The organism is Gluconobacter oxydans (assembly GCF_006539685.1).
Taxonomy (GTDB): Bacteria; Pseudomonadota; Alphaproteobacteria; order Acetobacterales; family Acetobacteraceae; genus Gluconobacter; species Gluconobacter oxydans.
Genome location: NZ_BJNM01000003.1, coordinates 56666 through 172008 on the forward strand (window position 1 = coordinate 56666; position 115343 = coordinate 172008).

Sequence of the window (115343 nt, forward strand, 5' to 3'; positions counted from 1 at the left end):
GGCGGCAGCGCAATGCACAGCCCGGTCGGCACCAGAACGCGCTCACCCGGAGCGATCGTCATGGGGGCGTCCACTGCGGCCAGGAAATCGAATCCTGCGGCACCGGCAGTGGCATAGGCGGGAAGGGGAAGGCCTTCGGAATGAGGCAGGCGCGTGATGCGCACATCAATCAGGTCTGTCGTCATGGCCTCTGTCTTATCCCGGATTGCGATGCCTATGAAGACGGATCGGCAAAGAAGGCTGCAATCCTCTGCGCGATCTGTTCGGCGACGTCCGTCTTGTCCATTTCCGGCCAACTCTGAACGCCATTGTCGTCGATCAGGCTGACGGTATTGCGCATGGCGCCGAACACGCCCTGACGCACATCATTGGCCACAAGCCAGTCACACCCCTTGCGCAGACGCTTGGCCTTGGCGTTGTCCAGAACGTCATCCGTCTCGGCGGCAAAACCCACAACAAGACGAGGACGTTGGGCGGCACGGCAGAGCGTCGCCAGAATATCCGGGTTTTCCACCAGTTCGAGTCTGGGTGGCCCGTCACCGGTCTTTTTGATCTTGCCCGGCGCCAGTTCCTTTGCGCGCCAGTCGCTGACGGCGGCGGTGCAGACGGCAACATCGACTGGCAGGGCAGTTTCACAGGCCGCCAGCATCTCGCGGGCGGTCTGAACGGAGATGCGATGGACGCCCTCAGGCACGGGGATCGAGACCGGCCCGCTGACCAGCGTGACGTTTGCGCCCCGTGCCGCCAGAGCCGCCGCAATGGCGTAGCCCTGTCGGCCGGAAGAATGGTTGGACAGGAACCGCACGGGATCGAGCGGCTCGACGGTTGGGCCAGCCGTTACGAGAATGCGGCGTCCAGCCAAAGAGCGGTCCGGCGTCAGGATATGCAGGATGGCATCGCAGATCCTCGGCGGTTCGCTGAGACGGCCCGCGCCGACTTCTCCGCAGGCCATGCTTCCCACATCTGGTCCGACGATGGAAACACCGCGTGCTTCGAGAGCTTTCAGATTGGCCTGCGTCGCGGGATGTTCCCACATCCGCACATTCATGGCCGGGGCCAGAAGGATGGGGGATGTGGTCGCGAGCAGAAGCGTGGTCGCCAGATCATCGGCAAGACCATGAGCCATGCGCGCCATGATGTTGGCGGTGGCGGGACAGACGACCACGAGATCCGCGCTTCGGGCGAGGGCGATATGGCCGATCTCGCTTTCCTGCGTCGGCTCGAACAGCGCGTCATGCACGCGCTCGCCTGCCAGTGTCTCAAGGCTGAGCGGGGTGACGAAGGCTTTGGCGGCCTCAGTCATGACGGGCGTGACGGCAATGCCTTCAGCCCGTAGGAGCCGCACCAGCTCAAGCGCCCGGAACGCAGCAATGCCGCCCGAGACGATCAGCAGGACGCGGCGCATGGCCTTACAGACGCCAGCCGGAATGGATGGCGGCGATGCCACCAGAGAGATTGCGGTACTGGACCTGCTCGAGCCCGGCATCGCGCATCATCTGCGCCAGCGTTTCCTGATCGGGGAACATGCGGATGCTCTCGGCGAGATACTGGTAGCTCTCGGAATCCTTGGCGATGATCTGGCCCATTTTGGGCAGAACCTGGAAGGACCACATGTCATAAATCGGCGCGAGGGCCGCCACTTCGACCTGCGAGAACTCCAGGCAGAAGAAGCGCCCGCCCGGCTTGAGGACACGACGCGCCTCACGCAGCACTGCGTCCTTGTCCGTGCAGTTGCGCAGGCCAAAGGCGATCGTCACGCGATCGACGGAGCAGTCAGGCAGGGGGATGGCTTCCGCGTCCACGACGCAGACCTCGATCTTGCCGATCAGTCCGGCCTTGATGGCGCGGTCCCGCCCCACGGAAAGCATGGCGGCATTGATGTCGGACAGGATGGCCGGGCCACCACCGGCACGGAGCCAGCCGAAGGTGATGTCACCCGTACCACCAGCCAGATCCAGCAGCTTCATGTTCGGGCGCGGATTGAGCATGCCCACGAAAATGCGCTTCCAGACGCGGTGGATACCCAGCGACATCACGTCATTCATGATGTCGTATTTCCCGGCGACGCTCTCGAACACCTCCCGGACCATCGTCTTCTTCTGGCCGCGCGGAACACTCCGGTAGCCGAAATCGGTGGTGTCCTCGGCATGTGCGGAGGACTGGAAGGGCGAGGCGTTGTGTTCTGCGCTATCGGTCATGGGGCAATCGATATATCGTTGAGGCCAGCCATGCCAGAGCTTCCAGAAGTCGAAACCGTCATGCGCGGGTTTCGTGATGCCTTCGAAGGGCACCGAATCAGCCATGTCACCGTCAACCGTCCCGACCTTCGATGGCCGTTTCCCGCTGATCTGCGGGAAAAGCTGGAAGGCCATCACGTTCTCTCGTTCCGCAGGCGCGCGAAGTATATTCTCATGCGTCTGGAAGGCGGGTGGAGCATGCTGCTGCACCTGGGCATGTCGGGCCGACTCACGATTGGCCGGGCGGGAACAAACGCGACTCCACCGGCACACGAGCATCTGGTTCTGGAAACGGACAGCGGTGCGAGAGCAGGGCTGGTCGATCCCCGGCGCTTTGGCATGGTCGATCTGGTTCGGACGTCTGAAGAGGACAGTCACCGCCTTCTGGCCCATCTGGGAATGGAGCCTCTCTCAGACGCCATGACCGGCCCAGCACTGGCGGAACTGTTCCGGGGCAGGCGCTCGCCCATCAAATCTGCGCTGCTGGACCAGAAGCTGATCGCAGGACTTGGCAATATCTATGTGTGCGAGGCGCTGTTCCGCTGCGGCATTCATCCCGAGCGGCAGGCCTGTACCCTGACGGGAGAAGAGACCGCCGCTCTTGCAGAGGCCATTCCGCAGATCCTGGAGCAGGCCATCGCGTCCGGAGGATCGTCCCTGCGCGACTATGTGCAGGCTGACGGCACGAAAGGCGCGTTTCAGGACCTGCACCTCGTTTATGGTCGCGAAGGGGTTCCATGCCCGAACTGTGGAGCAGAACATCCGATCCAGCGCATCACACAGGCAGGGCGGTCAACGTTCTTCTGTCCGACCTGCCAGAAATAGGCAGCGTGACAGGAAGATGCCCCCATCCTGTGTAAAATGTGCAAAACGCTTGACGTGACCCGTCCGGACAGAGTAGACGGCGCCAACCATTTACGCGACCAAAACGCAAACTGAACCGAAAGATCCATGGCAAACACAGCTTCTGCCCGCAAGCGTATCCGTCAGAACGAACGTCGCCGTGAGCGCAACGTTGCCCGCATGTCCCGCATGCGTACGTTCATCAAGAAGGTTGAACTCGCCATCCAGGCCGGTGACAAGTCCGCTGCTGCCGAGGCCTTCAAGGTTGCACAGCCGGAAATGCAGCGCGCAGCAGGCAAGGGCGTGATTGCCAAGAACACGATCAGCCGCAAGCTGTCCCGTCTGTCCGCCCGCGTGAAGGCTCTGGCAACCGCCTGAGCTTCACCTTCGGGTCGGAACTGAAGAACGCGCTCCCCTCCAGGAGCGCGTTCTTTTTTGACTGCAGCTCCTGACATCTTTTTCCCAAGCATCTGACCCCGGGTTGCCGATGGGGAACACCCTCATGACATCCCGCTGAACCCTTCGTGTTCCAGCTTGCTTCGGGCTGAGCGGACGCCTATTCTGGGGGTTCGACAAAAAGGTATCGGATGCTCTGGCTTCTCCGGGAATTCGCCAGCTTTTCTGCTGCAGATTTCTGTCGAGAGCACAATCGCCCTGCGCGCAGGGAACCACAACTGATACCCGCCCCGTGCGGGAATGGATATGAAAGGGGGTACAATGGTGGAAAACGCTCAGTATCTGGACGCCAGCGCCTCCGCCCCCGGTTCGACGACACCGCTGGAAACCGCATGGATCCGCGTTCGTGAGAAACTGAAGAGTGAGGTTGGCGAGGTCGAATACCGGACATGGCTCCGGCAGATCGTTCTGGGACCACTCGAAGAAGATGAACTGACCCTCTATTTGCCCACGCGCTTCCTGCGTGACTGGGTCCGCAGCCAGTATGAGGAGCGCCTTCAGACGCTCTGGCGTACCGAGCGCGAGGACATCAAGGGGGTCGAGCTTCAGGTCAAGCGTGGTCTGCCTGAAGTCTCCATGGGCGACGCAGAGGACGGGGAAGACGGCTCAGGCGAGGGGCATGAACTCGCGACGCAGGCTGCTGCCCCTGAAAGCCGCAGCGATCTGGCGGTGCCGCTTGATCCGCGCTTTACGTTTGATACCTTTATCGTCGGCAAGCCCAATGAGTTTGCCTATGCCTGCGCCCGCCGTGTGGCGGAAAAACCGTCGAGCCCGGGCTTCAATCCGCTGTTCCTGTATGGCGGAGTCGGCCTAGGCAAAACCCATCTGATGCACGCCATCGGAACGGAGCTGACCCGGACCGGCAAAGTCTCCGTGGCTTACATGTCCGCGGAAAAGTTCATGTACCGCTTCATCGCGGCGATCCGTTCGCAGTCCACGATGGAGTTCAAGGAACAGCTCCGTTCCGTTGACGTGCTGATGATCGATGATCTCCAGTTCCTGATCGGCAAGGACAACACACAGGAAGAATTCTTCCATACGTTCAATGCCCTCGTCGATGCCGGTCGCCAGATCATCGTCAGTGCCGACAAAAGTCCGTCCGACCTGTCAGGCCTTGAAGACCGTCTGCGAACCCGTCTGGGCTGCGGCATGGTCGCCGACATCCACGCCACGACTTTCGAGCTGCGCATTTCCATTCTGGAAGCCAAAGCCAAGGCGTCGGGGACGCATGTTCCGTCCAAGGTTCTGGAATATCTTGCCCACAAGATCACGACCAATGTCCGTGAGCTTGAAGGAGCATTGAATCGCCTGATCGCCCATGCTGATCTGGTTGGACGTCCCGTGACGCTCGATACGACGCAGGATGTTCTCAAGGACATGCTGAAGGCCCATGACCGCCGCGTGACCATCGAGGAAATCCAGCGCAAGGTTTCCGAGCACTGGAATATCCGCCTGACAGACATGTCCTCGGCCCGCCGTGCCCGTGCCGTAGCACGCCCGCGTCAGGTGGCCATGTATCTGGCCAAGCAGCTGACGAGCCGGTCTCTTCCGGAAATCGGACGCAAATTTGGCAACCGCGATCACACGACCGTCATGCACGCCGTCAACCGCGTGACCGAGCTGATGGATCAGGACACATCCTTCGCCGAGGACGTGGAACTGCTGCGCCGGATGCTGGAAGGCTGACCCGCCCGGACCTCCGATCCCTCTCTTTCCCGAGGGGCGGGGGTCTGCTAGGTTCTCTCAATTAATTCAAGATCTTCGCCGAGGCTCGGAATGAAATTCAAGGTTGACCGTACCCTGCTGCAACGGGCTCTGGCGCATATTCACGGCGTTGCAGAAAAGCGGAATACCATTCCCATCCTGGCCAACGTTCTGATGAGCTATCAGGATGATGTTCTGCGCCTGACGGCGACGGATATGGAAATTGCCGTCGTGGAAGACGTTCCGGCGAGCGGTGAGCGCTCCGGCTCTACGACCGTTCCGGCTGCTGTGCTCTTCGAGATCGTCCGCAAGCTGCCCGATGGCGTTGCTCTGGAGTTCGATCATCAGGACAGCGAGGCTCCGCTCGCCCTGCGTGCCGGTCGTTATGCGACCAGCCTGAACGTCCTTCCGGTTGATGATTTCCCGGCGATGGTTGCTGGCGATCTGCCGCATCGTTTTTCGATCCCGGCAGCAACGCTTCGTGGTCTGATCGACCGTACCAAGTTCGCCATTTCCAACGAAGAAACCCGCTATTACCTGAACGGTATCTACCTGCACGTTGCAGAAAACGGGTCCATTCCGATGCTGCGGGCCGTGGCCACAGATGGTCACCGTCTCGCCCGCGTCGAGACGGAACTTCCGGAAGGTGCACGTGGCATGCCGGGCGTCATCATCCCACGCAAGACCATCAATGAACTGCGCAAGCTGCTCGATGAAGGGGCGGCCGATCTGGAAGTGTCGCTGTCCGACACCCGCATCCAGTTCCAGGCCGGGCCGGTTCTGCTGACCTCCAAGCTGATCGACGGCACTTTCCCGGAATACGAGCGTGTCATTCCCAAGGGCAATGATCGCATCCTGCGGGTTGGAAAGCGCGATTTCGCAGCTGCTGTTGGTCGTGTTGCGGCCATTAGCCAGGAGCGTTCACGGCCGGTCAAGCTGTCTGTTACGCAGAACATGCTGAACCTGTCCGCCACCAGCCCCGATCAGGGCGTGGCGCATGAGGAACTGGACGAAAACGCCGTTTCCTACGACGCAGCACCGATCGAAATCGGCTTTCAGGCCCGTTACCTGACGGACATCACCGATCAGATCGACGTGGAAGTGGAGTTCGCATTTTCCGACAGCTCTGCTCCCACCATCGTCCGTGACACGGCATCGCCTTCGGCTCTGTATGTCCTGATGCCCATGCGGGTCTGAACACGAGCCACGATTGAAACTGACCCGGCTCGCGCTGACGGATTTCCGGAACTACACCCATACCGTCTGGACCCCGGAAGCCTCTATTCTGGTTCTGACGGGGGAGAACGGGTCCGGGAAGACCAATCTGCTCGAAGCCGTTTCCCTGCTGGCCCCCGGTCGGGGCCTGCGGGGGGCAGCACTTCCCGCCTTGTGCCGTCAGGGCGCAGAACGATGGGGGGTTGCGGCCACGCTCCAGTCTGGCCTGGACGAATTCCGGATCGGCACGGGGAGCGACCTGAGCGAAAAACAGCGCCGGACATTTCGCCTCGATGGGGAAAACATCCGCTCCCAGGCTCTGATCGGCCAGAGGTTTTCCTGTGTCTGGCTGACGCCCCAGATGGACCGGCTTTTTCAGGAAGGCTCCAGCGGCCGGCGGCGGTTTCTGGACAGGCTGGTCATGGCGCTGTCTCCCGATCACGGACGCCAGATCGCAGCGCATGACCGCTCGGTCGTCAGTCGAAACAGGGTTCTGTCTGAACGTCAGAACGAGGTGGAATGGCTTACTTCCATAGAAGATTCCATCGCCCGTCATGCGGTCGCTGCGTCTGCCGCGCGGTTGGCGCTCATCGAGAGCATGAACGCCCATCCTTTTGAAAATGATGGATTTTCTGCCAGTACGCTGCATCTGGACTGCGCCATCTCAAGCCGCCTGACAACCCAGCCGGCTCTCGAAGTTGAAGACTGGATCAGGAACAGCCTGCGACAGGCCCGCACAGAAGACCGACAGCGCTCCACAACATCCGTCGGCGCCCATCGGGCCGATTTCACGCTTTCAGACACCGCCACGGGACGTCCTGCCGAGCTTTCGAGCAGCGGCCAGCAGAAGGTCATGCTGACCGGCACGATCCTGTCCCATGCGCGGCTGATGACACAGGAACGGGGATACGCCCCGGCCATCCTGCTTGATGAACCCCTGCTTCATCTGGACGAGATGCGACGACATGCGCTCCTCAACAGCCTTGAGGGGCTGCGGGCGCCTGTCCTGATTACGGGCACGGATGCCGAGGCGTTCGCGCCGATCGCAGGCCGCGCCCAGTTTTTTTCCGTCAGGAACGGCACCATATCCCCGTCCTGATACGCCGCCGCCGCTGGCCTAAATGAACGGCAGGGGCTATACTGATCCATCAGTTATTCAGAGTACCACGGAGACCGTCACGCGCATGTCAGAGACCCAGAACCAGCCCGAGATTCCTGGCGCAGACGGTGAAGATTACGGCGCTTCCTCCATCTCGGTCCTGAAGGGGCTGGACGCCGTCCGCAAGCGTCCGGGCATGTATATCGGCGATACCGATGACGGCTCGGGCCTGCATCACATGGTCTTCGAAATCATCGACAATGCGGTGGACGAAGCCCAGGCCGGCCATGCAACCTACTGCATCCTGACCCTGAACGGGGACGGTTCCGTTTCGGTACGGGACGACGGCCGTGGCATTCCGACCGATCTGCACCCCGAAGAAGGTATCAGCGCCGCCGAAGTCGTGCTGACCAAGCTTCATGCCGGCGGCAAGTTCAACCAGAACTCCTACAAGGTTTCCGGTGGTCTGCACGGTGTGGGTGCGGCCGTGGTGAATGCGCTGTCCGAATGGATGGAAGTGCGGATCTGGCGCAACGGACTGGAGCACAAGATCCGCTTCCAGCATGGCGAACGCGACGAAGCCCTGCATGTCATCGGGCCGTCCTCCGAAGACCGGGGCACACTGGTTACGTTCAAGCCCAGCAAGCAGACCTTCACGAAGGTCGATTTCGATATTTCCATTCTTGAACGCCGCGTCCGCGAGCTCGCATTCCTGAATTCGGGCATGCTGATCATCCTGCGTGACGAGCGTCATGCCGAGCCGAAGGAACTGCGCTTCCACTATGATGGTGGTCTGAGCGCATTCGCGGAATGGCTTGATTCTTCAAAAACTTCCATCGTCACGCCGCCCATTACGGGCGAGATCGACAATCCCGAAAGCGGCATCCGCGTCGAGTTCGCGCTGACCTGGAACGACAGCTATCACGAGACGATGCTGTGCTTCACCAACAACATCCCGCAGCGCGATGGCGGCACGCATCTGGCCGGTTTCCGTCAGGCCCTGACGCGCGTTGTTGGCAAGTATGCCGAAGGTGTGGCCAAGCGTGAGGCGGGATCTCTGACCGGTGAGGACATGCGCGAAGGCATGACCGCTGTCCTGTCCGTGAAGGTCCCTGACCCCAAGTTCTCCTCGCAGACCAAGGACAAGCTCGTCTCGTCCGAAGTTCAGCCTGTCGTCCACGCTGCCGCTTCCGATGCGATCTCCCACTGGTTCGAGACGCATCCCAAGGAAGCGAAGGCCATCGTGGCCAAGATAATCGACGCTGCCAGCGCGCGTGAAGCTGCGCGTCGTGCGCGTGAGCTGACGCGGCGCAAGGGTGTGCTGGATGTATCCTCGCTTCCAGGCAAGCTCGCGGACTGTCAGGAGCGCGATGCGTCCAAGGCTGAAATCTTCATCGTTGAGGGTGATTCCGCAGGTGGCACGGCCAAGCAGGGACGGGACCGTCGCTTCCAGGCCATCCTGCCGCTGCGTGGCAAGATCCTGAACGTCGAGCGTGCCCGGTTCGACCGGATGCTGGGTTCGGCGGAAATCGGAACGCTGATTACGGCGCTTGGCACCGGCATCGGACGCGGCGAAGTCGATCAGGGCGGTTTCTCGGCCGAAAAACTGCGCTACCACAAGATCGTCATCATGACCGATGCTGACGTCGACGGTTCGCATATCCGCACGCTGCTGCTGACGTTCTTCTTCCGTCAGATGCCGGAGCTGATCGAGCAGGGCTATCTCTACATCGCCCAGCCGCCGCTCTATCGCGCCAAGCGCGGTCAGGAAGAGCGCTATCTCAAGGACGATGCCGCTCTTGAGCAGTATCTGCTGGACAAGGCACTGGCGAATGCCTCCCTGCGCTTTGCGGATGGCCGGGAACTGACAGGAGAGCCTCTGGCCGAGGAAGTCGCGTTCCTTTCGGCTGCCGCCCGTCGCCTTCAGAGCATTGCTTCGAAGGTTCCTGTCTGGGTCATGGAGCAGGCCGCCATCTCGGGCGTTCTTGACAGCGATATCGCTGTTGCGACATCGCGGATGGCCGAGTTCCAGCAGCGTCTGGACGAGGCTTCGCTGCCCAACGAGCGCGGCTGGAAGGTCTCCATTTCGGAAACCGGTCTGGAATGTGCCCGTTCCGTCCGTGGCGTAGGCGAAGTCTACCGGATCGAGCCTTCGCTCCTGCGCTCGGCGGAAGCACGCTGGCTGGTGTCGGAATGGGAGCGTCTGGCCCGCGATTTCGCAAAGCCAGTCACACTCACGCTCGACCCCACGGCTTATGAACTGTTCGGTCCCGCAGCCGTCATGGAGCGCATCCTGCTTCAGGGCCGTCGCGGCCTGACCATCAATCGCTTCAAGGGGCTGGGCGAAATGAACGACGAGCAGCTGTGGCACACCACGCTCGATCCTTCGACCCGCACTCTGCTGCAGGTCCGGGTCGGGGATGTGGAAGATGCCGGACAGGTGTTCTCTACGCTGATGGGCGACGTCGTGGAGCCCCGCAGGGACTTCATTGTCGGTAATGCCCTGAAAGTCGCCAATCTTGACGTTTGAGGCTCTTGTCGCATGGGCGGCACTTGCCCTGATGGCCGGACTGGGCTGTAGCCCGGCCCGGGCCGAAGGGCAGGTCAATGCGGCCTATGCCGTTTATCTCAAGGGCTTTCACGTCCTGAACGCGCAGGCATCCTATCAGCTCCAGCCTTGGGGCTATGGGGGCAGTACACAGATCAAGCCCGCGGGCCTGATCAGCTGGTTCTTGACCATGGACGTGACATCCCGCGTTGAGGGAAAGTTCACACCCGATGGCAACGTGCAGCCGGTTCTGTTTGACAGTGGTGGCATTTCCCGCGGCAAACATCGCCATGTCCGGCTGGAATTCTCGAACGACACTCCGAAAGTAACGGATCTTCAGCCTCCGGAGACCGACCGCGAACCGATCCCCGACAGCTCCCTGCCGCATACGGTCGATACCCTGAGCGGCATGGCACATCTGCTGCATGCCCTTGCCACGACCGGGAAATGCGACGGAACGCAGATCGTTTTTGACGGGATCCGGCTGAGTGAAATGGTGGTCCATGGTCCGACCATGGCAGACATCCCGCAGGGGCAGGATGAGGCCTATGCCGGACAGGCGCTGCGCTGTGACTTCATAGGGCGCCAGCTTGCAGGCTTTGTGAAGGACTCTCCGAACAGGGCAAAACTGGCCTCTCCCCAGCCTGGATCCGTCTGGTTCAGGAAGATTGATGGTCTGGGACTTGTCCCGGTCCGGATCGAGTTTAACCACCCCAAACTCGGGCGTGTCATGGTCGTCATGCAACACGCCGTAGCTCCCTGAACGGAGCACTCGAACGTCTTGCAATAATCGGCAATTCGAAGTGATGACACAGTCTGCGGGCTCCGTTTGACGCGGACCCGCGGTTTGGATACCCCGGGCGGGACATGACCGACAGCACCCATCGCACCACTGCCATCATCCTTGCTGCGGGCCTCGGCACGCGCATGAAATCCCGTCTGCCAAAGGCGCTGCACCGTCTGGGCAACCAGCCGATGATCAACCATCTCATCACAACTGCCCGGCAGGTCTTTGATGATGTGGTCGTCGTCACCGGTCCGGACATGCCGGAGCTTGAAAAGGCCGTCCGTCCTTTCAAAACCGTCACACAGGTCGAGCGACTTGGCACAGCACATGCCGCCAACACGGCTCGGGACCTGTTCGGCACTGGCGATGTGGCCATTCTGTATGCCGATAATCCGCTGATTACGGCAGAGACGATGCGACGCCTGCTGGCAGCACGCAGGGAAGGTGCCAGTCTGGCGCTTCTCGGAATGCGACCTGCGGAACCGGGGCGTTATGGCCGGATTGTCGAAGACCACGGCAGGGTCGTGAAGATCGTCGAATTCAAGGATGCCACGGAAGACGAACGCCGCATCACGCTGTGCAATGCGGGCGTCATGTGTGCCGGAGCCGACGATTTCCGCACCTGGCTTGCAGATGTCGGCAACGACAATGCCCAGGGTGAGTATTATCTGACAGACGTGGTTGAAATGGCCGCAAAAGCCGGACCGGTCGTTTGCGTGGAAGCACCGGAAGCCGAACTGGCAGGCGTCAATTCCCGCTCGGAACTGGCTCGTGCAGAAGCGACGCTTCAGACCCGGCTGCGAAATGCAGCCATGGATGCGGGTGTTACGCTTGTTGCTCCTGAAACCGTGTTCTTCAGCACCGACACCGTCATCGAAGCGGATGTGACGATCGAGCCGAACGTTTTCTTTGGCCCCGGCGTGAAGGTCCGTTCAGGTGCCCTCATTCGCGCCTTTTCCCATCTGGAAGGCTGCGAGGTCGGGGAAAATGCGATGATCGGTCCCTATGCCCGGCTGCGCCCCGGCACGCTTTGTGCCGCGCAGACGCATGTTGGAAATTTCGTCGAACTCAAGAATGTAGAGTTGGGTGAGGGCGCGAAGGCCAATCACCTGACCTATCTGGGCGATGCCTCGATCGGGAGTGGCACGAATGTCGGAGCAGGGACCATCACCTGCAACTACGATGGCGTGTTCAAACACCGGACCACGATCGGCGAGCGCGTGTTCGTTGGTTCGGATTCCATCCTCGTGGCTCCTGTGACAGTCGGGGACGATGCCGTTATTGCGGCCGGCAGCGTCATCACCAGTGATGTCCCTCCCGGCGATCTGGCTCTGGGCCGGGCCCGGCAGACGCTGAAAAGCGGGCAGGGCCTTCAGATCAAACAGTCTCTCAAAGCTCGGAAGGAACAGGGCTGATGTGCGGTATCTGCGGTATTGTTGGACACCAGCCTGCCAGCCCGATTGCGTTTGAGGCGCTCCGCCGTCTTGAATATCGCGGATATGATTCCGCTGGCATCGCCACGCTGACGGCATCCGGGGACATTGAGCGCCGTCGTGCGGCTGGCAAGCTCGACAATCTGGAGCATGTCCTGAAAGAGCACCCGCTGCCTGGCACGACCGGGATCGGGCATACGCGTTGGGCCACGCATGGCGCGCCCACGGAAAATAATGCTCATCCTCATGAGGCCGGTCGTGTGGCGATCGTCCATAACGGCATCATCGAGAACTTTGCCGAGCTCAAGAAAGAGCTTGAGGCGAAGGGACGCGTGTTCCGGACGGAAACGGATTCAGAGACGGTCGCCCATCTGGTCGATGATTATCTGGGGCAGGGGCTGGAGCCTCGGGAAGCAGCCTTTGCTGCGATCAAGCGGCTGGAAGGCGCCTATGCCATTGCCATGATCTTCAAGGATCATGAAGGCCTGCTGATTGGCGCGCGTCATGGTGCTCCACTGGCGGTGGGCTATGGCAATGGTGAGATGTTCCTTGGATCGGACAGCATTGCGCTGGCTCCGATGGCCCGGAAGATGACCTATCTGGAAGATGGCGACTGGTGTGAACTGACACCTGATCATGTCACGATTTTTGATATGACCGGCGCGGAAGTCAGCCGTCCGGTTCAGGATCTGACGTTCATGGCCGGACAGGTCGGCAAGGACGGCTACCGGCATTACATGGAGAAGGAACTCCATGAACACCCCGTCGCCATCGGACAGACGCTGAAGCGGATTACGGATCCGGCTTCAAAGCGTATTGCCCTTCCGGAAATGCCGTTTGACCCGGCACAGGTTCCCCGTATTACCATCACGGCCTGCGGCTCGGCCTATTATGCCGGCATGGTCGGGCGGTACTGGCTGGAATCCCTCGCGCGCATTCCGGTGGAGATCGATGTTGCGTCGGAAATGCGCTACCGCGAGCCGCCGCAGCCGGACAAGGGCGTGGCGCTGCTGATTTCCCAGTCCGGCGAGACTGCTGATACGCTCGGGGTTCTGCGGAGCCTCAAGAAGGCCGGACAGAGCATTGTTTCCGTACTGAATGTCGAGCACTCGACCATGGGACGCGAAAGCGATCTCGTCCTAGGTATGGATGCTGGGCCGGAAATCTCCGTAGCCTCAACCAAGGCTTTCACGGCGCAGCTTTCTGTTCTGGCGGCTCTGGCAATCGATTTCGCGCGCGCCCGCGGCACGATGGATCAGGCCCGTGAAGAACGTCTGACGGCCAGCCTGCTGGATCTGCCGTCCCGCGCTGCAGAAGTCTTTACCCGTACCAAGGATATCCAGGCGATGGCGGCCGTTGTCGCTCAGGCCCGCGATGTCCTGTATCTGGGGCGCGGCATCTGCACGCCGATCGCCTTTGAAGGTGCATTAAAATTAAAAGAAATCAGCTACATCCACGCAGAAGCTTATGCCGCGGGTGAACTGAAGCATGGCCCCATCAGCCTGATCGACCAGACCGTTCCGGTCGTTGCCATCGCACCGTCCACGATCCTGTTCGACAAAACGCTCTCCAATCTGCAGGAAGCGAAAGCGCGTGGCGGACGCATTCTTGCCTTCACCGATGCAGAAGGTGCGAAACGTCTTGAGGGCGTGGCGGAACAGGTTGTTATCATGCCGGATGTGGACGCTTTCGTGGCCCCGATCCTGTATGCCATTCCCGTTCAGATGCTGGCTTATGAAGTGGCTCTTCTCAAGGGGACCGACGTGGATCAGCCCCGGAACCTTGCCAAATCAGTCACGGTTGAATGAAGGATTTTCCTATCGGGGGAAATTTTTTGCAGACATTATAGTAACATCACACATGGCAGCCTGAAGGAGACGCAATATCCGGAATATCGGCCGGAAATTCAGGACTCTCTCCCAGCGCCTCTGAAATCACCATACGCGAAGCTTTTATCAGGCGACTGGATGAACAGGGATTTGAAGGTGATATCAACCTTCAGGTCTCGTCGCGGCTGGTTTCTTCCACCGATAACAGCATCTATCAGCGCCTTCCGGCCGCCGTTATTCATCCACGCACGCACGAAGATCTCAACCGGGCCGTCCGCGCTGCCGCAGATGGTGAACTGACCCTTGCGATCCGTGGTGGCGGGACAGGCACCAACGGGCAATCGCTGACGGATGGTATCGTCCTTGATGTCTCCCGCCATCTGGACCGGATCCTGGATTTCGATGCCGAGGTGGGGACGGTCACGGTGGAACCGGGCGTTATTCTGGCTCGGCTTAATGCCTTCCTGAAGCCTCACGGATTTTTCTTCCCCCCTACGGTCTCGACCGCCACGAGAGCCACGATCGGCGGGATGATTGCTACCGACGCGTCCGGCAAGGGGTCGCGCATCTATGGTCGGACTTCCGACTACATAGAAACGATGGACGTCGTGCTCTCGGACGGAACCGACCTGCAGATCGGCCGACTGACAGCACCCCAGCTGGAAGAGGCGATGAGCGGGAAAGGGCTTGCCGCCCAAGCCTATCGCGAAGTCCATCGGGTCGTCACGGAACAGGCCGACGAGATCCGGCGTGTCTTCCCGGACATGAACCGTGGCCTGACGGGATACAATCTTCAGAACGTCCTGCTTGAGGACGGAAGCTTCCATATCGCACGGCTCTTGGCGGGATCGGAAGGCACGCTTGCCCTGACCAAGAAGGTTGTTCTGCGGGTCAGACGTCTGCCGAAATACCGGCAGCTTATCGTCGTTCGCTATGCCAGCTTCAACGATACCCTGCGTGATGTTCAGACGCTTCTGCCAGCCAACCCGTCTGCGGTAGAAGTGCTGGACGACCGCGTCCTCGCCAAGGCCCAGCAGGACGTGACATGGCACGCGCTGGAACGCGTCCTTGGCACCAGATCTGCGCTCCCGGTCAAGGGTATGAGCTTCATCGAGTTTGTCGGGGATGATCTGGATGTCCTGCAGGAACAGATGGCCCATGCGGTCACCCTGCTTGCGAACTCTCCGCACAAACCCATTGATCATAAAGCAGTTTCTGATCCGGACATTATCGCGAACCTCTGGACACTGCGGGAAAAATCGGTTGGTCTTCTCGGGCGTCCGGACGGTCACAAACAAGGCGTTCCGTTCGTCGAGGATACTGCCGTTCCTCCGGAAGTTCTCCCTGAATATGTCAGCGAGTTCCGTGATATTCTGGACGAGTACGGACTGTCCTATGGCATGTTTGGACATGCCGATGTCGGCTGCCTGCATGTCCGCCCGTTTCTGGACATGCTCACACCGCAGGACCGGGCTCTGATCCGTCCCATTTCAGATGCTGTGGCCGCTCTGACGAAACGGCACGGTGGTCTGCTCTGGGGCGAGCATGGGCGGGGATTTCGGGGCGAGTTCTCGCCGCTGTTTTTCGGTGAAACGCTGTTCGCAGAACTCTGCCGGATCAAGGATGTCTTTGATCCCAAAGATATTTTCAACCGCGGCAAGCTGGCGCCCGGTGGGGCGGGCTATCCCGTGGACCGGATCGACAGCATCCCGTTCAAGGGCAGCTTCGACGAGGATATTGCTCCTGCACTCCGCGAACCCTATGCGCTTTCCATAAGCTGTAACGGCAATGGCGCCTGTTTCAACCGTGAGCCGGACATGGCCATGTGCCCGTCCTACAAGGCCACGAAAGACCGGTCGCAGTCCCCGAAAGGCCGGGCTCTGCTGCTCCGGAGCTGGGCCAGGCTGCGCTCCCTGCCGGACAACGCGCCTGACCGGGAGATGCTCCCGGTTCTGACGGAAGAGCTCAAGGCATCCCTGGACACCTGCCTGTCCTGCAAGGCCTGCGCGACGCAGTGTCCGATCCGCGTGGATATTCCGTCCATGCGTTCGAAGTTCCTGGCGACCTACTTCCGCGACAACCGCAGGCCGGTTCGCGACTATCTGGTGTACTGGCTGGAGCCACTGCTGGCGGTCGGGAGACAGGCTCCGGCGCTGGCCAATCTCCTGATGCACAATCCGCTCTCACAGGCTGTTCTGTCCCGGATCGGGCTGGTGGATCTTCCGCATCTGAAGCCTGCACGGCTGGGAGCCGACAGTCGGGTCAGTCGCTCCTGGCTGCGTCGTAACCGTCATAACCCGCGGGCTGTAATCCTGATCCAGGATTCCTTTACCGCCAGCTTTGACGGGGGCCTCATCGAGAAGGTCCATACGCTTTTGACGTCTCTTGGGCTGGACGTGAAGGTCACACCCGTCTGGGACAACGGCAAGGCCCGGCACGTTCTGGGGTTCCGCAGGGGCTTTGGCGTTACGGCCCGTCAGACATTGCGGAAGCTGCACGGTCTGACGGCTTTTGGTATTCCGGTCGTTTCGCTGGATGCCGCTACTGGACTCATGTTCACGCAGGAATACAGGGAAGTCGCAGGGGACACACCCATCCCGGCCGTTCTTCCGCTGGAAACCTACCTGCGTGGACAGATAGAGCAGGGGGCGTTCGCGGAGGTACAGACTGCGGGTAAGGCGGAATCCTTGACGGTGATCTCGCACTGCACGGAACAGGCGGCCCGTCCGGAAAGCGCTGGGGACTGGGCCTTCATTCTCCGGCATTTCGGATTACCGGTTCAGGCAGGCAAGGCCGGGTGCTGTGGCATGGCCGGCCTGTTCGGACATCAGAAAGAACAGGCGAGCCTCTCCCGCCAAATCTTTGATCAGAACTGGGCGGGGAAAGTGAAGCAGCCGGTGCTGGCGACCGGATTTTCCTGCCGCTGCCAGACCGAGCGTATGGCCGGTCATCGCCTGCCCCATCCGGCGGAAGCATTGATCTCCGCGTTGCAGGAACGGTCCTGAAAACAGGACGTTGATAAGGATGAAGCGCCTCTGGACGCACCCCGTCCAAGCTGTAACACTGTTACCTGTCCGATGATGCGCGGCTTTTCGTGCAGGCCCTGTGGAGTACGAATGTGATGTCTTCCCTTCCATCAAGGATTTACGCTGTCGTCGACCATCCGCGCTGGGTGGAACGGCTTGGTGGAGCGGGTCTGCGTTTCATCGAACTCTATCTGCGTGACCTGCCGGAAGAAGAGATCAGGGCGCAGGCCCTGCTGGCACAGGAACTGGCCGCACGTTTCAATGTTTCTCTGGCACTGAACCGCTACTGGCAGACGGCCATCGAACTGGGCTATGAATGGCTGCATCTTGGCCCTGAAGATCTGGAAACGGCGGATCTCAACGCGATCCGGACCGCTGGCATCAGATTTGGCATCTCGACCCATACGCACGAAGAGCTGCAGACGGCACTGGCCTGCAAGCCGGATTATGTGTCCTTCGGCCCGGTCTGGTCCACGCAGCTCCGGGGCGTGCCGCTGACGGGGCGGGGCTTGGAGAAACTGGCAGAATGGCGCGGGCTGTGCGGCAATGTTCCGCTGGTTGCCATTGGTGGCATCACCGTGCCCCGGCTGGCGGAATGCTTGGAGGCAGGCGCCGATACGGTTGCCGTCATGAGCGACTTCATCGGCCATCAGGACCCGGAAGGGCAGGTCCGACGCTGGCTCGACGCCGTCTCCCGGGAGACAGCACCAACTTGAAACACACCAAGTCGTCTGAAGACGACCACATGAAGGAGCCGAGACAACGATGATGGTGACAGGACTGGCAGCCGTACTTCTAGCGCTTGCGTTCCTGCTCACGCTTGTCAGCATCATCCAGCCCCTCGCGAAACGTCTCGAGATTTCCGAAGCTGTCCTGCTGGCATTGACCGGGATCGGGCTGGGCCTTGTCGCGTCCCTTATCGTGCGCTCGTCTGCGACCGATCTGCTGGACGGGGCGGCCGAGGCGCTGATCTATTTCCCGGTCAACAGTGAAGCCTTCCTGCTGATCTTCCTGCCCATCCTGGTGTTTCAGGGGGCCATGGCCATCGACGTGCGCCGCCTGGCCCATGAAACGGCAACGGTATTGCTCCTGGCGGTTGTCGCCGTCATCGTTTCGACCGCCACCATTGGCTTCGCGCTTTATCCGTTTGCCCAGCAGAGCCTCGTCGTCTGCCTGCTTCTGGGGTCGATCGTCGCGACGACCGATCCGTCCGCCGTGGCCGGGATTTTCCGTGAAATCGGTGCGGCTTCGCGTCTGACGCGCCTTGTCGAAGGCGAGGCCCTGCTGAACGACGCTGCGGCCATTTCGATCTTCTCGATCCTTCTGGCAGCCGTCACCTCGCATCACCAGATCCATCTGGCCGACGCGCTGATGGACTTCCTGACAGCCTTCATCGGGGCGATCGTGGTTGGTGTCTGTCTGGCGCGCCTCACATTGCTGCTGATTGCGGGACTGGGGGGATCGGCGGCTTCGGAAGTCACGCTGACGCTGGCGCTGCCTTATGCCGTTTACATCCTGTGCGATGAGATGCTCGGCTTTTCCGGCGTGGTCGCAACGGCTGCTGCGGGGCTGACCGTCTCTGCTTACGGACCGTCGACCTTCCGGCCGCAGGTCTGGCGTTTCCTGAACGAGATGTGGGAGCAGCTCGTTTTCTGGGCCGGCTCTCTCGTATTCCTTCTGGCCGCCATGCTGGTGCCCCGGCTGCTGATCGGCATGACGAAATGGGATTTCGTACTGATCCTGATCGCCAGCGTCGCGGGCCTGATTGCACGTTCGGCCGTGATTTTCGGAATGCTGCCGCTTCTTGCCATCACGAAGCTCTCGCCGCCCGTTCCCAACCCCTTCAAGGCCACCATGGCCTGGGGTGGCATCCGTGGCGCCATCACTCTGGCGCTGGCACTGGCCGTGACCGAGAACCAGAGCGTCTCGAGCCCCGTTGCGCATTTCGTCGGCATCATCGCCACCGGCTTCGTTCTCATCACGCTTCTGGTCAACGGAACCACGCTTCGCGCGCTTGTCCTGTTCTTCAAGCTGGACCAGCTTTCGCCCATCGATCAGGCCATCCGCCAGCAGATTGTGGGCATCGGCCTCGGTGAGGTTGCGGAACGCACACGGGAGCTTTCCGAAGAACTCGGTTTCAGCGAGCAGACCCGTGCCGGCGTCATCAGCCGTCTTGAACGGCGCGCGGAAAAGGAGAGGGCGGCCAACAATTTTGAATCCGCCCTGAGCGACCGCAACCGCGTCGATATCGCCCTGATCACCATCGCCAATCAGGAGCGCTCCCTGCTGCTGGACCTGTTCCGCATTCAGGGACTGTCCCGACGCGTGATGGAGACATTGCTGCGCACGACTGAGTCCATGGCCGATGGCGCACGTCTCGAAGGGCGGTATGGTTATGTCCGGGCCCTCAAGCGCCGCCTTCAGCCCTCATTGCGCTTCCGGATCGCGCAGGAACTCCACAGCCGCCTTCATATCGACGAGCCACTGACGAACTGCATGATGGAGCGCTTCGAGATGCTCATCATCGCGCATCTCGTCTCGCTGTCGCTTCAGCGCTTCATCCGCCAGCGCATGGAGCCGACGCTTGGCCCGCGTATCACGGAAATCGTGTCTGAAGTGCTCGGCCGCCAGCGCAAGCTTCTGGACGATGCGCTGGAAACGCTGCGCCTGCATTACTCCGGCTATTCCGAGGCTCTGGAAAGCCGCATCCTGCGCCAGATTGCCCTGCGTCTGGAGGATGAGGAATATGATGCGCTCGAAGCGGATAACCTGATTTCCGAGGAGCTGCACCGCGAACTGCATCGGGAAATCGAACGCCAGCGCGCTCGGCTGGATGCGCCCCTGCGGTTCAATCTCAAGAGTGGCATCGAGCAGCGTCTCCGGGCCTTTCCGGCCTTCAACGGCGTTCCCGACAGCGTGCTTCAGAAGCTATCGCGCAAGGTCTCCATGCATTTCGTCTCGCCTGGCGAAATCCTGTTCAAGCGCGGGCAGCGCGTGCGCGTCGTCTATGCGCAGGTGGCAGGACTGGCGGAAGTCAATCTGGCGGAACGGGACCTGCTGTTCGGAAGCGGAGATCTGATCGGCGCAGCCTCCGTCATCCGCAACGAGACCATGCCCGGGACCGTCCGCTCCCTGCAGTTCAGCCATCTGCTCGCCATTCCGCGTCCGGTGTTCGAGAAGCTGCTGAAGGAATATCCCATCGTTCAGCGCCTCATTATCCAGCGTAGCCAGAAAAGGGCGGACGGGCTGCTGACGCCCGTCACGGTTCGCACGCTGGATGGTGATGTTGTCTCAACCGCATCGGCCCCGGAAATGCGCCGTCTGGTTGCGCCGCCGTCTTAAGGCACGGGTGGCGCGGTCTCTTTGCCGGGGACCAGAAGGTCACGGAAGCGCACGGCACAGAAACCAAGGATTGCCGCTGCCACAAGCGCGGCTCCTGAATGCAGCAGCCAGAACGAGACGTCGGAAATCCGTCCCAGCAGCGTCGCCAGCTTTCCGATCAGCAGGTTGGACAGGAACAGGTGAAGCGAGAAGCAGGCAACGAGAATGGTGTTCAGGCTCACGGGGGCTGCGCGTGAGAAAAGTGCCATTCCGATCGCATAACTCATCGAAAAACCGATGTCATTGATGATGTGAAAGGCCAGTCCCCAGAACAGACTGACCTCATGGGGGCCCGGACTGATCCATGATCCCAAAGCCAGCATCAGCGGCCCAAAAGCCGCAATGAATGTCCCCAGCGCGACCTTGGAGATCTCCGACAGATCGGGCCTGCGACGCGCATAGGCCTTCCAGAACCACAGAACCAGCACGGCGCACAGGGTGCTGATAAATCCGTCCAGGGAAATAAGATCGCTCACCGGCATCTCGTATCCCAGAAGATGAAGCTGGAAATGCTCGCGCCCCCAGAGCAGATAGCCGTCGAAGATTTCCGAGTTTGGGACAGCGCCCACCGCCAGAACAGGCACAAGCGCCAGAAGCAGCAGGGTCGTCTTCTTTTCCTGCGACGTCAGGGCAGGGCGTGCGTGCTTTGTGGTTGCGGCCGGGGCCTCAGACCGACGCACCGCAACAGCAGGAGCGGGGAGCCAGCGCCGCCCCACGAGATAGACCACAAGCCCGATCAGCATGCCCAGGCCCGCTGCCAGAAAGCCCCAGTGCCATTCGATCTGCGCCAGGCTCGCGCACAGGATCGGGGACACGATGACGGCGATCTGAAGCCCCATCATGTAGATCTGATAGGCATCCGAACGCCGCCGGTCACCCAGTTCATACAATGCGCCGACCTGCGCGCGCAGACCGCCCGCCATGCCAAGCCCGGCCAGCAGAAAACCGAGAGCCAGTACAAAGCTCCAGTCAAATGACATCAGGAAATGGCCCGCTGTCATCAGGATGGCGCCCAAGAGGATGGTCCGTGTCTGGCCGAGAACGCGGTCTGCCAGAAAACCGCCGAGGAGAGGGGTGGCATAAATCAGCGCCAGAAACAGACCTGTAATGGCTGCGCCCATGGCGCGCGGTCCCACAGGCGCATAAAGAGCCGAAACAAACGCCTCAAGCGGCCCGAGACCCACAACGGCTCCTGAATGAGCCGGCTGCAGCAGATGGTCCGTCAGATACAGGGCCAGAATGGCCTGCATCCCGTAGAGCGAGAACCCGACCCAGCCTTCGGTCAGCGTCAGCACCCACAGTCCGATAGGATGCCCCCAGAGTTCCAGCTGTTTTCCGGCGGAAGACGGTTCGACAACAGGGGAAGCAGGAAGGATCTCGGTCATGCGGCCTCATTCGCGCAGGGGCGGGATAACCTGCGTAAAGGGAGAAAGCCCGTGAGGTAAAGGGGGAGAGAGGGCAGTGGCAAAATGCCATAGAGTGCATTTGTGGCGTTTTGCCATAGTGCCATAACAAGGCGAACCAGCATCCGATCTATGGCAAAATGGCCCAGTTCCTAAAATTGGCATTTTGCCATAGATGCCAGGTTTGCCGTTACGGGAAAGCCTTGCATCCATCAGAAAGCAGCTGCTGGAAGCCGGAAAATCCTGGGTAAAATGGTAATGGCATTCTGCCATAAGTGAAAAATGGCTGAAAACTGCCGATATTATTGCTTCCAGAGCAATCTGACGGAGAGAAATCCGGACGCAGGTCAGGGCCGGGTTCGCGCTCACATAAATGTCGTATAAGATATATTATGCCAACTAATAGATCCGGAAATCCGGAATTTCTGACGTTTTTGTGAGAACACATCCTATTGTTGCGAAGAATGTCTCCATTCGCGCTAGGAAAAGTATTGTAGTCCATTCTACCGGTGCACGCCCGCATTGCGAGCACCGGTGTATCCGCGGGAGCGGCTGTTATATGCCATCTATGTCCCTGTGCCGCCTGAGTCTCCTGGGAAGCACATTCTGCATTGCTGCACTCTCCGTCCTTCCGAATGTCGCATGGGCAGATGATTATACGGAGCTGCTCGACATTCTCCGAGCCAAGGGCAGCCTGACCCGCTCGGAATACAATGTTCTGCTGGCCCATCACCAGCATCACTCGCATCCTTCCCTGCAGCGCGACGATGACAGCACCCCTGCCGCTCCGTCACGTCATCGCAACCGCTACATGCGCTATAGACCCCAGAATGAAGGCAACAGCCTGGAGGCTCCCCCGGATGTCACGACCATTGCGGCCGTTTCCGCAGCGCGCCGTGCTGCCATGGAAGCGTCCGCCAGTGCGCAGGATGCCCGCAATTCGCTTCTGGAAGCGCGCCGCACGTACAATCCGGACAGCATCGTGCGCGTGAAGCCCTATGTCGCGGGCAAAGGCGTTACGATCCAGGCCGGCCAGATCGACATCAACATCTCGGGCTTCGTCAACGCTTACTACACCTATAACAGTCCCGCCGGTGGTCGCGCTGTTGCGGGTGGCGTCTCGACCGGCAGCAGCGGCTTTGATTCCTCGTCCGTTCGTAACGGCCTGCTGCCGGGCGGTCTGATCCTCAAGCTGAACACGGTTCAGGACGGGATCAAGCTCGGTGCTGTCTTCGGCATGTATCCCGGCATCAACAACAACAATCCCAGTACCTTCAACGCCAATTCGGGCGGCAGCCCGGTGGGCCTTGGAACGGCTGGCCTCGATTTCCGTCAGGTTTACATGACCGCGGGAACGGACCAGTTCGGTACGGTCAAGCTAGGGCGAGACATTGCTCTGTTTGCGTCTGACGCCATCCTGAACGATGCCACACTCCTCAGCGTCGGCAGTACCGGCAGTAACGCCAATCCCGCCAACACGTCACTCGGCCGTATCGGCGTGGGCTATGTCTATACGGACTGGCTGCCGCAGATCACCTATATCTCTCCGAAATGGAAGGGTTTTCAGGCTTCCGTCGGCGTCATGACACCGCTGGATGAATACAACTTCGCCGGTGGCGGCCTGTCTGCGACCACGACCCAGCACAGCTCGCCCATGCTTCAGGGCAAAGTCACCTATGATGGCAATATTCTCGGCTTCACGACCCGCTTCTGGAGCAGCTTCCTCGTCCAGCATCAGCAGAACCTGACCAGCTCAACACTGGGCAGCAGCAGCCGGAAAGGCACGACGGTCGAGGCCGGCGACGTTGGTGTGAAGGTCACGCGCGGACCGTTTGAAGGCGTGGCCTATTACTATTATGGCAGTGGTCTCGGCACGACCGGTATCTTCTTCGATGGCGTATCTGCCGATGGGCGCAAGCGTGATTCCGAAGGCTACTACGTCCAGGCGGCCTACAAGATCCTGCCCAAGCTCAAGCTTGTTGGAAGCTACGGTGTCAGCAATCTCTATCAGGCGCCTGGTGAGGACAATCCGGACATGGTCCGGCGCAACCAGTCTGAAGTCGGAGCGATCTATTACAACCTGACGGACTGGTTCACGATCGTCGGCGAATATGCCCATACGGAATCAGATTCCCACAGCAGCGCCCACGAAAGCGACCACACAATGTCCGCAGGTGCCATGATGACCTTCTGATCCTGAAAGACCGGGCACCTCCCTGCCCGGTCTTTCAGTTCACGAGGATATCTCGCTCCTGCCCTGTGCGTCCTTCATGGGCAGCCCGCAACAGGCCAGCACCCCATATTAATCCTGAAGGTCGAGCACCATTCCGTCATAGGCTGGCTCGACGCCAGCAGGCAGTGTCTGGCGCAGGGTCTGATAATCCATCTCTGGCCCCATATGGGTCAGGATGACGTGCCCCACACCGAGGCGCTCACGCCACTCGAGCACGCGTTCAAGCCAGGCATGAGCTGGATGCGGCTCATACTGGAAGCAGTCCACGATCCAGGTTTGCACGCCTTCAAGCAGCGACAGGGACTCCTCCGAAAGCGTCTCGACATCCGTGCTGTAGGCAAAGTTTCCGCAACGCACGCCGAGGGACGTGATCCGACCGTGTCGCTGCTCGAAAATCCGAGCGGTCAGACCGGGGAACGTGACTGTCTCTCCGGGCTGCACGACATGCTCGTCAAAAACCGGCCGGTAGAACTCCGGCCCTTTCCAGGGCGCGAACGCATAAGCGTAACGCAGGCGTAGTTCTTCCAGAACATCCGGCGCGGCCAGCAGCGGCAGAGGCGTTTCGATCACGCGGTTGATGGCCCGCAATTCATCGAGACCACCGATATGATCGCTATGCGGATGCGTATAGAGAACCGCATGCACATGGCTCAGGCCACAGTTCAGCATCTGATTGCGAAAATCCGGCCCGGAATCCACCAGAAGCCGGAAACCGCCCTCACCTTCGATCACGACTGAAGAACGTGTGCGCCGGTTACGCGGCTCAGTTGGGTCGCAGGCGCCCCAGATCCCCGTCCGTGGTCCCTCCTCGCCCCCGATCATGGGAACGCCGGCAGAGCCGCCACATCCAAGGATTGTCACTTTCACGCAGCAATCCTCGTGAACAGACGACGGGCGTTTTCAGACGTGATCCGCGCGATCTCGTCCAGCGACACGCCCCGCTCTTCGGCCAGTCGGGCAGCCGTATGAGCGACATAACCCGGCGTGTTGGGTTTGCCGCGCTTCGGGACGGGAGCCAGAAACGGACTGTCCGTCTCGACCAGAATGCGGTCTTCCGGAACCATCCGCGCCACTTCGCGGATTTCCTCGCATTTCGGGAAGGTCAGCAGGCCCGAGAAGCTGATATATCCCCCGAGTTCCAGCGCCGCTTCCGCCAGTTTCGGGCCAGACGCAAAGCAGTGGATCAGGAACGGAAAAGCACCCTTGGCGTGTTCGTCACGCAGGATGGCGATCATGTCGTCATCGGCGTTCCGGGTATGGATGACGACCGGCAGTCCCGTCTGACGTGCGGCCGCGATATGGGTGCGGAACGCAGCGTGCTGGGCTGGCTTAGCCTCGTCCCCACTGTGGAAATAGTCCAGCCCCGTTTCCCCAATCGCCACAACGGAAGGAGCTTCAGTCTTGGCAACAAGCTCCTCGACCGACGGCAGACGCTCCTCGTCCGCATAATCCGGATGAATGCCGATCGCGCACCAGATCCGCAGATCCGGCGTGTCATGCTGCGTCAGAGCAATCTGCGTATCCGCCTGTGAAAAGCGCGTGCCGATCGTGAGCATGCCGGACAAACCGGACTCCCGCGCCAGCTCGAAAGCGGGTGCGAGATCGTCGAGCTTGTCCAGATGACAGTGGGTGTCGATCAGTCCCGTCATGCCTCTTCCTCAACAAAACGCGGGAACAGACCTTCCGGCTTGGGAAGCGTGCGACCCGCCGGCAGCGGCGTTTCGAGGGCCGCAAATGTCCGCTCGTCATCCTGCACACCGAGTTGTGTCAGCATCCGGTCCATCGTGTTCGGCATGTAGGGCTGAAGCATGGTTGCGATCCCGCGGATCATGTCCACGAGAACCCGCAGGACGTCCGCCATACGCTCCGGATCGGTCTTTTTCAGGGCCCAGGGCGCCTGACGGTCGATATAGGAATTGGCGGCGCGAATGACCTTCCAGACTTCTTCCAGCGCATCCGTGATCGCCTTGCGTTCGATCTGTTCGGACATGATCGTCGGCAGCAGCGTCACCATCGCCAGCATGGCCTGATCGTCTTCGGTCAGGGTGCCGCGCTCGGGCAGAACACCGCCAAGATTGCGGGCCACCTGGCTCAGCGTGCGCTGGCACAGATTACCGAGATCGTTTGCCAGTTCGACATTCGTGCGAGTGATCATGGAGCGGCGGCTGAAATTAGAATCGCCGCCGAACGGTACTTCGCGCATCAGGAAGAAGCGCAGCGCATCCAGTCCGAACTCGTCAGCAAGCGCTTTCGGATCAAGGACGTTACCGAGAGACTTGCTCATCTTCTCGCCCTCGACCGTCCACCAGCCATGCGCGAAGACGCTCTTCGGCAGGTCAATACCCGCTGCCATCAGGAAAGCCGGCCAGTACACGCAATGGAAGCGCGCGATTTCCTTGCCCACGATATGGACATCCGCCGGCCAGAACTTCGCCCGCGGGTCATTGAGGTCGGGATAACCTACCGCCGTCAGATAGTTCGCCAGCGCATCGAACCAGACATACATGACATGGTCCGGATCGTTCGGAACCGGCACGCCCCATTTGAAGCTCGTGCGGCTGACGGACAGGTCGCGCAGGCCCTGACGGACGAAGCTCTCGATTTCACGACGGGGGCCGACGGGACCGATGAAGTCGGGATTGTCTTCATAGAGTTTCAGAAGCCGGTCCTGAAAATCGGACAGACGGAAGAAATAGGACGGCTCTTTGACGCGCTCGACCGGCGCACCGGACGGCGCCACGAACGTTCCATCAGGCTTCTTGACCAGTTCGTCCTCGCCGATGAACGCCTCGTCGCGCGTGGAGTACCAGCCTTCATAGGCGCCCAGATAGATATGCCCGTTCGCCGCGACCTTTTCCCACAGCGCCTTGGCCGCGCCCTTGTGGCGCTCTTCGGTCGTGCGGATGAACTCGTCGGTCGAGATCGCCATGTCCTTCTGCATCTGGCGGAAGGAGGCCGAAACCTCGTCAGCATAGGCCTGCGGGTCCATGCCCTTGGCGACGGCCGTCTGCTCGACCTTCTGGCCATGCTCGTCGGTGCCGCTGACGAACAGAACCTCCTCGCCGTTCAGGCGATGGAAGCGGGCCAGAACGTCGGCCGCGATGGAGGTATAGGCATGCCCGATATGCGGAGCGCCGTTCACATAGAAGATCGGGGTCGTGATGGTGAAGCGCCGCGTCATGTCCACTCGTTTCATAACGCCCGGACCATCTCAGCTGCCGGAAGCGAGTTCCGCTGCCTGACGGATGGCCTGGGCCTTGTCCAGATTGAAGCCTTCGGTCTGACGCCTCAGCGTGTCCAGTTCGGAACACTGCCGCGCCGCCAGATCGGCCTTTGCAAGATCCCCGCGCCGCGCTGCCGAGCGCGCACGGTCTGCCAGTCCCTCGCCTAGCAAATCGCAGAGCAATGCGAAACCTTCAGCCTCTCTCGCAATACGCTCGCTCAGGGCCATGGTTTCCGATCCACGCACCTGTCCGGCAAGGATTTCCGCCACAAATGACGCAATCGCCCCGTCCCGGTCCTGCGACAGAAAGAGTGCCCGGCCCGGCGATCCATGCGCCCGCGCCAGCACATCCGCAGAAATGCCCGGCAGTGCGGCGCGCATATCGGCGTCAGACAACGCGGACAATGTGAGCATCCGGCAGCGGCTGCGGATCGTGGGCAAGAGCGCGCCCGGAGAGGACGTGGTCAGCAGCAGGACGCAGCGCGGGGGTGGCTCTTCGAGGATCTTGAGCAGCGCATTGGCCGCGAACCGGTTCAGATATTCCGCCCCGTCCACGATCACCACACGCCAGCCGCCTTCGGTCGCCGTATGGTGAAGGAAGGTCTGGACCGGACGAACATCCGCAGCGGTAATTTCACCGCGCAGACGGCCTTTTTTCTCGTCCACGGCCCGCGAGATTTCCAGCAGATCGCCGTGTGTTCCGGCTGCAATGCGACGTGCCTGGGACGAGTCTGGATTTTCCGCGTTCAGCAGGAGGCGCGCCAGACGGAAGGCCAGCGTTGCCTTGCCGATCCCCGCCGGACCGCAGATCAGCCAGGCATGATGCAGCATGCCACTGGCCAGCGCCTGCCGGAACGTCGCTTCCGCCTCGGCATGGCCATACAGGTTCAGAGTGTGACGCGGATCGCTCACACGCCCTGAACCGTCAGGCTTTCATGCACGGCCTGCAGGAGCGCCGCACTGACGGCCTCCGGCGTCTGACCGGCATCGACCCGCTTCACCCGCACTGGATCAGCCGATGCGATCGCATCGAACCCGGCCAGAACGCGTTCATGAAATGCTTCCGCCTGAGCCTCGTAACGGTCCGTCTGGCCGCCCCGCGCCTTCAGACGCGCGAGTGCCTGCGGCCGGGGAAGTTCGAGCATCAGCGTCAGATCCGGCTCGAAGTCCACGAGTTTGCGGGCACCGTTCAGGAACGCCAGAACCTCCGGCGCACCCTGCCCGATGCCATAGCCCTGATAGGCCAGCGTCGAATCATGGAAGCGGTCACAGACCACGATCTCGCCCCGCTCAAGCGCTGGCAGAATGGCATTGTCGAGATGGTCCGACCGGGCAGCCATGTGCATCAGGATTTCCGCCCGCCAGGAGAGATCAACCTTGCCGAACAGCAGCAGGTTGCGGATTTCTTCCGCGCCCGGCGTCCCACCGGGCTCCCGCGTCAGCAGAACCTTATGCCCTTCCGCGCGCAGGGCCTCGGCCAGAAGGCGGGCCTGGGTGGATTTCCCGGCGCCCTCGCCTCCTTCAAGCGTAATGAACAGTCCTTTTCCAGCCATGCCCTTACTGCGCGGGACCATGGCCCAGACGCGTCATGGCGCGGGCGACCAGTCCGAGCTTCGCCACCGATTCGCCAGCTTCCAGCGGCACACGGATGTCAGCCATGTTCGGCGCGGAAATCACCAGTGCACCGCAGACCTGACCCTTCGTCACTGGCGCAATGACCGGAGAGGCATAATCGACCCCGATATGGGAGCGCTGCTGCCAGCCCACCGGGAGCGTCATGACGATATCGGCACCTGCCACCAGCGAGACCTGACGGTGTTCGCCCATCCAGACCGGCGCAGAATCCACAACCTGCCCGCGACGGAACAGCGTGGCGTTTTCGAAATTGGCGAATGCCCAGGACATCAGGCGCTCACCCTCATGGGCGCGCTCATTGCTCGACGACGAGCCGTTGATGACGACGATGACACGGTTACCGTTGCGCTGGGAGCTTGCACACAGACCAAAACCGCCCGCATCCGTATGGCCGGTCTTCAGACCGTCAGCGAGGCCCTTATCGACCAGCACGTTCCGGTTGCCCTGACGGATGTGGTTGTAGGTGAACTCGAGCTCGCCGAAATAATGGTAATACTGCGGGAAATCGCGGATCAGATGGGACGCGACCGTCGCGACATCGCGCGCCGTCATGTAATGGCCGTCTGCCGGCAGACCCGTCACGTTGACGAAATGCGAGTTCATCATGCCGAGCTTCGGCGCTTCTTCGTTCATCATCGCGACGAAGCGCTCTTCCGAACCCGCAATGCCTTCAGCCAGAACGATGCAGGCATCATTGCCGGACTGGATCAGCATGCCCTGGATCAGATCGGATACCAGAACGCTCTGGCCCAGCGGCACGAACATCTTGGAACCCTGCGTGCGCCAGGCTTTCTCGCTGACCGGCAGGCTCTGCTCCAGACGGATGCGACCGGTAGCCAGCATGCCGAACACGATATAGGCCGTCATCATCTTCGTCAGGGAAGACGGTGCCATGCGCTCGTCGGACGCCTTGTCGAGCAGGACTGCGCCCGTGTCGTAATCGACGACATAGGCCCAGCGCGCCACCGTATCGAACGGTCCGATCGGCGTGTTCGCCGGCGTGCCGACAGGTGCGTCTGCCGCAGAAGCCGCAGCGGCTTTCGCAGCATGGCCTGCATGACGGTGCGGGCGCGCAAACGCCTTCAGGGGCCCCGCAAAAGAAGCACAGGCCGCAATGCCTGCCACCCCACCGAAAAGAGAGCGTCTAGTCCGCACGTTCGTCCCCAGTTCCACGGCCTTCACACAAGCGGCCGTCATTCCACAATGATCCGCGCGCCCTCTACCCCGCACAGGCGGGTGCGGTCCAGTGCCGCGTCCGCCTGTGCGATATCGGCATAGGGCCCGCCAACAGCACGCCACTCCAGTCCCGCGCCTTCAGAGGCATGCAGAACCGTACCGCCACAGCGCATGGCGACACTCGCCGCCGTCGCGTGACCGGAAAATATTCCCATCAGGACATACAGCCCCGATGGCCCCGGACTGCCCTGCATCCAGGTCGCGGGCAGCGGCCCCACGGCGACGGAGGACGCCGCCGCGGACGAGTCGTTCCCGTACACCCGTGAAGACCCGTCACTCAGGGATGTCTCGCGGACTTCCCCGACAGGAGCCGCGGAAATGTTCTGGGCCGGCGGCTTGCCCAGCCCTTCCGCCAGAGACCGGCTGGCCGCTTCGTCTTCCGTGACCTCAACGGGCGTATCCGCCGTCATGCCCAGCAGATCCGCGACTTTCGGAGAAAGCGCGATGATGCGCCCCGGATCAGCCGGGCCACGATCGGTCAGCCGGATGCGGACGATCCGCCCGTTCAGCAGATCGCGGACACTGACGATCGCCGGAAGCTGGAGCGTCTGATGCGCGCCGGTCATGCCGTTCGCGGACCAGGCCTCGCCATCCGCCATCAGTCCGCCAGCCGGTGCGTGCTGCCGCGTTGCCAGACCTGTCACGTGATAGTCGAACTGCTCGTTGGGGTAGAACCAGCCGTGCGTTCCGCGCCAGGCACTTCCCAGTTCGTAATGCGGGTGCGGGGCAGGCGTCGGTTCTTCACGGTGACAGGCCGCAAGCAGCGGCAGAAGGGCCAGAGCGGCCCCGTAATTACGCAGAGACAATGCCCGTCCCCAGAAGCCCGACGCCGAGAGCATAATAGTCCGAAGGGTTATAGCGGCGGATCACGTTGAAGTTGTGATAGACCATGAAAGCCTGCGTTCCCGGACCATCGGGCTGCACGACAGCACCCTGCACGTTCGACTGCGAGAACGCCGTCCCATCCACGCGACGCACGCCCAGCGCCATCCATTCGCCCAGCGTCCGCTGCCGGGTGCGGCCGATCTCGGCCTTGTCGAGCACCTTGGTCAGCGTGACTTCCTGCCCCCAGGGCTCGTTGACCTGCCAGCCGCATTTACCGAGATAATTGGCGATGGAGGCGAATACATCCGCTTCAGACGTCCAGATATTGCGCTTGCCGTCCCCGTCTCCGTCCGCTGCGTAACGCAGATAGGCGCTGGGCATGAACTGCGCCTGCCCCATGGCGCCCGCATAGCTGCCGATCATGGCGGCCGGTGCGATATCACCGTCATTGAGGATCTGAAGGGCCTTCATGAGCTCGTTGCGGAAGAAGGCAGAACGTCGCCCGTCAAAGGCCAGCGTCGCCAGCGCATCGATGACGGAATACGTGCCGTCATGCGCCCCAAATCCCGACTCGAGGCCCCAGATCCCCATGACGGCACGGTCGTCGCATCCGAAGCGTGCGCTGACGGGAGACATCACAGACTGCTGAGCGGCGTAGACGCTCCGTCCTTTCGCAAACCGCGACTCCGGCAGAACGCGATCGCGATACTGCGCCCAGGTCAGGGTGAACTCCGGCTGGTGACGGTCCAGTTTGAGCACGGAGGCGTTGGGCTGCGTCGTCAGACTGAGGGCCTGCGAGACGATCGAAGATGAAAGCCCCTGCGCCAGCGCCTGGGCCCGGACACTCTCGAGAAAAGCGCCATAACTCTGCACACGGGCCTGGGCATTGGCGGATGAAATCCCGACTGCCGCCGAACCGGCAACGGAAGTCAGGGCGGCAAGCAGATGGCGTCTTTGAAGCACGGTCAGGACCAGTCCCTTACGGGTAGAAATGATAGGACATACGCTAGCAATCCGCAGCACGGACCGCCAGTCTCGGCGGGAGTGTCGCAGGTCATTCGCACCGAAATATGGCACGGCAAGATTGTCGTTGGCGCGCTGGCGTGCGAAACCGGCGCCTCAATGTTCATGGAACCTCCCCACTCGTGATCGCCATCGGCCCCGCCATGGCCTCGCAGCCAGCCTGGCTGAAGGCAGCCACCATCATTGTCGGCACCTTCATTCTCGAAGACGCGGCCACGGTGCTTTCCGCCATCGCCGCCCGCGCCGGAGAAGTCAGCATTCCGCTGGCGCTCGGGGCCCTGTATTTCGGGGTAGCAGTCGGGGATATGGGCCTGTATGGCCTCGGTGCTGCCGGAGCCCGCTGGCCTTACCTCAAGCGGTTCCTGACCGTTCCCAAACGCGAACGTACACAGGACTGGTTCAGCACGAACGTCATCCGCGTCGTGGCCATTTCCCGCTTCGTGCCCGGCGCCAGGCTGCCGCTCTATACGGCCTGCGGTTTCTTCCGCGCGCCGTTCCTTCCCTTTGCCATGACCGCAGTTCTGGCTACGCTGGTCTGGACGACGTGTCTTTTCCTGCTTGCCATGAGAGTCGGGGGCTGGCTGCTCGCCCATCAGGGGGGCTGGCGCTGGGCCGGGCTGGCAGGGTTCGTCCTGTGTATCGTTGTCGTCGGGCGCCTGATCGCCCGTCTCCAGACCGTGAGCCAGTAACAGCAATGTCCAAGTCAGAAGCCGACCAGAACCCCCTCTCCCTTTTCGAATTCTGGCCTGGATCCATCTTCTACACCCCCATCGTCCTGTACTGGATCGCCATGGGGATCAAATACCGCGACCTCAGCATCTCGACCGCCGCCAATCCGCGTATCGAAACGGGCGGCCTGTGCGGCGAGAGCAAGTCCTCCATCCTCGACATGGGCGGCTCCACGGCCCAGTCCTATATCGCGCCTTATGTCGTCTTCCGCAGCGGCAAGGGTTCCGTTCGCCGCGCACTCGACGCCATGGAGCGCAAAGGCCTGTCCTTCCCCGTCGTCATCAAGCCCGATATCGGCTGCAATGGCACGGGTGTGAAGCTCGTCCATAACCACGAACAGCTCGAAGCCGTCCTGCCGCAGTTCCCTGATGACGTGGACATGCTGGCACAGGACCTCATCACCTATCCTGTCGAGGCTGGGCTGTTCTATATCCGCCATCCCGACGAGCCACGTGGCCGCATCACCTCGATCACCTACAAGGAAGCGCCGGTCCTGACAGGCGATGGCGTGTCCACAATCGAGGAACTGATCCTGCGCGATCCCCGCATGAGCCTGGTGCCGCAGATCTATCTGCCCCGTCTGGCCGGACGGGAGAAGAACGTCCTCGCCAAGGGTGAGGAAATGCCGCTCGTCTTCGCGGGCAACCACTGCAAGGGTTCCGTCTTCCGCGATGGTCGAGCCGATACGACGGACGCGCTGACCGCACGCCTCGACGCCATCATGAAGGACATCCCGGATTTCCATTTCGGGCGCGTGGACGTGAAAGCCGCTTCCATTGAGGATCTGCGCCGGGGCGAGAACTTCCGGATCATCGAGATCAACGGTGTCGGCTCCGAAGCGACCCATATCTGGGACCGTGGCACGACGCTGTGGGAAGCCTATCGCGCCCAGTTCTCACATTACCGTCAGACGTTCCTGATTGGTGCTGCAAACAGGGCACGTGGCTGGAAGACGTCGGGCGCGTTCTCGATGCTGCATTCCTGGCGCAAGCAGCGCCGACTGCTGGCGTCCTATCCGCTGAACGACTGAACCCGGCGCGGCAGGCTGGCTTTACTGGCCCAGCTTGCCGCCGCCAAAGATGTAATTGCTGACCTGCTGCTCGAGCGAAAGCTGATCCCGCGTGTCGGTGATCTTGCCTTCGCCGGACAGTGTCGTGTGGGAATGACCTGGCTGGATCTGCAGGGCGTTGTCCGCCGTCATGGTCGGCGCACCGATGCCCACGGCCGTATCAACGGGAAGATGCAGGCGCTGGTCCACCGTAAAGGCCACATCGGCCATCTGCGTGCGCGGATCGAGTGTGATGGAGACGACGCGTCCCACCGGCACACCTGCGAGATCGACATTCGCGCCCGTATGGAGGCCATTCGCGGAATTGAAGGCTGCGTGCAGGATCTCGCCCTGAAAATCAGGCCCTTTACGCAGGGCATTGCCGTAGACGAGGAATGTTCCGGCAATCGCCAGAACGAGACCACTGGCCAGGATGGCGCCCCCACGGCCGCTCAATGTTGACTGCATGCCAGCCTCGCCTTCCGGAAAATCTTGAACAGAACGGGAGTTAGTCCTCCCTTGACCGCCCGGTCAAGATGGAGACCAGGGTTACCAGAGAGGTGACCTCCAAGGTTGCGTCCTCTGCCACCATCAGGCAAGTGATCTGCTTTTCCGCCTTTGTGACGAAGGCTTCCACCCGAAACAGGCTCCATGACGCTTCTCCAGGCCCTCATCCTCGCCATCGTTCAGGGAATTACCGAACCCTTCCCGGTCAGCAGCCTCGGTCATGCCGTACTACTGCCCGCGCTCCTGCACTGGGATCTGGACGAACACGCGCCCATGTTCCTGCCGTTCCTGACCATGCTGCATGTCGGCACGCTGGTCGCGCTGGCCGGTGTGTTCTGGCGGGACTGGATGGCCATTCTAGGCGGCATGTTCGGTCGCTACGGCAGTTACCGGCAGATGGAAGCGATTCGGATCTTCGGACTGCTGGTCATCGCCACCATTCCGGCCGTTCTGGTCGGATGGCTTCTGGAGCATCGCCTGCGCGCCGTATTCGGCACGCCCCTCGCCGTTGCGGGGTTCCTGATCCTCAATGGCTTCCTGCTGATGGTCACCGAATGGCTCCGGCGCCAGAAGGGCCACCGCGACCACAAGCCCATTGCAACGCTTGCACCGAAGGATGCCGTGATCATCGGCATCTGGCAGTGCCTGGCCCTGCTGCCAGGTCTGTCGCGTTCGGGTGCAACCATGAATGGTGGCCTTCTGCGCGGGCTGGACCATGAAACGGCCGCGCGGTTTTCGCTCCTGATGGCGCAGCCCATCGTGCTTGCGGCCACGGTCCGTGAAGCCTGGCAGATGCGTCACATGACAATCTCACACGACATCATGGTGCAGTGTGTTGCCGGTGCCGTCGTTGCCGGGCTGACCGCGCTGATCTGCTCGCTCGTGATGCTGCGCTTCTTTCGCAACCATGATGGCTGGGCCCTGACACCGTTTGGTGTCTACTGCGTTCTGGCCGGCCTTTTCGCCGGTGCCGTCATTCTTCTCTGACCTTTCCAGCCGCCGTTTTTCGCGGCACATTGCGGATCATGCCAGCTTCGATACAATCTCCTCCCGATCTCCCCGGACCAGGCCGCCGAAAGACCCTTGAACAGGTCCTTTTCGAGAACGACACGAACGGCCTCAAGCGCAGCCTGACGGCGACGCAGCTGATCATCCTCGGGGTCGGGTCCACGATCGGCGCTGGTATCTACGTCATGACGGGTACGGCTGCTGCCGAATATGCCGGCCCCTCGGTCCTGATTTCCTTCGTCATCGCGGCCCTTGCCTGCCTGTTCACGGCCTTTTCGTACGGCGAACTTTCCTCGACCCTTCCCGTATCGGGCTCGGCCTATTCCTACGCCTATATCTCGATGGGCGAGAAAGCGGCCTGGATGGTCGGCTGGCTCCTGCTTCTGGAATACGGCATCTCATGCTCTGCCGTCGCGGCGGGCCTGTCGGGTTATGCAAGCTCCCTGCTGGGCGTCACCGGCTTTCACATGCCATCCGCGCTGACCCACGCAACGCTCCAGCCCGTACCCGGCACGGCCGGAGCACAGATCAGCGCCGACTGGCGGTTCGATCTGATTGGCTTTACCGCGACGCTTCTGGTGACGGCCCTGCTGGTCCGGGGCGTCGAGGAATCCGCCCGCATCAACACCATGATCGTGGCGCTTAAAGTCGGGGTACTGTTCGTGTTCGTGGCACTGGGCATCGGGGCCGTCAATCCGGCGAACTGGCATCCGTTCATTCCCGCCAGTGAAGGCGGGTTCCATTACGGGGTGCGTGGCATTTTCCGTGCCGCCTCGGTCATTTTCTTCGCTTATGTCGGGTTCGAGGCCGTCTCCACAGCCTCAGCCGAAGCGCGCAACCCTACACGCGATGTCCCGATCGGTATTATCGGCAGCCTGCTGATCTGCACCATCGTCTACATGATCGTCGCCACTGTCCTGCTCGGTATCGTGCCTTATCGTGAACTGGATGTGCCCGATCCGCTCGCCATTGCCGTGAAGATCATGCACACGCCCTGGCTGTCCCTGCTAGTCAATGTCGGCGCAACGATCGGCCTGTGCTCGGTTCTGATGGGCCTGATGTATGCCCAGTCCCGTGTTCTGCTCACCATCAGCCGTGATGGTCTGATCCCGCAGATCTTCAGCGTCATCCATCCGAAATTCCGCACGCCGTGGATCGGGACCATCGTTCTCGGCTTCGTGGTCGCACTCATCACCGCAACTCTGCCGATCGACATCATCAGCGATCTCGTTTCCATCGGGACGGCTGCGGCGTTCGGGATTGTCTGCTTCACGGTCATCTGGCAGCGCAACACGCGACCTGACATCGTGCGTCCCTTCAGCGTCCCGCTGGGCGGTATCCGCATCCGTGGGATCTGGATCGGCACGACCCCCGCGCTGGGCATCCTGTTCTGCCTGGTCATGACCATTCCGCTGGTCTCGGACATGGTTCACGCCGTTACCAGCGGCAATCCGGTCCCGCTGATCCTTCTGGTGACCTATCTGGCGCTGGGCATTGCAACTTACGCCTTCTACGGACGGCGCCATTCAAAAATGCGCCCCGAGCCTCCCTTAGTCTGACGACATCGACGAACTGCCGGGCCCCATACCCGGGCCCATATAGCTTCCCGGCGGCGGCCGGCTGATCGGGGGCGCCATCCGTTCCCAGGGCTCCTGCATACCGGCTGCGGGGGGCATCATGGAGAAACGCGAACGGGGCAGCGCCTCGGGGCATTCATCGCGGATGCGGGCGATGATCTTCTCGCGAATATCGCACCGCAGATCCCAGCTCTGAAGCGCCGTACGCGCACTGGCGATGATGCGGATGGACATGACATGCGCGTCGCAATCCGCCACCTGCACGTCGAACACGCGCCCGTCCCAGAGCGGACATCCCCGCACGATCTCGTTCAGCATCTCGCGGATCTTGTCCATCGGCGCCTGATAATCGACCCACAGGAACACAACACCGATGATGGCCGCGGAATTATGCGTCCAGTTCTCGAACTGGTTTTCCAGAAAATACGAGATCGGCACGATATGCCGTCGCCAGTCCCAGACCCGCAGCACCACATAGGTCGCGTTGATTTCCTCAACCCAGCACCAGTCGCCATTGATAATGATCAGGTCTTCCATCCGGATCGGCTGTGTCAGCGCGATCTGCACACCCGCGATCAGGTTCGTCAGCAGCCCGCGCGCTGACAGACCCACGATCAGGGACGCCGCCCCCGCAGACGCGAACAGGGACAGCCCGTACTGCTTGACGGAGGGAAACAGCATGAGCGCCGAGGCCACGGTCACGATGCCCACCAGGATTTCCGTCAACCGCCGCAGGACGCGGATCTGCGTCTGGTGCGAGCGGATCATGATGTCGTCGGTCTCTTCACGCGCCGCCAGGCGGTTAAGATAGACCTCCGTCATGATCCGGAAAACCATGATCGCCGAGAACCCGAAAGTCAGGATCAGCAGGAACAGAAAGAAGAGCTGAAGATCGTCTTCCTGCGCCGCCGTAAATCCCGTTGCAGCCGGCAACGCGGACAGCATGGCCAGGAGCGCCACCATCAGCCGCGTGGGCCTGCGCAGGGAGGAGACGATGCGCCGGATCAGCGCAGCCTTGCGCGATCCCGGGATCCGCAGAAGCTGCGTCGTCACCAGATTGCCGCAATAGAACGCCAGCACCCCCACAACCACCAGCATCAGCACCGAAACGACGGAAGCAGGCAGCCAGGTGAAATAGGACCGTATGGCAAACAGGGTGCTGACGAAATGTTGCGTCACCAGACGAAGGACTCCTTACATCAAAAGGAATTGCGGGCCTGAAAGAGGCCAAATGGATTGGAAAACCGTGATACCTCAAATGCCACGGGCACCCCGGACAATGCGACCCGTAAAAACATCTTATTTTCCCGGGACTAACGTGTTGACACCCTGAAAGATCCCCCTTAAAACCCCGCGACAACGCCGGTTAACCCCGGCCGGATGGCGGTGTAGCTCAGTGGTAGAGCAGGGGAATCATAATCCCTTGGTCGGCGGTTCAAATCCGTCCACCGCTACCATCCCTTTTCCCGAAACAGAAAATTCATTGCGGCGATGCCCTGCTGTGCAGGACTGTTTCCTGTATTCTGCCCGGCATGATCAAGAAACCCCTCGCCGTCGTGACGATGGTCTATAACGAGCCGGAGCATCTTCAGCTCTGGCGCCGTCATTATGGCGCGCAGGCCGGAGAAGCTGCCTGCTACGTGATCGATCACGGATCGGATGATGGCTCGACAGAGCATCTGGGGCAGGTCAACGTCGTGCGGATCCCACGCTCCCCACAGGACGATGAACGCCGCACCCGCGCCATCGGAAAATTCTGCGACAGCCTGCTCGAATGGTATGACAGCGTCATCTATACGGATGTGGACGAAATCCTGCTCGCGGACCCGGCTTTTGTCCCTTCCCTGACGGAATTCGCGCTCCTGAACCGCTCCCCGGTCGTCACCGCCACAGGCTTTGATGTCATCCATATTCCGGACGAGGAAGCGTCGTTCGACTACAGCCGCCCCTTCTCACTTCAGCGCCGCCATCTCCGCTTTTCCAGCGCGATGTGCAAACCGGTCCTGACCCGCATTCCCATTACTTGGGCCCCCGGCTTTCACTGCTGCGAGGAGGCCGTTCCCAGCCTTGCGGCCCCGCTTTTCCTCTTCCATCTCCGCTACGCGGATCTGGGATCGGGACTGGAACGGCTGGACCGCACGCGCAGGCAGCCCTGGATTTCCGAAGATGTCGGACGTCACCAGCGTCTGGAAAACACGGACTGGGAGAACATGCTGCGCAGCATGGCCGGACTGCCCCGGACGGACTGCACGCTCGACAACCGTGACGAGCGTCTGAGCCAATGGCGCCAGCAGGTCGAGGACAGCACACAGACACGGGTACATGACCGCTACCGCCTTGATCTCCATCTGAGCGGCACGGAACTGTGGCGCGTTCCCGAGCGGTTCGTAGGGCGGGTCTGAGACACAAAAAAGCCGGCCCTTTGCGGGACCGGCTTTTTTTATCTGTCTGAACCGAGACTTCAGTCTGCCTCGACCTCAGCCGTGCGATGATCCTGGTCATCTTCCGAGGAACGCTCGGCGTTGTGCTCGGCATCCTGTTCCTGCGAGGGCTGCTCCTCTTCGGAACGCTCGCCACGCGGCTCCCGGCGGTCTTCATAAGCGCGCTGGCGCTGCTGCTGACGCTCGGTGCGCTCCTGCTGGCTCTTCTCGGCAGCCTGGTTCATGGCATTGAGAATACGGAAATAATGCTCCGCGTGCTGGAAATAGGCTTCTGCAAGAATGCGGTCGCCAGTTCCGGTCGCGTCGCGGCCCAGCTGGAGATACTTCTCGAACAGCTGCTGCGCCGTACCACGGACCCGCAGATCGGGTCCGTTACTGTCAAACACATGGTTGCGGTTCAGAGGTGTCTGGGCATTGCTGCTGCGTGATGGCCCACTACCCGCACGATGATGCCGGCCTCTTATGCGCTTCATATTCATCGACCCGTGATGCACTTTCATGATGACGTGGACCGTTCTGCAACTGCAGAAAGTCCGACCGCCGCTGTCGAAAAAGACGTCTGTCTGTTCCGCTATGGCTGAACCCAGCTCAGCCAGTCTTCCATCGTCAGTGCATGATGACATGAACGATGGGCAAAGATGCGCCTGACAGTGCTGGCAAAAACACCCTCAATTCGCATGCATTGGCTTTAGCAATACCAAGTTCCGTCAGTCAAGCCAACGGTTTTTCGTCACGATCCGCCCTCACCCGTCCGATTGCAGCACGAGGGCTCGTTCGATGCCGCCCAGATCGGCCTTATGCGCCACGTCCCGCAGCCCGCTCGCCGTCCCCAGCGCAGAGACCGCATCGATCTGCCCGATCCCCATCTCCAGAATCGCGTATCCCCCACGCACCAGAAGTCCGGGCAACGCAGCGCACAGGATGCGATAGGCGTCCAGTCCGTCCGCGCCACCATCCAGAGCCCGCGCTGGCTCATACTGCAGAACTTCGGGCATCAGCCCCGCCAGATCCCCGCTCTCAATATACGGCGGGTTGGACAGAACAACATCGAACCGTCCCGTCAGCGCATCCGCCCAGCTTCCGGCCAGAAAGGCACTGCGTTTCTCCAGTCCGGTACGAACGGAATTACGCTTAGCCAATGCAGCCGCCTGCGGAGACAGATCCACGCCGACGCCCCTCGCCTGCGGATATTCGGACAGGGCCGCCAGCAGCAGGCAGCCTGTTCCAGTTCCAAGGTCAAGAATGGAGAGCGGCGCGCTGCGATCCGGACAGGCATCCAGGAGGGCTTCGATCAGGGCTTCACTGTCAGCCCGGGGGATCAGCGTGTCACGTCCCGTCTCCAGATCCAGCGTCCAGAAGCCAGTTTCGCCGGTGATGAATGCCAGAGGTTCCCGTTCCAGCCGCCGCTTCAGAGCCTCTGCGAATCGCAGCTCCTGCGCGGGCTCTACACCGTCCAGAGACAGCAGACCGCCCAGATCCCGCCCTGTCGCCCAGCACAGCAGGAGCCGGGCTTCACGGCGCGCATCGTCGATCCCGGCCTGCTCCAGCGCCTGTGAGGCCTCGCGCAAAAGATCATCTTTGGCCATCATCATTCAAGCGAACCTGTTATAGTTGGTGTCATGAAGTCCAAACGCGCCTTCCTCTATTCCGCCCTGCTGCTTGGCTGCACGCTCAATCCCGTTCACGCCCAGTCGGAACTGTCCACGGAACTGCCCCCGTCCTTTACCGTGACGGACGAGCGCGCGCCCGAAGAAATTTCGGAAGTCTCACGCCTCTATCTGGACGGCAATCTGGTTGCGACCTTCAGGCTGGGCCTGTCCAAGGCGCATGAGACGCAGACGATCCCGCTTCCGGTCGGCCGCTTCGATGTCGATTATGCCCTGTGTGGCGAAATCACCATCGTCCATAACGGCCATCAGGAAACCCATCAGGTCAGCAGCGAAGGCCAGCTCCACCACCCCGAAGGGCACTCGCTCGACGCCGTGGGGACCAACAACTTCACCGATTTCTTTCTGGTCGATTACGACGATGCCGCAGTTGCCACGCACCGGCATGGCCGCGCTGCCGTCTGCGCAACACCGAATACCTGAGGCTCAGAACCCTTCGGCGGCGAGCAGTTCCGTCTGCTCTTCACGGGTCAGGGCATCGATGATCTCATCGAACTCACCGCCCATGATCCGGTCGATTTTGTAAAGCGTCAGGTTGATCCGATGGTCTGTCACACGCCCCTGCGGGAAATTGTAAGTCCGGATGCGCTCGGAGCGATCGCCCGTCCCAACCTGTGATTTCCGGTCCGCGGCCCGGGTGGCATGAAGCTGTGCGCGTTCCCGCTCATAGAGCCGGGCACGCAGGATCTTCATGGCCTTGGCCTTGTTCTTGTGTTGGCTCTTTTCTTCCTGCATCGCCACGACAATGCCGCTGGGCATGTGCGTGACACGGACTGCACTCTCGGTCTTGTTGACGTGCTGACCACCCGCCCCCGAAGCGCGATAGACGTCAATCCGCAGATCATCGTCATTGACCGTCACATCGACTTCTTCGGCCTCGGGCAGCACGGCCACGGTCACGGTCGAGGTGTGGATCCGTCCTTGACTTTCCGTGGCCGGAACACGCTGCACCCGGTGCACACCGGATTCGTATTTCAGCCGCGCAAAAACAGACCGGCCGGAAATGGTCGCCATGCCTTCCTTGAGGCCGGCCACCTCGTTCTCGGCATATTCCATGACTTCAAAACGCCAGCCATTCTGTTCGGAAAAGCGGCGGTAAGCATCAAACAGTTCCGCGGCAAACAGGCCTGCCTCATCGCCACCCGCTGCCGGACGGATTTCAAGAATGGCGCTGCGTTCATCCGCCGCATCTTTCGGCAGAAGCGCAAGACGCAGGGCGTGCTGAAGATCGGGCAATGTCGCCTCGATCTCCGCAAGCTCCATCTGGGCCAGCTCACGCATTTCCGGATCATCAAGCAGGGCCTGAGCCCCGGCTTTCTGTTCCTCGGCACTTTTCCAGGCCTGAATGGAGGCGACCACAGGCTCCAGTTCGGCATATTCCTGCGACAGACGGGTGAAGTCCTCACCCGTCAGCTCGCCGGAAGACATCAGGGCCTGGACTTCCTCCGAACGCGCGACAATCCGCTCAAGCCTGTCGTCAAAGGCCATCTGTTCAGGCGCGTCCTGCGCTCAGAATCCGCGCCAGATCCGCAACCGGCACTTCCTGCTGCTCGCGGCTGGAGAGGTCACGAAGCTGCACGATATTCTTGGCGATTTCCTCATCACCCAGAACGATCGCATGGGATGCGCCGGACTTCACCACCCGCTCCATGCGCTTCTTCATGTTGCCACGGGTCTCGATTTCGGCCCGCAGACCAGCAGAGCGCAGAACACGTGCAATAGACGCGGCTTTGAGGACAGCCTCGTCTCCCATCGGCACCAGCGCAATACCGGCCGGAAGTTCGGGGACGGAATCCAGCAGCATCGCCAGACGCTCGATCCCGCCAGCCCAGCCGATCGCCGGAATGGCCGGACCACCCATCTGCTCCACGAGCCCTTCATACCGGCCACCGGCCAGCACCGTGCCCTGAGCGCCCAGCTTCGAGGTTACGAACTCGAACGCTGTGTGGCTGTAGTAATCGAGGCCACGGACGATGCGGGGGTTCTCAACGAAGTCCACGCCAAACGCCTGAAGACTAGAGCGCAATCCGTCCCAGAACTGCCGGGAGTCGTCGTTCAGATAATCCGCAAATGCCGGAGCAGCGTCGAGCAGCTTACGGTCCTGTTCAGACTTGCTATCCAGAATTCGCAGCGGATTGGCTTCAAGACGAACGCGGCTTTCTTCCGACAGCGCATCCGCATGATCGCGGAAATACGCCACCAGAGCCTCCCGCCATGCCTGACGGCTGGCGAGATCGCCAAGCGTATTGAGTTCCAGCGTGACATGATCGCCCAGACCCAGCTCGCGCAGAATGTCCTGCGCCATGGCAATCGTCTCGGCATCCCGAAGCGGGCTTTCCGCCCCGATCAGTTCCGCGCCGATCTGGTGAAACTGCCGGTAACGCCCCTTTTGCGGACGCTCATAACGGAACATGGACCCGTGATAGAACACCTTCTGCGGCAGGGACTGCGTCAGGCCATTCGTGACCAGCGCCCGGCAGATCGCCGCCGTGCCTTCGGGACGCAGGGTGATGCTCTCACCGCCGCGATCCTCGAACGTGTACATCTCCTTGGACACGACGTCGGACGTTTCGCCGAGCGTGCGCGAAAAGACGCGCGTGTCCTCGAAGATCGGTGTGCTCCATTCCTCGAAACCATAGGTCCGCAGCACCCTGCGGGCCGTCTCCACGACATGGTGGTGACGGCGCATGGTCTCGCCAATGAGGTCATGGGTGCCGCGTGGGGGCTGAAGTCCTGACATCAGCTGGCTGCCGGGTCCATCTGCTTGGCCGTGGACGCCTCGACCTTGCCGGCCTCGATGTCCGAAACCTTCTTTTCCACCAGTTCGACGATATGCTCGATCATGTCGCCAGCTGGCATCGTGTGATCCTGACGGCCTGCGGCATAGACCATGTGACGGCCATTGCCACCGCCGGTCACGCCGATATCCGTCATCAGCGCTTCACCCGGGCCATTTACCACACAGCCGATGATGGACAGTGTCAGCGGCGTCTTGATGTGCTGCAGACGGTCTTCCAGCGTCTGCACCGTCTCGACGACGTTGAAGCCCTGACGCGCACAGGACGGGCAGGAAATGATTTTCACGCCACGATGACGCAGGCCAAGGGACTTCAGGATATCCCAGCCGACCAGCACTTCCTCTTCCGGAGCAGCGGAAAGCGAAACACGCATCGTATCGCCTACGCCAGCCCAGAGCAGGTTGCCCAGACCGATGGAAGACTTCACGGTACCCGCACGCTTGGAGCCTGCCTCGGTGATGCCGATATGCAGCGGGTGATCACAGCAATCCGCAAGCTGCTGATAGGCTGCGACCGCCATGAACACGTCCGAGGCCTTTACGCTGATCTTGAACTCATGGAAGTCGTGATCCTCGAGGATCTTCGCGTGCTCGAGAGCGCTCTCAACGAGGGCTTCCGGGTTTGGCTCACCGTATTTTTCGAGCAGGTGCTTCTCGAGCGAACCGGCATTCACGCCGATGCGGATGGAGCAGCCATAATCCCTGGCGGCATTGACGACTTCACGCACGCGCTCGGCACTGCCAATGTTACCGGGATTGATACGCAGGCAGGCCGCACCGGCCTTGGCGGCTTCGATAGCGCGCTTGTAGTGGAAATGGATGTCCGCGACGATTGGAACATTCACCTCACGCACGATTTCCTCGAGAGCGGCCGTGCTGGCTTCGTCAGGGCACGACACGCGCACAATATCCACGCCCGCCAGTTCGGCGCGGCGGATCTGCTCGATCGTGGCCTGCGCGTCGGAGGTCAGGGTGTTGGTCATGGTCTGCACAGAGATCGGGGCATCACCACCGACCGCAACCTTGCCGACATGGATCTGGCGCGACTTGCGACGCTCGATGTGCTGATAGGGACGGTAGCTGCTCATGATTTACCTCTTCGTGCCCGGAAAGGACCGGGAGCTCTGACCCAGTGGGCTGTATTCAGGGGCACTGAGCCCCCCTGACGGATATAAGGGTTTAATGCGATGGCGACGATTGTTCCAGCGGCTGATGTTCAAGCTGCCGGGCATTGAGGTCATCGGCCGAGACTTCAGGTGCTGCCGGTGCCTTCCGGGGAACGGAAACAGGCGGCGCTCTGGGCGGGACAGGCGCAGGCGCGACGGTCGACGGCGCAGCGGTTGCTCCCGGTACGGGAACCGGCGCATTGGGCTGCACCGGAAGCGCGATCCCCGACCCGAACGCTCCGGAACGGATGGCATCGGCCGTCACCTCGACATTCCGGCGGACCTGCCCTTCTTTCCCCAGCGGCGCACTGGTTGCCCCGGCCGTGGTCAGGACGATACCACCGGCATTGCCGAACGACATCCGGAACGGAGCGCCTGCGGGATCGCCCTGCCAGCTTTCACCCGGCTGCATCACACGCGACATGAGAACATGCCCGTCCCGGTCCCTGACCTGCGTCCAGACGGGAGCCAGCGCCCGGAGCACAACGGCTCCTTCGGGTACAGCTGGCGGCAGATCCGTAGCGGGCTGGCCGATCGCCCCAGCCTGCTGCGAAGGCGCGGCCTCACCTGCCGGGAGCGGTTCTGAATCGTCATCCGAAGCCAGCGGAGCCACAGAGGGTGCAACCGTCGAGGGCGTGGATTGTGCAACTGAAGGCGCTGCAGAAACATCCGGCGCCGGAGCATTCTGCGTCGGTGCGACTGCTGGTGCTGGTGTTGCGGGAACAGAGGACGCCGTCACGGGAGCATGTGGCTCCGGCGTCGGAGCGCGTCCGGGCATCACTGAGGCGACCTGCGGAGAGGTCATGGCAGGGGTTGCAGCCCCTGGCATCAGTTCCGCCACAGCCGGAACCTGCCTCTGGGCCGGGTTGTCATGTTCCGTAAAGCGGTACCAGCCCACATAGGCCGCGACCACGACCACGAGCCCTGCCCCGACGAGCACGCCGACCGGCAGCCCGCGGTCACTTTCAGGCTGCGGGAAAACCAGCTCCGGCTTGCGGGTTACGGCGCCACGCGTGTCACGGCGGAACCGCTCGACCAGCGCATCCGCATCCAGCTGCATGGCATGGGCATAGGTGCGGAGAAATCCCACCGCATAAGCCACGCCAGGCAGCTTCGACAGATCGTCCGCCTCGAGCGCTGCCAGCAGTTTCGGGCGGATTCGCAGCCATTCCGCGACATCTTCAAGCCGCCAGCCGAGTTCCTCGCGACGCGCACGCAGCACCGTTCCGACACTTGGCTGGTCGGAAGGTTGCGAAAACGGGCGGTTCGAGGACGGTGGGGACATGACCGGACAATCCGTTAGCTTGGCGCGTGGATGCGGGTTTCGCGCTGCCTGATGGCATCCACGGCCTGCTCAACCAGCGTCGCGATGATTTCGGCGACCGGACGGACTTCCTTGACCATGCCCACGGACTGACCAGCCATGACCGAACCCGTCTCCACGTCACCGTCGATGACGGCACGACGCAGGGCACCGGCCCAGTAATGCTCGATCGAGAGCTGGGCTTCTTCCTTAGTCAGCTCGCCACTCTGGAACTTCCGGAGTGCCTCGCCCTGCAGGCGCGCGAAGTTCCGGCCCCCTTCATTCGAAAGACCACGCACCGGGATGACCGGGAACAGCTCATCGAGCTGCACGGTCGTCACCGCATCGCGGGCATTGGCGCGCAGGAAGGCCTTCTTGAAGTTCTCATGCGCGATGCTCTCTTCGGAGGCTGCAAACAGCGTTCCGAGCTGCGCACCGGCCGCGCCCTGTTCCAGATAGGACAGGATCGCGTCACCACGGCCCAGCCCACCAGCAACGAACACGGGAACATCACGGATATGCGGCAGGATTTCCTGCGCCAGAACCGTCAGCGAAACCGGACCGACATGGCCGCCGGCTTCCGAGCCTTCGATCACGAGAGCCTCAATGCCCATGCGCACCAGACGCTTGCCAAGAGCCAGAGCCGGAGCGAAACCGATCGCCCTCGCCCCGCCATCGCGCACCTTGCGGATCGTGGCGCTGTTCGGCACGCCGCCCGCGAGCACGATATGCGAGATATTGTGTGCCAGACACACATCCACGAGCCGGTCCAGCTGGGGATGCATGGTGATGAGGTTCACGCCGAACGGGCGCTTCGTCATCGCCTGCGTGGCAACGATTTCCTCTTCCAGACGCTCGGGCGACATCGCACCACAGGCGATGACACCGAATCCGCCGGCATTGGAAATCGCGGAAACCAGATGCCGCTCGCTGACCCAGGACATGGCGCCCCCGAGGATCGCGACTTCGCTCCCGAGGAAGTCACAGCCCGGCTTCCACAGCCGGTCCAGCGTCGCGCGGGCGTTCAGGGTTTCGCTCACGCGTCGGCTCCCTCTTTGGCATCAAGGCCATAAGCCGTGTGCAGAGCGCGCATGGCCAGTTCGGTATATTCGGAATCGATCAGGACGGAGATCTTGATCTCGCTCGTGGAGATGACCTGCACATTGATGCCGCGATCGGCCAGCGTGCGGAACATCCGCGCGGCCAGACCGGCATTCGAGCGCATGCCGATACCCACGACACTGATCTTCACCACGTTGTGCGACGTGATCAGCTCTCCATACTGGACGTATTCGCGGGCCTTCTCCAGCACGGCGCGGGCAGCGGCCTCGTCGGCCTTGCTGACCGTGAAGGTCATGTTCGTCATGTTGTCCACGCCGACGCTCTGGACGATCATGTCAACATTGATGTTCGCGGCTGCCAGCGGATCGAAAATCGCGGCGGCAATGCCCGGACGGTCCGGAATGTTCCGCACGGAGATTTTCGCTTCGTCATGCGAGTTGGCAATCCCCGCAACCAGTTCCTTCTCCATGATCTCGTCCTCATCAACCACAATCGAACCGCTGTCGTCATCCGTCTCGGCGAATGATGACAGCACCCGCACACGGACACCCTCGCGCATGGCGAGACCGACACTGCGGGTCTGAAGTACCTTGGCGCCTACCGAAGCCAGTTCAAGCATCTCCTCATAGGTGATGCGATCCAGCTTCTTGGCGCGTTTCACGATGCGCGGATCGGTCGTGTAGATCCCGTCCACATCGGTATAAATATCACACTGATCGGCGTTGATGGCAGCCGCGACGGCCACGGCGGACGTGTCCGATCCGCCACGTCCCAGCGTCGCGATGCGGCCATCGGGGCCGACGCCCTGGAAGCCGGCCACAACCGGCACGACATCATCATCCAGGCAGGCCAGAAGCGCCGTGCCGTCCACGCTCTCGATGGCGGCTTTGCCATGTGCGTCGTCCGTCACGAGCGGGATCTGCCAGCCCTGGAACGACCGCGCCTTCACGCCAAGCGCCTGAAGCGCGATGGACACAAGGCCGCTCGTCACCTGCTCGCCGGCGGCTACAACGGCATCGTATTCCTTCGGATCCGCCAGCGGGTCCAACTCGGCGCAGTATCCGACCATCCGGTTCGTGACACCGGCCATGGCGGAGACCACGACGGCCACACGGCGGCCGCGGTCATGTTCCGCTTTCACGCGTTTTGCAACGTTCCGGATGCGCTCGATATTCCCGACGGACGTGCCGCCGAATTTCATGACAACCGTCTTCCGTTTCCCGCTTTCGCCCTTGATGGCGGCATGGGGATCGGCACGACCGGAAACCTGGTCGTGGACGGGCGTATCGGGCATGGACATCGCGGATAAGGCTCCAGTACGTGTCTGGCGTTGCGCGCTCGGGTCTGGCATCGGGTACGGCAAAGACATGCAAACCACCCGGCACCTGGACAGACTCTGCCGGTCCACATACTCGTCTCACTCCGCCACGTCCAGATGACGTGCGGCAGACAGGCACACAGAAGGAGAATTCTGATGCTCACAGAAACATCCTCGGGACAGGATTCCAGACGCTCGTCCGTATCGGAATCCGAGATCGCCCATTTCAGCGCCTTGGCCGAGGACTGGTGGAATCCGCGCGGCCCCATGGCCCCGCTGCATGCCATGAACCCGCTCCGCACCGAATGGGTGAGCCGTCATGTCGCCCCCCTGCGCAAGGCGTCTTCGGGGCCTCTGAGCCTGCTCGATATCGGCTGCGGTGCTGGTCTGGCCAGCGAGGCCTATGCCAAACTCGGCTTCAACACACTCGGAATCGATGCCAGTGCGGCTGGCATCCGCGCGGCTGAAGCGCATCTGGCCGCCCATCCCCTGCCACCAGAGGCAGCCTCCCTGTCCTATCGCAATGGCAGCGCGGAAGATCTCGTTGCGGAAGGTGCGCGCTTTGATGTCGTCAACGCCCTGGAAGTCATCGAGCACGTCAATGACCCGCAGGACTTCCTGATCATGCTGGCCACGCTGACGAAACCGGGAGGCATGGTCGCGGTGTCCACCCTGAACCGGACACCGCGCTCCTTTGCCGTCGCCAAGCTTGGCGCGGAATATCTGCTGCGGATGTTGCCGGTGGGCACGCATGACTGGAAAAAGTTCATCAAGCCAGACGAACTCGCCGCCATGGCCCGCCGTGCTGGCCTGCGCATGCTGGACATCGCCGGGATGAGCTACGTCCCGTTCCAGTGGCGCGAAAGCCGTGATACCGGCATTAATTACATCGCGATCTTCCGCAAGGACTGAACAAAAAAGAGCGGTTGCAGCATATCATTTTGCTACAACCGCTCTTTTCGGATTAGTGCTCGATCAGACCTGTGTGTTCATGAACGCAAAGGTCGTCGGGCTGCCAACGGGGGTGAAATTGTTCGTAAACGCAATTTCGCCCGTCTTCTTGTCCACCTTGAAAGAGGTCACGGCATCCGAGCGCTGGTTGGCGCAGAACAGGAATGCTCCAGACGGATCAAACATCAGAGCGCGACCGTAATCCGCATGCATCCAGACCTCGTCCTGAAGGGTCAGCGTTCCGTCCGCGCCGATGGCGAACACGGCTAGCGAATCACCCAGACGGTTGGAGACATAGACGAACTTGCCACTGGCCGAGATCAAGATTTCCGCCGCAAGCGTCGAACCACGGAAATGCGACGTCACCGTGCTGACGGTCTGAATGTCGCTGATCGCGCCCGTTGCCGGGTCGAAATTGGAAACGACAACCTTCGAATCCTGCTCGCACAGATTGTACAGGATGCGGCCGGAATGGTTGAACTGGAAGTGGCGGGGCGCCGAGCCCGGTTCCATGTCGTAATAAGGCGTCTTGGCCGGGATCAGCTTGCCGGTATCGATGTTCAGCGTCCACATGTAGACGCGGTCCAGGCCCGCATCATCCGCCAGCACGAACTTGCCGCTCGGGTCCGAATGGATCATGTGCGGATGTGAACCCGAGTGATCGGACACGGCGAAATTGCCCTGCGGATTATCCGAAGCCCGCTCCGGCTGGCGCGGTCCCGTATTGTGCACGACGTCCGATGCCTCACCCAGCGATCCGTCCGAGCGGATCGGCAGGACGGCAACGCAGCCACCCACATAGTTGGCGACCAGTACGTAGCGACCCGAATGGTGGATGCTCAGATGGGCCGGAACGGCACCTTTCGAGCTGACAACGTTCAGCTTGCGCAGCGAACCTGTCTTGGGATCGATCGCAAATGCCGTGACGGAGCCGTCCCCATCCTTGTTGAAATCGTCAATCTCGCTCAGCGCGTACAGGAAGCGCTGGTCCTTCGAAATCGCAAGGAAAGACGGGCTGGCGATATCCGTGAAGGTCGTGATCGGCGTCAGAACGCCCGTATCGCGATCCATATCGAAAACGGAAATCCCCTGTCCGTTCCCGGTTCCACCTCCCGGCGGCCCATGTTTCGTATATCCGCCGACGAAACAGATCGTCTTTGCAACCGGCTTCGGCGGTGGCGGAGGTGTCGGAACTGCCTTTTCAGGGTCAGCGGCCCCGGCGACGCCGGTGCCGGCCGCAGCAACGCCGGCAACCAGTCCGACCGCAAAATTACGGCGGGAAACAGGGTGGGACATGATGGATCTGCATTCCTTTCAGTATGGCAGGGATAACGCCCGCTACCAGGAAAAGACGCATTCCCGACCCCGATACCGGTTTCCCGGCCACTGGTTCAGTGGACGTCCTTCGGCAGTTTGCATTGCGGCCCCACGGGTGGACCAGCATAGCGGGTCCAGGTCTGGGTTTCCCCCAGAAGGGGCATTCCCAGAACGAATCCGCGCAGTTTCAGGACATTGGGCTCAGACACCCATATCCGCGCCTGATAGACCCGTCCGGTCCGCGGATCAAGAATATGACCCTGCCACTTGCGGTCCTCAATTGGGACAAAGTCTGTCAGCATACGGATTCCACACTGCGACCGCCCCCACACATCCTTGGGAACAGCCCCGTCATAAGCCATGCCAATCAGCTGTCCGCAGAGCATGTGACCGCAGGGCTCAATGGAAAACAGACCGTCATGCTCCTCGGACAGCCACAGCCCCTCTTCGGGAATATCCGAAGGAGCCGCACCTGCTGAAGCGGATGTCTGCGCCTGTGCCGGGACACAGGAAAGTGATGACACAGCCAGCAGGACAGCCGCGAAAAAGCCTGCTCCCCGCATTCAGACCTTGCCCAGCAGGGCATCGAGACGCCCCGCACGATCAAGCGCCATCAGGTCATCACACCCCCCCAGCCCCTTACCGTCCACAAATGTCTGCGGCACGGTCCGGCGGCCGGATCGACGGATGGACTCCTCGCGCTCGGCCGATCCGTGAGGCGCATTGATTTCCTGAAACTCTATCCCCTTGGAGCGCAGCAGGCTGACGGCATGCACGCAGTAAGGACATCCAGGCTGGGTATAAATCTCGACTTTCGACATAGGATCCTCATTCCTGGACAAAGCGCGGGTTCTGTTCATCCACTCTCCCGGTCCGCGCTGCAACCAAAATATCCACACTCGCCGCACCGGCCTTCATCAGAGCCATCGTGCAGGCCGATGCCGTGGACCCTGTCGTCAGCACGTCATCCACAAGCAGGACGGCCTGTCCTTCTATCCGCGCTCCACGTCCTTTCCTCACCCGAACAGCATGTTCCATCTCTCGCTCACGCTCCCCCGCAGACAGGCGGGCCAGTGCGCGCGTGGAGCGGACACGCTGAAGAGCGTCCACCACACAGGGCAGACCCGCAAGCCGTGAAACGCCCTGTGCCATCAGGGCAGCCTGATTGTAACGCCGTTTCCACAGACGGGTGCGATACAGCGGAACGGGCACGACAAGCGTGACGTTCTGCAGCATGTCCTCAGCGGCCGATGCCATCTGGCGGCCCATAACAGCTGCATTTTCAGTATGATCAGAATATTTCAGTGGCAGGATCAGACGCCGCGACCATGTATCGTAAACGAAAGCCGCCCGCGCCGAACGCCAGACCGGCGGGTGGGCCTGACAGGCCGCACAGCAGTTCTGAGGACCGCCCAAGCCCTCGTTTTCCAATGGAACGCCACAACGGTGACAACTGGGAGAAACAATACGGTGAGCGGCCTGGAAACACGTGCCGCAGAACGCGCCTTCCGTCATGACTTCCGTCCCGCAGGCCGCACAGGTCGGAGGCAGAAGCGTATCCAGAACAACGCGCGCGCTGCGGGTCAGAAGCCGTTTCACCCTGTGCGCGGTACCAGTTTGAGCGTGATTCGGGATGCGTCGATCAGGACCTTCCCCTGATGCTGGAAATTGACGGTCACCCGCTCTTCCACAGCCGACTGGACCTGGCCCCAGCCCCAGTCGGGATGATCGGGATGCTGGACAATCTGTCCAGGCTCAAGAAAGGACTGAAAGGGCCCGGTCACTGACAGACCTGCCAGAAGACCGGAACCCCTTCCATGTCAGTGCCCTGCATTCTCGCCGGAGAAATCAGGTGCCTCGAGACCGGAGGCCTCAAGCTGGGCAGCCAGCGCTGCCTTCAGACGGTCAAGCCCGGCGTCGTCACGCGCTTCCGCCCGGGCCACCAGAACGGCTTGGGTGTTAGAAGCCCGAAGCAGCCACCAGCCATCGGGCGTATTGACGCGAACACCGTCAATTTCGGACACATCCGCGCCCTCTCGCCGCAGACGTTCGGCCACTTCCGTGATGACCTCGAACTTGCGTTTGTCATCGCAGTTGAAACGAAGCTCAGGCGTCGTAACCGTCACCGGCAGGCTGTCGCGGAAATCCGAAAGCGGTCCCGGCAGACGCGAGACAATCCCAAGAACCCGCACGGCAGCGTAAAGCGCATCATCAAAACCGTACCACTTGTCGGCAAAGAAGATATGCCCGGACATCTCGCCCGCCAGCGGAGAGCCGGTTTCAGCCATCTTGGTCTTGATGAGCGAATGACCCGTCTTCCACATCAGCGGCTGTCCACCAGCCTTTGCGATCTCGTCGAAGAGGATCTGGCTGGCTTTTACATCCGCGATGATCGTAGCCCCCGGATGACGGCTCAAAACGTCCTGCGCCAGCAGAACCAGCATCTGGTCACCCCAGAAGATCTGGCCGCGATTGTCGACAATACCGATCCGGTCCGCATCACCATCAAAGGCAATCCCCAGATCGGCCTGCTTTTCGTCCACAACGCGGATCAGGTCCTGAAGATTTTTCTCGACCGTCGGATCGGGATGATGGTTCGGGAAATGCCCGTCGATCTCTCCGAACAAAACCGTATGCTCGCCCGGAAGACGCTCGACCAGACGGCTGAGCACGACACCCGCTGCGGAATTGCCATTGTCCCAGACCACCCGAAGCGGCCGGATACCATCATAGTCCTGTACAAGCCGGTCAATATAACGGTCGGAAATATCGATTTTAGTCGCAGTTCCGTTCGTCGCGGGAAGAACGTCGCCGGATGCGGACAGACGGCCCAGTTTTCGGATCTGGTCACCGTAAAACGGTTTGCCGCCCATCATCATCTTGAAGCCGTTGTAATCGGGTGGATTATGGCTCCCCGTGACCATGACGGCACCATCGGCGCTATCCGCCACGGAGGCGAAATAGAGCATGGGCGTCGGCCCACATCCGATCCGCGTCACTTCCGCTCCGGATTCGACGGCGCCCCGGACCAGCGCCTCTTCCAGCGTCGGCGAAGACAGACGGCCGTCATATCCGACCACAATCCGCTTTCCACCGGCGCGGATCACCATGCTCGCGAATGTGCGACCAATGGCGAACGCGTCGGCCGGATGCAGCGTCTTTCCGACGATCCCGCGGATATCATATTCCCGCAGGCTCGTCGGATCGAAATCATGCCGGAATGGCATCAGGGGGCGTCCACATACTGCTTGTACTTCTTGAGGAACGCCTTCACGGACCCGCCAAGATCCTCACGGTCGATCGAGAAGGCGATCTGGGCTTCGAGGAAGCCGGCCTTGTCACCGCAGTCATAGCGCGTGCCTTCATAGCGCAGACCGTGGAACGGCACTTCACCGATCGTCTTGGCCATCGCATCCGTCAGCTGGACTTCATTGCCCGCGCCACGCTCCAGCTTCGCCAAATACTTCATGACGTCCGGCGTCAGCACATAGCGACCGATGATGGACAGGTTCGAGGGGGCATCTTCCGGAGCCGGCTTCTCGACCAGTCCCTTGACCTCGACCAGCTTACCGTCGTCGCTGCCGACGTCCAGAATGCCGTAGCGGTTCGTATGCTCAGACGGAACTTCCGTGACTGCCACGACATTGCCGCCGGTCTGGTTGTAGGCCTCGACCAGCTGACCGATGCAGCTGCGTCCCTTGACGATATCGTCCGGGAGCAGAATGGCGAACGGATCGTCCCCGATGAACGAACGCGCACACCAGATCGCATGACCCAGGCCCAGCGGCTCCTGCTGCCGCACGGCCACAAGGGAGCCCGCTTCCACACTGCTGGGTGCAAGCGCTTCAAGTGCGCTCTTCTTGCCGCGCTCCTTGAGCGTTGCTTCAAGTTCATAAGCAATGTCGAAATAATCGATCAGGCTGTCTTTGCCACGACCGGTCACCAGACAGAATTCTTCAATCCCGGCTTCGCGGGCTTCATCGATCGCGTACTGGATCAGCGGCTTATCGACGACAGGAAGCATTTCCTTCGGCATGGCCTTGGTCGCAGGCAGGAACCGCGTACCGAGACCGGCAACAGGAAGAACAGCTTTTTTCAGTGGCTTGATCACGAAACCTCACACATCAGCCGAAAATGACGCCCGACCGCCGAACAGGAAGTCCAGGCGCTCTCAAGGACGCAACGAGGAATAACCCTGTCTCAGTAGTCTGGCAACAAGATGGCACAGACTAAAGAACAGCAAGGAAACGCTTCGTTCCCCTGTGGGGTTTATTTTCGTGATGTCTGATTTTTACTGGGATGTCTGATTTTTACTGGGATACACCGACATCTGAATGTCAGTGGTGCGGCCGAGAAGACTCGAACTTCCACGGGGTTGCCCCCACAAGCACCTCAAGCTTGCGCGTCTACCATTCCGCCACGGCCGCCCCGTGACAAACGACCCTGCTTCGTGCATGACCGTCCGGTGTGGAAGGGGCTATAGCTGATGCCGAAAACGAGGGCAATGACCCGAAATGAGATTTGTGAAGAAATTTTGTGGAAATCTTCCCCGGGACTGACTCCCTACCCCGAGGCCCTGACCTTCATGGAGGAGCGTGCGCGGGCCATTCATCAGGGGACAGCAGAACCGCTGGTCTGGCTTGTCGAGCATCCTCCCGTCTTTACGGCAGGCACCTCCGCCAAAGATGCGGACCTCTACAATCCTCACGGCTACCCGACCTATTCCGCCGGACGCGGCGGCCAGTGGACCTATCACGGACCGGGGCAAAGGCTCGGTTATGTCATGATGGATCTGACGAAGCCGAACGGCACCGTCCCGTCCCGCGACCTGCGCGCTTTTGTCGCGGGACTGGAAGGCTGGATGACCGACACCCTCGCCCGGCTCGGCGTCACGGCCTTTACCCGAGAGGGCCGGATCGGCGTCTGGACGATCGATCCCCTCACGGGCCTGGAAGCCAAGATCGGGGCGCTGGGCATCCGCGTCAGCCGGTGGGTCAGCTGGCATGGCGTTTCGATCAATGTCAGTCCCGATCTGACAGATTTCGATGGAATCGTGCCCTGCGGCATCCGCGAGTTCGGTGTCACCAGTCTCCAGCGATTCGACAGCAGCCTGACGATGGCGGATCTCGATGACGCCCTCGCCGCCGCATGGCCCGGACGGTTCGGCTCTATTCCGCAGGCGGCGTGAAGACGGACGGGGCGATGGCCACGCCCTGCTGCACAGCGGAAAGCTCCACCACGAAATGATGCTGTCGGGCATCCACGCCCTGCAACCCGATCAAACCGAGCTGACCGTTCACCTCCGAAAACTGGATCGTCAGCAGCCCCTGGGACGGATTATCCGCCTGCGCGACCGAAATCTGCAGCGACCCGTCCCCATGCCGCACATCCGTAACCTGCACGTCACCATCGAACCGGATCGGATATTTCAGCAGCAGGCCGAGCGGATTGTGACGCAGCGACAGATGCGTGACAGCGCCCGTTGCCGGATCATCGAGCACAAGGTGCCCGTCACCCGCGACGAGTTCCATCGGATGCGGCGCCACATAATCCAGCCTCAGATGCCCCGGAATATAGGAAAAACGCCCCGCGCTCTCCCCGGCATCCGGCCCATGTTGCAGGAAGGCGGCCTGCAGTCCCTGAACACCGTTCAGATAGGCCTCGATACGATGCACGTCGTCCTGCTCGGCCGCAGGCAGGTGGCCATAGCCACCCGTCGCACAGCCTGACAGCAGAAGGAGGGCCAGCAGAGCACGTTTCATGGGGTTTTCTCTCCATGCAGAACCAGCGACAGCGCATGCAGCCCGGAGCTGAATTCCGCAGCCAGCAGACCATTGACCAGCCGATGGCGCGCCACCCGGTTCAGTCCGTCAAACCGCGCACTTGTGATGGCGACATTGAAATGCGTCTCCCCACCGCCCCCAAGAGCTTTCGCCCCGGCATGATGCGCATGACGGGCGCTGTCATCCTGGATCTCGAGTGTCGTGGGCGAAAGTTCCCGTCGAAGGATCGCCTCGATCCTTTCCCGTCGGATGGAGTGCGGCGCGGAAGAGCGTGAAGCTGTTTCAGACATGATGAAAATCGTCCAGCTGGAGGAATGGCCGCTTGCATCGTGCGGCTGTGATTGCCCATATCAGACACCATGCAGCGCAAATCCACCAGACACCGGGCCTTCGATCCCGATCCTGACGCGCCGGAACAGGTCTGCGACCATCCGGGCTGCAACGAACCTGCGGGCTACCGTGCGCCGCGCGGGCGCGATGCCCTGCGCTCGTATTTCTGGTTCTGCCTTGAGCATGTCCGCGAATACAATTCCCGCTGGGATTTCTATCGCGGTATGACGCCGGGCCAGATCGAAGCGCATCTGCGGGCTGACGTCTCATGGCAGCGCCCGTCCTGGAAGCTCGGCACCGGCACGGCCAACAAGGCCGAGTTCAACGAGGATGACATCCTCGACCCGCTCGACATTCTTGGCGCGACCCGCCACAGCCGGGCCGAACGGGCGAAAGATGCGGCCCGGCAGCGCGCGTCTGCCCAGACCGCCGGAATCCCCGAGCCCCTGCGCCAGCCCCTTGCGACCCTGGACCTGACATGGCCTGTCTCTTTCGATGACGTGAAAACCCGCTATCGCGCCCTCGCCCGCCAGCATCATCCCGATGCCAATATCGGCGATGCGAAATCCGAAGAGCGTTTCAAAGCCATCGGCTCGGCCTATGCCGTGCTGAAAGTCCATTTTACGCGACAGGATGATTTCGTTTCCTGAATTTTTAGACTGGAACACAGGACGCCGAGGCTCCATCTTCTCCAGAACGTCCTGATCCAAGAGCCAGAGAAAGCCCAAGAGTCCCATGAGTGATTTCGCGACGATTGACACCCCGGAAGCCGTGACCACCGCTGAAAATGCCGCGGTCCCGACCAGCGTTCTCGGCGCTCCCGATCTCATGGTCTCCTCGGCAGAAGTCTTCGGCATCCGCACGGACATGCAGGTTCCGGCCTATTCCGTACGCACGGAACATGTCCCCGACATCGACCCGTCCTACAAGTTCGACGAGGACACCACCCGGGCCATTCTCGCGGGATTTGCCTTCAACCGGCGCGTCATGGTCCAGGGCTTCCACGGCACCGGCAAGTCCTCCCATATCGAGCAGATCGCCGCACGCCTGAACTGGCCCTGCGTCCGGATTAACCTCGACAGCCATGTCTCGCGGATCGATCTGATCGGCAAAGATGCGATCGTGCTCAAAGACGGCAAGCAGATCACGGAATTCCGCGAAGGCCTGCTGCCCTGGTGCCTCCAGCATCCCTGCGCCCTGATCTTCGACGAATACGATGCCGGCCGCCCGGACGTGATGTTCGTTATCCAGCGCGTGCTGGAAGCCGAAGGGCATCTGACCCTTCTGGACCAGAACCGCGTCATCCGTCCGAACCCCGCTTTCCGTCTGTTCGCGACCGCCAACACGGTGGGTCTGGGTGATACGACCGGCCTGTATCACGGCACCCAGCAGATCAATCAGGGCCAGATGGACCGCTGGAACATCGTCGCCACCCTGAACTACCTGCCGCTGGAACAGGAAGTCGGCATCGTCACGTCCAAGCTGAAGATCCCCGCAGAAGACAAGGACGCCACGACGCTGGTCGAGCGGATGGTCGCCCTGGCGAACCTCACGCGCTCCGGCTTCATGGCCGGCGACATCTCGACCGTCATGTCCCCGCGCGCCGTCATCGCCTGGGCGGAGAACAACCGCATCTTCAACGACGTGGCGTTCTCCTTCCGCCTCACCTTCCTCAACAAATGCGATGAGGCCGAGCGCGGAATCGTGGCGGAATACTACCAGCGCTGCTTCAACGCCTCACCGCTGGCCTGATCCCTTGTCTGCTCCCAAGACTTCCCTCACCGACGAAGAACGGCAGGAACGCTTCCGTCAGGCCACCATCGCCACTCTGCGCGCCATGGGCGGAGCGCCGGAGCAGGGCGTGGATTTTCAGGGGGCCGTCAACGGAAGCCGCCAGAACGCCGCCGCTGCCGGCAATGTGGAACTGCCCTATCTGTCGCGCCACATGCACGACTGGGAAATCCGCAAGATCCGGGGGGCAGCGGATTCCGCTGCCCTGCGGATGCGGTACCATGCCCAGAAAGACGCAGGCGCACCGGCTGAGCCCGTAGCCCGTCAGGCGTTCGATGCGCTGGAACAGGCCCGTTGCGAGGTCTACGGCTCGCGCCACATGGCAGGCGTACGCGCCAATCTGGAACAGCGTGTCGCCCAGCATTGCGCCGAACTTGGCTGCAACCGGATGAAAACGCGCGAGGACATGCCGGCTCCCGTCGCGCTGGATCTCCTTGCCCGAGAAGCCATGAGCGGCCATCCCATGCCTGTTCAGGCCGGAGCGGCTCTGGATGAATGGCGCGCGTCCCTGACGCCCGCGGCAAAAGCCGCACTCGCCGACATGGCCCGCACCCAGAGCGACCAGACGGCCTTCGCTCGCGCCACAACCCGCTTCCTCGGCGCCTGCAAGCTCACAACCGTCCCCGATGAGGACGAAGAGCAGATGGCCCCGTCTGATCTGCCGTCCGACGAAGGGGAAACGACGGACAGCGACGCACCTGAGGCAGAAGGTCAGGACCAGCAGGCCCCTGCCGCCACCGAAGAGGAAGAAGACGGCTACCAGCCCGAGAGCGGAGAGACTGGCCTTTCCGGCGAAAGCGAAGCCACGGAATCCGCCGAGATGTCGGAAGACGGCACCGAAGAAGCTGCCGGACCTTCAGACCAGCAGGCCGACACCGGCCCTTCCGAAGCTCCCAATACCTATAAAGCGTACACCACCGATTTCGACGAGGAAGTGAACGCCTCCGATCTGTGTGACGCCGACGAACTGGACCGTCTGCGTCAGAAACTCGACCAGCAGATGTCCCAGCTCCATGGCCTGGTCTCACGCCTTGCACACCGGCTGCAACGCCGCCTCATGGCGCAGCAGCAGCGCCGCTGGGAGTTCGAGCAGGAAGAAGGCATTCTCGACGCCGGGCGCCTGTCCCGCGTCGTGACCAATCCGACCCTTCCGCTCTCGTGCAAGCATGAATGCGAGACGGAGTTCCGCGACACGGTCGTCACTCTCCTGATCGATAATTCAGGCTCCATGCGTGGCCGCCCGATCGGCACGGCCGCCATCTGCGGCGACATTCTGGCCCGCACGCTCGAACGCTGCGGCGTGAAGGTCGAAGTTCTTGGGTTCACGACCCGCCAGTGGAAAGGTGGCCAGAGCCGTGGGCGCTGGCTTAAGAACGGACGCACGCCCCAGCCGGGGCGCCTGAACGATTTGCGCCACATCATCTACAAGGATGCCGACACGCCCCTGCGGCGCGCCCGGCGCAATCTGGGCCTGATGCTGCGCGACGGTCTGCTCAAGGAAAACATCGACGGCGAAGCCCTGCTCTGGGCCTGGAAACGGCTGCGCCGCCGCCCGGAACACCGCCATATCCTGATGGTGATTTCCGATGGCGCGCCGGTCGATGACAGCACGTTTTCCGCCAATCCGCACAACTATCTGGAAGACCATCTGCGAAAGGTGATCGCCTGGATCGAGGCGGATCGCGGGACGGAACTTCTGGCCATCGGCATCGGCCATGACGTCACGCGCTATTATCGCAACAGCGTCACCATCAGCTCCGCCGAAGACCTCGGCGGAACCATGATGGCCCAGCTCAGCGCCCTGTTCGCGCCTGCAGGCGCTCGTCGCGCAGCGCAATAACGGCGTCCAGCATCCGGTCGGTATGGACGGTCGTGGTCCGGTGATTGACGATCGCCGCCCGCACCGCCAGCCGACCGTTGATCTTCGTCGTGGACGGCGCGGCGATCCCGCTTTCATGCAGATCCTGCACCAGTTCCGAGACTTCGGCATCTTCAAGACCGTCGATCCCGAAGCAGACGATATTCAACGTCACCGGCGCCAGCAGAACCAGCCCGTCCGTCCGCTCCACGCGCCGCGCCAGATCGGCAGCCACGTCACAGCATGTTTCGACCATTTCTCCCATGCGCCCGGCCCCGTAATGGCCCAGCGTCATCCAGACCTTGAGCGCCCGGAAGCCGCGTGACAGATCCGGCCCGAAGTCACAGAACCAGGGCGCCCCGGCCGCAAGCCCGCGCTCTTCACGCACGAGATAATCCAGGGACTGCGCAAAAGCCGCCGCATGTTTACGGCTGTCGCGCACCAGAACGCAGCCCGCGTCATAGGGAACCTGCGCCCATTTATGGAAATCAAAAGCCAGACTGTCTGCTTTCCCTATCCCGGCAAGCTGCGGCTGAAAGCGCGATGAAAGACAGGCCAACGCCCCGAATGCCGCATCCACATGGAACCAGAGGCCAGCCTCACGAACGACCGCCTCGATCGCCACCAGATCGTCAATCGCCCCGCAGTCAACGGTTCCGGCCGTGCCCGCAACCATGAACGGCACGAAACCGGCCTTCCGGTCCTCGGCGATCATGTCCCGCAAGGCGCTGACATCCATACGATGATCCGCCAGAACGGGGACACGCCGCAGCACTTCGCTTCCCAGCCCTGCCAGATCAAACGCCCGCGGCAGACATCCATGAGCAGTCGTCGCGGCATAACCCACGAGCCTGCGGCCAGCGATGCCTTCCTTCCGGATGGACAGGTCCTGCGCCCGGCTTGCCGTGATCACGCTGATGAAATTGGCCATGGACGAGCCCGTTACCAGACAGCCCGAACCGTCCTGCGGCATGCCGACCATCTGCAGGGCCCAGCGAATAACCTCACGCTCGACCTCGATCGGCGCGTGATCGCGTCCACCACAATTCGCATTCAGGCCACCAGCCAGCATTTCCGCCAGCATCCCGACCGGTGTACCCGCGCCATGCACCCATCCCATGAAACCGGGATGTGTATTCCCCACACCATAAGGCACGACCAGATCAAGATAACGCCCGTACAGATCGTCGAGGGAATGTCCCTTTTCCGGCAATCCTTCCTTCAGAGCCTGCCGGGCAGAAGATGGCATGGGTCTCCAGACGGGCCCCTCTCCCACATGCTCCATGCGGTCAAAAACCTCGTCCAGCATCCGGTGCCCGATGTCACGAATGTCGCGCCAGTCGGTAGGGTCCAGTCCGGCCATGATTATCCCTTCACCTGAAATCCGTCAGGTGTCTGCGATACAGGGCCGCCCGGTCGATGTCACGTCAGGAAAAACGCTCAGAACAGCGCAGAATAGAGTGACGAACTGCTGTCGCTACTCGAGTTCCCGGTAAAGAGGGAAAGAATGCTCGTGCTAGACCCGCTCCCGCCATAGAGGGTCAGCATGCTTGCAGGCGTCGTGCTCGTAACGGGGTGGATCTGCAGCAAGGCAAGATATTGCTGCGCGAACTGCTGGATTCCCTGTTTCGTACTGAGTTTGGACATATCCAGCTTCGATCCAAGCAGACGGACCTGCTGATCATAATCCAGGGCACCGAACTGTGTCGTGTCAAAACCGGAGACAACCTCAGCCACTTTCAGGAGCTTCGGATCCGCCATCACATTGGCAAGAGTCATATCCGTCGTGGCCGTCCGGGTGAAATACAGCGCATCCCCCAGGCCCGGCGTTTCTGTCTGCAGGCTGTCTTCGTAACTGTTGGTCAGGTAGCTCTGCGTGATGCTCTGCACGGTGTCGGAAGACGCCAGGGGGGAAGTCGACCAGTCGGAAAAGGCATTCGCAAACGCCTTCCAAGCCGAATTTCCGCTGGTCTGGGCCAGGGATTTGGACGAGGTCGGATCCTGCGTCATGAGATCCTTGAGGACCGCCGTCTGACCAATGACAGAAGACATTCCATAGGCCCCGAGCACTACCGTGAGGGCCTTGTAGTTTTTCAGAAGCTGCTCCGGTGTCTTGATCGAAGCCGCATCCTTCTGGAAGGCCGTGACGGCCTGCTGGGCGGAGACGCTTGTTTTTTCCCACTTGTTCGCCGAAGAGTCTTCATCCTTGATGATGGAGACATACTGCGGAATGGCGGGCATGGCGGAAATGGAGGAAGACACGCGCGTTTCTCCGAAAAAGGAGTAGGTCCGTCACTCTATCTCCCCATTCCCTAATACAGTCTTAACGTCTCCTGTCCTTCTCCACAGTCCGGAACCCCCTCATGTCCATTCGCCTGCCCCTGCTCGCCGCCACTGCCGCGCTTCTGATGCCGGTTATGGCCAGCGCCTCCACCCTTTCCGGTCTGCCGGAATCCTGCTTCACCTACGAACTTTCCGGCACGAAGGCCGCCACGCATGGCCTGACGGCAAAAACCCTGCATGCGACCCTGACCGGCACCGACATCACGCTCGACATCCGCGGCGTGAACCTGTCCGATCCGTCCGGGCACGTTGAAAGCGCCACCCTGGAGCGCTTCAACGCCGTGGCAGCCTATGCCGCACTCAGCGCCTTCCGTGGCGGGATCAGCGCGGCCTGCAAGGACCAGAGCCTGACGATCAACAGCAGCGATATCCGCAGCGGAACCCCGCAGGCCGCCTGGACAGACGTCACGCTGGCTCGCCCCGGCCACAACATGACCATCCGCAAGGCTTCAATCCAGGCTGTCCAGACCACGCCGGACCTGCGACTGAAGGTCGAAGGCACGGGCATCCATGACACCAAACAGCCCCTCATGCCCACGCAGCTTTCGGCAGACCTCACGATCCAGGGTCTCGATACCGCACGCCAGCAGATCACGATCAACGCCCTGCACGCCGTCTCCGGCAGCAGCGCCATCGACGGCAAGGGCAGCATCGAACCCGGCGCAACAGCCTCCACCTCAGCCGCGGACCTGCATGTCAGCGTCACGAATGTCGACACCCTGATCGGCGAAATCCGCGACACGGCCTCGAAGAAGGTCGTGGCCGCCCTGACGATCGCCCGGCTGATGGGCCGTCAGAGCGGCGATGCGACATTGTGGGACATCGGGCTGAGTGGCGGTGTTGTGACCGTCAACCGCATCCCGCTGCCGTTCTCAGTCCCCTGATTTCGCCGCCTCAAGCTTGCGGATCATCTTGCACAGGACGGTCGTGACCTTCTTGGCATAGCCAATGCGGGTCGCGTTCGTCATTTCGCGGATAACCGCAAGCTTGTGATCGGGGCGGATCTTCACGCCCGATTCCTTCTTGCGCGTCACCCAGTCAATCAGCGCAGCCGGATTGCGGAAACGGTTGCGGCGGAACTGGATCACCATGCCCTTCGGCCCGGTTTCCAGACGTTCCACGCCAGCCTCACGGCACAGACGCTTGATCAGGACCACATCGAGCAGATTGCCCACTTCCGGCGGAAGCGATCCGAAACGGTCCACAAGTTCCGCCCGCATGGCCTCGACCTCGGCCTCGTTCGTCAGTGACGCAATGCGCCGATAGAGCCCCAGACGCACCGGAAGATCCGGCACATAGGCCTCGGGGATCAGGACCGGCAGGCCGAGAATGATGTTCGGGGTCCAGCTGTCCTCGTCGTCCTGACGTTTGCCGCGCTCACGGCGCATATCGATCACGGCATCTTCGAGCATCTGTTGATACAGCTCGATTCCGACTTCCTTGATATGCCCGGACTGCTCATCACCCAGCAGGTTGCCTGCACCGCGCAGGTCTAGGTCATGGGAAGCCAGCGTGAAGCCTGCCCCCAGCGAGTCCAGCGTCTGCATAACCTCAAGACGCTTTTCCGATGACGGAGACAGCGGACGTGTTTGCGGCCAGGTCATATAGGCGTAACCGCGCTGCTTGCCCCGTCCGACACGTCCACGAAGCTGATAGAGCTGCCCCAGCCCGAACATATCCGCGCGGTGAATGATGATCGTATTCACGCTCGGCATATCCAGCCCGCTTTCCACGATATTGGTGGAGAGCAGAATGTCGTATTTTCCGTCCGCGAATTCCGTCATAACGCGTTCGAGTTCGGTCGGCGTCAGACGTCCATGGGCCTGAACTGTCTTGGCGTCCGGTACGATTTCCGTCAGGCGCTCGGCCATCCGGTCCATATCTGCCAGGCGCGGCACGACGCAGAAAATCTGGCCGCCGCGGAACCGTTCGCGCTGAATGGCCTCGCGGATCATGACGCTGTCGAACGGCGTGATGAATGTGCGCACTGCCAGACGGTCCGTCGGCGGGGTCGCGATCAGGCTCATTTCGCGGACGCCGGACAGCGAAAGCTGAAGCGTTCTGGGCAGCGGCGTGGCTGACAGGGTCAGGACATGCACGTCCTCACGCAGCGCCTTCAGACGCTCTTTATGCGCCACACCGAAATGCTGTTCCTCGTCGATGATCAGCAGGCCCAGACGCTCGAAGGACACAGTCTTGGCCAATAGCGCATGAGTGCCGACCACGATATCCACCGTACCATCCGCCATGCCCTCACGGACCTTCGTGGCTTCCTTGGGCGTAATCAGGCGTGAGAGCTGCGCCACGTTGACCGGAAAGCCCTCGAACCGTGCCGAGAAGCTGCGGAAATGCTGGCGGGCCAGCAGCGTCGTCGGCACCACGACCGCGACCTGCATCCCCGAAAGTGCAGCCACGAACGCCGCCCGCAGCGCCACTTCCGTCTTGCCGAAGCCCACATCGCCACAGACCAGCCGATCCATCGGCCGGCCGGCGCTCATGTCTTCCAACACGTCTGCAATCGCGCGGGACTGGTCTTCCGTCTCCACAAACGGGAAGCGCGCGCAGAACTCGTCCCACAGTCCTTCGGCCGGTGCGAGCGTCGGCGCATCCTTGAGCGCACGGGCCGCGGCTGTCTTGATCAGCTCACCCGCCATGACGCGGATGCGCGACTTCATCTTGGCTTTACGCGCCTGCCAGGCCGTGCCGCCCAGCTTGTCGAGCTGAACACCCACCTGTTCGGAGCCAAAACGGCTCAGAAGTTCGATATTCTCGACCGGCAGGAGAAGCCGCTGTTCCCCGTCATAGAGGATCGACAGATAGTCATGCGCAACCCGGCCTTCGACGACCGTTTCAAGCCCGACATAGCGCCCGATCCCGTAATCGGAATGAACAACCAGATCCCCTTCCGCGATCTCGCCGACCTGCGAGATGAACTGCTCGCCACGCTTGCGGCGACGGGGGGGACGGGAAATCCGCTCGCCCAGAAGATCCTGCTCGGAGACGAAGCACAGACGGTCCGAGACAAACCCGCGCTCCAGCCCCAGCGTCAGCAGGCCGGTCGTGCCCTTCGGCATTCCTGCCGCATCCGGCCAGTCTTCATAGGACGTCGTCGTAACACCATGCTCGGCCAGAAGATGCGAAATCCGCTCACGCGATCCGCGACTCCAGGCTGTGACGTAGGTTCTGCGTCCTGCCTCGGCCCAGGTCTTTACCTGCTGTCCGAAGGCTTCAAACATCCCGGCCCGGCTTCCGTCCTTGGCGCGCGCGAACAGCGGTCCGGGGCGATAGCCGGCATCCACGCCCTGAGCCGTATCCGGCATGGCAAATGCATTGAGGATGACGGAAGGCACATCCGCCAGCATCGACTCCCAGCCGTGAGCATCCAGATACAGCCTGTGCGGCGGCAGCGGACGATACAGAATTTCGCCCTCACGCGTCGGCACACGGCGGGCCTGATAATGATCGGCTATCATGTCCAGCCGCGCCTTGAGGATTTCCGGCGCGTGATGATCGAAGCTGACTGCCCCGCCCGGCAGATAATCCAGCAGCGTTTCCATCTGGTGCCCGTCACCGTCATGAAACAGCGGCAGGTAATGCTCCAGGCCAGGATAACGCCGGCCGTCGGAGACATTCTCGTAGATCGTATCGGATGTTGCCGCGGGGCCAAACGAATCGCGCCAGCCTGTCCGGAAGCGGCTGATGCTGTCGGGGCCCAGCGAGAATTCGGACACGGGGCGCAGTTCGAAGCACTTCAGGGTCTCAGTGGAGCGCTGCGTTCCAACGTCAAACGCACGGATGTTCTCGACCTCGTCCCCGAACAGGTCCAGCCGGATCGGATCACTTTCGCCGGCCAGAAACAGGTCGAAGATGCCGCCCCGTGTCGCGAACTCGCCCGCTTCCATGACCGTATCGGTCCGGGTGTAGCCGTTGGCGATCAGCAGTTCGATCAGCATCGCCTGATCGAGGCTCTCACCCGTCTTCACGCTGATGGACTGCCCCCGGAACGCCGAGCGCGGAGGAACGCGCTGGATCAGACTATGCACGGTCGTCAGCACAATCCGCCGCGCCTTGGTGGGCTCCAGCAGACGGCACAGCGTCCCGGCCCGTTCAGCAATCAGAACCGGATTGGGCGAAACGCGGTCATAAGGCAGACAGTCCCAGGCTGGCAGGCGCAGAACTTCCACTTCCGGCATGAGCCAGGCCAGCATATCGGCCAGCGCGGCCACGGCGGCGTCATCGCGAGCAACGTGGAGCAGAGGTCCGTCATGCTCGGCGAGACGCTGGCGGAGAAGAAAGGCCACACTGCCATCCGGCACGCCCCAGACGGTCGGTCCGAAAGACCTGCCGAAGGACGCTGTGGACATTTCACGGGTCATGGTTTCGTTTTGTTCCATCCTGCTAATGCCCTATACCTGCCGTTCCATCGCCTGTCAGCCCGAGGAGCACGGGAAGCGCCCGTTGTCACGATGCCGTCCGAACAGTTCCTGCAGTCTCTTCCATCCCATTTCGACAAAGAACAGCGCAACGAAGCATGGAACGACCGTCTCGCTCCCCTCTTCGCATCGCTGACGAGCCTGCCCGGCATCGGCCCCCGGCACGCTACCCTGCTGGAGAAAATCGCGGGCGGCCGACGCGTTCTGGACCTGCTGTTCACTCTGCCCGAACGGGTTGTTGACCGGCGTATTCTGCGCACAGTCGCAGACGGATACAATCTCGCGCCCGGCGAAATCCTGACAGCCCATGTGCGTGTCCTCGCCCTGCGCAAGGCCGGGCGCCCCGGACAGCCCTCCATCATCCGTACCGAAGACGACACCGGAAAGCTCGATCTGGTCTTCTTCCAGACGCGCAACATGCCCAGCCCCACGATCGGCGCCGAACTCCTCGTCTCCGGCAAGACCGGCACGTTTCAGGGCGAGCTGACGATGCCACAGCCCGACCATGTTGTAAGCTGGGCCAAGCGCGACAGTTTCCCCTCGCTCGAACCCGTCTGGCCCCTGACTGCGGGCCTGTTTCCCTATACGGTCCGCAAGGCCATGCGTGCCGCTCTGGCACTCCTTCCCGACTTGCCGGAATGGCTGGACCCGGCTCTCGTTACCCAGCGCAAGTGGCCGTCCTTCACGCAGGCCCTGCGCCTGATGCAGTCCCCCGAGATCATCCCGCCGGAAATCGCCTGGGAGCCTGTCCGCAACCGCGCCCTGTCCCGTCTCGCCGCCGATGAACTGCTGGCCGATCAGCTCTGTTTCGGTCTCGCCCGCCTCAAGGCCCGCGAACGGCACGGACGCAGCTTCCCCGGCACCGGCGAACTCCAGGCCGAAATGCTGCGCCGCTTTGGCCATAAACCCACCCACGCCCAGACACTGGCGATTGCCGAAATCGCCGCAGATCTCTCCGCCTCAACCCCCATGATGCGTTTGCTTCAAGGCGATGTCGGGGCAGGCAAGACCTTTGTCGCCATGAACGCCATGCTCCAGACCGTCGAGTCCGGGGCACAGGCCGCTCTGATGGCGCCTACCGAAATCCTTGCCCGCCAGCATTTTGAAACGCTCTCCCGTCTCTGCCCGACCGAATGCGTCTATCTGAGCGGCACCATCAAGGGCGCGGCCCGGCGCAAGACCCTCGCTGCCATCGCGGATGGAACTGCAAAGATTGTCGTCGGCACCCACGCCCTGTTTCAGGACGGCGTGACCTTCCACGACCTCGGCCTTGCCGTTATCGACGAGCAGCACCGATTCGGCGTCCGCCAGCGAATGAATCTGAGCGCCAAGGGGGAAGCGACCGACATCCTCGTCATGACGGCGACCCCCATTCCCCGCACGCTCCAGCTCATGGAATGGGGTGAAATGAGCGTCAGCCGTCTGGACTCGAAACCGCCGGGCCGTCAGCCGATCCGCACGACCCTCCACAGCATGGACTCGCTCGACAGCGTACTCGCCGGCATCAGCCGCGCCCTGCGCGATGGTGTGCAGGTCTTCTGGGTCTGCCCTCTCATCGAAAACAGCGAGACACAGGCCGCAGCAGCGGCGGAAGAACGATGGGCGTCGCTGGAGCAGCGCTTTGAAGGGCTCGTCGGCCTTGCTCACGGCAAACAGGACATTACCGTCCGTCAGGAGGCGCTGGACAGGTTCCGTCTGGGTAAAACACGCCTTCTTGTCGCTACCACCGTCATTGAAGTGGGCGTGGACATCCCGGCGGCTTCGGTCATGGTCATCGAACAGGCCGAGCGCTTCGGTCTGGCCCAGCTTCACCAGCTTCGCGGGCGCGTCGGGCGCGGCTCGAAACAGTCCTTCTGCCTACTGCTCCACGACAGGGCTGCCACACCGACCGCTGTTCGACGCCTGAGCCTTCTGCGCGACACGAATGACGGTTTCCTGATCGCCGACGAGGACTACAGAATCCGTGGCGGCGGCGACATTGCGGGGGACAGGCAGTCCGGACTTCCCGGCTTCCGTCTGGCGCAGGGCGCGCGTCTCAGCCTGCTGCTGACGGCCATGCAGCAGGACAGCGAGCGTGAAATCGCCCGTAACCCGCATCTGGAAGGTCCCCGCGGTCACGCACTCAGACTTCTTCTGGAAATATTTGACCGGAATGATCCGGACAGACTTCTGATTTCCGGTTAGACAGAAAAGTTCATGAGGATATAATGCCGCTACTTGATCAGTAATGCATTCAACTGAATTTCATGGAGTACACGCGTGATGAGCAGTCCTGCCAGAGACGCTCAGAAAGAGACTTCACACGAATACTCTGGCACCTCTTCGGATCGCCGATCCCTGCTTTTTCGTCTGCTTCTGCCCGCGACGGGCGGGTCGGCAGTCGCGTTGCTGGACCTCTCCGCAAGCGGCACCCCGGATATTCTCCATGCCATCGGCCCCCTTCCGCTAGCACTGCAGAAAGCGGCTACGGGAAAGATCATTCTTTCATCGGAACAGAATCGGAATGGCGACACTCCGTTTTCTTGCCCGTTACCCGATGACTTTTCCCTTATCGGATACCCCGTCCCCACAAGTTCGAGTGACGGCAAGTCCGGACTGTTTCTGGTCGCGCTCTGTCCACCGGGCGGACGTTTCTCGGCCACGGCTGGCCGCGCCCTGCAGGACGTCGCAGGCGAGCTTGCCAACGAGACTGCCGACTATCCGGGAAAATCCTCCTTGCCGGACCGCGAGGAAAGCCTCCGCGTCCTTCATCAGTTCATTGAACGGACAGGCAAGCTCTCACGCCGTGCCGTGTTCAGCCTGATCCATCTCAACCTGGATCATCTCTCGCTGATCAACGACCGCTATGGATGGGACACGGCTGACCTGATCCTCGCGGAAATGATCCGCCGCCTCAGAGCCGTTCTGCCGGAAGGCTGTTTCCTCAGCTCGATCGGCGGCGGCCATTTCATGGTCCTGACACCGCCGGGCACCACAGCCGTCACGACCCGTTCCCTGGTCAATGCGATCCTGCAGATCTCAAGCACACCCGTGTCGCTGGATATGGGCGCCATTCCGTTCTCGATTTCAGCAGGATGGAGCGTTTATCCGCAGGATGCAGGAGACGCGAACCAGCTGATCCTCGCTGCCCGCGCAGCCCTGACCGAAGCCAATCGCACTGGAGGTGGTCATGAGCGCCGCGCCAATGCGGAACTGACGAACACCTATGCCATCACGTCAAACCTTGAGAAGGATCTGCTCAAAGCGGTCGAAGACGATGCCCTCTTTCTGAAATGGATGCCCATCGTCGATACGGCTTCCCAGAAGATCGTCGGACATGAGGCGCTTCTGCGCTGGACCCGACCGGGCCATGGTGAAGTAGCCCCCAATCTCTTCATCCGTTATGCCGAGGAAGTCGGCATGATCGAGGCACTCGACAGCTGGAGCCTGCGCAATGCCTGCCTGGCCGCCCTGCGCTGGCCGACTCCGCTGCGTGTGTGTGTGAATGTCTCGCCGGTCTGGCTGGTCAATGAACGGCTTGCCCCGCTCGTCGATACCGTCCTGACCGAGACCGGCCTTCCGCCCGGAAGACTGCAAGTCGAACTGTCCGAATGCCGTCCCTTCGGTCCTTCCGACATCGCCTTTCGCGAGCTCTCCCGCGTCCGCGCGCTGGGTGTGCGCCTTGCCATCGACGACTTCGGGGCCGGCTATTCCTCACTGGAGCGGCTGCGGATCTATCCTCTGGACCAGATCAAGCTCGACCGCGCCTTCGTCCAGTATCTGGGTGAAGACATGCGTGCCGACGAGATCATGTACGCCATTCTCTCCCTTGCCCGCTCCCTGAACATCACCTGCTGCGCGAAAGGTGTTGAAACCGAACACCAGATGGCCCTGCTCGATGCCAATGGCTGCGAGGAAGTCCAGGGTTACCTGCTGGGGGCTCCGGTCCGGGACAGCCACGTCCCGCATCTCGCCCAGGCATGAAAAAAGGCCGCTTCCCGTAAGGAAAGCGGCCTTTTCAGCCCCCGGTCCGGAAACGTCAGAACTTGACCGAAAGCTTGAGCGATCCGTAGTTGAACAGACCCGCCTTCTGCGTCTCGAACTGTGCCGTCTGCCAGTTCTGGCTGTAGGACAGGCGCACGCCGTGCCACATGACAGCCACACCGGCATGGATCTCACCCACATCCCAGACCTTCTCGACGTGAGGCGCATTGGGGCGGACCGTGCTGCCCTGAAGCGTCACGTCATAGCCCACGGCCTGGCCTTCGACACCGCCGTAGAAATACCAGGCAAAAGGACGGGTCGCGCGGAACGCATCCGTGCCGTCGAGTCCCGGTCCGATCGTCGCATTGCCGAAGTCACTGTCCAGACCCTGACCGATGCGGAACGTCGTCGCCACATCGGCATAGGTCCGGTAATCACCCGCCGCACCCGAGATCGCCGGCAGCACGTCGGCATGAATGCCATAGACATTCAGGACAGGCACGCGCCAGATCCGGCCGGCCTGAACCTGAAAGATCGGCTGATTGGCGAGCTGGTGTGACCAGCCGGTGCTCGGCGTATCGCTGATGGCCTTGTGAAAGCCGTTCTGGACCTGACGCCCGAGTCCCGACGGACCAAGCATGCCGAACTGGATTCCCATTACGGTCCGGGAAAGATCCGTATCATTGATGAGGTTCACGGTTCCCAGCAGCAGCCCGGCATAAGGGCGGTCACCCTGCGGCGGATTATCGGCCTGGGTGTCACGCGGCGTGTCGATGATCTGCTGCAGACCGATGCTGATACGCTGTACGCCATCGCCCATCAGGATATGGTTCAGCTTCGCGATAGGCCGCGGAAGATTGTCCGTTCCCGATGTCCAGTTGATGCGCAGACCGGACGTATAATACTGATCCGACGTCCCTTTCAGCGTGGAAATCGCGTCATTCTCACCCTGGACGGTCCAGGTTCCGTACGGATCCTGCAACGGCGTGGCCATGGCGGTGGAAGACAGCGCCAGCACGGCAGTGGCTCCAATGGAAAAAGTCAGTCGGCTTCGCATGGGCACCTCTGTTACGCGCGGGATCGGGAACCACCAAGTACTGGGAAACGTGTGTATGTCATTTTCACGACCGGAATCAAAGTGTCGACGGGTCTCATCCCAATCTTAAAATTAGCGCGAGTTATGTTTCAGCCCCATATTCCCTGTGGCAGAGAAGGAAAAAAGCGTGCTAGGGATTGCTGCAGGAGAGAAACAACGTCGTTTTTTTCCAAATTTTTGAAATTACGTCACGGCAGGGTCCGCCCTATCATGACACCCCAGTCTCGGGATTAGACCGTTGAGAAACAATAGAACCGACCGCAGCAGCTTCAACTCACCTCGCCGCGGCGGGTTTGACGACACATACTCGTCCCAGCCGTCCTATGGCGATCGTGGAGGCTTTGGTGGTGGAAATGGTGGTGGCGGCTACGGCGCGCCCCGTCGTAACAGCTTCGTCGCAGCTTCAGGCCCGGAAATCAGCTCCCGCGTGAAGTGGTTCAACACCGAGAAGGGTTTCGGTTTCGTTGAACTGTCCGATGGCTCGGGCGACATCTTCCTGCACGCCAACGCCCTCACCAATGCTGGTGTCAGCAACGTGAACCCGGGCGCGACCGTTGTGGTCCGCATCGGCCAGGGCCCGAAGGGCCGTCAGGTCGCTGAAGTCCTCTCCGTTGACGAGAGCACGGCAGAAGCACCGCGTCCCCGCGCTGCTTTCGGTGATCAGCCCCGCTTCGGTGGTGCACGTCCGGGCCGTCCGGCTCCGGACCTGTCCCGCGCTGAAGACATGCGTGGCACGGTCAAGTGGTACAACGCCACGAAGGGCTTCGGCTTCATCACCCCGGAATCCGGCGGCAAGGACATCTTCGTCCATGCCTCCGCTCTCGAGCGTTCGGGCCTGCCGACGCTTGACGAAGGCCAGACGATCAACGTCAAGGTTGTTCAGGGCCAGAAGGGTCCGGAAGCTGCTGAAATCAGCGCTGACTGAACGACCCGGACTTCGGTCTGAGTAAAAAAAGCCGCTGCCAGCTTCTGCTGCAGCGGCTTTTTTCATGCCGGCACTGCGGCCCAGACAATAAAAAAAGGCCGGAAGAATCCGACCTTTTTTCAATCATCATTCCCAGAGCAAACCGGCTCAGTAGTCCTTGCCGCTGCTCCGGACCAGTCGCGCCTTGTCCCGCTTCCAGTCACGTTCGGCTATGGCATGCCGCTTGTCTTCCTTGCGACGTCCCTGCCCCAGGCCCAGCGTCACTTTCGCCATGCCACGGGCATTGAAATGAATATCAAGCGGCACCAGACTGGCGCCCGCACGGCTGACAGCGCCCAAAAAATGCGCGATCTGCTTGCGGTGCATCAGCAGCTTGCGCGGAGCACGCGGCTCAAACCGGGAGAGAACGCCGCCCTGATATTCCGGAATATAGGAATTGAAGAGCCAGATCTCGCCGTCGCGCTCGGCAGCATAGGCTTCCGTAATCGTCGCCCGGCCGAGACGCAGGCTTTTCACTTCCGGCCCCTTCAGGACGATTCCGGCTTCGGTCGTTTCCAGAATCGTATAGTCAAACCGACCCTTGCGGTTCTGTGCGGCCATGCCATGGGAAATCATGCCGCTCTTGGTTTTCTTTCCGGCCATAGCTGTGATCAGTCCAGAAGCTCAAGCGAGCGGAGGGCCGCATCGATGGCCCGACGTGTCTCTTCCTGCGGCTCTACGAGGGGCAGGCGCAGCGTTGCATTGCACAGACCAAGTCTGGAAAGCGCATATTTCACCGGACCGGGATTGCTTTCCATGAACATGGCGTCATGCAGCGGCGTCAGGTGATCCTGAATAGCGATTGCATCCTCGATCCGCCCTTCCTGCCAGGCCAGGTGCATGTCCGCGCACAGATGCGGCACGACATTGGAGGTCACGCCAATGCAGCCGTCACCACCAGCAGCAAGAAAGGACAGAACGCTGTTGTCGTCACCGGAAAGCTGGTTGAACGGCTTGTCCACGGCACGACGCACTGCAATCGGCCGGGCCATATTGGCCGTCGCGTCCTTGGTTCCAACGATATTCGGGTGTTCGGCAAGACGCGCCATGGTCGCGACCGAGATATCCACGACTGACCGCCCAGGGATGCAGTACAGGAACATCGGCAGCGGCGTTGCATCGGCAATCGTCATGAAATGACGATACAGTCCTTCCTGCGTCGGCTTGTTGTAATACGGCACAACCACCAGCACGCTGTCAGCCCCGACCGAATGGGCGTGCTTTGCCATGAGAACGGCTTCAGAAGTGCTGTTGGAACCCGCACCGGCCATGACGCGCACGCGGCCGTTCGCCGTCTCAACGCAATGCGCCACGACGCGACCATGCTCCTCATGCGACAGCGTCGGGCTTTCGCCTGTCGTACCGGCTGGGATCAGTGCCGTGGTGCCTGCTTCGATCTGACGCTCGATCAGCTTTGCCGAAACGTCGAAATCGATCCGTCCGTCCGTATGCATCGGAGTGACCAGAGCCGTCAGCGACCCCTGATACATGCTCGTGTCAGCCATTGTTTCGCCTTCTGTCATGGGCTCTGCCTGTCCTGCCCTCACGCCCGGCGTGAGAGACTGCTTGGGTAAACACCCAGAATTCTCAGATCGTCGCTGACCTGCTCCAGTTCCGCGAGCGCCGCCGCCAGAGGGGCCTGTTCCGGATGTCCCTCGACATCCATCAGGAACTGCGTCGCTGCAAACGAGCCGTCCAGCATGTAGCTTTCGATCCGCGTCATGTTGATACCATGCCGGGAAAATCCACCCAATGCCGCATAGAGCGCACCCGGGCAGTTCCCGACCCGCATCAGCAGGGTCGTCAGCACATCTGTGCGCTCGGGCGAGGGAATGCAAGGTTTGCGGGCCACGCGATAAAAGCGCGTCGTGTTGTGCGAAGCGTCCTCGACATTACTCCGAAGCACCGTCAGTCCGTTCAGCTCGGCCGCCAGGGAAGACGCAATCGCCGCATCTTCCTTCCGTCCCCACTGCGCCACCATCTCGGCCGCACCGGCGGTATCGAACTGCGTTACTGGCTCCACACCCAGCTCGCTGATCAGTTTGCGAACCTGTCCCAATGCAACGGGATGTGTGTGTATCCGGCGGACATCTTCGATCTTCGCACCCGGCACGCCCAGAAGGCAGTGCTCGACGCGCTGGAAATATTCCCCGACGAGGTGAAGCCCGGCGTCCGGCAGAAGCGAATGAATGTCCGGCACACGCCCGGCCAGCGTATTCTCACAGGCCAGAAGCGCTTCGTCCGCCCGACCGTCATGCACGGCGTCGATCGCATCGGCAAAGGTCGGGCACGGCAGCGTGGTCCAGCCCGGTCGCGCCTGACGGCAGGCCAGATCGGAATAGGCGCCGGGACGGCCCTGAAATGCAATAACCGGCATCAGACCAATCCTCTCACATGCTCAAGATCAGCAGGCGTATCCACGCCCTGAGGCGCGTGGTCAATCCTCGCGCAGCCAATCGTCATGCCGGCTTCAAGCGCCCGCAGCTGTTCCAGACTTTCCCGGCGCTCCAGCGCGGAGGGCGGCAGCGTCACGAAACGCTCCAGCGCCGCGCGACGCCAGGCATAGATCCCGACATGATGCCAGTGCGGCCCCTCGCCCCACGGAATGGGCAGACGGGAGAAATACAGCGCACGCGCCACGTCCGCCCCGTCAAACGCGCAGGCAATCTTCACAACCTGGGAGGCATCATGCTCGGCATCGCTGGTCACGGGAGCCGCCAGTGTTCCGATATCGAACGTGGGATCTTCCAGTGGCTTCAGGACAGCAGTCAGACTGGACGGTTCGATCAGAGGCAGATCACCCTGAAGGTTGATCACCACATCGTGCCTGCCCTCGGGGTCCACCTCCGCAAGTGCGGCGTGCACACGGTCGGACCCGCTCGCCAGTCCCGAGTCGGTGAGCACACCCCGCACATCGGGAATATCCCTGATGACATCAAGGATTTCAGGATCCCCCGCTGCAACGACAACCGGTCCGGCCTTCGCCGCCAGCGCACGTCGGACCACCCGAACGATCATGGGCACGCCACCAATATCAGCGAGGGGCTTGCGCGGCAGGCGGGTCGAAGCAAGTCTGGAGGGGATAACGATGATCGGATGCATGGCCCCTCTGATGCCGCCCCCCAGAACGGGCGTCAATCTCATGCCACGCTCCTGGGACGGGAATAGACGAAAATCATGAGTGAAACGGTTCTGCAGACCGCCATTGAAGCCGCCACGGCCTGCGCCGACATCGCCCGCAGGACCGTCCTGCCCCATTTCCGGACGTCCCTTCGTGCCGACGCCAAATCCGACGACAGCCCCGTCACCATCGCGGACCGTCAGGCCGAACAGGCCATGCGCAGCATTCTTGAAGAACGTCTGCCGGAGCACGCCATTCTAGGCGAGGAAAACGGCATAAGCGGCGCCAGCAGCGACTGGCTCTGGGTTCTCGATCCCATCGATGGCACCCGCGCTTTCCTGACCGGCCGCCCCACTTTTGGTACGCTCATTGCGCTCTTTCACAAAGGCCGCCCCGTCCTCGGGCTGATCGACCAGCCCGTTACGGGAGAGCGCTGGCTTGGCGTTACGGGGGGGCCAACCACCTTCGTGTCCGATCGTCTGCCCGGTACCATCGGCACGCGCCCCTGCCCGGAAGCGGCCGAAGCGGAACTGTCCTGCACGGCCCCAGAAATCATGACCGCGGAGCACGCCCCGCGCTTTGCCAACCTGCAAAAACATACTCGCCGCACGTCATGGGGTGGAGACTGCTATGCATACGGACTGCTTGCCCTGGGCCAGATCGACGTCATTGCCGAATGCACCATGAAACCCTGGGACTGGGGGGCGCTCGTTCCCGTGGTGGAAGGCGCTGGCGGACGCATCACGGACTGGCAGGGCAATCCTCTCACGCTCGAAAGTGACGGCACCGTTCTGGCCTGCGGAGACGCAACCCTGCTTCCCGAACTCGTCCGCCACCTTTCCTGAATCCCGCCAATCGGCTAGGGAGAGGACCCCGGCGAACGTGGCGGCAGACATGAGCCGGGACCGGTCTGGTCACGGCCAGACCTGATGGAAGCAGTTTGAATTGAAACCGGAGCCTTCCGGTTCATGACCGGGACGGATTTATGGAAACGCAGTTCTCTCTCCCCAAGAACAAGATCCGCATTCTTCTTCTGGAAGGCATTCACGAAAGCGCCGCAGCCCATTTCGCCGCAGAGGGCTACACCGAAGTGACGCGCGTCAAGGGCGCACTCGAAGGTGATGCGCTGAAGGAAGCCCTTCAGGGTGTGCACATGGTCGGCATCCGCAGCCGGACGCAGCTGACCCGCGAAGTCCTCGAAGGCGCAGACCGCCTCATGGCCATTGGCTGCTTCTGCATTGGCACGAACCAGGTCGATCTGAACGCCGCACGCATGCTCGGCATTCCCGTCTTCAACGCACCGTTCAGCAACACCCGCTCCGTGGCCGAACTGGTGATGGGCGAGATCGTCATGCTCCTCCGCCGCATTCCGTCGCGCTCGGAAGCCTGCCACAAAGGCGGCTGGGACAAGTCCGCCACCAACGCCTGGGAAGTCCGTGGCAAAACGCTCGGTATTGTTGGTTATGGCTCCATCGGCTCCCAGCTTTCGGTCCTGGCCGAGGCGTTCGGCATGCGGGTGCTGTATTTCGACGTGATGCCGCGCCTGCCGCATGGCAACGCCATCGCCGTGTCCACCCTGCATGACCTGCTCGCACAGTCCGACATCGTCAGCCTCCATGTTCCGCAGACGCCGGAGACCGATCTGCTGATCGGAGAGACGGAAATCCGGGCCATGAAGCCCAATTCCATCCTGCTCAACAACGCGCGCGGCAACGTCGTGGAGCTTGAGGCCCTCGCAGTTGCGCTGAAGGACGGACACCTGATGGGCGCGGGCGTGGACGTGTTCCCGGTCGAACCCAAGAAGGCCGGCGAAGAGTTCAAAACGCCGCTTCAGGGCCTCGAGAACGTCATCCTCACCCCGCATATCGGCGGCTCCACGATGGAAGCGCAGGAGCGCATCGGCGTCGAAGTCGCCCGCAAGCTGGTCGATTATTCGGACGTTGGCTCCACGATCGGATCCGTCAACTTTCCCAGCGTCCAGCTTCCCGAGCGTCCCCGGGGCACGCGCTTCATGCATGTCCATGCCAACCGGCCGGGCATCATGCGCCAGATCAATGACCTGTTCGCCTCGCAGAACTGCAACGTAACGGCCCAGTACCTCCAGACGGATGGTGAAGTCGGCTACGTCGTTGTCGAAGCCGAGTCGGAAGGCCCTGACATGGACACGAAGCTGCTGGACGGCCTCAAGGCCCTCGATGGCACACTGCGTGCCCGCCTGCTGTACCAGCGCGCCTGACACCCTTGCCGTTAACCAACGGTAAATAATTTCGGGCTAGGATTTGTCTCATGACGAGTCCCAGCCCGCATACACCTGCCCTCGCCCGCATCCAGAGCTTCGCCTTCTCGGGTATCGAAGCCGTTCCGGTCACGGTCGAGGTCCAGGTCTCCAGCGGCCTGCCCGCATTTCTCGTTGTGGGACTGGCGGACAAATCCGTCGGCGAAGCCCGCGAACGTGTCCGCGCTGCCCTGACAGCCATGGGACTGGCGCTTCCGCCCAAACGCATCCTCGTCAATCTCGTGCCGGCCGACCTTCTCAAGGAAGGCGCGCATTTCGATCTTCCCATAGCCCTTGGCCTGCTGTGTGCGATGGGGATCCTCTCCTTGGAGGCCGTTTCGGCCTATGCGGCTGTGGGTGAACTGTCGCTGGACGGACGCATCAATCCCGTCGCTGGCGTTCTGTCCGCTGCCATTGGTGCCGTCCAGGATGAGCTCGGACTGATCTGTCCGGCAGCCCAGGCGATGGAAGCACGCTGGGGCAATGACAGCACGGACGTTCTCGGCGCCCCCACACTCGCGGCCCTTGTTTCCCATTTTCAGGGACAGCAGATCCTGTCGCCGGCCTCGCTCCCGACCGAACATGTCATCGAGTACGGGCCGGATCTCGTGGACGTCAAAGGGATGGCAATCGGACGACGCGCTCTGGAAATTGCCGCTGCCGGGGCCCATTCCATGCTCATGAGTGGACCGCCGGGTGCAGGAAAATCCATGCTCGCCAGCCGTCTGCCCGGAATTCTACCCAACCTGACACGGGAAGAAGCGCTGGAAACCAGTCGGATCCACAGCGTTTCAGGCATTCTGCAAAACGGAAGGCTGGTCGTCCGACCGCCCTATCGCGCCCCGCATCACAGTGCGAGCCTTCCCGCCATTGTGGGAGGCGGTGCAAAAGCCCGACCCGGCGAAGTCAGCCTTGCCAATAACGGCGTGCTGTTTCTCGACGAGCTTCCGGAGTTCTCGCGGGCCTGTCTGGAATCCCTGCGCCAGCCCATCGAAACCGGCAGCATTTCCATCGCCCGTGCGGCCCATCACACCACCTATCCGGCCCGTTTCCAGTTCATCGGCGCCATGAATCCCTGCCGCTGCGGCTATCTGGGTGACCCCGAACGGAGCTGTCGCAAGGCCCCGCGCTGCGGCGAGGACTACACGGCGAAGATTTCCGGCCCGATGCTCGACCGCATGGATCTCTGCGTGCAGATCGAGCCGTTATCTCCCATCGAAATCAGCCGCGCGCCGAAAGGAGAGAGCAGCGCCAAGGTTCGTGCTCGCGTGGAAATTGCCCGCCAACGCCAGATCGACCGTCAGGGCGTTCCCAATTCGCAGGTCTCTCCGGACCGGCTCGATATGGACGACGATGCCCGCTCTCTTGCCGAACAGGCCGCTGAAAGACTGCGCCTGTCCAATCGGGGCATCACGCGCCTGATCCGCGTCTCCCGCACCATCGCCGATCTGGAAGGCACCCAGAGCATCCAGCGCCATCACGTTGCTGAAGCCCTGACCTTCCGTCGCCGTTGAGGTTCAGAACTGAAGGCTGTCCAGACCTCGTGCCAGATCGGTCTTCAGATCCTCGACGTCTTCCAGCCCGATATGCAGACGGAATGTCGCGGATGTCGGACCACCCTCACCCGTTACGCGCCGGATATGTCCCGTGGTCGGCAGGACCAGACTTTCATACCCACCCCAGGATGCTCCGATCCCAAACATCCCAAGCCCGTCGATCATACGCTCGGCGGCTTCAACGGAGATTTCCGGCTGAAGCTCCACCCCGAACAGGCCGCACGCCCCGGTAAAATCGCGCTTCCAGAACTCATGTCCCGGACAGTCTTCCAGCGCCGGATGCAGAACCCGCGCCACTTCGGGGCGTGTCTTCAGCCACTGCGCGATTTCCAGCGTCGAGCGCGACTGATGCGCCAGCCGCACCCCCATTGTCCGCAGCCCCCGCAGCGTCAGCCAGCAGTCGTCCGGCCCGGCGCATAGCCCCAGCTGGATTGCGGCATCGCGCAATGTCTTCCAGTGCGCCTCATTATTGACCGTGACCGACCCCATGATGACGTCAGAATGCCCGGCGGGATATTTCGACAGCGCCTGGATCGACACATCCACACCATGAGTGAAGGGCTGGAACACACCGATCCCCCAGGTATTATCCAGCATTAGAAGCGCTCCGGCCTCATGCGCGATTCCGGCCAGCATAGGTACGTCCTGCACCTCGAAAGTGTGACTGCCGGGACTTTCTGCGAACAGCACTTTCGTCTCCGGTCGCATGAGCGCCAGAACTTCGTCTCGGGATGCCGTGGGAGGGTAATAGGTGGTCGTCACGCCCATGCGCTGAAGCATGGTTCCCGCCAAGCGCCGCGTCGGTCCGTAAACCGAGTCGGGCAGCAGAAGATGGTCTCCACAACCCAGAAACGCCAGAAGCGGCAATGCGCAGGCGGCGAGCCCTGAGCCGACAACCTGTGTATGGGTTCCGCCCTCGATCCGGCTGAGCATTTCCTCAAGCTGGTGCTGAATCGGCGATCCCATGGCCCCGTAAACCACCTTGTGGGCATGGCTGCGACCGTCCGTCCGGTTCATGGCTTCCAGTGATGGAAACAGCACCGTCGATCCGCGGCTCACTGGCGCATTCACGAATGTTCCCGATTCCGGAAGCTCGTGTGGACGCCCCTCGCGCACCAGCATGGAGGCCATGCGGCTCCATCCCGCGCTGACCTGCTTTTCCAGATCGCTCATGCTCATCCCTCTCCCGTCACAACCGGGGCGTCGGGGTCACTGCCCCATTCCGCCCAGGATCCATCATACAAAGCCGCATCGCCATATCCCGCGATCGCCACAGCCGCCACGATCGTCGCAGCTGTCAGCCCGGAGCCGCAGGTTGCGATCACCGATCGCCCCGCCGCCGCACCCAGAATCTGCTTCAGTTCGGGAGCCGGCAGAAAGCAGCCGCTTTTATCCACAAGACGCGTCCAGTCCATGCTCATTGCGCCGGGCATGTGGCCGCTCCGCACCCCGGGACGCGGCTCCGGAACTGTCGCGGCAAACCGTCCTGCACTCCGGGCATCGAGAACGAAACTGCCCTCCCGCTCCAGCGCAAGCCGCACATCCCCCGAACCCGCCAGAAGCCCGTAGCGGGGACGGGTCCGGAAAAGGACTGGCTCCTTTGCGGACGCTGCGCCCTCTTCCACCGGGCCGCCGGCCTTCAGCCAGGCCTCCAGTCCACCATCGAGTATCCGCGCGTTCCGGTGCCCGAACAGCCGTGCAAGCCACCAGCCCCGGCAGGCACCGACACTTCCGCGCCCGTCATAAAACACGACCGGCACATCCTCGCTTACTCCAAGCGCCCCCATCAGCCGGGCGAAACGCGCGGCCCCCGGCACCGTATGCGGAAGCGGGCTGTCCGGGTCAGCAAAGACATCAATATCGAATCGCTGTGCATCGGGCAGATGGCGCTGGGCAAACGCGGCAGCGGGGTCGCCTTTCTGCCCCGGCAAAAGCACGCTGGCATCAAGGGGAATGAACCGGCCAACCTCGGAGATCAGGGTCGCGGCATCAACAAGTGGCGAGATCGTCATACCCGCACCATAGGTCGAGGGATGCGTCCGACGCTAGAGCGTGCCAATGTGTCACTCCATGAACACGCAGCCCACAGAGTCATGCCGGTCCGGGCTCCCGTCCGGCTCCAGTCAGGAGAACGGCACCGCATGACGACCGAGCGGATTCTCCTTGGCCTCATCCTGGCCGGAATTGCCTATGGATGCGGCATCATCCTGTGGCCTTTCCTCTCGGCCATCCTGTGGGCTGCGATCCTCGCCTTCACGACCTGGCCCATCTACCGCCGCATGCGCCGGCATGTCCGCCCTGCGCTGGCCGCTCTCGCCATGATGGCATTGAGCGCGCTCTTCATCGTTGTCCCTCTGGCCGTCCTGACCAGCGCGGGCATCAGCGACATTCCCGGCACGATTTCGGAAATCGACACCCTGATCCTGCATGTCACCAGCGCGAACCCGCCTCCCGCCTGGCTAAACCGTATTCCGATGGCCGGTCCTCATCTCGTGAATGCCTGGCATCATTTCAGCCATGACGTCGGCGCCTTCGCGACCGAAGTTCTGCGCCCCTATGCCGGACAGATCGCCCATCTGACGCTGACAGTCCTTCTGCGTCTGGCAGGCGGCCTCGCCGAACTCGTCATGGCGCTGTTCGTGGCGTTCTTCCTGTGGCTCAACGGCGATACACTCGGCAACACCATCACGGCGCTGATCGACCGCATCGCCGGCCCGCATACCACGCCGCGTCTCATCAACATCATCGGCCGCACAGTCCGCGGCACGGTTTACGGCATCCTTGGCACCGCCCTGATCCAGGGCGTCCTTACAGGGATCGGCCTCATGCTGGCGGGCGTGCCCTCTCCCGTCCTCCTGGCGGGCATTACCGCTTTCGTGGCCGTCTTTCCCATTGGCGCTCCGCTCGTCTGGGTCCCGGCCGCAATCTGGCTGGGCATGACCCACCATTTCGGGCACGGCCTGTTCCTCGCCATCTACGGCATCCTGATCATCTCGGGTGCCGATCACGTCATCCGCCCGGCCTTCATCGCCCGCGGTGCCCAGTTGCCCTATCTGCTGACCGTCCTGGGCGTTCTCGGCGGCATCGTGACCTTTGGCGGTGTAGGCATCTTCCTCGGCCCCGTCCTGCTGGCTGTCGGCTATACCCTGACCAGCGAGTTCGCCGCCGGCCCCCATCACCGCGAACGCAACCCCCTCTATCTGCCGGAGCCTCCGAAATGACGACGTCCCTTCAGTCCGGAGCCTCTTTCAAGATCCTGAGCTGGAACCTTTACCGCTGGGAAGGCGCGTCCCTCGAAGACGTCCTGACAGTTATCCGTGCGGAAGATCCCGATATCGTCGTCATGCAGGAAGCGCAGACAGCGGTGGACGAACTTCCCGAGATCCTCGGCGGCTATTATGACCGCATCCCACTTCCCGGACGCCCGCATGGAACAGCCTGCTGGAGCCGCCTGCCGTTTACGCGCCCTCCCTCATTCTGCCGCCTGCCGCGTGGTCTGCTGGTCAAGCGCACGGCCCAGCTCATCGATTTCGGTAGCTTCTCGCTCGCCAACGTGCATCTGTCGCATGGTCAGATCCTCAACCGGCGCCAGCTTCGCAGCATCAGCGCCAACATGCGCCACCGCGCCGTCATCATGGGTGACTTCAACCTTGTCGGTCCCGTCCTGCTCCCGGGCTTTCTGGATGTTGGCCCCAAGGAAAAGACACACCGGATGCTGAACCATGTTCCGCTGAGGCTGGACCGCTGTCTCGTGCGTGGCCTGTCCCGCCTGGAAGCGCGCGCCCTGCCGCGCTTCGGCTCCGATCACCGCCCCATCTCCGTCACGCTGCGACTGGGCGCGTAAGACCCTTACAGATAGGGCAACAGCAGCCTGATCGCCGAATTGCGCATCCGGGTCAGGAACGGCAGGCTGTCCAGATCATGATGCGTCAGCCGGTTGCGGCGATGCGTCTGCATGAAGGTAGACAGATCCTTCGCCACGCCGGTGTCATAGATTTCCAGATTGATCTCGAAGTTCAGCCGCAGGGAGCGCATGTCGATATTGGCACTCCCCACAAAGCTCCATTCATCATCCACGACCATCAGCTTGGAATGATTGAACGGCGGATCGGCCATCCACACCCGGCAGCCCGCATCCAGAAACGGCCGCAGATTGGCATCGCGCGCATGGTCGATCAGCGCGTGATTGCTGCTTCTGGGCACGACGATATCGATCACCACGCCCCGCAATGCTGCCAGAATAAGCTCCGTCGAAAAGCGGTCATCGGGCAGGAAATACGGTGTCATGACCCAGATATGGGTCCGGGCCAACGCGAAGGCCTGCAACATCCCGTATTCGATCTTTTCCAGATCCGTATCCGGGCCTGACGTCACGATGCGCATCGGCACATCCCCCACCGGGGACGGCTCGGGCAGATAACGCTCGCCTTCGAGTTCCTCACCCGTCGTGAACGACCAGTCCCAGGCGAACGCCACGGCCAGCTGATGCACGATCGGTCCCTGAAGTCGGAAATGCGTGTCCGCCACCGGCAACTTCGTCCGCAGCCGGAGCATGTTCTCCTCGCCGATGTTCAGGCCGCCCATGAAGCCGATGGTCCCGTCCACCACGAGGATCTTGCGATGATTGCGCAGATTGATGAACGGCATGCGCCAGGGCCAGACCGAGTGCATGAAGCGTGCGCAGGCCACACCCTCACGCCGCAGCCGGCGCTCGATCCCGCAGCGGAAATAGCCGCTCCCGATCCCGTCCACCAGAACCCGGACCTCAACCCCGCGCCGCTTCGCCGCCACCAGAGCCTCGGCAAAACGCTGCCCCACCTCATCATCGCGGAAAATATAGGAGCACAGGATGACCGATTTTTTGGCCTGACCGATTGCCTCCAGCATGACCGGATAGGCATTGTCCCCATCATGAAGGCAGGTGATCGAATTGCCCCGCATCAGGGGCCGTTCCGTCAGACGCCCCAGCATCTTTGAAAGCGGTGCCAGATCGCCATCCACGGTCTGGCGGTACTGCGCCAGTGGGTCGCGCCCTTCCCACAGATGCCGGTTGACCATTTTCTGCGCCCGGCGCCGGACACGGTTGATCCCGAACATCAGATACAGAACCGTCCCCAGAACGGGCGCAATCCAGCAGATGCCGATCCACCCCGTGCAGGACGCCGTATCGCGCTTGTGCACCAGCGCATGGACCGTGACGAGCAGGGGCAGCGTCCAGCGCAGGATCTGCATGAAAATGTGGAAAACGGTCCAGTGCGTCATAAATCTCCCTGCGGCGGACATCCTGTGCTGCAAACAGCACATCAGCCCCCGGATCTTCTTCCGTCATCCTTTCGCAAAGATGGAGGATGCGCCAGCCCCCGTCCTTGCGATAGGATCATCTTCCGGCCCCGTCTTTCGAAAAAGGAGAGCGTTCCATGCAGCATCGCCCACAGCTCTTCTACACGACGGCTCCGGCCCCGTGCCCCTACCTGCCCGACCGGACCGAACGCAAGGTCCTGACCGAACTCGCGGGCCCTGACGCCGTAGCCTTGCACAACCGCCTGTCCCAGGCTGGCTTCCGCCGCAGCCATGCGATCGCCTACGCCCCCGTCTGCGTCGGCTGCCGCGCCTGCACACCCATGCGTATCCCGGCCGCGACCTTCGCCCCGACCCGCACCCAGAAGAAAATCCGCAGCCGCCACACAGACCTCGTGGTGAACATCATCCCGCCGGTCCCCACCGACGAGCAGTTCCGCCTGTTCGAGATGTATCAGGCCGTCCGCCATCCCGATGGCGACATGGCCCACATGTGCTGGCGCGATTACGCGGAGCTGATCGCCAATACGCCGGTCGAGACCTTTCTGGCCGAATTCCGCCGCCCCGATGGCACGCTCGTCTGCGTCAGCCTGATGGACCGTCTGTCGGACGGACTATCCGCTGTCTACACGTTCTATGACGTCAACGACCTGACGGCCTCATGGGGCACGTTCTCGATCCTGTGGCTGATCGAAGAGACCGCCCGCCTGGGGCTGGAACACCTGTATCTGGGCTATTACGTCCCCGGCAGCCCGAAGATGGCCTACAAGGCCGCCTTCGGCCCCCCCGAAGTCTTCCGGGACGGCCAATGGAGCCTGCTGGCAGCATTATCCCCCGCCTGAATGGGGGATGATCCCGCTTCAGCTCTTGTTGCGGAGCATCCATTGCGGCGCCGCACGCCCCACGGCACCGCGGCGCCCCTCAAGCGGGGCCAGATCCGCCGTCGCACGGACACGCTGGCCTTCCTGCCACAACAGTCCTTCGGACAGGGTGAGCGTCCGGATATCCCGCAGCGTGCTGTCGCCCAGCTTCTGGAACGCCACACCGCCGCCACGCGTCATTTCCGGCACCTGCTCCAGCGGGAAGATCAGCGCCCGCTTGTTCTGCCCCAGGGTCAGAACATGGGTTCCACCCACCGGAACACAGGCAAAGACCTCGTCACCGTCCTTGATGTTGAAGACCTGTTTGCCCGTCCGTTTCTCGGCCACAAGCCCCGCTTCGGACACGATCATGCCCCGCCCGGCCGCCGAAGCGATCAGACGGCGCCCCTCATCCGAAACCGGGAACAGCGTCACCACACGGTCTTCCTGAGGCACATCCACCACAGTACGGAACGGCTGACCGAAACCACGTCCGCGTGGCAGATCCGCCGCCTTGATCGTATAAGCCTTGCCGCTGCTGGAGATCAGGCACAGACGGTCGGTGCTCTGGCATTCCACGGAGAGCCAGCCCTCATCGCCTTCCTTGAACCGGTGCCCCTGCGGATCGAGCCCATGGCCCTTCATGGCCCGGATCCACCCTTCGCGGGACAGCAGAACCGTCAGCGGCTCGCGGTCGATTTCCAGCGCCGCAGAAATATCGATGAGCTCAGGCGCGGCCGCAATCAGTGTCCGGCGCTCCCCCAGCGGACCGGAACCGAACTTCTTGATCGTGCCGTCCAGATCCTTGCCAATCCGGGTCCAGCGGCGACGCTCTGAGCCCAGCAGCGTCTCAAGGGCTTTCTGCTCGTCCGCAAGCTTATCCCGCTCACGCCGGATTTCCATTTCCTCAAGCCGCCGCAGCGAGCGCAGCCGCATGTTCAGAACAGCTTCGGCCTGAACATCCGTAAGGCTGAACGTCGCCATCAGGCTGACCTTGGGCTCGTCCTCTTCACGGATGATCCGGATCACCTCGTCAAGGTTCAGATAGACCGCAAGAAAGCCCTCAAGGATCTCCAGCCGCCGCAGCACCGCTGCGAGGCGATGGTTCGAGCGCCGCACGAGCACTTCATGAACGTGATCCAGCCAGGCCCGCAGAACCTGCTTCAGCGACAGCACACCCGGAACACGGTCTCCACCCAGAACATTCATGTTCAGGCTGAACCGGTTCTCCAGCGCCGTGTTTCGGAAGAGCGTCTCCATCAGAACTTCAGGCTCAACACCCTTGGTCTTGGGTTCCAGCACCAGACGGATATCGGTCGTGCTCTCATCCCGCACATCGCCCAGAAGCGGCAGCTTGCGCTGCTCCATCAGGTCGGCGATCTGCTCGATCAGACGGGATTTCTGCACCTGATACGGGATCTCGGTGACGATAATCACCCAGGTGCCAAACCGCCCCTGCTCCACTTCCCAGCGGGCCCGCGTCCGGAAACTGCCACGGCCGGTTTCGTAGGAACGGATGATGGAGTCGCGCTCTTCCACCAGAATACCGCCCGTCGGGAAATCCGGCCCGGGCATCAGATCCACCAGTTCGGCGATCGTCACATCCGGTTTTTCGATCAGAAGCTTGGCGGCCCGGCAGATTTCGGCGGCATTATGCGGCGGGATGCTCGTCGCCATGCCCACGGCAATGCCCGCAGCGCCATTGGCCAGCAGATTGGGGAACGTGCCCGGCAGCACGATGGGTTCGTGATCTTCATTGTCGTAGGTCGCGCGGAAATCGACCGCATCGTCCTGAATCCCGTCCAGCAGCGCCTGCGCAACTTCCGTCAGGCGGCTTTCGGTATAACGCATGGCGGCCGCTCCATCGCCGTCGATGGAGCCGAAATTGCCCTGTCCCTCAACCAGCGGATAACGGACCGCAAAATCCTGCGCCAGACGCACCAGCGCCTCGTACACGGAAGCATCGCCATGCGGATGGAACTTACCAATCACATCACCGACGACACGTGCACACTTTTTAAACCCTGATGTGGGATCAAGGCGGAGCTGCTGCATCGCATAAAGGAGGCGGCGGTGTACCGGCTTCAGGCCATCACGCACGTCCGGAAGGGACCGCGACATGATTGTCGACATCGCATACGCAATATATCGCTCGCTCAGAGCCTCAGCGAGCTTGGTATCCTCGATATGACCAGCCAGATCCGTTCCCATGCATCTCCCCTCTTTCGTGCAGGACTTAGACACTGGCGTGCCATCCTGTCCAGCGCTCTCCTCATCAGCACGGCCGCCTGCTCACCCTATCGGCCCGTCCAGAAGGCGGAAGTGTCCTTCGCCCTGGCTGGTTTCAAGGCGCATCCTGCCGATACGACCGCACGCTGGGCGATGATGAACCTCCTGCCCCCCAACACCCTGACCTACCGCATGCAGAACGGGCAGCCGGTCCTGCTCTATGCCGATCCCATCGCCTGCGGCTGCGTCTATATGGGCGATAAAACCGCCTATGCCGCATACAAGGCCAGTCATCCGATCGATGCCGCGCATGAACAGCGCATGACGGCCGAGATCAACCAGCATCCCGGCTGGGACTGGTCCGTCTGGGACAGCACAGCCGATGTGGACGTCGTCAACGGTCTGCGCCCCGGCCCCAGCCACGTTTTCTACTGATCGGACTCCGCATCAGCGTCCGGTGGTGCAGGCTGAAGCCGCTGCACATACTCCACCAGCCGCTCCCGCGCCGCCGGCAGCGGCTGGTGCCGCACGCCGAATACCCAGCGTGACAGGAAATGTCCCGTCAGCGCCAGACCATCTTTCCAGTCTTCGGGTGTTCCGTCCTGTGTTTCATCCGTCATCAGCGCGGGTAACGGAAGGAGCCTGTCCCGCCATTCGCCGGCTCCTTCCCGGCTTACCGCCCGTCCCGACCGCGGTGACACGTAGACCAGATCCTCCCGCGCGCCCGTCACCGCACATTCCGACAGGTCCAGCCCATAGCCGAGCCCGGCCAGAAGCTGGGCTTCCCAGCGCAGATAGGCCCCCATCGGCGCAGGTTCGGGCGCCACGCTGATCAGCGTCAGAAGGCGAACCAGCCGCATGAAAAGCTCCGGATGCGGCTCCCCCTGAGGTAACGCCCCATCGACCAGCGCGCAGGCACTACTCACCATCTCAAGCTGCAAAGGCGCATCAAGAATGCGCCCCGCCACGCACTGAACCGGCTCGGCCGTCAAAGTCCCGAGCTGATCCGCGAGCCGCGCCCGCCACCGCGCCATGACAAGATTGCCGGTCTGCCACAAGGAAGCCTGACGACGGGACGCTCCCCCGCGCGCCATACCATGCGAGACCCCGTGCTGCTCGCTGAACAGATGAACGAGCGCACTTCCTTCACCGTAAGGCCGGACTGACAGAACCAGCGCTGCCGCTTCCCATTCCATCGTCCATCCTCCCCGATCCGTACGCCAAAACGCAAAAAGCCCCCGCACACCGGAGCGCACAGGGGCCTTTCTACAGACTTTCGAGCCCGACCTGAACCGGGCAGACCCGGATCAGGACAGGAACGGAAAACCTTACTTGGTGCCGGCAGCAGCGGCGACTTCAGCAGCGAAGTCGCTCTCTTCTTTCTCGATGCCTTCACCGAGCTGGAAGCGCTCGAAACCGACCAGCTTCGCGCCAGCCTTCTCGACAACCTTGGCCACGCGGCTTTCGCCGTCCAGAACCCACACCTGCTCCAGAAGAACGACTTCTTCGTAGAATTTGCGGATACGGCCTTCGACCATCTTCTCGATGATGGCTTCCGGCTTGCCGGATTCACGGGCCTGCTCGATCAGAACGGCGCGCTCGCGCTCCAGGGCTTCCGGATCAACGCTGGCAACGTCCAGGGCAGCCGGACGGGTCGCAGCAACATGCATGCCGATCTGGCGGCCCAGCGTCAGCAGGGCGTCGGACTCGGACGGCGCTTCCAGAGCGGCCAGAACGCCGATCTTGCCAATGCCCGGACGCAGTGCGCTGTGGACGTAGCTGGCAACAACGCCGGACTCGACCGACAGGACCTTGGCGCGACGGATGGCCATGTTCTCGCCGATCGTGGCGATCAGGTGAGTCAGTTCGTCAGCGACCGTACGGCCCGACGGAACCTTGCCAGCCTTGATGGCGTCCAGATCGTCGCCGACTTCCAGAGCCACGTGAGCGACCTGCTCGACGAATGCCTGGAATGCCTCGTTACGGCCCACAAAGTCCGTCTCGGCGTTCACTTCGACCATGGCAGCGCGGTTCTTGGCGGACGCAACACCGACCAGACCTTCAGCCGTCGTACGGCCGGACTTCTTCGCAGCCTGGGACAGACCCTTCGTACGCAGCCAGTCGATGGCGGCTTCCATGTCGCCGGCAGCTTCCGTCAGGGCCTTCTTGCAATCCATCATGCCTGCGCCAGTGGCTTCGCGAAGTTCGCGAACCAGGGCTGCTGTGATTTCTGCCATTTATCTCATCCCTCAAAAAAGATCATGCGGCCGGACGAACTCGCCCGGCCGCATGCCATGTTTCAGTTGCCGTTTTCCATAACCGGACTCCGGCAGTCTGTTCAGCCAGCGGAAGCGGGAGCTTCTGCGCCTTCAGCAGCGGCGGCTTCCAGAACAGCCGTCTCAGCCGGCAGTTCTTCAGCAGCACCGATGTCCTGACCAGAAGCAGCCAGCTCGGCGGAAATACCGTCGAGAACCGCGCCGGAGACCAGGTCGCAATACAGGGTGATGGCGCGGATGGCGTCATCGTTGCCCGGGATCGGATAGGTCACACCAGCAGGGTTGGAGTTGCTGTCCAGAACGCCGATGACCGGAATGCCAAGCTTCGTGGCTTCTTCGATCGCCAGCTTTTCCTTGTTCGTGTCGATCACGAACAGCAGGTCGGGCAGGCCACCCATTTCCTTGATGCCGCCGAGGGAACGCTCGAGCTTCTCGCGGTCACGCGTGATGTCGAGAACTTCCTTCTTCGTCAGACCGGCCGTGTCACCCGACAGCATCTCGTCGATCTGGCGCAGACGCTTGATGGAGCCCGTGATGGTCTTCCAGTTGGTCAGCATGCCGCCGAGCCAGCGATGGTTGACGTAGTACTGGCCGCAACGCTGTGCAGCTTCAGCAACATGGTCAGCCGCGGCGCGCTTGGTGCCGACGAACAGGACGCGACCACCGTTGGCGACCGTATCACGGACAACCTTCAGGGCGCGGTCCAGCATCGGAACCGTCTGCTGCAGGTCGATGATGTGAACCTGGTTACGCACACCGAACAGGTACGGCGCCATGGCCGGGTTCCAGCGACGGGTGTGGTGACCGAAATGAACGCCGGCTTCAAGGAGCTGGCGCATGGTGAAATCAGGCATTGCCATGATTCAGAATTCCTTGCGTCTGGTTGAACCTCCGCATGGCAACGTCCCCGAGGGGACACCAGAAAACCCTAGAGCCATGCGTGCGGATTGCTCTCATCCGGAGAAAACTCCGTAGAAGAACGGTCGCGATATGGCGGAAAATGCCCACAGACGCAAGACCTGTCAGCAGAGTTTCACACAATACTGCCCCGGTCAGACCTGTAAGGCCTTCTCAACCCCCCGCAATGTCCGCAGCCGCTCCGCAAGACGTGGCGTCACCCGGTAATGTCCCGGAATGGAGATTTCGACATCCTGCGTCTCCTCCACGGAAGGCAGCAGCTTCACACGCCCCAAGCCGCCCTGAACCTCTTCCAGCAGAGAAGCCAGATCCGGCAGGGACGCATCCTCCTTCAGCCAGACGCGGATTTCCGAACGCTCGGCCGCAGCCGCGACCTCCAGATCCATGACATTCTGAGCTGTGATCCGCAGCGCATCGCCATCCACCTTGAGTTCCGCCGTCACCAGGATGGCCTGTCCCGCCACCAGCAGATCCCGGCAGGATGTCAGCGTCTCGGAAAACAGCGTGACCTCACATCCGCCACCACTATCGGACAGATTGACCCAGGCCATTTTCTTGCCGGTCCGTGTCGGCCGCTCCTTACGATCCACAACACAGCCTGCGATCTTGACGCGCGTAGTCCCTGTTTTTGCAGCATTTTCCAGCGCATTGGATGGCGTTACACCCAGCCGCCTCAGGACGCTGCGATACGCATCCAAAGGATGTGCACTCATGTGAAACCCGATAGCCGAAGCTTCCAGCGAGAGACGTTCAAAGTCGGGCCAGGGGCGACCTTCGTTCAGGCGCAGAATCTCACGTTCCTGACCCGCCCCCCCGAAAAGTCCAGCCTGACCCATCTGCTGCTCCTGGGCCCGCGCCTGCGCCCGACGCAACAGAATGTCGGCACTCGAAAAAACGATATGTCGTTCTTTGAGAAGACTGTCGAAAGCCCCTGCTTTTGCAAGACTTTCCAATTGAATCTTGTTCAGACTCTTCGGATCACAGCGCTCCGCAAAATCCGTAAGATCCTGAAACGGTCTGTCCCCACGGCAAGCCACGACACTCTGCATCGCGGCCGCGCCCACACGTTTGATGGCCGACAACGCATAACGGATCCCCTGACGCCCGTCTTCCAGCGTTTCAATAGAAAAATCTGCCAAAGATTTATTAATATCAACGGGTAACACGGGAATATTCATTCGCCGTGCTTCCTGACACAAAGCCGCCAGCTTGTCCGTCTTTTCCCGTGCCAGAGACATGCAGCCCGCGAGGAACGCGACCGGATGGTTCGCCTTCATCCAGGCTGTCTGATAGGACACGAGCGCATAGGCTGCGGCATGCGACTTGTTAAAGCCATAATCCGCAAAACGAGCCATAAGATCAAAGACTTCGACCGCTTTTTCCTGAGGGATGCCACGCGCTGTTGCCCCCTCGGTGAAGATCGCGCGCTGCTTCTCCATTTCCGCTGCGATCTTCTTGCCCATCGCACGCCGCAGCAGATCCGCACCACCCAGACTGTAGCCCGCCATCTTCTGGGCGATCTGCATGACCTGTTCCTGATAGACCATGATCCCATAGGTCTCTTCAAGAATATCGCGGATTTCCTCGTGAGGCGGCTCCCAAGGCTCGCCATGCTTGCGGCGACAATAATCCGGGATGTTTGCCATCGGTCCGGGACGATACAGCGACACGCCCGCAATCAGATCCTCCAGCCGACTGGCCGCCATCTGCTTGAGCATGTCCCGCATGCCGGCGCCTTCGAACTGGAACACGCCGGCCGTATCGCCTTTGGCCAGCATCTCGAACGTCTTCGCATCATCCAGAGGAATACGTGAGAGATCAACCGTAATCCCCTGTTCTTTAAGGAAATCCAGACCCCGCTTGAGAATGGTGAGCGTTGTCAGGCCGAGGAAGTCAAACTTCACCAGTCCAGCCTGCTCGACATATTTCATGTTGTACTGCGTCACGAGCATGTCGCTCTTCGGATCGCGATACAGCGGCACCAACTCTACCAGTTCGCGATCACCGATCACCACACCCGCGGCATGGGTAGATGCATGACGGTACAGACCTTCAAGCTGCAACGCGATTTCCATGAGACGCTTGAGCGACTCATCGCTGTCCCGCATTTCCTGAAGCCGTGGTTCACCCTCAATCGCGTCTGACAGCGAAACAGGCTTGGCTGGATTGTTCGGGATCAGTTCTGCGACGCGGTTGACCATCCCATAAGGCAATCCCAGCACACGACCGACGTCCCGCACAGCGGCCTTGGCCTGAAGCTTTCCGAACGTGATGATCTGCGCGACACGGCTTCCGCCATATTCTTCGCGCACATACCGGATCACTTCATCGCGGCGGTCCTGACAGAAATCGATATCGAAATCCGGCATGGAAACACGCTCAGGATTCAGGAATCGCTCGAACAGCAGTCCGAACGGAATGGGATCGATATCCGTAATCGTCAGCGCATACGCCACCAGCGAGCCTGCACCCGATCCACGCCCTGGCCCGACCGGAATATCATGCGCCTTGGCCCACTGAATGAAGTCGGCAACAATCAGGAAGTAGCCCGGGAAGCCCATCCGCGCGATGATATCGAGCTCCACCTGAAGGCGCTCGGAATAAAGCTTGCGCTTCTCTTCACCCGCATTGATCGCGTCAAGACGCTTTTCCAGCCCTTCCCAGGCCATGGCCCGAAGCGTTTCCTCTTCCGTCGAGCCTTCGCGGACCTTGGGACAAATCGGCAGTAGCGGCTTGCGCGTGCAGGCCGCCACCGCACATTTTTGCGCAATGATCAGCGTGTTGTCACAGGCTTCCGGAAGATCATGAAAGACAGCCCGCATTTCCGCAGGCGTCTTGAACCAAGCCTGCGGAGAGACATGCCAGCGGTCTTCTTCCGCAATAGTGCGGCCCTGCGCGATACACAGCAGCGCATCATGGGCCTCATGCATTTCAGGCTTGGGGAAAAAGCATTCATTGGTGGCGACCAAGGGAATATCCATCTGATCCGCCATCGGGATCAGAACACTTTCGACTTCCTGCTCCCCTGCCTCTCCGAACCGGTTCAACTCAACCGCGATATTTCCCCGGAAAGCTTCTTCCAGACGGCTCAGAAGGGCCTGCGCCTCAGATTTCTGTTCTTCAAGGATCAGCTTGTTGATCGGCCCGCGATTGCCGCCCGTCAGCAGAAACAGTCCCGCCGCATGCTGACACAGAAAGTCGACCGCAACCGAAGGATCAGCCGGATCGCCGTTCAGAAATCCTTCAGACGACAGGATCTGGAGATTTGCCAGTCCTTCCTCATTCCGCGCCAGAACCACTAGCGGCTCGGACATCGCTCCGGGTTTTGTGCTGCGCGGGGGGAGTGAAATCTGGCAGCCGACAATCGGCTGAACACCATTGCTGCGACAGTACAGCGAGAACTCAAGCGCACCGAACAGATTGCCGCTATCCGTCAGGGCGACGGCCGGCATGCCATTCTTGGCTGCCAGGCTCACAAGCTCCGGAATCCGGATTGCGCCCTGACTCAGGGAGTACGCGGAATGATTTCTGAGATGAACAAAATCGGCATGAGACATGCCGCCATTCTATCAGGGACGGGCAGCGGATACAGGAGAATTTGATATCCCCGCTCCACATCAGGCGTCAGAACGGAACGAGCTTTCCATCCCGCAGCGTCACAGTCCGGTCCATGCGGGAGGCCAGTTCGTCATTATGCGTGGCGATCAGGGCCGCCGCGCCCTCTTCCCGCACCACACGCAGAAGCTCGCCAAACACATGATCGGCTGTACCGATATCCAGATTGCCGGTTGGCTCGTCCGCCAGAAGCAGCTTCGGCTGATTGGCCAGCGCACGCGCAATTGCCGTCCGCTGCTGCTCGCCACCCGACAGCCGTCCCGGCAGCGAATCAAGACGATGTGACAACCCAAAGCGGCCCAGCAGATCCCGTGCCCGCTCTCGCGCCTTGCGTGGTGATACACCTGCGATCAACTGCGGCAGCATGACATTCTCGCATGCAGTGAACTCACCAAGCAGATGATGGAACTGGTACACGAACCCGATCTGATCGCGCCGAATTGCGGTCCGGACCGTATCGCTCAGCCCGCTGGCCGGACGATCCGCCACGAAGACCGTACCCGCCGACGGCGCTTCCAGCAGTCCTGCAAGATGCAGGAGCGTGGACTTTCCGGTTCCGCTCGGCGCCACCAGCGCCACGATTTCGCCAGCCCGGAGCTCGAATTCCGCTCCGCTCAGGATTTCGAGCGTTTCTTCACCCGACCGGAAACGGCGTGTCAGGCCTTCAAGGCGCAGGGCGCTCGCACCCGTTGAAACTTCATTCATGACGCAGCGCCTCGATCGGATCGGTTCTCGCCGCCCGCCAGGACGGATACAGCGTCGCCAGTAGCGACAGGACCAGCGACATCCCGATCACTTCCCAGACCTGCGACCACACCAGTTTCGCTGGCAGGCGCTCCAGAAAATAGACTTCCGGATTAAACAGGTTCGTCCCCGTGAGCGACTGGAGCCACTGGCGGATCCGCTCAATGTTCAGCGCAAACGCAATGCCCAGCGCCGAGCCCGCTACAGTCCCAACAATTCCGACAGACGCACCGCACATGAGGAAAATCCGCATGATTGCGCCCCGGCTTGCACCAAGCGTTCGCAGCACGGCGATATCCCGCGTCTTGTCCTTCACCATCATGATGAGCGACGAAATGACGTTGAATGCTGCCACAAGGATGATCAGCGTCAGGATCAGGAACATCACGTTCTGCTCGACCGTCACAGCATCCAGAAAGCCGTTTGCGCTCTGCGTCCAGTCCAGCACGCGCAGGCGCGGGTCTTCGAGACGCGCGGCAATCGCTTTGCGCGTCGGCTGCACATTCGACGGATCAGCCGTCGAGACCTGAATGAGCGAAACGGCGGATGGCCCCAGCATCAGGAATTTCTGAGCTGCAGGCAGCGGCATCAGGACAATGCTGGAATTATAATCGTTCCAGTTGGCGTCGAAAATGACGGCCACATGATAGGTTTTCACCCGCGGCATCGTCCCGAACGGCGTCGCCTGCCCGTCCGGAGACAGAAGCGTGATCGGAGACCCGATCGTCAGCCCGGCACGATCCGCCATTGTCGTGCCGATCGCAACCGCATTATCGCCGGTAAAGTCGTTCAGACTTCCCGCAATGATCCCGCTGCTCAGCGCCGTCCAGTCCCGGAGCGATTGCTGGGACACGCCCTGCATTTCCGCCCCGGACGAGAAGCGTCCCGCTTCAACCAGCACAGTGCCCTGCGCCATGGGGATAACAGATTTTACGCCCGGAACCTGCCGGATTGCGGCAACATCGTTTTCGTAAGCCTCGATGGGACGCCCGTAGCCATAGACCGTCAGATCGCCGTGCAGTCCAAGGATGCGTCCCATCAGATCAGCCTTGAACCCGTTCATTACCGACATAACGATGATGAGCGTTGCCACTCCAAGCGCAATCCCGATCAGGGAAAAAATGGCAATGATCGAGGCGAAACGTTCGCCACGGCGGGCGCGGAGATACCGCCCCGCCACCATGCGCTCAAAGCGGCCAAACATCAGGCTGCTCCGATTTTCGCCAGAGCGTCCTCGACCGACAGCTCAAACCGCTCGCCTGTGGCGCGCTGCTTGAGCTCGACCTTGCCTTCCTTGGCACCGCGCGGTCCAACGATGATCTGCCAGGGATGTCCCATCAGATCCGCATCGTTGAACTTCACGCCAGCCCGCTCAGAGCGGTCGTCGTACAACAGGTTCTCGGGATCGGTGCCGTAGATGCGGTCGCAGATCGCATCGCATGCCTCGTCGTCTTGACGCAGGTTCAGGATCGCGGCGCGATAGGGTGCTACGGAAGCCGGCCAGATGATGCCAGCATCGTCATGCGACGCTTCGATGATCGCACCGACCAGACGCGACACGCCCACGCCATAAGAGCCCATGTGTGGATGGAACGGCGCACCATCCGGACCGCTCACTTCGATTCCCATGGACGCGGTGTATTTCGTTCCGAAATAGAAGATGTGACCGACTTCGATGCCACGCCCTTCACGTTTGCGCTCGGCCGGAACCTTGGCCCATTCAGCCTCGTCGTGCTTCTCATCCGTCGCCGCATAGTGATCGGTCACGGTCGCGAAGAACGTGGCCAGGCTCTCGGCATCGTCACAATCGACCGGACGGCTCAGCCAGTCCTGCTCCTCAAGCGCTGCATCGAAGAACACGGCGCTCTCACCCGTGGGCGCCAGCACCAGGAACTCGTGGCTCAGATCGCCGCCGATCGGACCGGTATCGGCGACCATCGGCACTGCCCGCACACCCAGACGCTGGAAGATACGCAGATAGGACAGCATCATCCGGCGATAGCTGGCGACGGCACCTTCGTAGGACGCATCAAAGGAATACGCGTCCTTCATCAGAAACTCACGTCCGCGCATCACACCGAAACGGGGACGCACCTCGTCACGGAACTTCCACTGGATGTGGTAGAGCGCCTTGGGCAGTTCCTTGTAGGACTTCACGGACGATCCGAAGATATCCGTGATCATTTCCTCGTTCGTCGGCCCATAAAGCAGGTCACGGCCATGACGGTCCTGAATGCGGAGCATCTCCGGACCATAGGCGTCATAGCGGCCCGACCGGCGCCACAGTTCGGCCGACTGAAGCGTCGGCATCAGGACTTCCTGCGCCCCGATGGCGTCCTGCTCTTCACGGATGATCTGCTCGATATTGCGCAGAACCCGCAGCCCGGCCGGCAGCCAGGCATAGATGCCCGAAGCGGTCTGGCGCACAAGGCCAGCCCGCAGCATCAGACGGTGAGACGCAATCTGCGCCTCGGCCGGAACTTCCTTCAGCGTCGGCTGGAAGGCTTTCGTCAAACGCATGTGTATTTCTCTCAGACGCGCAGCAGATGAACATCAACAAGCGGACGCTTCTGGAGCTTGCGCCCCAGAGCACGGCGCAGGGCCGTCTTGGCCGCATCCCGGAACGCCGCATCGTCCTGACGCAGTTCGTCGGGGATCTGGTCGATGGCATCGGCGAATTCTTCCTGAATCCGCACGCTTTCCGGATCATCCGATTCCAGCAGACCCGGTGCGCTGATCTTCGGATCGCCGATGACATAGCCTTCGTCATCAACGGCAAAGCTCGCCAGCACGATACCGTTGAACAGCATCTTGCGACGCGCCGCCAGAACGCCACCCGTCATCGGCAGCAGACGGCCGCCATCCAGAGCCAGACGACCCGTCGGCGCCGTATCCACGACCTTCACCTCACCCGGAGACAGGTTCAGGATATCGCCATCTTCCAGCAGGATCGGCTCGGCACCCATTTCGTGCGCCAGAGCGGCATGCGCCGTCAGATGACGCCACTCACCATGGGTCGGGATGCTGTATTTCGGACGGACGATCCGGTACAGCGTGCGAATGTCCTCGCTGGTCGCATGACCGGAGGTGTGGACCTTCGCATCCTTGTCCGTGAGGACCGTCACGCCACGACGCGACAGGTTGTCCTGTACAGCCATGACGGCCTGCTCGTTGCCCGGGATCATCCGCGAACTGTAGATCACCGTATCTCCCTCACCGAGGGCGATGTTCGGATGCGTGTCGGACGCAATGCGCGACAGGGCCGAACGCGGTTCGCCCTGACTACCCGTGATGATCATCAGCAGGTTGTCGTCTTCGACGTCCCGGGCATCCTGCTCGGTCAGGAATGGCGGCAGATCCTGGAAATAGCCGCACTCACGTGCCGCCGTTTCAAGATTGCGCAGCGAACGCCCAACAATCATGACCACACGGCCGGAAGCCTGGGCCGCCTTCGCGATGCTCTCGACGCGCGCCACGTTACTGGCAAAACACGTCACGGCAATCCGGCCTTCCAGCCCCGCGATCAGCTCCGTCAGGCCCTTGCGCACATCGGCTTCGGACTCCGACTTGCCCGGCTTGAGCACGTTCGTGCTGTCACCGACCATAGCGAGCACGCCTTCGTCACCGAGCTTGCCGAACGTCTCGAGATCCGTCACCGGACCGACCAGCGGGTTCTCGTCAAGCTTCCAGTCACCCGTGTGAACGATCAGACCATGCGGCGTCCGCAGGGCTACGGCCTGCGCTTCGGCGACGGAATGCGTCACGGATACGAACTGCAGATCGAACGGCCCCACGTCAAAACGCGAACCCGGACGGATGACGTGGATCTTCACCTGATTGTTCAGATGGGCTTCCTGCAGCTTGCGGCGCAGCACGGCGGCGGCAAACGGCGTGGCGTAGACCGGGCAGCGCAGATACGGCCACAGATGCGCCACCGCCCCCAGATGATCTTCATGCGCATGCGTGATCACGAGACCGCACAGGTCCCGCGCACGATCGGCGATAAAGGTCGGATCCGGCATGAGCACTTCGGCTTCAGGCGTATCGTTGCCCGAAAACCCGATGCCGCAGTCAATGGCAAGCCAGGTGTCGTGGCCGTTCTTCGTCAGGCAGTAGAGGTTGAAATTCATGCCGATCTCGCCCGTCCCGCCCAAGGGCAGGAAGGACAGACCGTCCTGTTTTTCTGTCATGATTGTTCCTTGCAGATATGATGCATAATCAGAGTGATATTCATTGCCCGATGCCCTGAGAGCGCTCGGGGGAATAGGAAAGCGGCGGACCCGTATTGCGGTCCGCCAGAAGGCGCAGGCCATCCAGCGTCAGATCGGGCGCCAGCACATCAAAAAGCGGCGTTCCCTCAGAGAACAGCGGAGCCAGACCGCCTGTTGCGATCACAGTCGGCTTTGCGTCCATTTCATCGGAAATTCGGTGGATCAGTCCCTCGACGAGACCGACATAGCCCCAGAACAGGCCCGAGCGCATCGCCACGCTCGTATTGCGGCCAATCGCCGCCGTAGGGCGGCCGATGCTCATGCGCGGCAGGCGGGCAGCTGCACGGTGCAGCGCATCGATCGACAGGTTCACACCCGGAGCAATCGCGCCACCACAGAACTGTCCCGCACTGTTGACGACATCAAAGGTCGTCGCGGTCCCGAAATCGACCACGATCAGCGGTGCGCCAAAAAGCTCGCGACCCGCCAGACCGTTCAGGCGACGGTCCGCGCCAAGTTCATTCGGATTGTCGACAAGAACGTCGATACCCCAGTCCAGCCTTGCATTGGCGACCAGAGGCACGACATCCAGCCATTCACGACAGAAACGGCGCAGTTCGTAAAGCGCTACGGGCACAACCGTCCCGATAATGGCCCGCGTAATAGCCTTGGCGTTCACACCCACCCGATCGAAGAGTGTCAGAAGCCAGGCCGCATATTCATCCGCAGTTCGTGCTTCATTCGTCGAAATACGCCATTGCCCCAGCCACGACTCTCCATCGTGTACAGCGAACACGATGTTGGTGTTTCCAGCATCAATGACGAGAAGCACGTTGCGGTCCGGTCCTTCAGTCCAGCAGGATATCGCCGGTTACAACCGGAATGGTTTCACCGTGGGGCAAGGCAAGCAGCAGGCGTCCCTGCGCATCGAGCCCTGAAAACGAACCTGTAATATAGGTTTCACAACGCTGAACCGCAAGCGGGGTGCCAACCGGGTGCGCCCGCGCCAGCCACGCGGCCCGAACCGGGGCAAACCCTTCCCGCTCCCGGAGGGCGGTCCAGTGTTCGATCTGTGCCACCAGCACCTTTCCGAAAGCTTCAGCAGACGGCGGATCAGTCACTTCGGAGAGCGCCGCCAGACGACGCCCCGGAATTTCGGGCGCCTGCCGCAGATTGGCCCCGATTCCCACGACAACCCAGGGATTGCCCTGTGGACCGCCCGTCTCGATCAGCACGCCCGCCATCTTTCGGCCGTCCATCAGAAGATCGTTGGGCCATTTAAGCATGAAGCGGGACGGCCCCGTCACAACCGGGCAGAAATGGATTGCCGTCTCAAAAAGGGCCACAGCGACAACAAACGGAAGAGCCGCGATGAAAGCCGCAGGATCAGCCGGACGAAACAGCAGCGAAATGGCAAGATTGCCACCCGGGTCGGTCCAAGTCCGTCCGCGCGTGCCGCGCCCTGATGTCTGGGAAAAAGCCTGAACGGCAAGATGTTCGGGTTCACCGGCTTCGGCTCTGGCTTTGCACAGATCGGAAGTGGACCCGAGCGTTTCATGATATTCGAAACGCCAGCTCATGGCTGCATGATGTTCTTTATGGTGGGCGATGACGGGATTGAACCGCCGACCCTCTCGGTGTAAACGAGACGCTCTACCGCTGAGCTAATCGCCCTCAGACTGTGTGTGCGGTCTATATACACGGTTCCGGATGGCGGTAAAGCCACCCGAAACCGTTTTGTGAGCTTTCTCAGCTCACGGCGTCCTTCAGACCCTTGCCCGGCTTGAAGCGGACAGAGGTGGATGCCGGAATGTCGATCTCTTCGCCCGTGCGCGGGTTACGGCCCTTGGCGGCCTTGCGCGTGGCAGTCACGAAGCTGCCGAAACCGACGAGACGGACTTCCTGCTTCTTGGCAAGCGTCGCCTCGATCGTGCTGAACACCGCATCGACAACTTCGCTGGCCTTGGCCTTCGGAAGATCGGCAGCGTCTGCAACGGCGGCGATCAGTTCCTGCTTGTTGAGGGGCTTCTCCATGATGTGCCTTTCTGGTGTTAGAGCGCTTGAGCCGGGCTCTGGTGAGTCCCTTCTGGCTCAGGCGCCTTGTTCGATCTGCGGCCGCACTATGAAGCGGATTTTGCCCGCGTCAACTGCTAGAATCGCAGAAGCGTGTCAGTGTCAGTGTGGAAGTGCCTGCGGAGCCGTCTTATCCACCGTTATTTCACCCATCGGGTCGACATTTTCGTCCCATTCGATGGCTTCCGGCATACGAGTCAGAGCGATCTTGAGCACCTCATCCACATGGCTCACGGGAATGATCTTGAGCGCGTGACGGACATTATCCGGCACCTCCGCGAGATCCTTCTCGTTATCCTTGGGGATCAGGACCGTCTTGATGCCCGCCCGCAGAGCCGCCAGCAGCTTCTCCTTGAGCCCCCCGATCTCCAGAACGCGGCCACGCAGGGTGATCTCACCCGTCATGGCCACATCCTTGCGGATGGGAATCTGGGTCATGATGCTCACAAGAGACGTCGCAAGCGCGATACCGGCGGACGGACCATCCTTGGGCGTCGCACCTTCGGGAAGATGGATATGAATATCCCGCTTCTCGAACAGCGGCGGCCGGATCCCGAAGTCCTGCGCCCGCGAGCGGACATAGGACAGCGCGGCCGAGATGCTCTCCTGCATGACTTCACCGAGCTTGCCGGTCTGCTTGACCTGCCCCTTGCCCGGAACCATCACGCTCTCGATCGTCAGGATCTCGCCGCCGACCGAAGTCCAGGCGAGCCCTGTCACCACGCCGACCATGTCCTCCGTCTCGGTCTCGCCATGACGGTAGCGACGGACACCCGCATACTTCTCGAGGTTTTCAGGTGTGATCTCGACATGCTTGACACCGGTCGTGATGATTTCCTTGACCGTCTTGCGCGCGAGCTTGGCCAGTTCACGCTCAAGGTTCCGGACGCCAGCCTCGCGGGTATAGGAGCGGATCAGTTCGCGGATCGTATCATCCGTGACCGTCCATTCATCCGGCTTCAGATTATGCGCCTCCGCCTGCTTGCCCAGAAGATGACGGCGCGCGATCTGCACCTTCTCGTCTTCCGTATAGCCGGACAGGTTGATGATCTCCATGCGGTCCAGCAGCGGCTGGGGCATGTTGAGGCTGTTGGCCGTCGTGACGAACATCACATCCGAAAGATCATAATCCACTTCCAGATAATGATCGGCAAACGTGGAGTTCTGCTCTGGATCCAGCACTTCGAGCAGTGCAGACGACGGATCACCCCTCCAGTCGGCACCCAGCTTGTCGATCTCATCGAGCAGGAACAGCGGGTTGGATGTCCGCGCCTTCTTCATGCCCTGGATGATCTTGCCCGGCATGGAGCCGATATAGGTCCGGCGATGGCCTCGGATCTCGGATTCATCGCGCACACCACCCAGCGACATGCGGATGTAGTTCCGCCCTGTCGCCTTGGCGATCGAACGCGCCAGAGAGGTCTTGCCCACACCCGGCGGCCCGACGAGGCACAGAATTGGTCCCTTGAGCTTCTGCGAGCGCGTCTGCACCGCCAGATACTCAAGGATCCGCTCCTTGACCTTCTCCAGACCGTAATGCTCGGCTTCGAGAACGTCCTCGGCGTGCTGGAACTCCCGCGTGATCTTGGAGCGCTTTTTCCAGGGGATTCCCAGCAGCCAGTCGAGATAGTTGCGCACAACCGTGCTCTCGGCCGACATCGGGCTCATGCCACGCAGCTTCTTCAGCTCGGCATGAGCCTTTTCCTTGGCCTCACGGCTCAGACGGGTCTTGTTGATCTTCTCTTCAAGCTCGGAGTTCTCGTCCTTGCCGTCTTCGCCTTCGCCGAGTTCCTTCTGGATCGCCTTGAGCTGCTCGTTCAGATAGTACTCGCGCTGGGTCTTCTCCATCTGCCGCTTGACGCGGTTGCGGATGCGCTTTTCGACCTGAAGGACACCGATTTCCGTCTCGATATGCGCGAAAACCTGTTCCAGGCGACGCGCAGCCGAGGCCGTCTCCAGAATTTCCTGCTTTTCGGAAATCTTGAGGTTCAGATGGCTCGCAATCGTATCGGCCAGCTTGGAAATACCCTCGATCTGGTTGATCGAGACCATGACTTCCGGCGGGATCTTCTTGTTGAGCTTGATATACTGCTCGAACTGCGAAACCGTCGAACGGCTCAGCGCCTCGATCTCACTTCCCGGAGCGGCATCAACAGGCTCCTCGGGGATTTCCTCGATTTCAGCCTCAAAATGCCCGTCCACATCGAACAGACGCGTGATGTGCACACGCCGCGTCCCCTCGACCAGAACCTTCACGGTCCCGTCAGGCAGTTTCAGAAGCTGAAGGATCGTCGACACCGTACCGTAGCGATAGATGTCATCGACGGACGGATCGTCCAGCGAGACATCCTTCTGCGCCACGAGCAGGATCTGCTTGCTCTCGCGCGTTACGGTCTCCAGCGCCTTCACCGACTTCTCGCGCCCGACAAACAGCGGCACGATCATGTGCGGAAACACGACAATGTTCCGAAGCGGCAGAACGGCCATCACGTCATGACGTACGGGCTGCTGCACCACAGGGGCCGCAGCTTCAGGCTCCGCCTTGCGCGCTGCAGCACGTGGCTTGCGCGTTACCTTCTTCGGAGCCGCAGCAGCTTTTTCGGAAATGGCCACATCGTCTGTCTTCTTTGTGCGGCGGCGGGTTTTCGGCTTGGTATCGTCAGTCATTCACTTGATCTCCAGAGGGACGATCTTGCGATACCGGCCTGCCATGCAGCGCCGGGATCACATTTCTTTCATGCTTGAGCGGCATGAATTCGGACAACCTCAGTCAGTTATGTCGAAAGCCGATGGGGCCAGCACAAGAGCCGGAACCATTTTTACGCAGACTGCTCGGCGGGTTCGGACTTGCCCTTCCCGTAGACATAGACTGGCTGGGCCTTGTTTTCCGCCACGTCCCGGTTGATGACGACTTCTTCCACGCCTTCAAGTCCGGGAAGGTCGAACATCGTACCAAGCAGGATGCTTTCCAGGATCGAACGCAGGCCACGCGCACCGGTCTTGCGCTCGATGGCGCGTTTGGCGATCGCTGCCAGGGCATCTTCCGTGAAGGTCAGCTTGACGCCTTCCATCTCGAAGAGACGGCCATACTGCTTGATCAGCGCGTTCTTGGGCTTGCTGAGGATCTGGATCAGTGCGGATTCATCCAGATCGTTCAGCGCCGCTATGACCGGGAGACGCCCAATGAATTCGGGGATGAGGCCGAACTTCAGCAGATCTTCCGGCTCCACGCTCTGCAGGATCGCACCAAGACGACGCTCGTCATCAGAACGCACATCTGCACCGAAGCCGATGCCCGATCCCTTGCCACGCGCCGAAATGATCTTGTCCAGACCGGCAAAGGCGCCACCACAGATGAAGAGCATGTTGGTCGTGTCGACCTGCAGGAACTCCTGCTGCGGATGCTTGCGGCCACCCTGCGGCGGCACGGAAGCCACGGTGCCTTCCATGAGCTTCAGCAGGGCCTGCTGCACGCCCTCGCCCGAGACATCACGCGTGATGGACGGGTTGTCGGACTTGCGGGAAATCTTGTCGATCTCGTCGATATAGACGATACCGCGCTGGGCCCGATCGACATTGTAGTCGGCGGACTGGAGCAGCTTGAGGATGATGTTCTCCACGTCCTCGCCGACATAGCCGGCTTCGGTCAGGGTCGTGGCATCGGCCATCGTGAAGGGAACGTCCAGGATACGGGCCAGCGTCTGGGCAAGCAGGGTCTTGCCCGAACCCGTCGGGCCGATCAGCAGGATGTTGGACTTCGCAATCTCGATGTCGCTGCTCTTCGCGGCATGGGCGAGGCGCTTGTAGTGGTTGTGAACCGCCACGGAGAGCGCACGCTTGGCCTCGAACTGACCGATCACGTAATCGTCAAGGACCTTGCAGATTTCCTTGGGGGTCGGAACACCGTCGCGGGACTTCACGAGATGGGTCTTGTGCTCTTCACGGATGATATCCATGCAGAGCTCGACGCATTCATCGCAGATGAAGACCGTGGGACCAGCAATCAGTTTGCGGACTTCGTGCTGGGATTTCCCACAGAACGAGCAATACAGGGTGTTCTTGGAATCGCCGGATTTGTTGCTCATTGCTGTTCCCTTTCCCTTGCGCACGACCTGACCACATTCACGCAGCAGACATGCGAAAGAACTTTAACTTTAGGCCGAGGTCAGAGCCTTCGGCAACCCCGGAGCCCAAATGCCCCAAGACACGAAAAGCGGCATATCGGAATGCCGCTTTTCTGTTCCGGTAAGGAGCATCAGGCTTCTCAGGTCCGGAAATGCCTCAACTCGGGTCGGGCGTGGTCTCATGCGGATTGCGTTCGACGACCTTGTCGATCAGGCCGAATTCGCGGGCCTCATTGGCCGAGAGATAGCTGTCACGCTCGAGCTTCTGCTCGATCTGCTCCAGCGTCTGGCCGGTATGTTCGCGATAGATCTCGTTCAGCCGCTGACGGATGATGAGGATTTCGCGAGCCTGGATCTCGATGTCCGAAGCCTGACCCTGCGCACCACCGGAAGGCTGGTGAACCATCACGCGGGCATTCGGAAGGGCGTAGCGATGCCCCTTCTCGCCACCTGCCAGAAGCAGGGAACCCATGGATGCGGCCTGACCGATGCAGACCGTGCTCACGGGGCAGCGGATGTACTGCATGGTGTCATAGATCGCGAGACCAGCGGAAACGACACCGCCCGGGCTGTTGATGTAGAACGAGATTTCCTTGGTGGGATTCACGCTCTCCAGATAAAGGAGCTGCGCGCAGATCAGGGACGAAACCTGATCGTAGACGGGTCCGGTCAGGAAGATGATGCGCTCCTGAAGGAGACGCGAAAAGATGTCGAAAGAGCGCTCTCCGCGGGCAGTCTGCTCGACCACCATCGGCACCAGAGAGTTGCTGAACACCTCGAGGGGATCACGATCCCGAATGGTCATGCTGTCTGTTCCTCAATGCCCGATGGGCTTTCTTCTGCTCCCTAACATGGACCCGACATGCCGTTCCGTCAAAGGGAGCAGGCAGGAAAAAACGGGCACCCCGAAGAGTGCCCGCTGGTTCCCGCGCCGAAAGATCAGAGTTCGGCGGGCGGGATCTCGGCCAGTTCTTCCGGCGTCACTTCCTTGTCGGTGACGTCGGCCAGCTCGATCAGGTAATCGACGACCTTGTTTTCCAGGATCGGGCCACGGAGCCCTTCAACAGCCTGCGGGTTCTTGGAGAAGAACTCGAAAACCATCTGTTCCTGGCCCGGATAACGACGGGCTTCCTGCTGCATCGCACCGAGGAGTTCTTCGCGAGACACCTGGATTTCCTGCTTGCGGCCGATTTCAGCCAGCAGCAGACCCAGCTTCACGCGACGCTCTGCAATGCGACGGTAGTCAGCCTTGAGGGTCTCTTCGTCCTTGCCGGCATCTTCCTCGTCCAGACGACCGACCTTGCGGTCTTCCTCGACGCGGGCCCAGATCTGGTTAAACTCGGCGTCAACCATGCTGGACGGAGCTTCGAAGTCCGTCTTCTCGGACAGGGCGTCCAGAAGGTCGCGCTTGATGCGCAGACGCGAAAGCTGCTGGTATTCACCCTCAGCCTGCTCGGTGATGATCTTGCGGATCTGCTCGAGGTTCTCGAAACCGATCGTCTTGGCAAGCTCGTCATCGATGGCCGGATCAACAGCCTTCTTCAGGGACTTCGCCTTGATGTCGAAGGTCACGGCCTTGCCAGCCAGCTCTTCAGCCTGATAGTCGGCCGGGAACGTCACGTTGATGACGCGCTCTTCGCCAGCCTTCATGCCTTCCATCTGCTCGGCGAAGCCGGGGATGAAGCCTTCGCCGCCGATTTCGACGTTCACGTCGTCAGCGGTGCCACCGTCGAACGGCGTGCCGTCCAGCTTGCCCACGAAATCGACGCACAGGACATCACCCTTGGCGGCCGGACGGTCTTCTTCGATCGTCTCGAACTTGCGGCTGCGACGGGCGACGTCGTTCAGAGCCTTGTCGACGGTCTCTTCGCTGACCTTGGCGCCAAGGCGCGTCAGCTTCAGGCCGGACAGGTCGGGAACTTCGATTTCCGGGAGAACTTCGGTCTCAACCTTGAATTCGAGATCCTTGCCGTCTTCGATGGCGGAAACCACTTCGATCTTCGGCTGCATGGCCGGACGGATCTTCTGCTCTTCGAACAGCTTGGCGGTCGCGTCGTTGACGGCTTCCTCAAGCAGTTCGGCGTTCACGGACTCGCCATAGCGCTGCTTGACGAGGGAAGCCGGCACCTTGCCCGGACGGAAGCCCGGAAGCTTGATCGTCTTGGCAACTTCGGCGAGTCGTGCATCGCGGCGGGCCTGCAGGTCGGCAGACGGGACAACGACGGTGAAGGCGCGCTTAAGTCCTTCGTTGAGCGTGGGCGTAACCTGCATGAGCCAGGCGATCCTCTCGGTCGGTAGGTTGGTCAAATCTCTTTCTCGGGAAGCCGGGCTTGGTGCGGGCGGAGGGACTTGAACCCCCACGACTTGCGCCACCAGAACCTAAATCTGGCGTGTCTACCAATTTCACCACGCCCGCAGCGCTCGGCCTCCAGGCTCGTGTTACCGAACCTCGGAAGCGCGGCCTTTAGCGCATGAAACGCGACTTCACAACAGGGAGCCGGTCGCCTTTTTGTCTCCCGCCTCCCGCGCCAGACGCGTGGCAGTCGCCCGTGCCGGCCCCAGAGGCAGATCCAGATCCTCGGCCAGGGGCCAGCCACCATGGGCTTTCCCGGCCTCGATTCCGGCTTCCCCGTGCAGCCAGACACCTGCGCAACAGCCCTCCCAGACGTCCATCCCTGCCGCAAGCAGGGCTGCGATCACACCCGTGAGGGTATCCCCCGAACCCGCTGTCGCCAGAGCGGACGACGCATGCGTATTGATGGCAAGCCGTCCATCGGGAGCAGCAATGATCGTGTCAGGCCCTTTCATGACGACAACAGCGTTGATGCGCTTTGCGGCCGCCAGCGCGGCATCCAAACGACTACCTTCGACCGGTCCGAAGAGTTTGCGGAATTCTCCGATATGGGGCGTGACGGCCGCGACCCCTTTCAGCCGCGACAGATCCTGAGCTCCCCATGCCAGTGCCCCGGCATCCGCCAGTACGATCCGGTCAGCCTTGAGAAGCTGCGGAAGGGTCGCAGCAACTTCGTCTTCAGTCAGGCCGGGACCGCAGATCCAGACCTTGCGTCGCGCATCCTCCAGCAATTCGGAAAGCGGCGCATCGTCCACGATCAGGCCGGGATCACCGAGTCGGTAGGCAGGAGCCCCCTCGCCCGCCGAGATCCGCACAAGACCGGCCCCGCTGCGGCGCGCACCGCGAGCCGAGAGCCGGGTCGCGCCAGGCATTTCAGCCCCACCGCAAAGACTGACGACACCACGGCGGTATTTATAGTCCCCGTCCCCCGAAACCGGCAGACTCCACAGACCAGGCTTATTATGCTGCACAACGGGTGTAATGCCGTCCCATGCCGCGTCAGGCATGCCGATATCGGCGCAGATCACCTCACCACACAGATCAGAACCGGGTTGCAGGACATGCCCGGGACGCGGACGGACAAAGGTGACCGTAAGCGTACAGTCGCGGGCCTTGCCAAGGATTTCACCCGAGGCTCCGGCCACGCCGCTCGGCATATCGATGGCAACGACCTCCCGGGCGGCCGCAAGAACAGCCGCAACATCATCCGCAACAGGACGCTTCAGCCCCGAACCGAAAACCGCATCCACGACCAGATCGGCCCCCGCCAGTTCCTCAGCCGTGAACGGCACCATGAGGCCGGTCCAGCATGCAGCCATTTCGGCAGCAGGCGTCCCGGGTTTGGGAGCAGCGAGCGCGGCAACGCGGACAGACCACCCCCACCGCGCGAGATTGCGGGCCACGACATAACCGTCCCCGCCGTTGTTTCCCGGCCCACAGGCAACCGTGACACGACGCGGCGAAAAACGGTTACGGATGACGCGCGCCACGGCCCATCCGGCATTTTCCATCAGACGTGTGGATGGAAGGATGGCAGCAGCCGCATGATCCATGCGGTCGCTCTCCTCGGGCAACAGCAATGCGAAAGGATGGCGGGATACAGGGCTGGATATTTCAGGGCTTGGCATCTCGGGGCGTTCTCCTGCTGGACTCATGACAGCAAAGCATGACCGGCTGTTGCGTTGCCTCTTTCGGGGTCCCTCAATTCCGCTTCCCTCTGGCGCTGAGGGGCTTGCGTCGGGTATTCAGGGAAATGCTTCGGGAATGTTCTTCCCCCTTTTTTCCATTTTCAACCATGACGAGGATCAATGACAGGGTCGATCATCTGGAGCCTCGTGCTCGCAATCCATCTGCTGTGCATGACCTACTGGGTCGGCGGCTCGATCTATTCGACGCTCGTTGTCCGCTCCACGGTCGGACTGCTGGATCCGGGCCCGCGTAACTCCGTCCTGCTTCAGGGTTACACGCGCTTTTTCCGCGGCCTCTATCAGGTCGTCCCGTTCTCGCTGCTGAGCGGCTGGGGCCTGATTTTCCATGAAGGCGGATTTGCAGCCGTGCCCTGGCCGGTCAATGCGATGCAGCTTCTGGGCCTCGCCATGGCGGTCATTTTCATTCTGACCGTTCAGGGCCCCTTCCGCCGGGCCCGACGCGCCATGCGTCCCCAGCCCGCGCTGTTCGACACCCTGCGCAGCCGTACCGCCATGATGGCGGGACTGGGTGTCCTGACCATTCTTGTCGCCGCAATGGCACGCGGCATCTGAAATCGTATGCGATACGGCGCCAAAAGGGCCGTATCGCTTGCCATTCCTGCCATTTATCGATAACGCACCAGTTATAGCTGCGGGCAATTGCCCCGCCCTCAACTCCGGCCCGCATCCATTCGGGTGTGCGCCGTCAAAGAGAGTCTCGAGAGTCATTTGAGCGCGAAAACGACCTCCGGTCCTTCCAAGCCCCGTACGACTGCAACGCCCAGACGCGGACGCCCCTCTGCTTCGCGTGCTGCCGCAGCCGCAACTTCCCCGACTGTTGCCGATGAAGGCGAAACGTCTCCGGTAACGGAAACTCCTGCTGCCAAGGCACCGCGTACGCGCCGCACGAAGACTGCGGCTCCCGCGACGGAAAAGACGGCGGAAGTGAAGACACCAGCACGCCGGCCCCGCAAGGCAGCCACGCCTGCTGCCGAGTCCGCGACTGAAAGCGAAGCCCCTGCTCCGAAAACGACAGGACGCCGCAAGAAGGCTGTTACAGAACCGGAAGCAGTGACCGAGCCTGCCGAGGCGGCTGCAGCCGCACCGGCCCCTCGTCGTCGTCGCTCCACAAAAGCAGCCGAGACCGTGACGGAAGAGGTCGAAGCCGCCCCCAAACGCCGTGGCCGTCCCCGCAAGACGCCGGTTGTGGAACAGCCCGCCGCCGAAGTCGTGACGGAAGAAACCGTGGAAGCTCCTGCCGCGCCGCGCCGTCGTGGCCGTCCCCGCAAGGTGGATGTCGCAGCTGCCGCAGAGGCCCCGGTAGAAGCGCCCGTCGAAAAGAAGGCGCGCCCCTCCCGTCGCAAGGCCTCCGCCCCGGTCGTGGAAACCCCGGAACCCGCTGCCGAAGAAACCCCTGCCGTTCAGGCCGAGCCCACGAAGAGCGAAAAGCCTGTACGGCGCCGCCGCACCAAAGCGGCCACTGCAACACCGGCTGTCGTTGAAGAAACCGTTGAGGCACCCGCCGTCGTTGAGACCGTCGTGGTTGCCGAGGACGTGTCCGACAGGCCGCGCTTTGCCGATCTGGGACTGAGCGAGCCGATCATGCGGGCCATCGAGGAGCTAGGTTATGAACACCCCACTCCCATTCAGGCCCAGGCCATTCCCGAAGTCCTGAAGGGCCATGACGTTCTGGGTGTCGCCCAGACCGGAACCGGCAAGACGGCCTCTTTCACGCTGCCGATGCTCCAGAAGCTGGCTGGCTCCCGCGCCCGCGCCCGGATGCCGCGCTCGCTGATCCTGGAGCCCACGCGTGAACTGGCATTGCAGGTTGCCGAGAACTTCAAGCTCTACGGTAAATATCTGCGTCTGACCCATGCGCTGCTGATCGGTGGCGAGAGCATGGCCGAACAGCGTGACGTGCTGAACCGTGGCGTGGATGTACTGATCGCGACTCCGGGCCGCCTGCTCGACCTGTTCGGACGTGGCGGCCTGCTTCTGACGCAGACCAGCACGCTCGTGATCGACGAAGCCGACCGCATGCTGGACATGGGCTTCATTCCCGATATCGAAAAAATTGTGGCACTCCTGCCCGCCCATCGCCAGACCCTGTTCTTCTCCGCCACGATGGCGCCGGAAATCCGCCGTCTGGCCGATGCTTTCCTCCGTCACCCGGTGGAAATCACGGTGTCGCGTCAATCTTCCGTGGCCACGACGATCGAAGAAGCTCTGGTCATCGTGCCGGAGGACGAGAAGCGTCGCACGCTCAAGAAGCTGCTGCGTCGTGAGAACGTCCAGAGCGCCATCGTGTTCTGCAATCGCAAGCGCGATGTGGACATGATCCAGCAGTATCTGACCAAGCATGACATCGAAGCCGGACATCTTCACGGAGATCTAGCCCAATCCCTGCGCTTCTCGACGCTGGAGCGTTTCCGCTCTGGTGAACTGAAGTTCCTGGTATGCTCGGATGTGGCAGCGCGCGGCATCGATATCGGCGGCCTGTCGCATGTTTTCAATTATGATCTGCCGTTCAACGCGGAAGATTATGTGCATCGCATCGGACGGACCGGTCGTGCAGGCAACGAAGGCCATGCCTTCAGCCTGGCAACCCCGCGCGATCGCAGACTGCTGGAAGCCATCGAGACCCTGACAGGCAAGGTAATTGCCCGTCCGGTTCTTGAAGGCATCACGACCGTTGACTGGGCGCCCGAAGAGGGTGAACGCCGCCCGGCCGAAACCGCGACGCCCGCACCGCAGGACGTGGCGGAAGAAGGAGAGCAGCGTCCCCGCAAGCGCCGTCGTGGCGGTCGCAAGCGCAATCGTGGCGATCGCGACGAGAGCGAGACCGTTCAGCAGGTTGCTCCCACAGCCGTCGCTTCTGTCGCGGTGATCGAGGCCCCTGTCAGCCACCGTTCGGTTGAACTGGCCCCCGCTTTCGAGAACGATGGGCCAAAGACGGGCTTTGGTGGTGATACGCCCGCTTTCATGCTGGTCCCGCGCCGCAGGAAAGTCACGGTTTCCGGTAGCACCGATCCTGCTGCTCCTGTTCAGCATGATGGGCGCCATTACGGTAATGAATGATACCTTGACCGGGGTTGCAGAACTCCGGATTGAAGGACTGGGTGCGGCAGGCGACGGCGTTGCGCATCTTGATGGCCAGACCGTTTTCATCCCGGGCACTCTGCCCGGGGAAGACATCCGGGTCCGCCTTGCCCCCGCTCATCCCGAACTCATTGACATCGTTCACGCATCCCCCGACCGCGTAACGCCCCCGTGCGACCTGTTTGGCGAATGCGGCGGCTGTGCGTTGCAGCACCTCTCCCTGCCAGCCCTGCTGGACTGGAAGGCACAGCGCGTCACACAGGCCCTCACGGCAGCGGGTTTCACGGATCTGCCGCCTGCACGGATGTTCCAGACAACGCCGAAAACCCGGCGCCGCATGGATTTTGCTGTCCAGCGCGTGCCAGGCGGCGTGATCATCGGGCTGCATCGCCGCAATGGCGATCCCGTGGACATGACGGAATGTCACGTCCTGCATCCCGCGATTTTCGGACTTCTCGCCCCTTTGCGTGAGGTTCTGGGAAGTCTGGGCGCACTGACGGGCCGCGGGAGCCTGATGGTCAACCTGCTCGACAGCGGGCCTGACCTGACACTGCAGACCCCGGCTCCCCTGACGAGTGCCGACCGCCTCAAGCTGGCAGCCTTTGCCCGCGAGCATGATCTGTCGCGGATCTCCTGGCAGGATCCGAAAGATCTGGGCATCGAGACGGTGGCCCAGTCCGGCCCGGTCCGGGAAGATTTCGGTGGCGTGATCGTCTCCCCGCCTCCTTCCGCCTTTCTTCAGGCGACCGCTGATGCCGAGAAGGCCATTGTCACGGCTGTTGTGGACGGATTGCCGTCGCTCAACAAGAAGGACGTAACGGTCGAACTGTTTGCCGGATGTGGCACCCTGACCTTTCCGATGTCCGAAAAAGGCCGGGTCATGGCCTATGAAGGCAATCTGGGGGCCGCAAACTGCCTGAAGGCTGCCTCCGGTGGACGCCGCGTTGATGGATTTCATCGGGATCTGGGGCGCCAGCCGCTTCTGCCGCATGATCTGAAATCGACGCGGGCCGTGGTTCTTGATCCGCCTTACGCGGGTGCGGGCGCACAAACGATGCCTCTGGCCAAGTCGGCCGTGCCGGACATCGTTTATGTAAGCTGCAATCCGGCCGCGCTTGAAAAAGACGGCAAGGCTCTGTGGAACGCAGGCTTTTCGGTCATCGGCCTGACGATCGTGGACCAGTTCCTGTGGTCCACGGAAGTCGAAGCCGTGGTCGTGCTGTCACGTGACGTGAAGCGGATCAGACGTGAAAACTCTCGCCGCAGCCGCAACGACCTTTCTCGTTCGGATTCCTGAACGTAAAACCGGATTCGA

98 protein-coding genes and 4 tRNA genes (2 of these 102 running past the window's edge) are annotated in these 115343 nt (G+C 61.5%); 39 read left to right on the top strand and 63 right to left on the bottom strand.

Going from position 1 to position 115343, the window contains the following annotated elements; translation table 11 throughout:
• The 3 genes in view from dut to GOX01_RS02170 are tightly spaced (at most 29 nt apart) and all read right to left on the bottom strand, a layout consistent with a single transcriptional unit that may run on beyond the window.
• Positions 1-185 carry the 5' portion of a dUTP diphosphatase gene (gene dut, locus GOX01_RS02160; protein WP_011253994.1) on the bottom strand. It extends 271 nt beyond the left edge of the window, so the window shows 185 of its 456 coding nt (coding positions 1-185); it begins with the start codon at positions 183-185; its stop codon lies off the left edge, out of view.
• A gap of 29 nt (positions 186-214) precedes the next feature.
• The gene (gene coaBC, locus GOX01_RS02165) at positions 215-1405 is read right to left on the bottom strand and encodes a bifunctional phosphopantothenoylcysteine decarboxylase/phosphopantothenate--cysteine ligase CoaBC (RefSeq protein WP_024717316.1); all 1191 of its coding nucleotides are present in this window, start codon (positions 1403-1405) and stop codon (positions 215-217) included.
• A gap of 4 nt (positions 1406-1409) precedes the next feature.
• Positions 1410-2198 carry a class I SAM-dependent methyltransferase gene (locus GOX01_RS02170; RefSeq protein WP_011253996.1) on the bottom strand — a complete coding sequence of 263 codons (789 nt, stop codon included), beginning with the start codon at positions 2196-2198 and terminating at the stop codon, positions 1410-1412.
• A gap of 30 nt (positions 2199-2228) precedes the next feature.
• Between GOX01_RS02170 and mutM the strand changes: the two genes are divergently transcribed.
• The 12 genes from mutM (at position 2229) to GOX01_RS02230 (ending at position 20519) form a co-directional block, all read left to right on the top strand.
• Positions 2229-3062, top strand: coding sequence for a bifunctional DNA-formamidopyrimidine glycosylase/DNA-(apurinic or apyrimidinic site) lyase (gene mutM, locus GOX01_RS02175; RefSeq protein ID WP_062269604.1), 834 nt, complete (start codon positions 2229-2231; stop codon positions 3060-3062).
• Between the two features lie 126 nt (positions 3063-3188).
• Positions 3189-3458, top strand: coding sequence for a 30S ribosomal protein S20 (gene rpsT, locus GOX01_RS02180; protein WP_011253998.1), 270 nt, complete (start codon positions 3189-3191; stop codon positions 3456-3458).
• A 324-nt stretch (positions 3459-3782) separates the two neighbouring features.
• Positions 3783-5222, top strand: coding sequence for a chromosomal replication initiator protein DnaA (gene dnaA / locus GOX01_RS02185; RefSeq protein ID WP_011251604.1), 1440 nt, complete (start codon positions 3783-3785; stop codon positions 5220-5222).
• A 90-nt stretch (positions 5223-5312) separates the two neighbouring features.
• Positions 5313-6437, top strand: a complete 1125-nt coding sequence (dnaN, locus tag GOX01_RS02190) for a DNA polymerase III subunit beta (protein ID WP_011251605.1) — start codon at positions 5313-5315, stop codon at positions 6435-6437.
• A gap of 13 nt (positions 6438-6450) precedes the next feature.
• Positions 6451-7554 (top strand): DNA replication/repair protein RecF, encoded by a 1104-nt coding sequence (gene recF / locus GOX01_RS02195; protein WP_062269332.1) that lies wholly within the window; start codon positions 6451-6453, stop codon positions 7552-7554.
• Between the two features lie 85 nt (positions 7555-7639).
• Entirely contained in the window at positions 7640-10084 is a 2445-nt protein-coding gene (gyrB, locus tag GOX01_RS02200) for a DNA topoisomerase (ATP-hydrolyzing) subunit B (protein ID WP_062269334.1), read from the top strand.
• Positions 10074-10865, top strand: coding sequence for a DUF3108 domain-containing protein (locus tag GOX01_RS02205; protein ID WP_062269336.1), 792 nt, complete (start codon positions 10074-10076; stop codon positions 10863-10865). Before gyrB ends, GOX01_RS02205 begins: the two co-directional genes overlap by 11 nt.
• 104 nt (positions 10866-10969) lie before the next feature.
• Positions 10970-12304, top strand: coding sequence for a bifunctional UDP-N-acetylglucosamine diphosphorylase/glucosamine-1-phosphate N-acetyltransferase GlmU (gene glmU / locus GOX01_RS02210; RefSeq protein ID WP_062269338.1), 1335 nt, complete (start codon positions 10970-10972; stop codon positions 12302-12304).
• Positions 12304-14130 carry a glutamine--fructose-6-phosphate transaminase (isomerizing) gene (gene glmS, locus GOX01_RS02215; protein WP_011251610.1) on the top strand — a complete coding sequence of 609 codons (1827 nt, stop codon included), beginning with the start codon at positions 12304-12306 and terminating at the stop codon, positions 14128-14130. The genes glmU and glmS overlap by 1 nt, the downstream gene beginning before the upstream one ends.
• A 155-nt stretch (positions 14131-14285) precedes the next feature.
• On the top strand, positions 14286-17156 hold the full coding sequence (locus tag GOX01_RS02220; RefSeq protein WP_228119094.1) for an FAD-binding and (Fe-S)-binding domain-containing protein: 2871 nt from the start codon (positions 14286-14288) through the stop codon (positions 17154-17156).
• Between the two features lie 116 nt (positions 17157-17272).
• Positions 17273-17893, top strand: coding sequence for a thiamine phosphate synthase (locus GOX01_RS02225; RefSeq protein WP_011251612.1), 621 nt, complete (start codon positions 17273-17275; stop codon positions 17891-17893).
• A gap of 49 nt (positions 17894-17942) precedes the next feature.
• Positions 17943-20519 carry a cation:proton antiporter gene (locus GOX01_RS02230; RefSeq protein WP_011251613.1) on the top strand — a complete coding sequence of 859 codons (2577 nt, stop codon included), beginning with the start codon at positions 17943-17945 and terminating at the stop codon, positions 20517-20519.
• Here GOX01_RS02230 and GOX01_RS02235 read toward each other — a convergent pair.
• A complete protein-coding gene (locus tag GOX01_RS02235; RefSeq protein WP_011251614.1) occupies positions 20516-21943 on the bottom strand; it encodes a peptide MFS transporter in 1428 nt (475 codons plus the stop codon). The genes GOX01_RS02230 and GOX01_RS02235 overlap by 4 nt on opposite strands.
• 586 nt (positions 21944-22529) lie before the next feature.
• Here GOX01_RS02235 and GOX01_RS02240 point away from each other — a divergent pair.
• Complete coding sequence (locus GOX01_RS02240; protein WP_034954727.1) at positions 22530-24155, top strand: porin; 1626 nt, start codon at positions 22530-22532, stop codon at positions 24153-24155.
• Between the two features lie 108 nt (positions 24156-24263).
• Here GOX01_RS02240 and GOX01_RS02245 read toward each other — a convergent pair whose 3' ends face one another.
• From GOX01_RS02245 to GOX01_RS02280, 8 genes are read right to left on the bottom strand one after another with little or no spacing between them, the layout of a single operon-like run.
• The gene (locus GOX01_RS02245; protein WP_011251617.1) at positions 24264-25061 is read right to left on the bottom strand and encodes an MBL fold metallo-hydrolase; all 798 of its coding nucleotides are present in this window, start codon (positions 25059-25061) and stop codon (positions 24264-24266) included.
• On the bottom strand, positions 25058-25843 hold the full coding sequence (locus GOX01_RS02250) for a TatD family hydrolase (protein WP_011251618.1): 786 nt from the start codon (positions 25841-25843) through the stop codon (positions 25058-25060). Before GOX01_RS02250 ends, GOX01_RS02245 begins: the two co-directional genes overlap by 4 nt.
• Positions 25840-27375: a methionine--tRNA ligase gene (gene metG / locus GOX01_RS02255; RefSeq protein WP_062269342.1), complete on the bottom strand. Its 1536-nt coding sequence runs from the start codon at positions 27373-27375 to the stop codon at positions 25840-25842. The genes GOX01_RS02250 and metG overlap by 4 nt, the downstream gene beginning before the upstream one ends.
• Before the next feature lie 30 nt (positions 27376-27405).
• Entirely contained in the window at positions 27406-28329 is a 924-nt protein-coding gene (locus GOX01_RS02260; RefSeq protein ID WP_024717309.1) for a DNA polymerase III subunit delta', read from the bottom strand.
• Positions 28326-28970 (bottom strand): dTMP kinase, encoded by a 645-nt coding sequence (gene tmk, locus GOX01_RS02265; protein ID WP_011251621.1) that lies wholly within the window; start codon positions 28968-28970, stop codon positions 28326-28328. Before tmk ends, GOX01_RS02260 begins: the two co-directional genes overlap by 4 nt.
• Positions 28971-28974: 4 nt before the next feature.
• The gene (locus GOX01_RS02270) at positions 28975-30249 is read right to left on the bottom strand and encodes a D-alanyl-D-alanine carboxypeptidase family protein (RefSeq protein ID WP_024717308.1); all 1275 of its coding nucleotides are present in this window, start codon (positions 30247-30249) and stop codon (positions 28975-28977) included.
• Positions 30246-31094, bottom strand: a complete 849-nt coding sequence (locus tag GOX01_RS02275) for a septal ring lytic transglycosylase RlpA family protein (protein WP_011251623.1) — start codon at positions 31092-31094, stop codon at positions 30246-30248. Before GOX01_RS02275 ends, GOX01_RS02270 begins: the two co-directional genes overlap by 4 nt.
• The gene (locus GOX01_RS02280; protein ID WP_011251624.1) at positions 31081-32076 is read right to left on the bottom strand and encodes a lytic murein transglycosylase; all 996 of its coding nucleotides are present in this window, start codon (positions 32074-32076) and stop codon (positions 31081-31083) included. Before GOX01_RS02280 ends, GOX01_RS02275 begins: the two co-directional genes overlap by 14 nt.
• 182 nt (positions 32077-32258) lie before the next feature.
• Between GOX01_RS02280 and GOX01_RS02285 the strand changes: the two genes are divergently transcribed.
• Positions 32259-32825 (top strand): DedA family protein, encoded by a 567-nt coding sequence (locus GOX01_RS02285; RefSeq protein WP_081107053.1) that lies wholly within the window; start codon positions 32259-32261, stop codon positions 32823-32825.
• 5 nt (positions 32826-32830) lie between these two features.
• Complete coding sequence (locus GOX01_RS02290) at positions 32831-33895, top strand: ATP-grasp domain-containing protein (protein ID WP_024717306.1); 1065 nt, start codon at positions 32831-32833, stop codon at positions 33893-33895.
• Between the two features lie 21 nt (positions 33896-33916).
• On the opposite strand, the gene GOX01_RS02295 is transcribed toward GOX01_RS02290, so the two are convergent.
• Complete coding sequence (locus GOX01_RS02295; protein WP_011251626.1) at positions 33917-34381, bottom strand: MlaD family protein; 465 nt, start codon at positions 34379-34381, stop codon at positions 33917-33919.
• Positions 34382-34564: 183 nt separating this feature from the next.
• Here GOX01_RS02295 and GOX01_RS02300 point away from each other — a divergent pair, with 183 nt between their 5' ends.
• Together GOX01_RS02300 and GOX01_RS02305 are read left to right on the top strand one after the other, a co-directional pair.
• Positions 34565-35407, top strand: coding sequence for an undecaprenyl-diphosphate phosphatase (locus GOX01_RS02300; protein ID WP_011251627.1), 843 nt, complete (start codon positions 34565-34567; stop codon positions 35405-35407).
• A 38-nt stretch (positions 35408-35445) separates the two neighbouring features.
• Positions 35446-36987 carry an amino acid permease gene (locus tag GOX01_RS02305; protein ID WP_011251628.1) on the top strand — a complete coding sequence of 514 codons (1542 nt, stop codon included), beginning with the start codon at positions 35446-35448 and terminating at the stop codon, positions 36985-36987.
• Here the strand turns inward: GOX01_RS02305 and GOX01_RS02310 are convergent.
• Positions 36979-38184: a mechanosensitive ion channel family protein gene (locus GOX01_RS02310; RefSeq protein ID WP_011251629.1), complete on the bottom strand. Its 1206-nt coding sequence runs from the start codon at positions 38182-38184 to the stop codon at positions 36979-36981. The genes GOX01_RS02305 and GOX01_RS02310 overlap by 9 nt on opposite strands.
• A 203-nt stretch (positions 38185-38387) precedes the next feature.
• Between GOX01_RS02310 and GOX01_RS02315 the strand changes: the two genes are divergently transcribed.
• Together GOX01_RS02315 and GOX01_RS02320 are read left to right on the top strand one after the other, a co-directional pair.
• Positions 38388-38462 (top strand) — tRNA-Met (locus GOX01_RS02315).
• A gap of 75 nt (positions 38463-38537) precedes the next feature.
• The gene (locus tag GOX01_RS02320) at positions 38538-39407 is read left to right on the top strand and encodes a glycosyltransferase family 2 protein (RefSeq protein WP_011251630.1); all 870 of its coding nucleotides are present in this window, start codon (positions 38538-38540) and stop codon (positions 39405-39407) included.
• Between the two features lie 59 nt (positions 39408-39466).
• Here the strand turns inward: GOX01_RS02320 and GOX01_RS02325 are convergent, their stop codons facing one another.
• Both GOX01_RS02325 and prmC read right to left on the bottom strand, forming a co-directional pair.
• Entirely contained in the window at positions 39467-39925 is a 459-nt protein-coding gene (locus tag GOX01_RS02325; protein WP_024717305.1) for a DUF4167 domain-containing protein, read from the bottom strand.
• A 264-nt stretch (positions 39926-40189) separates the two neighbouring features.
• Positions 40190-41035 (bottom strand): peptide chain release factor N(5)-glutamine methyltransferase, encoded by an 846-nt coding sequence (prmC, locus tag GOX01_RS02330; protein ID WP_024717304.1) that lies wholly within the window; start codon positions 41033-41035, stop codon positions 40190-40192.
• Between the two features lie 30 nt (positions 41036-41065).
• Between prmC and GOX01_RS02335 the strand changes: the two genes are divergently transcribed.
• The gene (locus GOX01_RS02335; RefSeq protein ID WP_011251633.1) at positions 41066-41536 is read left to right on the top strand and encodes a hypothetical protein; all 471 of its coding nucleotides are present in this window, start codon (positions 41066-41068) and stop codon (positions 41534-41536) included.
• A gap of 3 nt (positions 41537-41539) precedes the next feature.
• On the opposite strand, the gene prfA is transcribed toward GOX01_RS02335, so the two are convergent.
• The 6 genes from prfA to GOX01_RS02365 form a co-directional block, all read right to left on the bottom strand.
• Positions 41540-42601 (bottom strand): peptide chain release factor 1, encoded by a 1062-nt coding sequence (gene prfA, locus GOX01_RS02340; RefSeq protein ID WP_011251634.1) that lies wholly within the window; start codon positions 42599-42601, stop codon positions 41540-41542.
• A gap of 4 nt (positions 42602-42605) precedes the next feature.
• The gene (hisS, locus tag GOX01_RS02345; protein WP_011251635.1) at positions 42606-43853 is read right to left on the bottom strand and encodes a histidine--tRNA ligase; all 1248 of its coding nucleotides are present in this window, start codon (positions 43851-43853) and stop codon (positions 42606-42608) included.
• Entirely contained in the window at positions 43853-44998 is a 1146-nt protein-coding gene (gene ispG, locus GOX01_RS02350; RefSeq protein ID WP_011251636.1) for a flavodoxin-dependent (E)-4-hydroxy-3-methylbut-2-enyl-diphosphate synthase, read from the bottom strand. Before ispG ends, hisS begins: the two co-directional genes overlap by 1 nt.
• A 91-nt stretch (positions 44999-45089) precedes the next feature.
• On the bottom strand, positions 45090-46361 hold the full coding sequence (locus GOX01_RS02355; RefSeq protein WP_062268775.1) for a helix-turn-helix domain-containing protein: 1272 nt from the start codon (positions 46359-46361) through the stop codon (positions 45090-45092).
• Positions 46362-46375: 14 nt separating this feature from the next.
• Positions 46376-47419: an NAD(P)H-dependent flavin oxidoreductase gene (locus tag GOX01_RS02360; RefSeq protein WP_011251638.1), complete on the bottom strand. Its 1044-nt coding sequence runs from the start codon at positions 47417-47419 to the stop codon at positions 46376-46378.
• Positions 47416-48741 (bottom strand): aspartate kinase, encoded by a 1326-nt coding sequence (locus GOX01_RS02365; protein ID WP_024717303.1) that lies wholly within the window; start codon positions 48739-48741, stop codon positions 47416-47418. The genes GOX01_RS02360 and GOX01_RS02365 overlap by 4 nt, the downstream gene beginning before the upstream one ends.
• Positions 48742-48915: 174 nt before the next feature.
• Here GOX01_RS02365 and ubiG point away from each other — a divergent pair, with 174 nt between their 5' ends.
• The gene (gene ubiG, locus GOX01_RS02370; protein WP_011251640.1) at positions 48916-49671 is read left to right on the top strand and encodes a bifunctional 2-polyprenyl-6-hydroxyphenol methylase/3-demethylubiquinol 3-O-methyltransferase UbiG; all 756 of its coding nucleotides are present in this window, start codon (positions 48916-48918) and stop codon (positions 49669-49671) included.
• A gap of 63 nt (positions 49672-49734) precedes the next feature.
• Here the strand turns inward: ubiG and GOX01_RS02375 are convergent, their stop codons facing one another.
• The 8 genes from GOX01_RS02375 to GOX01_RS02410 all read right to left on the bottom strand — a co-directional run bounded on the left by GOX01_RS02375 (position 49735) and on the right by GOX01_RS02410 (position 55454).
• Positions 49735-51006: a lactonase family protein gene (locus GOX01_RS02375; RefSeq protein WP_011251641.1), complete on the bottom strand. Its 1272-nt coding sequence runs from the start codon at positions 51004-51006 to the stop codon at positions 49735-49737.
• 95 nt (positions 51007-51101) lie between these two features.
• A complete protein-coding gene (locus GOX01_RS02380) occupies positions 51102-51590 on the bottom strand; it encodes a DUF2147 domain-containing protein (protein ID WP_011251642.1) in 489 nt (162 codons plus the stop codon).
• On the bottom strand, positions 51591-51848 hold the full coding sequence (grxC, locus tag GOX01_RS02385; protein WP_011251643.1) for a glutaredoxin 3: 258 nt from the start codon (positions 51846-51848) through the stop codon (positions 51591-51593).
• A gap of 7 nt (positions 51849-51855) precedes the next feature.
• The gene (locus GOX01_RS02390) at positions 51856-52626 is read right to left on the bottom strand and encodes a ComF family protein (protein WP_255314057.1); all 771 of its coding nucleotides are present in this window, start codon (positions 52624-52626) and stop codon (positions 51856-51858) included.
• Complete coding sequence (locus GOX01_RS02395) at positions 52623-52811, bottom strand: DUF3553 domain-containing protein (RefSeq protein WP_011251645.1); 189 nt, start codon at positions 52809-52811, stop codon at positions 52623-52625. The genes GOX01_RS02390 and GOX01_RS02395 overlap by 4 nt, the downstream gene beginning before the upstream one ends.
• Positions 52812-52847: 36 nt before the next feature.
• Entirely contained in the window at positions 52848-54254 is a 1407-nt protein-coding gene (pgmG, locus tag GOX01_RS02400) for a phosphoglucomutase/phosphomannomutase PgmG (protein ID WP_024717302.1), read from the bottom strand.
• Positions 54254-55138 carry a UTP--glucose-1-phosphate uridylyltransferase GalU gene (gene galU / locus GOX01_RS02405; RefSeq protein ID WP_024717301.1) on the bottom strand — a complete coding sequence of 295 codons (885 nt, stop codon included), beginning with the start codon at positions 55136-55138 and terminating at the stop codon, positions 54254-54256. Before galU ends, pgmG begins: the two co-directional genes overlap by 1 nt.
• Before the next feature lie 230 nt (positions 55139-55368).
• Positions 55369-55454 (bottom strand) — tRNA-Leu (locus tag GOX01_RS02410).
• A gap of 59 nt (positions 55455-55513) precedes the next feature.
• Here GOX01_RS02410 and lipB point away from each other — a divergent pair.
• The gene (gene lipB / locus GOX01_RS02415; protein WP_011251647.1) at positions 55514-56215 is read left to right on the top strand and encodes a lipoyl(octanoyl) transferase LipB; all 702 of its coding nucleotides are present in this window, start codon (positions 55514-55516) and stop codon (positions 56213-56215) included.
• Here lipB and GOX01_RS02420 read toward each other — a convergent pair.
• Both GOX01_RS02420 and GOX01_RS02425 read right to left on the bottom strand, forming a co-directional pair.
• Positions 56196-56789: a LolA family protein gene (locus GOX01_RS02420; protein WP_011251648.1), complete on the bottom strand. Its 594-nt coding sequence runs from the start codon at positions 56787-56789 to the stop codon at positions 56196-56198. The genes lipB and GOX01_RS02420 overlap by 20 nt on opposite strands.
• Positions 56786-57100 carry a BolA family protein gene (locus GOX01_RS02425; protein WP_011251649.1) on the bottom strand — a complete coding sequence of 105 codons (315 nt, stop codon included), beginning with the start codon at positions 57098-57100 and terminating at the stop codon, positions 56786-56788. Before GOX01_RS02425 ends, GOX01_RS02420 begins: the two co-directional genes overlap by 4 nt.
• Positions 57101-57169: 69 nt before the next feature.
• Between GOX01_RS02425 and GOX01_RS02430 the strand changes: the two genes are divergently transcribed.
• The 3 genes from GOX01_RS02430 (at position 57170) to GOX01_RS02440 (ending at position 60771) form a co-directional block, all read left to right on the top strand.
• Positions 57170-57790 (top strand): DnaJ domain-containing protein, encoded by a 621-nt coding sequence (locus tag GOX01_RS02430; RefSeq protein ID WP_011251650.1) that lies wholly within the window; start codon positions 57170-57172, stop codon positions 57788-57790.
• An 85-nt stretch (positions 57791-57875) separates the two neighbouring features.
• Positions 57876-58892 (top strand): cobaltochelatase subunit CobS, encoded by a 1017-nt coding sequence (cobS, locus tag GOX01_RS02435; protein WP_011251651.1) that lies wholly within the window; start codon positions 57876-57878, stop codon positions 58890-58892.
• A 4-nt stretch (positions 58893-58896) separates the two neighbouring features.
• Positions 58897-60771 carry a cobaltochelatase CobT-related protein gene (locus GOX01_RS02440; protein ID WP_024717300.1) on the top strand — a complete coding sequence of 625 codons (1875 nt, stop codon included), beginning with the start codon at positions 58897-58899 and terminating at the stop codon, positions 60769-60771.
• Here GOX01_RS02440 and GOX01_RS02445 read toward each other — a convergent pair.
• Complete coding sequence (locus GOX01_RS02445; protein ID WP_011251653.1) at positions 60725-62152, bottom strand: pyridoxal phosphate-dependent decarboxylase family protein; 1428 nt, start codon at positions 62150-62152, stop codon at positions 60725-60727. The two genes, GOX01_RS02440 and GOX01_RS02445, sit on opposite strands and share 47 nt — an antisense overlap.
• A 77-nt stretch (positions 62153-62229) precedes the next feature.
• Positions 62230-63051, bottom strand: a complete 822-nt coding sequence (locus GOX01_RS02450) for a DUF1217 domain-containing protein (protein ID WP_011251654.1) — start codon at positions 63049-63051, stop codon at positions 62230-62232.
• Positions 63052-63152: 101 nt separating this feature from the next.
• Between GOX01_RS02450 and GOX01_RS02455 the strand changes: the two genes are divergently transcribed.
• Positions 63153-64016: a hypothetical protein gene (locus GOX01_RS02455; RefSeq protein WP_011251655.1), complete on the top strand. Its 864-nt coding sequence runs from the start codon at positions 63153-63155 to the stop codon at positions 64014-64016.
• Here GOX01_RS02455 and mfd read toward each other — a convergent pair.
• Complete coding sequence (gene mfd, locus GOX01_RS02460; RefSeq protein ID WP_062269252.1) at positions 64005-67526, bottom strand: transcription-repair coupling factor; 3522 nt, start codon at positions 67524-67526, stop codon at positions 64005-64007. The genes GOX01_RS02455 and mfd overlap by 12 nt on opposite strands.
• Positions 67527-67598: 72 nt before the next feature.
• Between mfd and recG the strand changes: the two genes are divergently transcribed.
• Both recG and GOX01_RS02470 read left to right on the top strand, forming a co-directional pair.
• Entirely contained in the window at positions 67599-69749 is a 2151-nt protein-coding gene (recG, locus tag GOX01_RS02465; RefSeq protein WP_228119083.1) for an ATP-dependent DNA helicase RecG, read from the top strand.
• Positions 69750-69827: 78 nt separating this feature from the next.
• Positions 69828-71528 carry a putative bifunctional diguanylate cyclase/phosphodiesterase gene (locus GOX01_RS02470; RefSeq protein ID WP_011251658.1) on the top strand — a complete coding sequence of 567 codons (1701 nt, stop codon included), beginning with the start codon at positions 69828-69830 and terminating at the stop codon, positions 71526-71528.
• A 55-nt stretch (positions 71529-71583) separates the two neighbouring features.
• Here GOX01_RS02470 and GOX01_RS02475 read toward each other — a convergent pair whose 3' ends face one another.
• A complete protein-coding gene (locus GOX01_RS02475; protein WP_024717299.1) occupies positions 71584-72585 on the bottom strand; it encodes a lipid A deacylase LpxR family protein in 1002 nt (333 codons plus the stop codon).
• A gap of 277 nt (positions 72586-72862) precedes the next feature.
• Here GOX01_RS02475 and GOX01_RS13310 point away from each other — a divergent pair, with 277 nt between their 5' ends.
• Positions 72863-73549: a cold-shock protein gene (locus GOX01_RS13310; protein ID WP_011251660.1), complete on the top strand. Its 687-nt coding sequence runs from the start codon at positions 72863-72865 to the stop codon at positions 73547-73549.
• 147 nt (positions 73550-73696) lie between these two features.
• On the opposite strand, the gene smpB is transcribed toward GOX01_RS13310, so the two are convergent.
• The 4 genes from smpB to GOX01_RS02500 are packed head-to-tail and all read right to left on the bottom strand — an operon-like array spanning position 73697 to position 76690.
• Positions 73697-74191 (bottom strand): SsrA-binding protein SmpB, encoded by a 495-nt coding sequence (gene smpB / locus GOX01_RS02485; RefSeq protein WP_011251661.1) that lies wholly within the window; start codon positions 74189-74191, stop codon positions 73697-73699.
• Between the two features lie 8 nt (positions 74192-74199).
• Positions 74200-75093: a 4-hydroxy-tetrahydrodipicolinate synthase gene (gene dapA, locus GOX01_RS02490; RefSeq protein WP_024717298.1), complete on the bottom strand. Its 894-nt coding sequence runs from the start codon at positions 75091-75093 to the stop codon at positions 74200-74202.
• A gap of 38 nt (positions 75094-75131) precedes the next feature.
• Positions 75132-75965, bottom strand: coding sequence for a prephenate dehydratase (locus GOX01_RS02495; protein WP_011251663.1), 834 nt, complete (start codon positions 75963-75965; stop codon positions 75132-75134).
• Positions 75965-76690, bottom strand: a complete 726-nt coding sequence (locus GOX01_RS02500) for a 3-deoxy-manno-octulosonate cytidylyltransferase (protein ID WP_011251664.1) — start codon at positions 76688-76690, stop codon at positions 75965-75967. Before GOX01_RS02500 ends, GOX01_RS02495 begins: the two co-directional genes overlap by 1 nt.
• Before the next feature lie 75 nt (positions 76691-76765).
• On the opposite strand from GOX01_RS02500, the gene GOX01_RS02505 reads away from it, so the two are divergent.
• The 3 genes from GOX01_RS02505 to GOX01_RS02515 all read left to right on the top strand — a co-directional run bounded on the left by GOX01_RS02505 (position 76766) and on the right by GOX01_RS02515 (position 80498).
• A complete protein-coding gene (locus GOX01_RS02505) occupies positions 76766-77554 on the top strand; it encodes an inositol monophosphatase family protein (RefSeq protein ID WP_062269756.1) in 789 nt (262 codons plus the stop codon).
• 140 nt (positions 77555-77694) lie between these two features.
• A complete protein-coding gene (serA, locus tag GOX01_RS02510) occupies positions 77695-78945 on the top strand; it encodes a phosphoglycerate dehydrogenase (RefSeq protein ID WP_011251666.1) in 1251 nt (416 codons plus the stop codon).
• A gap of 50 nt (positions 78946-78995) precedes the next feature.
• Positions 78996-80498: a YifB family Mg chelatase-like AAA ATPase gene (locus GOX01_RS02515; protein WP_011251667.1), complete on the top strand. Its 1503-nt coding sequence runs from the start codon at positions 78996-78998 to the stop codon at positions 80496-80498.
• 3 nt (positions 80499-80501) lie between these two features.
• On the opposite strand, the gene metC is transcribed toward GOX01_RS02515, so the two are convergent.
• Together metC and GOX01_RS02525 are read right to left on the bottom strand one after the other, a co-directional pair.
• Positions 80502-81713: a cystathionine beta-lyase gene (gene metC, locus GOX01_RS02520; protein ID WP_024717297.1), complete on the bottom strand. Its 1212-nt coding sequence runs from the start codon at positions 81711-81713 to the stop codon at positions 80502-80504.
• A 2-nt stretch (positions 81714-81715) separates the two neighbouring features.
• Positions 81716-82552, bottom strand: a complete 837-nt coding sequence (locus tag GOX01_RS02525) for a sulfurtransferase (protein ID WP_011251669.1) — start codon at positions 82550-82552, stop codon at positions 81716-81718.
• A gap of 129 nt (positions 82553-82681) precedes the next feature.
• Between GOX01_RS02525 and GOX01_RS02530 the strand changes: the two genes are divergently transcribed.
• Together GOX01_RS02530 and GOX01_RS02535 are read left to right on the top strand one after the other, a co-directional pair.
• Entirely contained in the window at positions 82682-83761 is a 1080-nt protein-coding gene (locus GOX01_RS02530; protein ID WP_011251670.1) for an AI-2E family transporter, read from the top strand.
• Positions 83758-84384 carry an endonuclease/exonuclease/phosphatase family protein gene (locus GOX01_RS02535; protein ID WP_011251671.1) on the top strand — a complete coding sequence of 209 codons (627 nt, stop codon included), beginning with the start codon at positions 83758-83760 and terminating at the stop codon, positions 84382-84384. The genes GOX01_RS02530 and GOX01_RS02535 overlap by 4 nt, the downstream gene beginning before the upstream one ends.
• Before the next feature lie 5 nt (positions 84385-84389).
• On the opposite strand, the gene cls is transcribed toward GOX01_RS02535, so the two are convergent.
• On the bottom strand, positions 84390-85802 hold the full coding sequence (cls, locus tag GOX01_RS02540) for a cardiolipin synthase (RefSeq protein WP_011251672.1): 1413 nt from the start codon (positions 85800-85802) through the stop codon (positions 84390-84392).
• Positions 85803-85957: 155 nt separating this feature from the next.
• Here cls and GOX01_RS02545 point away from each other — a divergent pair, with 155 nt between their 5' ends.
• Entirely contained in the window at positions 85958-86680 is a 723-nt protein-coding gene (locus tag GOX01_RS02545; RefSeq protein WP_011251673.1) for an arginyltransferase, read from the top strand.
• Positions 86681-86698: 18 nt separating this feature from the next.
• Here GOX01_RS02545 and parC read toward each other — a convergent pair whose 3' ends face one another.
• A complete protein-coding gene (parC, locus tag GOX01_RS02550) occupies positions 86699-88909 on the bottom strand; it encodes a DNA topoisomerase IV subunit A (protein WP_011251674.1) in 2211 nt (736 codons plus the stop codon).
• Here parC and GOX01_RS02555 point away from each other — a divergent pair.
• On the top strand, positions 88886-89362 hold the full coding sequence (locus tag GOX01_RS02555; RefSeq protein WP_024717322.1) for a hypothetical protein: 477 nt from the start codon (positions 88886-88888) through the stop codon (positions 89360-89362). The two genes, parC and GOX01_RS02555, sit on opposite strands and share 24 nt — an antisense overlap.
• On the opposite strand, the gene recO is transcribed toward GOX01_RS02555, so the two are convergent.
• From recO to GOX01_RS02645, 18 genes are all read right to left on the bottom strand, one after another.
• Entirely contained in the window at positions 89356-90123 is a 768-nt protein-coding gene (recO, locus tag GOX01_RS02560; RefSeq protein WP_024717295.1) for a DNA repair protein RecO, read from the bottom strand. The genes GOX01_RS02555 and recO overlap by 7 nt on opposite strands.
• 132 nt (positions 90124-90255) lie before the next feature.
• Positions 90256-91164 (bottom strand): translation elongation factor Ts, encoded by a 909-nt coding sequence (gene tsf / locus GOX01_RS02565; RefSeq protein WP_011251675.1) that lies wholly within the window; start codon positions 91162-91164, stop codon positions 90256-90258.
• A gap of 101 nt (positions 91165-91265) precedes the next feature.
• Entirely contained in the window at positions 91266-92063 is a 798-nt protein-coding gene (gene rpsB, locus GOX01_RS02570; RefSeq protein ID WP_011251676.1) for a 30S ribosomal protein S2, read from the bottom strand.
• A gap of 192 nt (positions 92064-92255) precedes the next feature.
• A complete protein-coding gene (gene dnaE, locus GOX01_RS02575) occupies positions 92256-95678 on the bottom strand; it encodes a DNA polymerase III subunit alpha (protein ID WP_011251677.1) in 3423 nt (1140 codons plus the stop codon).
• A gap of 67 nt (positions 95679-95745) precedes the next feature.
• The gene (locus GOX01_RS02580; protein WP_011251678.1) at positions 95746-96441 is read right to left on the bottom strand and encodes an ABC transporter ATP-binding protein; all 696 of its coding nucleotides are present in this window, start codon (positions 96439-96441) and stop codon (positions 95746-95748) included.
• Positions 96434-97684, bottom strand: coding sequence for a lipoprotein-releasing ABC transporter permease subunit (locus GOX01_RS02585; protein WP_011251679.1), 1251 nt, complete (start codon positions 97682-97684; stop codon positions 96434-96436). The genes GOX01_RS02580 and GOX01_RS02585 overlap by 8 nt, the downstream gene beginning before the upstream one ends.
• Positions 97684-99000 (bottom strand): proline--tRNA ligase, encoded by a 1317-nt coding sequence (proS, locus tag GOX01_RS02590; RefSeq protein ID WP_011251680.1) that lies wholly within the window; start codon positions 98998-99000, stop codon positions 97684-97686. Before proS ends, GOX01_RS02585 begins: the two co-directional genes overlap by 1 nt.
• 11 nt (positions 99001-99011) lie before the next feature.
• A complete protein-coding gene (locus GOX01_RS02595; RefSeq protein ID WP_011251681.1) occupies positions 99012-100670 on the bottom strand; it encodes a ribonuclease J in 1659 nt (552 codons plus the stop codon).
• A gap of 40 nt (positions 100671-100710) precedes the next feature.
• A complete protein-coding gene (locus GOX01_RS02600) occupies positions 100711-101523 on the bottom strand; it encodes a type III pantothenate kinase (protein ID WP_011251682.1) in 813 nt (270 codons plus the stop codon).
• Positions 101524-101539: 16 nt separating this feature from the next.
• Positions 101540-102271 (bottom strand): biotin--[acetyl-CoA-carboxylase] ligase, encoded by a 732-nt coding sequence (locus GOX01_RS02605; RefSeq protein ID WP_011251683.1) that lies wholly within the window; start codon positions 102269-102271, stop codon positions 101540-101542.
• 19 nt (positions 102272-102290) lie between these two features.
• Positions 102291-102365: transfer RNA gene (locus tag GOX01_RS02610), tRNA-Val, on the bottom strand.
• Between the two features lie 75 nt (positions 102366-102440).
• Positions 102441-102725 carry an HU family DNA-binding protein gene (locus GOX01_RS02615; RefSeq protein ID WP_011251684.1) on the bottom strand — a complete coding sequence of 95 codons (285 nt, stop codon included), beginning with the start codon at positions 102723-102725 and terminating at the stop codon, positions 102441-102443.
• Positions 102726-102866: 141 nt separating this feature from the next.
• Positions 102867-105431: an endopeptidase La gene (lon, locus tag GOX01_RS02620; protein ID WP_011251685.1), complete on the bottom strand. Its 2565-nt coding sequence runs from the start codon at positions 105429-105431 to the stop codon at positions 102867-102869.
• A gap of 152 nt (positions 105432-105583) precedes the next feature.
• Complete coding sequence (clpX, locus tag GOX01_RS02625; protein WP_024717294.1) at positions 105584-106849, bottom strand: ATP-dependent Clp protease ATP-binding subunit ClpX; 1266 nt, start codon at positions 106847-106849, stop codon at positions 105584-105586.
• A 196-nt stretch (positions 106850-107045) separates the two neighbouring features.
• Positions 107046-107693: an ATP-dependent Clp protease proteolytic subunit gene (locus GOX01_RS02630; protein WP_011251687.1), complete on the bottom strand. Its 648-nt coding sequence runs from the start codon at positions 107691-107693 to the stop codon at positions 107046-107048.
• Between the two features lie 134 nt (positions 107694-107827).
• Positions 107828-109159: a trigger factor gene (tig, locus tag GOX01_RS02635; RefSeq protein ID WP_011251688.1), complete on the bottom strand. Its 1332-nt coding sequence runs from the start codon at positions 109157-109159 to the stop codon at positions 107828-107830.
• Positions 109160-109219: 60 nt separating this feature from the next.
• Positions 109220-109304: transfer RNA gene (locus GOX01_RS02640), tRNA-Leu, on the bottom strand.
• Positions 109305-109372: 68 nt separating this feature from the next.
• Complete coding sequence (locus GOX01_RS02645; protein WP_011251689.1) at positions 109373-110869, bottom strand: bifunctional ADP-dependent NAD(P)H-hydrate dehydratase/NAD(P)H-hydrate epimerase; 1497 nt, start codon at positions 110867-110869, stop codon at positions 109373-109375.
• A gap of 180 nt (positions 110870-111049) precedes the next feature.
• On the opposite strand from GOX01_RS02645, the gene GOX01_RS02650 reads away from it, so the two are divergent.
• From GOX01_RS02650 to GOX01_RS02660, 3 genes are all read left to right on the top strand, one after another.
• Positions 111050-111502 (top strand): hypothetical protein, encoded by a 453-nt coding sequence (locus tag GOX01_RS02650; protein ID WP_011251690.1) that lies wholly within the window; start codon positions 111050-111052, stop codon positions 111500-111502.
• 372 nt (positions 111503-111874) lie between these two features.
• Positions 111875-114007 carry a DEAD/DEAH box helicase gene (locus GOX01_RS02655; RefSeq protein WP_408871924.1) on the top strand — a complete coding sequence of 711 codons (2133 nt, stop codon included), beginning with the start codon at positions 111875-111877 and terminating at the stop codon, positions 114005-114007.
• Positions 113982-115325 (top strand): class I SAM-dependent RNA methyltransferase, encoded by a 1344-nt coding sequence (locus GOX01_RS02660; RefSeq protein ID WP_034954717.1) that lies wholly within the window; start codon positions 113982-113984, stop codon positions 115323-115325. Before GOX01_RS02655 ends, GOX01_RS02660 begins: the two co-directional genes overlap by 26 nt.
• Here the strand turns inward: GOX01_RS02660 and GOX01_RS02665 are convergent.
• Positions 115270-115343, bottom strand: the final stretch of a protein-coding gene (locus tag GOX01_RS02665) for a HesB/IscA family protein (RefSeq protein ID WP_024717289.1). The gene runs 283 nt beyond the window's last position; 74 of the gene's 357 nt are visible here — the last part of the coding sequence; its start codon lies off the right edge, out of view; it ends in the stop codon at positions 115270-115272. The two genes, GOX01_RS02660 and GOX01_RS02665, sit on opposite strands and share 56 nt — an antisense overlap.

Bases quoted from the DNA above. Each gene is read 5' to 3' on its own strand.
- GOX01_RS02585 (WP_011251679.1), bottom strand. From the start codon at position 97,684: ATGTTTGGCCGCTTTGAGCGCATGGTGGCGGGGCGGTATCTCCGCGCC.
- smpB (WP_011251661.1), bottom strand. From the start codon at position 74,191: ATGGCCGGAAAGAAAACCAAGAGCGGCATGATTTCCCATGGCATGGCC.
- GOX01_RS02515 (WP_011251667.1), top strand. From the start codon at position 78,996: ATGACGAGTCCCAGCCCGCATACACCTGCCCTCGCCCGCATCCAGAGC.
- proS (WP_011251680.1), bottom strand. From the start codon at position 99,000: ATGCGTTTGACGAAAGCCTTCCAGCCGACGCTGAAGGAAGTTCCGGCC.
- recO (WP_024717295.1), bottom strand. From the start codon at position 90,123: ATGGAATGGGAAGCGGCAGCGCTGGTTCTGTCAGTCCGGCCTTACGGT.
- GOX01_RS02505 (WP_062269756.1), top strand. From the start codon at position 76,766: ATGAGTGAAACGGTTCTGCAGACCGCCATTGAAGCCGCCACGGCCTGC.
- glmU (WP_062269338.1), top strand. From the start codon at position 10,970: ATGACCGACAGCACCCATCGCACCACTGCCATCATCCTTGCTGCGGGC.
- dnaA (WP_011251604.1), top strand. From the start codon at position 3,783: ATGAAAGGGGGTACAATGGTGGAAAACGCTCAGTATCTGGACGCCAGC.
- lon (WP_011251685.1), bottom strand. From the start codon at position 105,431: ATGACTGACGATACCAAGCCGAAAACCCGCCGCCGCACAAAGAAGACA.
- prfA (WP_011251634.1), bottom strand. From the start codon at position 42,601: ATGGCCTTTGACGACAGGCTTGAGCGGATTGTCGCGCGTTCGGAGGAA.
- GOX01_RS02170 (WP_011253996.1), bottom strand. From the start codon at position 2,198: ATGACCGATAGCGCAGAACACAACGCCTCGCCCTTCCAGTCCTCCGCA.
- gyrB (WP_062269334.1), top strand. From the start codon at position 7,640: ATGTCAGAGACCCAGAACCAGCCCGAGATTCCTGGCGCAGACGGTGAA.
- GOX01_RS02430 (WP_011251650.1), top strand. From the start codon at position 57,170: ATGCAGCGCAAATCCACCAGACACCGGGCCTTCGATCCCGATCCTGAC.
- tsf (WP_011251675.1), bottom strand. From the start codon at position 91,164: ATGGCAGAAATCACAGCAGCCCTGGTTCGCGAACTTCGCGAAGCCACT.
- GOX01_RS02225 (WP_011251612.1), top strand. From the start codon at position 17,273: ATGTCTTCCCTTCCATCAAGGATTTACGCTGTCGTCGACCATCCGCGC.
- rpsB (WP_011251676.1), bottom strand. From the start codon at position 92,063: ATGGCAATGCCTGATTTCACCATGCGCCAGCTCCTTGAAGCCGGCGTT.
- GOX01_RS02530 (WP_011251670.1), top strand. From the start codon at position 82,682: ATGACGACCGAGCGGATTCTCCTTGGCCTCATCCTGGCCGGAATTGCC.
- GOX01_RS02295 (WP_011251626.1), bottom strand. From the start codon at position 34,381: ATGCAGTCAACATTGAGCGGCCGTGGGGGCGCCATCCTGGCCAGTGGT.
- tig (WP_011251688.1), bottom strand. From the start codon at position 109,159: ATGCAGGTTACGCCCACGCTCAACGAAGGACTTAAGCGCGCCTTCACC.
- GOX01_RS02335 (WP_011251633.1), top strand. From the start codon at position 41,066: ATGAAGTCCAAACGCGCCTTCCTCTATTCCGCCCTGCTGCTTGGCTGC.
- GOX01_RS02555 (WP_024717322.1), top strand. From the start codon at position 88,886: ATGACCAGCCAGATCCGTTCCCATGCATCTCCCCTCTTTCGTGCAGGA.
- GOX01_RS02535 (WP_011251671.1), top strand. From the start codon at position 83,758: ATGACGACGTCCCTTCAGTCCGGAGCCTCTTTCAAGATCCTGAGCTGG.
- GOX01_RS02250 (WP_011251618.1), bottom strand. From the start codon at position 25,843: ATGACGGGACTGATCGACACCCACTGTCATCTGGACAAGCTCGACGAT.
- GOX01_RS02445 (WP_011251653.1), bottom strand. From the start codon at position 62,152: ATGGCCGGACTGGACCCTACCGACTGGCGCGACATTCGTGACATCGGG.
- GOX01_RS02290 (WP_024717306.1), top strand. From the start codon at position 32,831: ATGTCCAAGTCAGAAGCCGACCAGAACCCCCTCTCCCTTTTCGAATTC.
- GOX01_RS02320 (WP_011251630.1), top strand. From the start codon at position 38,538: ATGATCAAGAAACCCCTCGCCGTCGTGACGATGGTCTATAACGAGCCG.
- GOX01_RS02380 (WP_011251642.1), bottom strand. From the start codon at position 51,590: ATGCGGGGAGCAGGCTTTTTCGCGGCTGTCCTGCTGGCTGTGTCATCA.
- GOX01_RS02425 (WP_011251649.1), bottom strand. From the start codon at position 57,100: ATGTCTGAAACAGCTTCACGCTCTTCCGCGCCGCACTCCATCCGACGG.
- rpsT (WP_011253998.1), top strand. From the start codon at position 3,189: ATGGCAAACACAGCTTCTGCCCGCAAGCGTATCCGTCAGAACGAACGT.
- GOX01_RS02365 (WP_024717303.1), bottom strand. From the start codon at position 48,741: ATGTCCATGCCCGATACGCCCGTCCACGACCAGGTTTCCGGTCGTGCC.
- GOX01_RS02235 (WP_011251614.1), bottom strand. From the start codon at position 21,943: ATGACCGAGATCCTTCCTGCTTCCCCTGTTGTCGAACCGTCTTCCGCC.
- cls (WP_011251672.1), bottom strand. From the start codon at position 85,802: ATGACGCACTGGACCGTTTTCCACATTTTCATGCAGATCCTGCGCTGG.
- metG (WP_062269342.1), bottom strand. From the start codon at position 27,375: ATGACGCGGCGCTTCACCATCACGACCCCGATCTTCTATGTGAACGGC.
- GOX01_RS02270 (WP_024717308.1), bottom strand. From the start codon at position 30,249: ATGACGGCCGCTTGTGTGAAGGCCGTGGAACTGGGGACGAACGTGCGG.
- grxC (WP_011251643.1), bottom strand. From the start codon at position 51,848: ATGTCGAAAGTCGAGATTTATACCCAGCCTGGATGTCCTTACTGCGTG.
- ispG (WP_011251636.1), bottom strand. From the start codon at position 44,998: ATGAGCAGCTACCGTCCCTATCAGCACATCGAGCGTCGCAAGTCGCGC.
- GOX01_RS02630 (WP_011251687.1), bottom strand. From the start codon at position 107,693: ATGACCATTCGGGATCGTGATCCCCTCGAGGTGTTCAGCAACTCTCTG.
- GOX01_RS02660 (WP_034954717.1), top strand. From the start codon at position 113,982: ATGGGCGCCATTACGGTAATGAATGATACCTTGACCGGGGTTGCAGAA.
- GOX01_RS02595 (WP_011251681.1), bottom strand. From the start codon at position 100,670: ATGACAGAAAAACAGGACGGTCTGTCCTTCCTGCCCTTGGGCGGGACG.
- dnaE (WP_011251677.1), bottom strand. From the start codon at position 95,678: ATGTCTCATGCCGATTTTGTTCATCTCAGAAATCATTCCGCGTACTCC.
- metC (WP_024717297.1), bottom strand. From the start codon at position 81,713: ATGAGCGATCTGGAAAAGCAGGTCAGCGCGGGATGGAGCCGCATGGCC.
- mfd (WP_062269252.1), bottom strand. From the start codon at position 67,526: ATGGAACAAAACGAAACCATGACCCGTGAAATGTCCACAGCGTCCTTC.
- mutM (WP_062269604.1), top strand. From the start codon at position 2,229: ATGCCAGAGCTTCCAGAAGTCGAAACCGTCATGCGCGGGTTTCGTGAT.
- GOX01_RS02500 (WP_011251664.1), bottom strand. From the start codon at position 76,690: ATGCATCCGATCATCGTTATCCCCTCCAGACTTGCTTCGACCCGCCTG.
- glmS (WP_011251610.1), top strand. From the start codon at position 12,304: ATGTGCGGTATCTGCGGTATTGTTGGACACCAGCCTGCCAGCCCGATT.
- clpX (WP_024717294.1), bottom strand. From the start codon at position 106,849: ATGAGCAACAAATCCGGCGATTCCAAGAACACCCTGTATTGCTCGTTC.
- GOX01_RS02650 (WP_011251690.1), top strand. From the start codon at position 111,050: ATGACAGGGTCGATCATCTGGAGCCTCGTGCTCGCAATCCATCTGCTG.
- GOX01_RS02420 (WP_011251648.1), bottom strand. From the start codon at position 56,789: ATGAAACGTGCTCTGCTGGCCCTCCTTCTGCTGTCAGGCTGTGCGACG.
- GOX01_RS02495 (WP_011251663.1), bottom strand. From the start codon at position 75,965: ATGCCGGTTATTGCATTTCAGGGCCGTCCCGGCGCCTATTCCGATCTG.
- GOX01_RS02475 (WP_024717299.1), bottom strand. From the start codon at position 72,585: ATGCGAAGCCGACTGACTTTTTCCATTGGAGCCACTGCCGTGCTGGCG.
- GOX01_RS02375 (WP_011251641.1), bottom strand. From the start codon at position 51,006: ATGTCCCACCCTGTTTCCCGCCGTAATTTTGCGGTCGGACTGGTTGCC.
- prmC (WP_024717304.1), bottom strand. From the start codon at position 41,035: ATGATGGCCAAAGATGATCTTTTGCGCGAGGCCTCACAGGCGCTGGAG.
- coaBC (WP_024717316.1), bottom strand. From the start codon at position 1,405: ATGCGCCGCGTCCTGCTGATCGTCTCGGGCGGCATTGCTGCGTTCCGG.
- cobS (WP_011251651.1), top strand. From the start codon at position 57,876: ATGAGTGATTTCGCGACGATTGACACCCCGGAAGCCGTGACCACCGCT.
- GOX01_RS02355 (WP_062268775.1), bottom strand. From the start codon at position 46,361: ATGTCCCCACCGTCCTCGAACCGCCCGTTTTCGCAACCTTCCGACCAG.
- GOX01_RS02580 (WP_011251678.1), bottom strand. From the start codon at position 96,441: ATGAATGAAGTTTCAACGGGTGCGAGCGCCCTGCGCCTTGAAGGCCTG.
- parC (WP_011251674.1), bottom strand. From the start codon at position 88,909: ATGGGAACGGATCTGGCTGGTCATATCGAGGATACCAAGCTCGCTGAG.
- GOX01_RS02305 (WP_011251628.1), top strand. From the start codon at position 35,446: ATGCCAGCTTCGATACAATCTCCTCCCGATCTCCCCGGACCAGGCCGC.
- tmk (WP_011251621.1), bottom strand. From the start codon at position 28,970: ATGGCTGGAAAAGGACTGTTCATTACGCTTGAAGGAGGCGAGGGCGCC.
- dnaN (WP_011251605.1), top strand. From the start codon at position 5,313: ATGAAATTCAAGGTTGACCGTACCCTGCTGCAACGGGCTCTGGCGCAT.
- ubiG (WP_011251640.1), top strand. From the start codon at position 48,916: ATGCTCACAGAAACATCCTCGGGACAGGATTCCAGACGCTCGTCCGTA.
- serA (WP_011251666.1), top strand. From the start codon at position 77,695: ATGGAAACGCAGTTCTCTCTCCCCAAGAACAAGATCCGCATTCTTCTT.
- GOX01_RS02300 (WP_011251627.1), top strand. From the start codon at position 34,565: ATGACGCTTCTCCAGGCCCTCATCCTCGCCATCGTTCAGGGAATTACC.
- GOX01_RS02230 (WP_011251613.1), top strand. From the start codon at position 17,943: ATGATGGTGACAGGACTGGCAGCCGTACTTCTAGCGCTTGCGTTCCTG.
- GOX01_RS02470 (WP_011251658.1), top strand. From the start codon at position 69,828: ATGAGCAGTCCTGCCAGAGACGCTCAGAAAGAGACTTCACACGAATAC.
- GOX01_RS02240 (WP_034954727.1), top strand. From the start codon at position 22,530: ATGTCCCTGTGCCGCCTGAGTCTCCTGGGAAGCACATTCTGCATTGCT.
- pgmG (WP_024717302.1), bottom strand. From the start codon at position 54,254: ATGCCATTCCGGCATGATTTCGATCCGACGAGCCTGCGGGAATATGAT.
- GOX01_RS02455 (WP_011251655.1), top strand. From the start codon at position 63,153: ATGTCCATTCGCCTGCCCCTGCTCGCCGCCACTGCCGCGCTTCTGATG.
- recG (WP_228119083.1), top strand. From the start codon at position 67,599: ATGCCGTCCGAACAGTTCCTGCAGTCTCTTCCATCCCATTTCGACAAA.
- hisS (WP_011251635.1), bottom strand. From the start codon at position 43,853: ATGTCAGGACTTCAGCCCCCACGCGGCACCCATGACCTCATTGGCGAG.
- GOX01_RS02545 (WP_011251673.1), top strand. From the start codon at position 85,958: ATGCAGCATCGCCCACAGCTCTTCTACACGACGGCTCCGGCCCCGTGC.
- GOX01_RS02325 (WP_024717305.1), bottom strand. From the start codon at position 39,925: ATGAATATGAAGCGCATAAGAGGCCGGCATCATCGTGCGGGTAGTGGG.
- GOX01_RS02615 (WP_011251684.1), bottom strand. From the start codon at position 102,725: ATGGAGAAGCCCCTCAACAAGCAGGAACTGATCGCCGCCGTTGCAGAC.
- GOX01_RS02645 (WP_011251689.1), bottom strand. From the start codon at position 110,869: ATGCCAAGCCCTGAAATATCCAGCCCTGTATCCCGCCATCCTTTCGCA.
- GOX01_RS02525 (WP_011251669.1), bottom strand. From the start codon at position 82,552: ATGACGATCTCGCCACTTGTTGATGCCGCGACCCTGATCTCCGAGGTT.
- dapA (WP_024717298.1), bottom strand. From the start codon at position 75,093: ATGGCTGACACGAGCATGTATCAGGGGTCGCTGACGGCTCTGGTCACT.
- lipB (WP_011251647.1), top strand. From the start codon at position 55,514: ATGCCGAAAACGAGGGCAATGACCCGAAATGAGATTTGTGAAGAAATT.
- GOX01_RS02605 (WP_011251683.1), bottom strand. From the start codon at position 102,271: ATGAGCTGGCGTTTCGAATATCATGAAACGCTCGGGTCCACTTCCGAT.